Origin of the sequence: Paracoccus thiocyanatus, from assembly GCF_900156255.1 — a bacterium.
GTDB classification, from domain to species: Bacteria; Pseudomonadota; Alphaproteobacteria; order Rhodobacterales; family Rhodobacteraceae; genus Paracoccus; species Paracoccus thiocyanatus.
In genome coordinates this window covers 1-109,885 of sequence record NZ_FTMK01000009.1, presented here as the reverse complement: position 1 = coordinate 109,885, position 109,885 = coordinate 1, and the positions used below count along the sequence as shown (strand labels likewise).

The 109,885-nt window shown below is 68.7% G+C and carries 114 protein-coding genes and 1 riboswitch (1 of these 115 cut by a window edge); of the genes, 71 read left to right on the top strand and 43 right to left on the bottom strand.

The features are described from left to right. Positions 1–1,719, top strand: partial view of a catalase/peroxidase HPI gene (katG, locus tag F3H32_RS08980; protein ID WP_223191391.1) — the 3' portion only. 450 nt of this gene lie to the left of the window's left edge; only the last 1,719 of its 2,169 coding nucleotides appear in the window; the start codon falls outside the window, past its left edge; its stop codon occupies positions 1,717–1,719. A 306-nt stretch (positions 1,720–2,025) separates the two neighbouring features. Here katG and F3H32_RS08975 read toward each other — a convergent pair whose 3' ends face one another. Further along, the gene (locus tag F3H32_RS08975; protein ID WP_149765554.1) at positions 2,026–4,227 is read right to left on the bottom strand and encodes a primosomal protein N'; all 2,202 of its coding nucleotides are present in this window, start codon (positions 4,225–4,227) and stop codon (positions 2,026–2,028) included. Positions 4,228–4,468: 241 nt separating this feature from the next. Here F3H32_RS08975 and fsa point away from each other — a divergent pair, with 241 nt between their 5' ends. The 4 genes from fsa to F3H32_RS08955 all read left to right on the top strand — a co-directional run bounded on the left by fsa (position 4,469) and on the right by F3H32_RS08955 (position 7,656). Then, entirely contained in the window at positions 4,469–5,122 is a 654-nt protein-coding gene (gene fsa / locus F3H32_RS08970; protein WP_149765553.1) for a fructose-6-phosphate aldolase, read from the top strand. Continuing rightward, positions 5,122–5,832 (top strand): DUF484 family protein, encoded by a 711-nt coding sequence (locus tag F3H32_RS08965; protein ID WP_149765552.1) that lies wholly within the window; start codon positions 5,122–5,124, stop codon positions 5,830–5,832. Before fsa ends, F3H32_RS08965 begins: the two co-directional genes overlap by 1 nt. After that, the gene (locus tag F3H32_RS08960; RefSeq protein ID WP_149765551.1) at positions 5,829–6,767 is read left to right on the top strand and encodes a tyrosine recombinase XerC; all 939 of its coding nucleotides are present in this window, start codon (positions 5,829–5,831) and stop codon (positions 6,765–6,767) included. Before F3H32_RS08965 ends, F3H32_RS08960 begins: the two co-directional genes overlap by 4 nt. Before the next feature lie 130 nt (positions 6,768–6,897). Next, on the top strand, positions 6,898–7,656 hold the full coding sequence (locus tag F3H32_RS08955) for a TSUP family transporter (protein WP_149765550.1): 759 nt from the start codon (positions 6,898–6,900) through the stop codon (positions 7,654–7,656). Between the two features lie 178 nt (positions 7,657–7,834). Here the strand turns inward: F3H32_RS08955 and F3H32_RS08950 are convergent, their stop codons facing one another. After that, complete coding sequence (locus F3H32_RS08950) at positions 7,835–8,821, bottom strand: asparaginase (protein ID WP_149765549.1); 987 nt, start codon at positions 8,819–8,821, stop codon at positions 7,835–7,837. Between the two features lie 151 nt (positions 8,822–8,972). On the opposite strand from F3H32_RS08950, the gene F3H32_RS08945 reads away from it, so the two are divergent. The 6 genes from F3H32_RS08945 to F3H32_RS08920 all read left to right on the top strand — a co-directional run bounded on the left by F3H32_RS08945 (position 8,973) and on the right by F3H32_RS08920 (position 15,693). Continuing rightward, a complete protein-coding gene (locus tag F3H32_RS08945) occupies positions 8,973–9,500 on the top strand; it encodes an invasion associated locus B family protein (protein WP_115755519.1) in 528 nt (175 codons plus the stop codon). A 103-nt stretch (positions 9,501–9,603) separates the two neighbouring features. Then, positions 9,604–10,788 carry a 23S rRNA (adenine(2503)-C(2))-methyltransferase RlmN gene (gene rlmN / locus F3H32_RS08940; RefSeq protein ID WP_149765548.1) on the top strand — a complete coding sequence of 395 codons (1,185 nt, stop codon included), beginning with the start codon at positions 9,604–9,606 and terminating at the stop codon, positions 10,786–10,788. Positions 10,789–11,037: 249 nt separating this feature from the next. Next, positions 11,038–12,561: a 2,3-bisphosphoglycerate-independent phosphoglycerate mutase gene (gpmI, locus tag F3H32_RS08935; protein ID WP_149765547.1), complete on the top strand. Its 1,524-nt coding sequence runs from the start codon at positions 11,038–11,040 to the stop codon at positions 12,559–12,561. Continuing rightward, positions 12,558–13,793 (top strand): murein hydrolase activator EnvC family protein, encoded by a 1,236-nt coding sequence (locus F3H32_RS08930; RefSeq protein ID WP_149765546.1) that lies wholly within the window; start codon positions 12,558–12,560, stop codon positions 13,791–13,793. Before gpmI ends, F3H32_RS08930 begins: the two co-directional genes overlap by 4 nt. Continuing rightward, on the top strand, positions 13,790–15,205 hold the full coding sequence (locus F3H32_RS08925) for a S41 family peptidase (RefSeq protein WP_149765545.1): 1,416 nt from the start codon (positions 13,790–13,792) through the stop codon (positions 15,203–15,205). Before F3H32_RS08930 ends, F3H32_RS08925 begins: the two co-directional genes overlap by 4 nt. Then, the gene (locus F3H32_RS08920) at positions 15,202–15,693 is read left to right on the top strand and encodes an RNA pyrophosphohydrolase (protein WP_149765544.1); all 492 of its coding nucleotides are present in this window, start codon (positions 15,202–15,204) and stop codon (positions 15,691–15,693) included. Before F3H32_RS08925 ends, F3H32_RS08920 begins: the two co-directional genes overlap by 4 nt. Positions 15,694–15,785: 92 nt before the next feature. Here the strand turns inward: F3H32_RS08920 and F3H32_RS08915 are convergent, their stop codons facing one another. Both F3H32_RS08915 and F3H32_RS08910 read right to left on the bottom strand, forming a co-directional pair. Next, positions 15,786–17,036, bottom strand: coding sequence for a lytic murein transglycosylase (locus F3H32_RS08915; RefSeq protein ID WP_149765543.1), 1,251 nt, complete (start codon positions 17,034–17,036; stop codon positions 15,786–15,788). An 88-nt stretch (positions 17,037–17,124) separates the two neighbouring features. Further along, positions 17,125–17,436, bottom strand: coding sequence for a hypothetical protein (locus tag F3H32_RS08910; protein ID WP_149765542.1), 312 nt, complete (start codon positions 17,434–17,436; stop codon positions 17,125–17,127). Positions 17,437–17,491: 55 nt separating this feature from the next. Here F3H32_RS08910 and F3H32_RS08905 point away from each other — a divergent pair, with 55 nt between their 5' ends. Then, the gene (locus tag F3H32_RS08905; protein WP_149765541.1) at positions 17,492–17,962 is read left to right on the top strand and encodes a YbaK/EbsC family protein; all 471 of its coding nucleotides are present in this window, start codon (positions 17,492–17,494) and stop codon (positions 17,960–17,962) included. A gap of 35 nt (positions 17,963–17,997) precedes the next feature. On the opposite strand, the gene F3H32_RS08900 is transcribed toward F3H32_RS08905, so the two are convergent. After that, positions 17,998–18,249 carry a GlsB/YeaQ/YmgE family stress response membrane protein gene (locus tag F3H32_RS08900; protein WP_115755527.1) on the bottom strand — a complete coding sequence of 84 codons (252 nt, stop codon included), beginning with the start codon at positions 18,247–18,249 and terminating at the stop codon, positions 17,998–18,000. Between the two features lie 102 nt (positions 18,250–18,351). Next, positions 18,352–19,176 (bottom strand): 2,3,4,5-tetrahydropyridine-2,6-dicarboxylate N-succinyltransferase, encoded by an 825-nt coding sequence (gene dapD / locus F3H32_RS08895; RefSeq protein WP_149765540.1) that lies wholly within the window; start codon positions 19,174–19,176, stop codon positions 18,352–18,354. A 93-nt stretch (positions 19,177–19,269) separates the two neighbouring features. Between dapD and F3H32_RS08890 the strand changes: the two genes are divergently transcribed. Continuing rightward, positions 19,270–20,097, top strand: coding sequence for an LOG family protein (locus tag F3H32_RS08890; RefSeq protein ID WP_149765539.1), 828 nt, complete (start codon positions 19,270–19,272; stop codon positions 20,095–20,097). Between the two features lie 375 nt (positions 20,098–20,472). On the opposite strand, the gene F3H32_RS08885 is transcribed toward F3H32_RS08890, so the two are convergent. The 4 genes from F3H32_RS08885 to F3H32_RS08870 form a co-directional block, all read right to left on the bottom strand. Next, positions 20,473–21,015, bottom strand: coding sequence for a hypothetical protein (locus tag F3H32_RS08885; protein ID WP_149765538.1), 543 nt, complete (start codon positions 21,013–21,015; stop codon positions 20,473–20,475). A gap of 107 nt (positions 21,016–21,122) precedes the next feature. After that, positions 21,123–21,590 (bottom strand): 23S rRNA (pseudouridine(1915)-N(3))-methyltransferase RlmH, encoded by a 468-nt coding sequence (gene rlmH, locus F3H32_RS08880; RefSeq protein ID WP_149765537.1) that lies wholly within the window; start codon positions 21,588–21,590, stop codon positions 21,123–21,125. Between the two features lie 3 nt (positions 21,591–21,593). Then, a complete protein-coding gene (rsfS, locus tag F3H32_RS08875; protein WP_149765536.1) occupies positions 21,594–21,992 on the bottom strand; it encodes a ribosome silencing factor in 399 nt (132 codons plus the stop codon). A 132-nt stretch (positions 21,993–22,124) separates the two neighbouring features. Beyond that, entirely contained in the window at positions 22,125–22,352 is a 228-nt protein-coding gene (locus F3H32_RS08870) for a hypothetical protein (protein WP_149765535.1), read from the bottom strand. A 299-nt stretch (positions 22,353–22,651) separates the two neighbouring features. Here F3H32_RS08870 and leuC point away from each other — a divergent pair, with 299 nt between their 5' ends. Continuing rightward, complete coding sequence (gene leuC / locus F3H32_RS08865) at positions 22,652–24,088, top strand: 3-isopropylmalate dehydratase large subunit (RefSeq protein WP_149765534.1); 1,437 nt, start codon at positions 22,652–22,654, stop codon at positions 24,086–24,088. Positions 24,089–24,107: 19 nt separating this feature from the next. Here the strand turns inward: leuC and F3H32_RS08860 are convergent, their stop codons facing one another. Then, on the bottom strand, positions 24,108–24,710 hold the full coding sequence (locus F3H32_RS08860) for a hypothetical protein (protein ID WP_223191390.1): 603 nt from the start codon (positions 24,708–24,710) through the stop codon (positions 24,108–24,110). Between the two features lie 72 nt (positions 24,711–24,782). Here F3H32_RS08860 and leuD point away from each other — a divergent pair, with 72 nt between their 5' ends. From leuD to bluB, 4 genes are all read left to right on the top strand, one after another. Continuing rightward, positions 24,783–25,388, top strand: coding sequence for a 3-isopropylmalate dehydratase small subunit (gene leuD / locus F3H32_RS08855; protein WP_149765532.1), 606 nt, complete (start codon positions 24,783–24,785; stop codon positions 25,386–25,388). Continuing rightward, positions 25,379–26,431 carry an endonuclease/exonuclease/phosphatase family protein gene (locus tag F3H32_RS08850; protein WP_149765531.1) on the top strand — a complete coding sequence of 351 codons (1,053 nt, stop codon included), beginning with the start codon at positions 25,379–25,381 and terminating at the stop codon, positions 26,429–26,431. The genes leuD and F3H32_RS08850 overlap by 10 nt, the downstream gene beginning before the upstream one ends. 270 nt (positions 26,432–26,701) lie before the next feature. Beyond that, positions 26,702–26,965 carry a hypothetical protein gene (locus F3H32_RS08845; RefSeq protein WP_149765530.1) on the top strand — a complete coding sequence of 88 codons (264 nt, stop codon included), beginning with the start codon at positions 26,702–26,704 and terminating at the stop codon, positions 26,963–26,965. Further along, positions 26,965–27,588 carry a 5,6-dimethylbenzimidazole synthase gene (gene bluB, locus F3H32_RS08840; protein ID WP_149765529.1) on the top strand — a complete coding sequence of 208 codons (624 nt, stop codon included), beginning with the start codon at positions 26,965–26,967 and terminating at the stop codon, positions 27,586–27,588. Before F3H32_RS08845 ends, bluB begins: the two co-directional genes overlap by 1 nt. Before the next feature lie 2 nt (positions 27,589–27,590). Here bluB and F3H32_RS08835 read toward each other — a convergent pair whose 3' ends face one another. Both F3H32_RS08835 and cobO read right to left on the bottom strand, forming a co-directional pair. Then, a complete protein-coding gene (locus tag F3H32_RS08835; protein ID WP_115755545.1) occupies positions 27,591–28,001 on the bottom strand; it encodes a DUF1801 domain-containing protein in 411 nt (136 codons plus the stop codon). A 3-nt stretch (positions 28,002–28,004) separates the two neighbouring features. Continuing rightward, positions 28,005–28,616: a cob(I)yrinic acid a,c-diamide adenosyltransferase gene (gene cobO / locus F3H32_RS08830; RefSeq protein WP_149765528.1), complete on the bottom strand. Its 612-nt coding sequence runs from the start codon at positions 28,614–28,616 to the stop codon at positions 28,005–28,007. 37 nt (positions 28,617–28,653) lie between these two features. After that, a riboswitch (cobalamin riboswitch) is annotated at positions 28,654–28,854 on the top strand. A 75-nt stretch (positions 28,855–28,929) separates the two neighbouring features. Here cobO and F3H32_RS08825 point away from each other — a divergent pair. From F3H32_RS08825 to cobJ, 7 genes are read left to right on the top strand one after another with little or no spacing between them, the layout of a single operon-like run. Then, on the top strand, positions 28,930–29,283 hold the full coding sequence (locus F3H32_RS08825) for a DUF1636 family protein (RefSeq protein ID WP_115755547.1): 354 nt from the start codon (positions 28,930–28,932) through the stop codon (positions 29,281–29,283). Positions 29,284–29,286: 3 nt separating this feature from the next. Then, entirely contained in the window at positions 29,287–30,321 is a 1,035-nt protein-coding gene (gene cobW, locus F3H32_RS08820) for a cobalamin biosynthesis protein CobW (RefSeq protein ID WP_149765527.1), read from the top strand. 2 nt (positions 30,322–30,323) lie between these two features. Beyond that, positions 30,324–33,470, top strand: a complete 3,147-nt coding sequence (gene cobN, locus F3H32_RS08815) for a cobaltochelatase subunit CobN (protein WP_149765526.1) — start codon at positions 30,324–30,326, stop codon at positions 33,468–33,470. Further along, positions 33,467–34,630 carry a precorrin-3B synthase gene (gene cobG, locus F3H32_RS08810; protein WP_149765525.1) on the top strand — a complete coding sequence of 388 codons (1,164 nt, stop codon included), beginning with the start codon at positions 33,467–33,469 and terminating at the stop codon, positions 34,628–34,630. Before cobN ends, cobG begins: the two co-directional genes overlap by 4 nt. Positions 34,631–34,653: 23 nt before the next feature. Beyond that, positions 34,654–35,283: a precorrin-8X methylmutase gene (locus tag F3H32_RS08805; protein ID WP_149765524.1), complete on the top strand. Its 630-nt coding sequence runs from the start codon at positions 34,654–34,656 to the stop codon at positions 35,281–35,283. 2 nt (positions 35,284–35,285) lie between these two features. Continuing rightward, positions 35,286–36,035: a precorrin-2 C(20)-methyltransferase gene (gene cobI / locus F3H32_RS08800; protein WP_149765523.1), complete on the top strand. Its 750-nt coding sequence runs from the start codon at positions 35,286–35,288 to the stop codon at positions 36,033–36,035. Next, the gene (cobJ, locus tag F3H32_RS08795; RefSeq protein WP_149765522.1) at positions 36,032–36,760 is read left to right on the top strand and encodes a precorrin-3B C(17)-methyltransferase; all 729 of its coding nucleotides are present in this window, start codon (positions 36,032–36,034) and stop codon (positions 36,758–36,760) included. The genes cobI and cobJ overlap by 4 nt, the downstream gene beginning before the upstream one ends. On the opposite strand, the gene F3H32_RS08790 is transcribed toward cobJ, so the two are convergent. After that, entirely contained in the window at positions 36,736–37,473 is a 738-nt protein-coding gene (locus tag F3H32_RS08790) for a cobalt-precorrin-6A reductase (RefSeq protein WP_149765521.1), read from the bottom strand. The genes cobJ and F3H32_RS08790 overlap by 25 nt on opposite strands. Here F3H32_RS08790 and cbiE point away from each other — a divergent pair. The 8 genes from cbiE (at position 37,472) to F3H32_RS17690 (ending at position 43,270) form a co-directional block, all read left to right on the top strand. After that, the gene (gene cbiE, locus F3H32_RS08785; RefSeq protein WP_149765520.1) at positions 37,472–38,644 is read left to right on the top strand and encodes a precorrin-6y C5,15-methyltransferase (decarboxylating) subunit CbiE; all 1,173 of its coding nucleotides are present in this window, start codon (positions 37,472–37,474) and stop codon (positions 38,642–38,644) included. The genes F3H32_RS08790 and cbiE overlap by 2 nt on opposite strands. Then, on the top strand, positions 38,641–38,991 hold the full coding sequence (locus tag F3H32_RS08780) for a cobalamin biosynthesis protein (protein ID WP_149765519.1): 351 nt from the start codon (positions 38,641–38,643) through the stop codon (positions 38,989–38,991). The genes cbiE and F3H32_RS08780 overlap by 4 nt, the downstream gene beginning before the upstream one ends. Beyond that, on the top strand, positions 38,988–39,761 hold the full coding sequence (gene cobM / locus F3H32_RS08775) for a precorrin-4 C(11)-methyltransferase (protein WP_149765518.1): 774 nt from the start codon (positions 38,988–38,990) through the stop codon (positions 39,759–39,761). The genes F3H32_RS08780 and cobM overlap by 4 nt, the downstream gene beginning before the upstream one ends. Next, complete coding sequence (locus tag F3H32_RS08770; protein WP_149765517.1) at positions 39,758–41,047, top strand: cobyrinate a,c-diamide synthase; 1,290 nt, start codon at positions 39,758–39,760, stop codon at positions 41,045–41,047. The genes cobM and F3H32_RS08770 overlap by 4 nt, the downstream gene beginning before the upstream one ends. Then, positions 41,044–41,796, top strand: a complete 753-nt coding sequence (gene cobF / locus F3H32_RS08765; protein WP_149765516.1) for a precorrin-6A synthase (deacetylating) — start codon at positions 41,044–41,046, stop codon at positions 41,794–41,796. The genes F3H32_RS08770 and cobF overlap by 4 nt, the downstream gene beginning before the upstream one ends. 179 nt (positions 41,797–41,975) lie before the next feature. Next, positions 41,976–42,434: a c-type cytochrome gene (locus tag F3H32_RS08760; protein ID WP_149765515.1), complete on the top strand. Its 459-nt coding sequence runs from the start codon at positions 41,976–41,978 to the stop codon at positions 42,432–42,434. After that, the gene (locus F3H32_RS08755; RefSeq protein WP_149765514.1) at positions 42,434–43,015 is read left to right on the top strand and encodes a cytochrome b/b6 domain-containing protein; all 582 of its coding nucleotides are present in this window, start codon (positions 42,434–42,436) and stop codon (positions 43,013–43,015) included. The genes F3H32_RS08760 and F3H32_RS08755 overlap by 1 nt, the downstream gene beginning before the upstream one ends. A gap of 99 nt (positions 43,016–43,114) precedes the next feature. Next, positions 43,115–43,270: a hypothetical protein gene (locus F3H32_RS17690; RefSeq protein WP_188128626.1), complete on the top strand. Its 156-nt coding sequence runs from the start codon at positions 43,115–43,117 to the stop codon at positions 43,268–43,270. A 30-nt stretch (positions 43,271–43,300) separates the two neighbouring features. On the opposite strand, the gene parC is transcribed toward F3H32_RS17690, so the two are convergent. After that, a complete protein-coding gene (gene parC / locus F3H32_RS08750; RefSeq protein ID WP_149765513.1) occupies positions 43,301–45,544 on the bottom strand; it encodes a DNA topoisomerase IV subunit A in 2,244 nt (747 codons plus the stop codon). Positions 45,545–45,647: 103 nt separating this feature from the next. Here parC and F3H32_RS08745 point away from each other — a divergent pair, with 103 nt between their 5' ends. The 6 genes from F3H32_RS08745 to F3H32_RS08720 all read left to right on the top strand — a co-directional run bounded on the left by F3H32_RS08745 (position 45,648) and on the right by F3H32_RS08720 (position 50,145). Continuing rightward, positions 45,648–46,466, top strand: a complete 819-nt coding sequence (locus tag F3H32_RS08745) for an SDR family NAD(P)-dependent oxidoreductase (protein ID WP_149765512.1) — start codon at positions 45,648–45,650, stop codon at positions 46,464–46,466. A 24-nt stretch (positions 46,467–46,490) separates the two neighbouring features. Continuing rightward, positions 46,491–46,688, top strand: a complete 198-nt coding sequence (locus F3H32_RS08740) for a twin transmembrane helix small protein (protein WP_149765511.1) — start codon at positions 46,491–46,493, stop codon at positions 46,686–46,688. Positions 46,689–46,690: 2 nt separating this feature from the next. Further along, the gene (locus F3H32_RS08735) at positions 46,691–47,263 is read left to right on the top strand and encodes a cob(I)yrinic acid a,c-diamide adenosyltransferase (RefSeq protein WP_149765510.1); all 573 of its coding nucleotides are present in this window, start codon (positions 46,691–46,693) and stop codon (positions 47,261–47,263) included. A gap of 120 nt (positions 47,264–47,383) precedes the next feature. Next, positions 47,384–48,142 (top strand): electron transfer flavoprotein subunit beta/FixA family protein, encoded by a 759-nt coding sequence (locus tag F3H32_RS08730; RefSeq protein ID WP_149765509.1) that lies wholly within the window; start codon positions 47,384–47,386, stop codon positions 48,140–48,142. Continuing rightward, positions 48,142–49,068 (top strand): electron transfer flavoprotein subunit alpha/FixB family protein, encoded by a 927-nt coding sequence (locus tag F3H32_RS08725; RefSeq protein WP_149765508.1) that lies wholly within the window; start codon positions 48,142–48,144, stop codon positions 49,066–49,068. Before F3H32_RS08730 ends, F3H32_RS08725 begins: the two co-directional genes overlap by 1 nt. 201 nt (positions 49,069–49,269) lie before the next feature. Next, positions 49,270–50,145: a 3-hydroxybutyryl-CoA dehydrogenase gene (locus F3H32_RS08720; RefSeq protein WP_149765507.1), complete on the top strand. Its 876-nt coding sequence runs from the start codon at positions 49,270–49,272 to the stop codon at positions 50,143–50,145. Between the two features lie 60 nt (positions 50,146–50,205). Here the strand turns inward: F3H32_RS08720 and plsY are convergent, their stop codons facing one another. The 3 genes from plsY to F3H32_RS08705 are packed head-to-tail and all read right to left on the bottom strand — an operon-like array spanning position 50,206 to position 53,014. After that, the gene (gene plsY / locus F3H32_RS08715; protein ID WP_149765506.1) at positions 50,206–50,790 is read right to left on the bottom strand and encodes a glycerol-3-phosphate 1-O-acyltransferase PlsY; all 585 of its coding nucleotides are present in this window, start codon (positions 50,788–50,790) and stop codon (positions 50,206–50,208) included. Further along, a complete protein-coding gene (gene pyrC, locus F3H32_RS08710; protein WP_149765505.1) occupies positions 50,787–52,058 on the bottom strand; it encodes a dihydroorotase in 1,272 nt (423 codons plus the stop codon). Before pyrC ends, plsY begins: the two co-directional genes overlap by 4 nt. Then, positions 52,055–53,014, bottom strand: coding sequence for an aspartate carbamoyltransferase catalytic subunit (locus tag F3H32_RS08705; RefSeq protein ID WP_149765504.1), 960 nt, complete (start codon positions 53,012–53,014; stop codon positions 52,055–52,057). The genes pyrC and F3H32_RS08705 overlap by 4 nt, the downstream gene beginning before the upstream one ends. 102 nt (positions 53,015–53,116) lie before the next feature. Between F3H32_RS08705 and cobA the strand changes: the two genes are divergently transcribed. From cobA to F3H32_RS08685, 4 genes are all read left to right on the top strand, one after another. After that, on the top strand, positions 53,117–53,851 hold the full coding sequence (gene cobA, locus F3H32_RS08700) for a uroporphyrinogen-III C-methyltransferase (RefSeq protein WP_149765503.1): 735 nt from the start codon (positions 53,117–53,119) through the stop codon (positions 53,849–53,851). A gap of 86 nt (positions 53,852–53,937) precedes the next feature. Continuing rightward, positions 53,938–54,453, top strand: a complete 516-nt coding sequence (locus F3H32_RS08695) for a DUF2478 domain-containing protein (RefSeq protein WP_149765570.1) — start codon at positions 53,938–53,940, stop codon at positions 54,451–54,453. Further along, a complete protein-coding gene (locus tag F3H32_RS08690) occupies positions 54,450–54,698 on the top strand; it encodes a sulfurtransferase TusA family protein (protein ID WP_149765502.1) in 249 nt (82 codons plus the stop codon). The genes F3H32_RS08695 and F3H32_RS08690 overlap by 4 nt, the downstream gene beginning before the upstream one ends. After that, positions 54,698–55,627: an AEC family transporter gene (locus tag F3H32_RS08685; protein WP_149765501.1), complete on the top strand. Its 930-nt coding sequence runs from the start codon at positions 54,698–54,700 to the stop codon at positions 55,625–55,627. The genes F3H32_RS08690 and F3H32_RS08685 overlap by 1 nt, the downstream gene beginning before the upstream one ends. Positions 55,628–55,687: 60 nt before the next feature. On the opposite strand, the gene F3H32_RS08680 is transcribed toward F3H32_RS08685, so the two are convergent. Beyond that, positions 55,688–57,055: an SLC13 family permease gene (locus tag F3H32_RS08680; RefSeq protein WP_149765500.1), complete on the bottom strand. Its 1,368-nt coding sequence runs from the start codon at positions 57,053–57,055 to the stop codon at positions 55,688–55,690. 65 nt (positions 57,056–57,120) lie between these two features. On the opposite strand from F3H32_RS08680, the gene F3H32_RS08675 reads away from it, so the two are divergent. Continuing rightward, on the top strand, positions 57,121–57,963 hold the full coding sequence (locus F3H32_RS08675) for an AraC family transcriptional regulator (protein ID WP_149765499.1): 843 nt from the start codon (positions 57,121–57,123) through the stop codon (positions 57,961–57,963). Positions 57,964–57,967: 4 nt separating this feature from the next. Here the strand turns inward: F3H32_RS08675 and F3H32_RS08670 are convergent, their stop codons facing one another. Further along, positions 57,968–58,300, bottom strand: a complete 333-nt coding sequence (locus tag F3H32_RS08670; RefSeq protein WP_115755866.1) for a DUF2794 domain-containing protein — start codon at positions 58,298–58,300, stop codon at positions 57,968–57,970. A gap of 83 nt (positions 58,301–58,383) precedes the next feature. Beyond that, complete coding sequence (locus F3H32_RS08665) at positions 58,384–58,953, bottom strand: cytochrome b (RefSeq protein ID WP_149765498.1); 570 nt, start codon at positions 58,951–58,953, stop codon at positions 58,384–58,386. Between the two features lie 171 nt (positions 58,954–59,124). On the opposite strand from F3H32_RS08665, the gene F3H32_RS08660 reads away from it, so the two are divergent. Then, complete coding sequence (locus F3H32_RS08660) at positions 59,125–62,982, top strand: non-ribosomal peptide synthetase (RefSeq protein WP_149765497.1); 3,858 nt, start codon at positions 59,125–59,127, stop codon at positions 62,980–62,982. A gap of 298 nt (positions 62,983–63,280) precedes the next feature. Here F3H32_RS08660 and F3H32_RS08655 read toward each other — a convergent pair whose 3' ends face one another. Beyond that, entirely contained in the window at positions 63,281–64,114 is an 834-nt protein-coding gene (locus F3H32_RS08655) for an alpha/beta hydrolase (protein WP_149765496.1), read from the bottom strand. Between the two features lie 151 nt (positions 64,115–64,265). Here F3H32_RS08655 and F3H32_RS08650 point away from each other — a divergent pair, with 151 nt between their 5' ends. The 4 genes from F3H32_RS08650 to F3H32_RS08635 all read left to right on the top strand — a co-directional run bounded on the left by F3H32_RS08650 (position 64,266) and on the right by F3H32_RS08635 (position 68,644). After that, positions 64,266–65,672 (top strand): YncE family protein, encoded by a 1,407-nt coding sequence (locus F3H32_RS08650; RefSeq protein ID WP_149765495.1) that lies wholly within the window; start codon positions 64,266–64,268, stop codon positions 65,670–65,672. A 67-nt stretch (positions 65,673–65,739) separates the two neighbouring features. Next, positions 65,740–66,837, top strand: coding sequence for an ABC transporter substrate-binding protein (locus F3H32_RS08645; RefSeq protein ID WP_149765494.1), 1,098 nt, complete (start codon positions 65,740–65,742; stop codon positions 66,835–66,837). Further along, positions 66,834–67,868 (top strand): FecCD family ABC transporter permease, encoded by a 1,035-nt coding sequence (locus tag F3H32_RS08640; RefSeq protein WP_115757021.1) that lies wholly within the window; start codon positions 66,834–66,836, stop codon positions 67,866–67,868. The genes F3H32_RS08645 and F3H32_RS08640 overlap by 4 nt, the downstream gene beginning before the upstream one ends. Beyond that, positions 67,868–68,644 (top strand): ABC transporter ATP-binding protein, encoded by a 777-nt coding sequence (locus tag F3H32_RS08635; protein WP_149765493.1) that lies wholly within the window; start codon positions 67,868–67,870, stop codon positions 68,642–68,644. Before F3H32_RS08640 ends, F3H32_RS08635 begins: the two co-directional genes overlap by 1 nt. Positions 68,645–68,658: 14 nt before the next feature. Here F3H32_RS08635 and F3H32_RS08630 read toward each other — a convergent pair whose 3' ends face one another. Genes F3H32_RS08630 through rpe form a run of 3 tightly spaced genes read right to left on the bottom strand, consistent with a single transcriptional unit; the run spans position 68,659 to position 71,007 of the window. Further along, the gene (locus F3H32_RS08630; protein WP_149765492.1) at positions 68,659–69,078 is read right to left on the bottom strand and encodes a DUF1178 family protein; all 420 of its coding nucleotides are present in this window, start codon (positions 69,076–69,078) and stop codon (positions 68,659–68,661) included. Between the two features lie 40 nt (positions 69,079–69,118). Next, positions 69,119–70,318, bottom strand: coding sequence for a 3-deoxy-D-manno-octulosonic acid transferase (locus F3H32_RS08625; protein WP_149765491.1), 1,200 nt, complete (start codon positions 70,316–70,318; stop codon positions 69,119–69,121). Beyond that, positions 70,315–71,007, bottom strand: a complete 693-nt coding sequence (rpe, locus tag F3H32_RS08620) for a ribulose-phosphate 3-epimerase (RefSeq protein WP_149765490.1) — start codon at positions 71,005–71,007, stop codon at positions 70,315–70,317. Before rpe ends, F3H32_RS08625 begins: the two co-directional genes overlap by 4 nt. Before the next feature lie 222 nt (positions 71,008–71,229). On the opposite strand from rpe, the gene hslO reads away from it, so the two are divergent. From hslO to F3H32_RS08585, 7 genes are all read left to right on the top strand, one after another. Further along, positions 71,230–72,255 (top strand): Hsp33 family molecular chaperone HslO, encoded by a 1,026-nt coding sequence (hslO, locus tag F3H32_RS08615; RefSeq protein WP_149765489.1) that lies wholly within the window; start codon positions 71,230–71,232, stop codon positions 72,253–72,255. Then, positions 72,255–72,839: an NUDIX hydrolase gene (locus F3H32_RS08610; protein WP_149765488.1), complete on the top strand. Its 585-nt coding sequence runs from the start codon at positions 72,255–72,257 to the stop codon at positions 72,837–72,839. Before hslO ends, F3H32_RS08610 begins: the two co-directional genes overlap by 1 nt. Next, a complete protein-coding gene (locus F3H32_RS08605) occupies positions 72,836–74,002 on the top strand; it encodes a CCA tRNA nucleotidyltransferase (RefSeq protein WP_149765487.1) in 1,167 nt (388 codons plus the stop codon). Before F3H32_RS08610 ends, F3H32_RS08605 begins: the two co-directional genes overlap by 4 nt. Beyond that, positions 74,002–75,852 carry an ABC transporter ATP-binding protein gene (locus F3H32_RS08600; protein ID WP_149765486.1) on the top strand — a complete coding sequence of 617 codons (1,851 nt, stop codon included), beginning with the start codon at positions 74,002–74,004 and terminating at the stop codon, positions 75,850–75,852. Before F3H32_RS08605 ends, F3H32_RS08600 begins: the two co-directional genes overlap by 1 nt. Beyond that, the gene (locus F3H32_RS08595; protein ID WP_149765485.1) at positions 75,849–77,066 is read left to right on the top strand and encodes a class I SAM-dependent RNA methyltransferase; all 1,218 of its coding nucleotides are present in this window, start codon (positions 75,849–75,851) and stop codon (positions 77,064–77,066) included. The genes F3H32_RS08600 and F3H32_RS08595 overlap by 4 nt, the downstream gene beginning before the upstream one ends. A 65-nt stretch (positions 77,067–77,131) precedes the next feature. Continuing rightward, complete coding sequence (locus tag F3H32_RS08590) at positions 77,132–77,647, top strand: L,D-transpeptidase family protein (protein WP_115757247.1); 516 nt, start codon at positions 77,132–77,134, stop codon at positions 77,645–77,647. 244 nt (positions 77,648–77,891) lie between these two features. Beyond that, complete coding sequence (locus F3H32_RS08585; RefSeq protein ID WP_149765484.1) at positions 77,892–78,158, top strand: hypothetical protein; 267 nt, start codon at positions 77,892–77,894, stop codon at positions 78,156–78,158. 314 nt (positions 78,159–78,472) lie between these two features. Here F3H32_RS08585 and F3H32_RS08580 read toward each other — a convergent pair whose 3' ends face one another. Beyond that, complete coding sequence (locus F3H32_RS08580; RefSeq protein ID WP_149765483.1) at positions 78,473–79,039, bottom strand: CAP domain-containing protein; 567 nt, start codon at positions 79,037–79,039, stop codon at positions 78,473–78,475. A gap of 226 nt (positions 79,040–79,265) precedes the next feature. On the opposite strand from F3H32_RS08580, the gene F3H32_RS08575 reads away from it, so the two are divergent. Next, positions 79,266–79,919 (top strand): L,D-transpeptidase, encoded by a 654-nt coding sequence (locus tag F3H32_RS08575; RefSeq protein WP_115757253.1) that lies wholly within the window; start codon positions 79,266–79,268, stop codon positions 79,917–79,919. A 150-nt stretch (positions 79,920–80,069) separates the two neighbouring features. Here F3H32_RS08575 and hemH read toward each other — a convergent pair whose 3' ends face one another. Both hemH and F3H32_RS08565 read right to left on the bottom strand, forming a co-directional pair. After that, positions 80,070–81,101 (bottom strand): ferrochelatase, encoded by a 1,032-nt coding sequence (hemH, locus tag F3H32_RS08570; RefSeq protein WP_149765482.1) that lies wholly within the window; start codon positions 81,099–81,101, stop codon positions 80,070–80,072. Then, a complete protein-coding gene (locus F3H32_RS08565; protein WP_149765481.1) occupies positions 81,098–81,937 on the bottom strand; it encodes a methyltransferase domain-containing protein in 840 nt (279 codons plus the stop codon). The genes hemH and F3H32_RS08565 overlap by 4 nt, the downstream gene beginning before the upstream one ends. A 31-nt stretch (positions 81,938–81,968) precedes the next feature. Between F3H32_RS08565 and F3H32_RS08560 the strand changes: the two genes are divergently transcribed. The 4 genes from F3H32_RS08560 to F3H32_RS08545 are packed head-to-tail and all read left to right on the top strand — an operon-like array spanning position 81,969 to position 84,354. After that, a complete protein-coding gene (locus F3H32_RS08560) occupies positions 81,969–82,706 on the top strand; it encodes a double zinc ribbon domain-containing protein (protein WP_149765480.1) in 738 nt (245 codons plus the stop codon). A gap of 36 nt (positions 82,707–82,742) precedes the next feature. Further along, the gene (gene grxC / locus F3H32_RS08555) at positions 82,743–83,006 is read left to right on the top strand and encodes a glutaredoxin 3 (RefSeq protein ID WP_115755959.1); all 264 of its coding nucleotides are present in this window, start codon (positions 82,743–82,745) and stop codon (positions 83,004–83,006) included. Beyond that, positions 83,003–83,854: a carbon-nitrogen hydrolase family protein gene (locus F3H32_RS08550; RefSeq protein ID WP_188128625.1), complete on the top strand. Its 852-nt coding sequence runs from the start codon at positions 83,003–83,005 to the stop codon at positions 83,852–83,854. The genes grxC and F3H32_RS08550 overlap by 4 nt, the downstream gene beginning before the upstream one ends. After that, positions 83,851–84,354 carry a MarR family winged helix-turn-helix transcriptional regulator gene (locus F3H32_RS08545; protein ID WP_115755960.1) on the top strand — a complete coding sequence of 168 codons (504 nt, stop codon included), beginning with the start codon at positions 83,851–83,853 and terminating at the stop codon, positions 84,352–84,354. Before F3H32_RS08550 ends, F3H32_RS08545 begins: the two co-directional genes overlap by 4 nt. Before the next feature lie 95 nt (positions 84,355–84,449). Here F3H32_RS08545 and ubiG read toward each other — a convergent pair whose 3' ends face one another. Further along, positions 84,450–85,202 (bottom strand): bifunctional 2-polyprenyl-6-hydroxyphenol methylase/3-demethylubiquinol 3-O-methyltransferase UbiG, encoded by a 753-nt coding sequence (gene ubiG / locus F3H32_RS08540; protein ID WP_149765479.1) that lies wholly within the window; start codon positions 85,200–85,202, stop codon positions 84,450–84,452. Between the two features lie 51 nt (positions 85,203–85,253). Between ubiG and pip the strand changes: the two genes are divergently transcribed. The 5 genes from pip to infB all read left to right on the top strand — a co-directional run bounded on the left by pip (position 85,254) and on the right by infB (position 91,926). Next, the gene (pip, locus tag F3H32_RS08535) at positions 85,254–86,243 is read left to right on the top strand and encodes a prolyl aminopeptidase (protein ID WP_149765478.1); all 990 of its coding nucleotides are present in this window, start codon (positions 85,254–85,256) and stop codon (positions 86,241–86,243) included. Between the two features lie 189 nt (positions 86,244–86,432). Beyond that, a complete protein-coding gene (gene rimP / locus F3H32_RS08530; protein WP_115755962.1) occupies positions 86,433–87,053 on the top strand; it encodes a ribosome maturation factor RimP in 621 nt (206 codons plus the stop codon). Between the two features lie 3 nt (positions 87,054–87,056). Continuing rightward, positions 87,057–88,739, top strand: a complete 1,683-nt coding sequence (gene nusA / locus F3H32_RS08525) for a transcription termination factor NusA (protein ID WP_149765477.1) — start codon at positions 87,057–87,059, stop codon at positions 88,737–88,739. Positions 88,740–88,754: 15 nt separating this feature from the next. Next, entirely contained in the window at positions 88,755–89,375 is a 621-nt protein-coding gene (locus F3H32_RS08520; RefSeq protein WP_149765476.1) for an RNA-binding protein, read from the top strand. A gap of 7 nt (positions 89,376–89,382) precedes the next feature. Continuing rightward, positions 89,383–91,926: a translation initiation factor IF-2 gene (gene infB / locus F3H32_RS08515; RefSeq protein WP_149765475.1), complete on the top strand. Its 2,544-nt coding sequence runs from the start codon at positions 89,383–89,385 to the stop codon at positions 91,924–91,926. Positions 91,927–92,127: 201 nt separating this feature from the next. Here the strand turns inward: infB and F3H32_RS18070 are convergent, their stop codons facing one another. The 4 genes from F3H32_RS18070 to F3H32_RS08500 all read right to left on the bottom strand — a co-directional run bounded on the left by F3H32_RS18070 (position 92,128) and on the right by F3H32_RS08500 (position 95,010). Beyond that, positions 92,128–92,256 (bottom strand): hypothetical protein, encoded by a 129-nt coding sequence (locus F3H32_RS18070; RefSeq protein WP_258869654.1) that lies wholly within the window; start codon positions 92,254–92,256, stop codon positions 92,128–92,130. Positions 92,257–92,374: 118 nt separating this feature from the next. Further along, on the bottom strand, positions 92,375–92,773 hold the full coding sequence (locus F3H32_RS08510; protein WP_149765474.1) for a (deoxy)nucleoside triphosphate pyrophosphohydrolase: 399 nt from the start codon (positions 92,771–92,773) through the stop codon (positions 92,375–92,377). After that, positions 92,770–94,167, bottom strand: coding sequence for a bifunctional glutamate N-acetyltransferase/amino-acid acetyltransferase ArgJ (gene argJ / locus F3H32_RS08505; protein ID WP_149765473.1), 1,398 nt, complete (start codon positions 94,165–94,167; stop codon positions 92,770–92,772). The genes F3H32_RS08510 and argJ overlap by 4 nt, the downstream gene beginning before the upstream one ends. 3 nt (positions 94,168–94,170) lie before the next feature. Next, complete coding sequence (locus tag F3H32_RS08500; RefSeq protein WP_149765472.1) at positions 94,171–95,010, bottom strand: peptidylprolyl isomerase; 840 nt, start codon at positions 95,008–95,010, stop codon at positions 94,171–94,173. A gap of 208 nt (positions 95,011–95,218) precedes the next feature. Here F3H32_RS08500 and secA point away from each other — a divergent pair, with 208 nt between their 5' ends. Then, a complete protein-coding gene (gene secA, locus F3H32_RS08495; RefSeq protein WP_149765471.1) occupies positions 95,219–97,924 on the top strand; it encodes a preprotein translocase subunit SecA in 2,706 nt (901 codons plus the stop codon). 154 nt (positions 97,925–98,078) lie between these two features. On the opposite strand, the gene F3H32_RS08490 is transcribed toward secA, so the two are convergent. Together F3H32_RS08490 and F3H32_RS08485 are read right to left on the bottom strand one after the other, a co-directional pair. After that, the gene (locus F3H32_RS08490) at positions 98,079–98,798 is read right to left on the bottom strand and encodes a response regulator (RefSeq protein ID WP_149765470.1); all 720 of its coding nucleotides are present in this window, start codon (positions 98,796–98,798) and stop codon (positions 98,079–98,081) included. Further along, the gene (locus tag F3H32_RS08485; RefSeq protein WP_149765469.1) at positions 98,795–99,313 is read right to left on the bottom strand and encodes a MarR family winged helix-turn-helix transcriptional regulator; all 519 of its coding nucleotides are present in this window, start codon (positions 99,311–99,313) and stop codon (positions 98,795–98,797) included. Before F3H32_RS08485 ends, F3H32_RS08490 begins: the two co-directional genes overlap by 4 nt. A 154-nt stretch (positions 99,314–99,467) precedes the next feature. Between F3H32_RS08485 and F3H32_RS08480 the strand changes: the two genes are divergently transcribed. Beyond that, positions 99,468–100,337, top strand: coding sequence for a branched-chain amino acid aminotransferase (locus tag F3H32_RS08480; RefSeq protein WP_149765468.1), 870 nt, complete (start codon positions 99,468–99,470; stop codon positions 100,335–100,337). A 64-nt stretch (positions 100,338–100,401) separates the two neighbouring features. On the opposite strand, the gene F3H32_RS08475 is transcribed toward F3H32_RS08480, so the two are convergent. From F3H32_RS08475 to F3H32_RS08440, 8 genes are all read right to left on the bottom strand, one after another. Then, positions 100,402–100,596, bottom strand: a complete 195-nt coding sequence (locus F3H32_RS08475) for a hypothetical protein (RefSeq protein ID WP_149765467.1) — start codon at positions 100,594–100,596, stop codon at positions 100,402–100,404. Between the two features lie 87 nt (positions 100,597–100,683). Beyond that, positions 100,684–101,148 (bottom strand): PTS sugar transporter subunit IIA, encoded by a 465-nt coding sequence (locus F3H32_RS08470; RefSeq protein WP_115755972.1) that lies wholly within the window; start codon positions 101,146–101,148, stop codon positions 100,684–100,686. 81 nt (positions 101,149–101,229) lie between these two features. Next, the gene (hpf, locus tag F3H32_RS08465) at positions 101,230–101,808 is read right to left on the bottom strand and encodes a ribosome hibernation-promoting factor, HPF/YfiA family (RefSeq protein WP_115755973.1); all 579 of its coding nucleotides are present in this window, start codon (positions 101,806–101,808) and stop codon (positions 101,230–101,232) included. Positions 101,809–101,973: 165 nt separating this feature from the next. Then, entirely contained in the window at positions 101,974–102,708 is a 735-nt protein-coding gene (gene lptB, locus F3H32_RS08460) for an LPS export ABC transporter ATP-binding protein (protein WP_115755974.1), read from the bottom strand. A 3-nt stretch (positions 102,709–102,711) separates the two neighbouring features. Continuing rightward, positions 102,712–103,197, bottom strand: a complete 486-nt coding sequence (gene lptA, locus F3H32_RS08455) for a lipopolysaccharide transport periplasmic protein LptA (protein ID WP_115755975.1) — start codon at positions 103,195–103,197, stop codon at positions 102,712–102,714. A 52-nt stretch (positions 103,198–103,249) separates the two neighbouring features. Beyond that, positions 103,250–103,831 (bottom strand): LptA/OstA family protein, encoded by a 582-nt coding sequence (locus tag F3H32_RS08450; RefSeq protein WP_149765466.1) that lies wholly within the window; start codon positions 103,829–103,831, stop codon positions 103,250–103,252. Between the two features lie 2 nt (positions 103,832–103,833). Beyond that, positions 103,834–104,781 (bottom strand): KpsF/GutQ family sugar-phosphate isomerase, encoded by a 948-nt coding sequence (locus tag F3H32_RS08445; protein ID WP_149765465.1) that lies wholly within the window; start codon positions 104,779–104,781, stop codon positions 103,834–103,836. Between the two features lie 10 nt (positions 104,782–104,791). Further along, positions 104,792–105,406, bottom strand: coding sequence for a ribonuclease D (locus F3H32_RS08440; RefSeq protein ID WP_149765464.1), 615 nt, complete (start codon positions 105,404–105,406; stop codon positions 104,792–104,794). 219 nt (positions 105,407–105,625) lie between these two features. On the opposite strand from F3H32_RS08440, the gene F3H32_RS08435 reads away from it, so the two are divergent. The 3 genes from F3H32_RS08435 to F3H32_RS08425 all read left to right on the top strand — a co-directional run bounded on the left by F3H32_RS08435 (position 105,626) and on the right by F3H32_RS08425 (position 109,786). Further along, complete coding sequence (locus F3H32_RS08435) at positions 105,626–107,668, top strand: TonB-dependent receptor domain-containing protein (RefSeq protein ID WP_149765463.1); 2,043 nt, start codon at positions 105,626–105,628, stop codon at positions 107,666–107,668. 152 nt (positions 107,669–107,820) lie between these two features. Then, positions 107,821–108,060: a helix-turn-helix domain-containing protein gene (locus F3H32_RS08430; protein ID WP_223191389.1), complete on the top strand. Its 240-nt coding sequence runs from the start codon at positions 107,821–107,823 to the stop codon at positions 108,058–108,060. Positions 108,061–108,127: 67 nt separating this feature from the next. Further along, entirely contained in the window at positions 108,128–109,786 is a 1,659-nt protein-coding gene (locus F3H32_RS08425; protein WP_149765462.1) for a SulP family inorganic anion transporter, read from the top strand. The last annotated feature ends 99 nt before the right edge of the window (positions 109,787–109,885 follow it).

Sequence of the window (109,885 nt, the reverse complement as noted above, 5' to 3'; positions counted from 1 at the left end):
GCCGACCTGATCATCCTGGCCGGCACCGTGGCTTACGAAAACATGGGGCTGAAGACCTATGGCTTCGCCTTTGGCCGCGACGACATCTGGCACCCGGAAAAGGACACCTACTGGGGCGCGGAAAAGGAATGGCTGGCGCCCCAGGACGAGCGCATGGGCAATCTCGAAGATGCCGCCTCGATGGAAAACCCGCTGGCCGCGGTGCAGATGGGCCTGATCTACGTCAACCCCGAAGGGGTGAACGGCCAGCCCGACCCGCTGAAAACCGCTGCCATGGTGCGCGAAACCTTCGCCCGCATGGCGATGAATGACGAAGAAACCGTGGCGCTGACCGCGGGCGGCCATACCGTCGGCAAATGCCACGGCAATGGCAAGGCAGAATTGCTGGGCGCCGACCCGGAAGCGGCCGATGTCTGCGAACAGGGGCTGGGCTGGGCGAACTCGAACAAGTCCGGCAAGGGCCGCTATACGATGACCTCGGGCATCGAAGGCGCCTGGACCACCCATCCGACCAAATGGGACAACGGCTTCTTCTACCTGCTGTTCACCTATGACTGGGAACTGAAGAAATCCCCCGCCGGCGCCTGGCAGTGGGAGCCGGTCAACATCAAGGAAGAAGACAAGCCGGCCGATGTCGAGGATCCCTCGATCCGCTACAACCCGATCATGACCGATGCCGACATGGCGATGATCAAGGACCCGATCTATCTGGAGATCTCGAAACGGTTCTATGCGGACCCGGACTATTTCTCGGAAGTCTTCGCGCGGGCCTGGTTCAAGCTGACCCATCGCGACATGGGCCCCCGGACCCGCTATATCGGGCCCGACGCCCCGACCGAAGACCTGATCTGGCAGGATCCGGTGCCGGCCGGCAACCGCGAATGGAACATCGCGGGCCTCAAGGCGCGCATCGCCGAAAGCGGGCTGACGGTGGCCGAGATGGTCTCGACCGCCTGGGATTCGGCACGCACCTTCCGCGGCTCGGACAATCGCGGCGGCGCCAATGGCGCGCGCATCCGCCTGGCCCCGCAAAAGGACTGGGAAGGCAACGAACCCGCCCGGCTGGCGCGTGTGCTTTCGGTGCTGGAGCCGCTGGCGGCCCAGTTCGGCGCCAGCGTCGCCGACACCATCGTGCTGGCCGGCAATGTCGGCGTGGAACTGGCGGCCAAGGCCGCGGGCTATGATGTCGAGGTGCCTTTCACCCCCGGCCGCGGCGATGCCACGGACGCGATGACCGATGCCGACAGCTTCGCGGTGCTTGAGCCGATCCATGACGGCTATCGCAACTGGCTGAAAAAGGACTATATCGTCGCCCCCGAGGAACTGATGCTGGACCGCACCCAGCTGATGGGGCTGACCGCCCCGGAAATGGTGGTGCTGGTCGGCGGGATGCGGGCCATGGGCACCAACCATGGCGGCACCAGGCACGGGGTCTTTACCGACCGCGTTGGCGCGCTGACGACGGATTTCTTCGTCAACCTGACCGACATGGCCAATACCTGGGCCAAGGCCGGCAGCCATTACGAAATCCGCGACCGCCAGACCGGCGTGGTGAAATGGACCGCGACGCGGATGGACCTGGTGTTCGGTTCGAACTCGATCCTGCGCTCCTATGCCGAGGTCTATGCCCAGGATGACAATGGCGGCAAGTTCGTCGCCGATTTCGTCGCCGCCTGGGTGAAGGTGATGGAGGCCGACCGCTTCGACCTGCGCGCGTGACCGGATCCTGCCCCTGGGCGGCGCCCGGCGACGCTTGCCCAGGGGTTGGATGGTGGTAACGATTGCAGCCCCAGGGACCATCGGTCCCTGGGGATTTTTCATGGCGCGGGATGCCGCTCCATGGCGCCCCGGCCGATTTTTACCGCAATATCCGGGGCTTTTCCGTCCTTCCTCGCCGGGCCAGAATCTGCGATCCTGGCGCCGCGGGGACGTTGCGGCGGGCATTTGCAGAACGAAGATGATGCGGGCCGGGCGCTTTATCGGCCGGGCGTGCCGTCATTCCAGGCGCCGCCCGGCCGGGCCTGCCTAAAGGAAGCTCTGCGGATCGACGTCCACCGCCAGCCGCAGGTTTGCCGGCGGCTTTGGCGCCAGCGCCAGCCATTGCGCAATCGCGCCTTGCATCGGCGCCTGGCGCGGCGCCCGGATCAGCATGCGCACCCGAAACCGCGCGCGGATGCGGGCGATGGGGGCGGGGGCGGGGCCGAACAGTTCGGCGCCGATGGCCCGCAGCGGCTCGGCGCGACGGGCCAGTTCGCGGGCGTAATCCTCGACCACCGGCGGGTCGGGATGCGACAGGATGATCCCCGCCAGCCGGCCAAAGGGCGGCATCCCCGCCGCCTGGCGCGCCGCCGCCTCGGCATCCCAGAACGCCTCGTCCTCGCCCGACAGGATGGCGCGGATCACCGGGTGGTCGGGCTGGTGGGTCTGCAACAGCGCCAGCCCCCGCGCCTCGCCGCCCTCGCGCCCCGCCCGGCCGGCCACCTGCCGCATCAGTTGGAAGGACCGTTCGGCCGCGCGCAGGTCGGCGCCTTGCAGGCCCAGGTCGGCGTCGATCACGCCGACCAGCGTCAGGCGCGGGAAATTGTGGCCCTTGGCGACGATCTGCGTGCCGATGATGATGTCCGTTTCGCCCGCGGCGATCTCGGCAATCGCCTCTTTCAAGGCGCGCGCCGAATGGAACAGGTCCGAGGAGAGCACCGTCGCCTTCGCCTGCGGGAAACGCTCGGCCACTTCCTCGGCCAGCCGCTCGACCCCCGGCCCGATGGCGGTCATCTTGCCCTCGACCCCGCAGGCGGGACAGGCCACTGGGATCGGCTTGGTCGCGCCGCATTGATGGCAGACCAGGCGGTTTTGGAAGCGATGCTCGACCATGCGGGCGTCGCAATGGTCGCAGCCGATCTGCTGGCCGCAGGCGCGGCAGGCGGTGATCGGCGCATAGCCGCGCCGGTTCAGAAACAACAGCGACTGTTCGCCGCGCTGCTTGCGGCGGGCGACTTCGGCGGCCAGGCGGGGGCTGATCCAGCGGCCCTTTTCCATCTCTTGCTGGCGCAGGTCGATGGCCGCCATCTCGGGCAGGTCGGCGGTGCCATAGCGCGCGCGCAGATCCAGCCGGCGGTATTTGCCCGTGGCCGCATTCACCCAGCTTTCGACCGAAGGCGTGGCCGAGGCCAGCACCACCTGCGCCGCCTCGACGCTGGCGCGCAGCACCGCCATGTCGCGGGCGCTGTAATAGACCGCGTCTTCCTGCTTGTAGCTGGAATCGTGTTCTTCATCGACGACGATCAGGCCCAGATCGGCAAAGGGCAGGAACAGCGCCGAACGCGCGCCGACCACCAGCCCGACATGGTTTTGCGCCGCCATGGTCCACAGCCGCCGGCGTTCCGTGCGGGTGATGCCCGAATGCCATTCGCCGGGCCGGGCGCCGAAACGCACCTCGACCCGGTCCAGGAACTCGGCCGATAGCGCAATCTCGGGCAGCAGCACCAGCGCCTGCCGGCCCTGGCGCAGGCATTCCGCCACGGCTTCCAGATAGACCTCGGTCTTGCCCGAGCCGGTGACGCCGCGCAAAAGCGTGGTGCCATAGGCGCGGGATTTCAGCGCCGTCCGCAGGCTCTCGGCCGCCTCAAGCTGATCGGCGGCCAGCGGCTTGCCCGGCAGGCCGGGGTCCAGCCGCGGATAGGGCACATCGCGCGGCGCCAGCACCTCGGCCAGCGTGCCGGCCTTGACCAGCCCCTGCACCACGCCCGGACTGACCCCGGCCAATTGCGCCAATTCGCCGGGCGCAAAGCCCGCGCCGCCGTGATCCTGGATCACCCGCAAGACGGCGGCGCGGGCATCGGTCATGCGCGCGGGCTCCGGTCCCGCGCGATGGATGATGCGCCGGGCCGAAGGCGGCTGGTCCAGGTCCGGCGCCCGCGTCGCTATGCGCAGAAGCGCGGGCAGCGGCGTCAGCGTGTATTCGCCCATGCGGGACAGGAACTCGATCATCCCCGGCGCCAGCGGCGGCGCATCGACCAGCCGCGCCACCGGCCGCAGCCGCGCCGCGTCGAAATCGCCGATCCCCGGCCCCCAGACCGCGCCCATCACCCGGCGCGGCCCCAGCGGCACGACGACAAGCTGGCCCAGCCGCACGCCCCCTTCGGGCGCGAGATAGTCCAGGATGCCGACCACCTCTTGCGTCAGCACCGCGATGCGCGCGCCATGGGGATAGAAAAGCGGCGGTGACATCAGACCGGCCGCGCTGCCCGGCCAAAGCGGAACGGGCCGAAGACCTGGGCCGGCAGCCGGGCGGCAGGATCGGGCGGAAAGGCTTTCACGGCATCCCTCTTGCAATGGCGGCGGACGGACCTGCCCCAGCCCGTCCCTAGTGCCATGCCGCCACCCCGTCCTGCAAGCCGCCTGCCCGGACTTCACCCGCCGGCTGTTATGCGCTAAACCCAGGGCAAAACCGCAAGAAGGGCTTCCCCGCATGAAATTCTTTGTCGATACCGCAGATGTCGCCGCCATCCGCGAGTTGAACGACCTGGGCATGGTGGACGGCGTCACCACCAACCCGTCGCTGATCCTGAAATCGGGCCGCGATATCCTGGAAGTCACCAAGGAAATCTGCGACCTGGTCGAAGGCCCGGTCAGCGCCGAGGTCGTGGCCGCCAAGGCCGAGGACATGATCCGCGAGGGCGAGCACCTGGTGAAGATCGCCCCCAACATCACCGTCAAGGTGCCGCTGACCTGGGACGGGCTGAAAGCCTGCAAGGCGCTGTCGTCCCAGGGCCACAAGGTAAACGTGACGCTGTGCTTTTCGGCCGCGCAGGCGATCCTGGCCGCCAAGGCCGGCGCCACCTTCATCAGCCCCTTTATCGGCCGGCTGGACGATATCAACTTCGACGGCATGGAACTGATCGCCCAAATCCGCGAGATCTATAACAATTACGACTTCCAGACCGAAATCCTGGCCGCCTCGATCCGCTCGGTGAACCACATCACCGACGCCGCCCGCATCGGGGCCGACGTGATCACCGCGCCGCCCGCCGTCATCAAGGCGATGGCGAATCACGTGCTGACCGACCGCGGCCTGGACCAGTTCAACGCCGACTGGGCCAAGACCGGGCAGAAGATCGTCTGATGACCGAGCAGACCGCGGCCGAACTGACCGACGAGATCCGCGCCCGGCTGCTGGCGCGGCCCGAATTGATCCTGTCCGACCGCGACCTGATGCGCGCGCTGATCGGCGCGCGCGAGGCCGAGGTGGGCGAGAACGTCATCGACATCCGCGGCCGCGCCATGCAGGCGCTGGAATCGCGGCTGGACCGGCTGGAGGCGGCGCATGAATCGGTGATCTCGGCCGCCTATGACAACCAGTCGGGGATGAACACCATCCACCGCGCCGTGCTGTCGCTGCTGGAACCCACGGATTTCGAGGAGTTCCTGGAAAACCTGGACATGGCGGTGGCGCCGGTCCTGCGGGTGGAAACCCTGCGGCTGGTGATGGAATCGGGCGGCGCGGTGCCCCAGCCGGAAGGCAGCGGCCCCTTGATGATCGCGCCCGCCGGCACCGTGGCGGGGCTGATTTCGGGCGGGCGGCGGATGCCGCGCGGCAATGACATCGTGCTGCGCCGCACGGCCCAGGAGACCCTGGCATTCCATGGCGAATCGCGCGCCCCGATCCGCTCCGAGGCGCTGTTGCCCATCGACCTCGGCCCCGGCCGCCTGCCGGCGCTGCTGCTGATGGGCTCGGCCGATATCGGGCGCTTCAACCCGGCCCAGGGCACCGACCTGCTGCGGTTTTTCGGCCAGGCGTTCCGGCTGGCGCTGATCTCCTGGCTTAGGAAATGACCGGCGGGGCCGAGCCCTTGGCGCTGGCCCCGGCCATGGCCGAGAATCTGGCGCGTTGGCTCGACAGCGAACGGGCGACCCGCGACCGTTCCCCCCACACGATCCGCGCCTATCAGGGCGACCTGCTGGCCTTTCTGGGCTTTCTGGGCGGCTATCACGGCACGCCCGCCCTGCCCGCGACCCTGGGCGGGCTGACCCAGTCCGACATGCGCGCCTTTGCCGCCGACGAACGCCGACGCGGGCTTTCCGCCCGCTCGCTTGCCCGCCGGCTTTCGGCCGCGCGCAGCTTCATCCGCTGGATGGCCGACCGTCATGGCTTTGACGCCTCCAGGGCGCTGGCCTCGCGCGGCCCGAAATACACCCGCTCGCTGCCCCGCCCGCTGGCGCCCGGGCAGGCGCAGGACGTGCTGGACATCGCCGCCGGCACCCATCCCGAAGCCTGGATCGCCGCCCGCGACGCGGCGGTGCTGACGCTGCTTTGGGGCTCGGGGCTGCGGATATCCGAGGCGCTTGGCCTGAACGGCGCCGACTGGCCGCTGCGCGAGGCGCTGACCATCCGCGGCAAGGGCGGGCGCGAAAGGCAGGTGCCGGTCCTGCCCATCGCGCGCCAGGCCGTCGCCGACTACCTGCGCCTGTGCCCCTGGCCGCTGGAGGCCGGCGCCGCGCTGTTTCGCGGCGCCCGCGGCGGCCGGCTCAGCCCGACGCTGATCGCAGGCGCGATGCGGCAGGCGCGCCAGGTGCTGGGCCTGCCGCCCACCGCGACGCCGCATGCGCTGCGCCATTCCTTCGCCACGCATCTGCTGGCGGCGGGGGGTGATCTGCGCACGATCCAGGAACTGCTGGGCCATGCCAGCCTGTCCACCACCCAGGTCTATACCGGCGTGGACGACGCCCGGCTGCTGGCGGTCTATCGCGCCGCCCATCCCCGCGCCTGACGGTTTCTCCCTTCGCCCAATACCCAGAAAACACGGCCGCCCCGGCGCAGCTTCGCGCCGGCTTTCCGCGGCCCGCCCAGCTTGCCGGAGCCGGCTTTACATTTCCCGCGGCGCGCCGCAAAGGGAAGCCATGCCCGACCTCTCCCTCGACCTGGTGCTGCTGCTTGTCAGCGCCGCTTTCGCAGCCGGCTTCGTCGACGCCATCGCCGGCGGAGGCGGGCTCATCACCGTCCCGGCCCTGATGCTGGCCGGCCTGCCCCCGGCCCAGGCCCTGGCCACGAACAAGGTCCAGGGTGTCTTCGGCGCGGCGACGGCGGCGATCTCCTATGCGCGCCGCGGCCTTGTGGATCCGCGGCGGCAGCTCGGCGCGGCGGTCGTGGCCTTTGTGGCCGGGCTTGCGGGGGCGCTGCTCGTCGGCTGGATCCCGGCCCAGGCGCTGCGCTATGCCCTGCCGCTGGTGCTGATCGGCATGGCGCTGTTCTTCGCGCTGAAACCGGGCCTGGACGATACCGACCGCAAAAGCCGCATGACCGTCCCGGCCTTCACCGCCACCGCCGTGCCGGCGATCGCCTTCTACGACGGGTTCCTGGGACCGGGCACGGGCTCGTTCTTCATGCTGGGCTTCGTGATGCTTGCGGGCTACGGCGTGCTCAGGGCCACGGCGCATACCAAACTTCTGAACTTCGCCTCGAACCTGGGCGGGCTCGCAGCCTTTGCCGCGGTGGGCAAGCCGCTGTGGCTTTTGGGCGCGATGATGGCTTTGGCGCAGGTGGCCGGCGCCCTTCTGGGCGCCAGGCTCGCCATGCGGGTCGGAGCGCGGCTGATCAAGCCGCTGCTGGTCGCGACATCCGCCCTGCTGGCGCTGCGGCTGATCTGGCAAATGCTGTGACAGATGGGGGCTTTGCGCCCCCACGCCCGCCGGGCAGGCCCGACGGGCTTCCCCCGCAGGATATTTTTCCACGAAAGAAGCCCGGCAGGCGCGCCGCTTCTTTCGTGCCCAAATATCCTGGGGGAGCGCGGAACGCGCGGGGGCAAAGCCCCCATTCCAGCCGGCGCTGCGGCGGTGTTCAGGCGGGGAAGCCCGCGGCACGGCGCAGCTCGCCCGTAGCCAGCCCGCGCCAGTTCAGCAAGGGCCCGGTCAGGTATTTCTGCACCACCGGGGCGCCTTCCTCCAGCAGTCCCAGATGCAGCATCAGCGCGGTGATCGCGGCTTCGGCGCCGCGCGTGCCACCGTCCACGATCTTCAGCGCAAGTCCCAGGCCACGTTCGGGGACGATGCCCACGAAAACCGCCTCGGCGCCGGTCTTGACGGCGGCACGGCCCTTCATGGCGCGCATCAGTTCCGTGCAGGCCCGCCCCTCGCCCGCGACCAGTTCGGGATGGGCCAGCATGGCCTCGACCAGGCGACGCTGCGCCTGGCCGCGGCGGTCCTGCCCCGAGCGGGCGAACCTGGCCATGGCATGGGCCAACCCCTCGACCGTGCAGGCGAAATTCGGGGCCGAGCAGCCGTCGATGCCCCAGCCGGCGGCAGGCTCGCCGGTCACCTCCTCGAAGGCGCGGCGCACGGCGCGCTGCACGGGATGGCCGATCTCGACATAGTCCGGCCCGGCCTTCATGTGGCGCGTCAGCGTCAGGAACCCGGCATGCTTGCCCGAACAGTTGTTGTGGATCTGGCAGGGGCTTTCATCCGAGCAGATCAGCCGCTTGCGCTCGGCCGGGTCGCGCGGCAGATGCGCGCCACATCGCAGATCGTCGTCGTCCAGCCCCAGCGCGGACAGCCAGGCCGCGATCGGCCGGGTATGGATGCGCGCGCCGTCATGGCTGGCGCAGGCCAGCGCCAGATGCTCGCTGGAAAGCCCCGCGGCGTCGGCTGCGCCGCTTTCGACCAGCGGCAGGGCCTGGATCATCTTGCAGGACGACCGCGGATAGATCACCGCGCCGGGATTGCCCCAGGCCTCGACGATGCCGTTCGCATCCGAGATCACCACATGGCCCAGATGGGCGCTTTCAAGCATTCCGCCGCGCCACAATTCGATCAGTCTGGCTGCGGTCATGGCTGGTTTTCCTCTGACAATCGCGCGATTTTCCGCGAACGGGGGTTTTTTACCGATCGGTTTTCGCATTATCTTGCCGCCAGATGGTTGAAAACACCACCGTCATCGGCAACAAGCCGGAACAAACCGGACCATGGCAGGAGGCCAGAGCATGTTGAAATTCGCGCCGCGCGCCGCAGCGGCAGCCGCCGCAATTGCGATCGCCGCGTCTTCGCCGGTCCTGGCCCAGGACTCGACGAATGTGATCGGGACCGAGGGCGACTGGACCGTCTTCTCGGCGACCAGCCCCAAGGAGTGCTGGGCCGTGTCGGCCCCGAAATCCACCCAGAACCTGGACGCGAACGGCAAGCCGCGCGAGGTGACGCGCGGAGACATCCGGCTGTATGTCGCCTATCGCCCCGACCAGTCCGGCGAGGTGTCCTTCTCGGGCGGCTATCCCTTTGCCGGGGATTCCACGGTCGAGGTGAATGTCGACGGCAATGTCTTCAAGCTGTTCACCGAGGGCGAAAGCGCCTGGACCGGCTCTCCGGCCGAGGATGCCAAGCTGGTCTCGGCGCTGCGCGGCGGCAGTTCCGCCATCGTCACCGGCCGTTCGGCGCGGGGCACCATCACCAAGGACACGTTCAGCCTGTCGGGCATCACCGCGGCGACGAACAAGGCCCAGGCCGCCTGCAAATAGACCCAGGACCCGGACCGATCGAGACAGGGGCGCGAGCCCCTGTTTTCTTTTGTGCCGCCCTGCCCTATATAGGCCCATTGCCACTTCCCCTGGACCCGCAGCCATGAACGCCCCGAATCCCGCCGCCATCACCCAGGATCTGCTGACCGTCCCGCGGCGGCTGCCCGATGCCGCGCGCCGCAATATCGTCGGGCTGACCCGCGGGCAACTGTATCAGGCCCTGCTCGATGCCGGCACGCCGGAACGGCAGGCCCGGATGCGCGTGGGGCAGATATGGCAATGGGTCTATCACTGGGGCGTGCGCGATTTCGCGCAGATGACCAACCTGGCCAAGGACTATCGCGCCCTGCTGGCGGAAAGCTTCGAGATTTCCGTCCCCGAGATCGTCACCCGCCAGGTCAGCGCCGACGGCACCCGCAAATACCTGCTGCGCATCGCCGGCGGCCATGAGGTCGAAACCGTCTATATCCCCGAGGAAAGCCGCGGCACGCTTTGCATCTCCAGCCAGGTCGGCTGCACGCTGACCTGCTCGTTCTGCCATACCGGCACGCAAAAGCTGGTGCGCAACCTGACCGCGGCCGAGATCGTGGGCCAGGTCATGGTCGCCCGCGACGACCTGGGCGAATGGCCCAAGCCCGGCGCGCCCAAGGACGAGACGCGGCTGGTCAGCAACGTGGTGCTGATGGGCATGGGCGAGCCGCTTTACAATTTCGACAATGTCCGCGACGCGATGAAGGTGGTGATGGACGGCGAGGGCATCAGCCTGTCGCGCCGCCGCATCACCCTGTCCACCAGCGGCATCGTGCCGGAAATCGCCAAGACCGCCGAAGAGATCGGCTGCCTGCTGGCGGTCAGCTTCCACGCCACCACCGACGAGGTCCGCGACAGGCTGGTGCCGGTGAACAAGAAGTGGAACATCGAAACGCTGCTCAATGCGCTGCGCGAATACCCGCGCCTGTCGAACAGCGAACGCATCACCTTTGAATATGTGATGCTGGACGGGGTGAACGACAGCGACGAAGATGCGCGCCGGCTGGTGCGGCTGATCCGCGGCATCCCGGCCAAGGTGAACCTGATCCCCTTCAACGAATGGCCCGGCTCGCCCTATCGCCGCTCCAGTTGGGAACGGATCGAGGCTTTCGCCGACATCGTCCACAAGGCCGGCTATGCCTCGCCCATCCGCACGCCCAGGGGCGAGGACATCATGGCCGCCTGCGGCCAGCTGAAATCCGCAACCGAACGCGGCCGCAAATCCGCGGCGCAGATCGCCGCCGAGGCACGCGCCTGAACGTGCAGCGGTAAAGACCAGCCGCACTGCCGCATGAGTATTTTCAAAACGGTGAAAAGGCAAAGGCGGCCGAGCCTCCTTTTGGGTCGGGTCGCGTGATCCTGGCTTTTCACCGTTTCACAAAATACTCCTGCAACAGCGCCGAAGGGCGGGGCGCTGCGCCTTCACGAATCCGGCAAGATCCGTGGCGACCTTGCCCCGCGCGCCCCGCAGTCGTAGAAGCGTCGCGACCCGTGAAAAAGGTGCCGCATGACCCGTCCGCAACCCGTCGTCCTTTGCATCCTCGATGGCTGGGGCATTTCCTCGCGCCCCGAGCAGAGCGCGCCGGATCAGGCCAGCACGCCGAATTTCGACCGGCTGATGCGGGATTGCCCGCATGGGACGCTGGTGACGTTCGGCCCCGATGTCGGCCTGCCCCGCGGGCAGATGGGCAATTCCGAGGTCGGGCACACCAATATCGGCGCCGGTCGCGTGGTGGCCATGGACCTGGGCCAGATCGACCTGGCGATCGAAGACGGCAGCTTCTACGAGAATGCCGCGCTGGGTGAGTTCATCCGCAAGCTCAAGGCCGGCGGCGGCACCGCGCATCTGATGGGCGTTGTCTCGGACGGGGGCGTGCATGGCCATATCCGCCATGTCATCGCCGCTTCCCGCGCCATTTCCGACAAGGGTGTGCCGGTGGTGGTCCATGCCATCACCGATGGCCGCGACGTGGCGCCGACATCGGGTGCGGGCTTTGTCACCGAGCTTCAGCGCGCCCTGCCCGAGGGCGCCCGCATCGGCACCGTCATCGGCCGCTATTACGCCATGGACCGCGACAACCGCTGGGAACGCGTCGCCCGCGCCTACGGCGCCATGGTGCGGGGCGAGGGTCTGCCCGCCGCCGATGCGGCCCAGGCCGTGGCCGATGCCTATGCCCAGGGCGAGACCGACGAGTTCATCCAGCCTCGGGTGGTCGGCGACTATGCCGGCGCGCGGGACGGCGACGGCTTCTTCTGTCTGAATTTCCGCGCCGACCGGGCGCGCGAGATCCTGGCCGCCATCGGCCAGCCGGATTTCGCCGCTTTCGACACCGGCCGGCGGCCGCAATGGGCAGCACTTCTGGGCATGGTCGATTATTCGGCCGCACATGACGAATACATGCAGGCCGCCTATCCCAAGCGGCAGGTGGTCAATACCCTGGGCGCCTGGGTCGCGGCCAAGGGCCTGCGCCAGTTCCGCCTAGCCGAGACCGAAAAATATCCCCATGTCACCTTTTTCCTGAACGGCGGCAAGGAAACCCCCGAACCGGGCGAGGGCCGCTTCATGCCCGCCAGCCCCAAGGTCGCGACCTATGACCTGGCGCCCGAAATGGCCGCGCCCGAGGTCAGCGCCAAGCTGGTCGAGGCTGTCAAGGCAGGCTACGACCTGATCGTGGTGAACTATGCCAACCCGGACATGGTCGGGCATACCGGCAGCCTGCCTGCCGCCATCCGCGCCTGCGAGGCGGTGGACAAGGGGCTGGGCATGATGCTGGCGGCGCTGGAAAAGGCCGGCGGCGCGGCGGTGATCATCGCCGACCATGGCAATTGCGAAACCACCATCGACCCCCAGACCGGCGGGCCGCATACCGCCCATACCACCAACCCGGTGCCGGTGATCGTCTTTGGCGGGCCCGCGGGCAGCCGGCTGCGCGACGGCCGGCTGGCAGATGTCGCGCCGACCGTGCTGGACCTGATGGGGCTGGACCTGCCGCCCGAGATGACCGGAACCTCGCTGATCGAGCGCGCATGAAGCCGCTGCTGATCCTGCCCCTGCTGGCGGCGCTTGCTGGCGGCCTGGTCGCCCCGGCCCCGCCTGCGGCGGCGGCCCAAGGTGATTCGCAACTGAGCCAGGCCGCGCAAGAGGCCGCCCAGGCGGCCGACATGCTGCGCGCGGCGGTGGACCAGCTTGACGAGGCGCTGACCGAGGACGACCAGGTCGCCTCGCTCACGCGGATGATCCGCGCCTATGAGCAGGGTTTGGCCGCGCTGCGCGAGGGCCTGCGCCGCGCCGGCATCCGCGAGCAGGAGATCCGGGCCGAGTTCGACGCCCGCCGCGAACGGCTGGGCCGGGTGCTGGGGGTGATGACCTCGATGCAGAAATCGCCCGAATCCGTGCTGCTTCTGCATCCGTCTGGCCCCGAGGATTCGGCGCGGGCTGGGATGATCCTGTCCTCGGTCGCGCCGGGGCTGGAGGCAGAGGCCCGCGACATGCAGCAAAAGCTGGAGCAGATCCGCACCGTCCGCACCATCCAGTTGAACGCCGCCAATACCCTGGCGCAGGGCCTGGGACAGGTGCAAGAGGCGCGCCGGCTTCTGGCTTCGGCCGTCACCGACCGTTCCAGCATGCCGGTTCGCTTTGGCCAGGATCCCCAAGAATTGACCGAACTGGTGGAAGCGGCCGATACGCTGGAGGCCGTGGCCTTGGGCATCGCGTCCATGGAACAGGATATCGGCGCGCCCATGGGCGATTTCGAGGGCGCGCAGGGCAGCTTGTCCTTGCCGGTGCTGGGAAGGGTGCTGCGGCGCTATGACGAACCCGATGCCGCGGGTGTGCGCCGGCCGGGCCTGGTCATCGCCACCGCGCCCGCGGCGCTGGTCACGCTGCCCTGGCCTGCGACGATCCGCTACCGCGGGCCGCTGCTTGATTACGGCAATGTGATGATCGTTGAGCCCGCGCGCGGCTATCTGATGATATTCGGCGGTCTGGCGCAGGTTTTCGGCGAAACGGGCGACGTGCTGGTGGCGGGCGAGCCGGTCGGCCTGATGGGCGGGCAAGAACCGCCCGCGCAGGAGTTCGGCGCCGAGTTCGCTGCCAATGCCGCCGCCGGAAGCGGTGCTGGACAGACAGAGACACTGTATGTTGAACTTCGCAAGGGCAAGGAAACGCTGGACCCGGCAGAGTGGTTCGTGATGAATCCCATCGTCGGCGAGGCCACGGACGGGACAGGCCGCAACGCAACCGGGCAGGACGGAGCTGAATGAAACATTATCTTCTGGCAGGGGCGATCGGCACGCTTGCGGGCATTACCGTCGCCACCCAATTCGCCGGCCCGCTGGTCGCGCAGGAATCGGGCAGGAATGCCTCGGTCTATGAACAGCTGGACCTGTTCGGCAACGTGTTCGAGCGGGTGCGGGCCGACTATGTCGAGCAGGTGGACGACAAGGAGCTGATCGAGGCGGCGATCAACGGCATGTTGACCTCGCTTGACCCGCACAGTTCGTTCCTGTCGGCCAAGGATTACGACGACATGCAGACCCAGACCCGCGGCAGCTTCGGCGGCCTGGGCATCGAGGTCGGGCAAGAGGACGGGCTGATCAAGGTGATCTCGCCCATCGACGACACGCCCGCGGCCGAGGCAGGCGTCAAGGCCGGCGATTACATCACCCATGTGAACGGCGAATCGCTGATGGGCCTGAACCTGGACGAGGCGGTCGAGAAGATGCGCGGCCCGGTCGGGTCCGAGATCAAGATCACCATCCTGCGCGAGGGCGAGAAGGAGCCCTTTGACCTGACCATCACCCGCGACACGATCAAGCTGACCGTGGTCAAGACCCGCATCGAGGGCCGGGCCGTGGTGCTGCGCGTGTCCACCTTCAACGACGAGACCTTCTCGACCCTGGAGGCCGAGATGGAAAAGGCGATCGAGGACGCGGGCGGCATCGACAAGGTGACGGGCTTCGTGGTGGACCTGCGCAACAATCCGGGCGGGTTGCTGAACCAGGCCATCGAGGTGTCGGATGCCTTCCTGGACAAGGGCGAGATCGTCTCGACCCGCGGCCGCAAGCCCGAGGAAAGCGAGCGCTGGAACGCCAAGGCCGGCGACCTGGCGCAGGGCAAGCCCATGGTGGTGCTGATCAACGGCGGCTCGGCCTCGGCCTCGGAAATCGTCACCGGCGCGCTTCAGGATCACCGCCGCGCCATCGTCGTCGGCACCAAAAGCTTCGGCAAGGGTTCGGTGCAGACGGTGATGCCGGTGACGGCCGACAGCGCCATCCGGCTGACCACGGCGCGCTATTACACGCCTTCGGGCCGCTCGATCCAGTCGCTGGGCATCCAGCCCGACATCATCGTCGAGCAGCCGGCGGCGAAACCCACGGACGAGGACGAGGCCGACAAGCCGCGGACCGAGTCGAAATTCCTGAACTCGGAAGCCGATCTGCGCGGCGCGCTGAACAATGATTCGATCAGCGACGAAGAGCGCAAGCAGATCGAGCAGGAAGCCGAGCAGGTCGAGGCCACCGCCAAGCTGCGCGAAGAGGATTATCAGCTCGCCTATGCGGTGGACATCCTCAAGGGCCTGGCGGCGGTGGATTATCACGCCCAGGCCGTGCCCGACGCGGCAAAGCCCGCCGTGACCGGCGAAGATGCGGCCCAGGGGGCACAGGCGGAATGAGCGCCGAGCCGCTGGGGCCTTCGGGCCTGCCCTATCGGCCCTGTGCCGGGGTGGTGCTGATCAACCCGGCCGGGCTGGTCTTTGCCGGGCAGCGCATCGACAATCCCGGCCCGGCCTGGCAGATGCCGCAAGGCGGCATCGACCAGGGCGAGACGCCGCGCGACGCGGCGCTGCGCGAACTGGTCGAGGAAACCGGCGTCACCCCGGATCTGGTCGATGTGCTGGCCGAGACGCCGGGCTGGGTCACCTACGACCTGCCGCCGGAACTGCTGGGCAAGGTCTGGAAGGGCCGCTATGGCGGGCAGAAGCAGAAATGGTTCGCCATGCGCTTCCTGGGCGAGGATGCGGCGGTGCGCATCGCCACCGACCATCCCGAATTCGACCGCTGGCAATGGATGCGGGCGGCAGAATTGCTGGACAGCATCGTGCCCTTCAAGCGCGACGTCTATGCCCGCGTCCTGGGGGATTTCCGCAAGATCCTGGCCTGAAGGGCGCGCACCGCGCCTTGTGGCACGGGCGGCAGGAGTATTTGGGAAACGGTGAAACGCGCAAGGGCGGCTTTCGGGGCCGCCCTTTTGCCTTAGCTGCGCAGCATGGCCAGCAGCCGGGTGTCGGCATAGCCGTCTGGCGTCACGCCGCGCGAGCGCTGAAAGGCCCGGATCGCCTCGGCCGAGCGGCTGCCAAGCTTGCCGTCCACCCCGCCGGTGTCGAAGCCGCGCGCCATCAGCAGGCGCTGGATTTCCGCCTTTTCGCTGTTCGACAGCGTGCGGTCGCCGCGCGGCCAGTCGCCCTGGATGCCGGGGCGGCCGGCGATGGCCTCGGCCAGATAGGCCACGGCCAGGGCATAGCTGTCCGAGGCGTTGTATTTCAGGATGGCGCGGAAGTTTTCGGTGATCAGGAAGGCCGGGCCGCGCGCCCCCGCGGGCGCCAGGATCGAGCCCGAGGGCACCGGGCCGCCGCCCGCCCTGCGCACGCCCATCGCCGCCCATTGGCTGCCGGAATGCTGCACCGATTTGCCCGCCTGGTTGAAGTCGAAGCCGGGGGGCAGGATCACCTCGGTCCCCCAGCTCTGGCCGGGGCGCCAGCCGTTCTGGCGCAGATAGGATGCCGTCGAGGCCAGCGCGTCGGTCGGATCGTCCGACCAGATGTCGCGGCGGCCGTCGCCGTTGAAATCGACGGCGTGAGAGAGGAAGGACGAGGGCATGAACTGCGTATGCCCCATGGCCCCGGCCCAACTGCCGACCATATGGGCGCTGTCCACGTCGCCCGACTGGATGATGCGCAAGGCCGCCACCAGCTCGGCGGCGAAGAATTCGCCGCGGCGGCCGTCATAGGCCAGTGTCGCCAGCGCCGGCACGATCTGCGTATTGCCGCGGCCGGCGCCGAAATTCGATTCCATGCCCCAGACCGCCACCACGATCTCGCGCGGGACGCCGTAGCGCGCCTCGATCGAGGACAGCGTGGCGGCGTGTTGCCCGGCCTTGGCGCGGCCGGTCGCGCCGCGCGGGCCGATGGCGCCGTCGAGATAGTCCCAGATCGGCTTGGTGAATTCGCTTTGCTTGCGATCCAGCGCGACGATGCCGGGCTGGTAATGCGCGCCGGCCATGGCGCTGTCGAATGTCGCGGCCGAGATGCCGGCCGCCAGCGCCCGCGGGCGGAAGCTTTGCACCCAGTTCTGGAAGCCCGCCTGGGAACCCTGGCCGCCGGCGGTGGGCAACCCGCCGAACTGGCCGCCGGCGGCGCCCGGCCCCTGGTTCAGCGACATGCCGCAACCGGCCAGCGTGCCGATCAGCAGGGCGGCGGTCGCGATGCGCAAGATCCGTCTGGTCATTCTGCCTGTCCGCTTTGTTGCTCGTTTCGGGCTTTTGTTCTGGTTGCGGCCAGTCTAGCGCAGCGGGGCGCGGCTGGATAGGGCCCGATCAGGCCTGATCGTAAAGCGGCTCCATCTGCGCGACGATCACCGCGTTTTCGGCCAGGGCGCGATCCATCAGCGCGCGTTCCTCGTCCGGGATCTCGTCGCCATCGGCCAGGCGTTCTTCGATGCTGCCATGGCCGGTGACGTCCAGCGGCGCCAGGCCCGCCTGCTTGAGGATGGCGACGGTTTCGCGCACCGCCTCGTCCTCGGTCACGCCCGAGGCATAGCAGACCAGCGCCGCGCCGCTGGCGCCCCGCGGCAAGCCGTCCTCGGCGGTGCGGCCGACCTGGACCAGAAGCGTATAGACCTGTTGCATGGCTTTCCCTTTGACGCATTTGCCGTCATATCGCCCGAAACCGCAGGGGGTGACAATGAGCAAGAGCTTGCAGCGGGTGCAGTCCGCGCTGAAGGAAGCGGGGATCGCCGCCCTGATCCGCGAGACAGACGACAGCGCCCGCACGGCCGAGGGCGCGGCCGCGGCGGTCGGCTGCGCGGTCGACCAGATCGCCAAGTCGATCATCTTTCGCGGCGAGGGGTCGGGCCATCTGGTGCTGTTCCTGACCGCGGGCGGCAACCGCGTCGATGCCGCCAAGGCCAGCGCCCTGGCCGGGCAGCGGCTGGGCAAGGCCGATGCCGGATTGATCCGTGCCGAGACCGGCTTTGCCATCGGCGGCGTCGCGCCGGTCGGGTTTTTGCGCCCGGTCCCGGCCTGGCTGGACCCAAGGCTGCTGGAATTCGGGACGGTCTGGGCCGCCGCCGGCACGCCGCGCCATGTCTTTACCATCGCCCCCAGCGAACTGGCCCGGCTGTCCGGCGCCCGGCCGGCGGATTTCACCGCCTGAGATGAAAAAGGGCGGGAAGACCCGCCCATTTTCCGCTATCCCGCCACGGCCCGGTAAAGCCAGATCAGCACCACCGCGCCGATCAGCCCGGCCACGCCCTGCGCAAGCCAGCTGCCCGCCTGCGCGTTCAGCCCGACCAGGCCCAGAAGCGCATTGCCGACCACCGCGCCGACGATCCCCAGGATGATATTGAGGAATACCCCCGTATCGGCCTTCATGATGCTGCTGGCGATCCAACCCGCCAAGCCGCCGACGATGATCGCGGCCAGCCAACCCATACCCTGCATGTGAAACCTCCGATTGCAGAAGACATGCGGGGTGAACGCGCAAGCGCGGCTTGGGTTCACGGCCGCGTCACGACCCGGTGGGGTGATGCGGCCGGGCCACGGTCAGTCGCGCAGCAATTCGTTGATCGAGGTCTTGGAGCGGGTCTGCGCATCGACGCGCTTGACGATCACCGCGCAGTAAAGATTGACCCCGTTCTTCGAGGGCATCGAGCCGGCGACGACCACCGAGCCCGCCGGCACTTCGCCATACATCACCTCGCCGGTCTCGCGGTCGACGATCTTGGTGGACTTGCCGATAAACACGCCCATGCCCAGGACCGAGCCTTCGCGCACGATGCAGCCCTCGACCACTTCCGAACGCGCGCCGATGAAGCAGTTGTCCTCGATGATGGTGGGGCCGGCCTGCATCGGTTCCAGCACGCCGCCGATGCCGACGCCGCCCGACAGGTGGACGTTCTTGCCGATCTGCGCGCAGGAACCCACGGTGGCCCAGGTGTCGACCATCGTGCCCTCGTCGACATAGGCGCCCAGGTTCACGAAGCTGGGCATCAGCACCACGCCCTTGGCGATATAAGCCGAGCGGCGCACGACGCAGTTGGGCACGGCGCGAAAGCCGGCGGCCTGCCATTGCGCCTCGCCCCAATGGGCGAATTTGCTGTCCACCTTGTCCCACCAGGTGCCGCCCTGCGGGCCGCCCATGTGGACCTCCATGTCCTTCAGGCGAAAGCCCAGCAGCACGGCTTTCTTCGCCCATTGATTCACATGCCAGTCGGCGCCGCGCTTTTCGGCCACGCGCAGCGCGCCCTTGTCCAGGGCCTCCAGCGTGGCCTCGACGGCGTCGCGCGCCTCGCCCCTGGTGGTGGGGGTGATCTGGTCGCGGATCTCCCAGGCGGATTCGATGGCGGCTTCAAGTGCGTCATTCGACATGGTCTGGCCCTCTCAACGGTGGAAACTATGGCCCAAGGGCTATAAGCCGAGGGGTGCGGCCGCGCAATGCGGCGGTTTTCGCCAGAGGTTTGGATGAAAGAACTTGACGAGCGCAGCCACCCGTTTCGCGACAGCCATCAGGACGTCGCGGCGGCGCAGACCACGCCGGATACCGCCCAGACGCGCGCGCCGGCCTATCGGCTGGCCTTTACCGATACCGAATTCCTGCTGCGCGAGGAACTGCGCCCGGTCCGCTTGCAGCTTGAACTGCTGAAGCCGCAGATGATCATGGATGCGCGCGGCATCCGCTCGACCGTGGTGATGTTCGGCGGCGCCCGCATCCCCTCGCCCGAGCGGCGCGACGGCGCGCGCACCCCGGTCCTGGCCGCCCTGTCGCATTACTATGACGAGGCGCGGCGCTTTGCCCGGTTGATGACCGAACGCAGCCTGAAAAGCTATGGCGCCGAGGACGTGATCTGCACCGGCGGCGGGCCGGGGGTGATGGAGGCGGGCAACCTGGGCGCGCATGAAGCTGGCGGCGCGTCGATCGGGCTGTCTATCGTGCTGCCGCACGAGCAGGCGCCCAATTCCTATGTCACGCCGGATCTGTGCTTCAACTTCCACTATTTCGCCATCCGCAAAATGCATTTCCTGATGCGGGCCAAGGCGGTCACGGTGTTTCCGGGCGGGTTCGGCACCATGGACGAGATGTTCGAGGCGCTGACCCTGATCCAGACCGGCCGGATGACGCGCGTGCCCTTCATCCTGTTCGGGCCGGAATTTTGGCACAAGGTCATCGACTGGCAGGCGCTGGCCGAGGCCGGCACCATCAGCCCCGAAGACCTGGAGCTTATCAGCTTTGTCGAAAGCGCCGACGAGGCGGTCGAGATCATCGACAATTGGGTTCCCCCCTGCCCCTGACCCCCTAGGCGGCGCTTTCCGCGGCGGGTTGTGACGGCCGGCCATCGGCGGCGCGGGGCTTGCGGATTCCTCGCGGGTGGTGCCGGGAATGGCGGTTGGTCGGCGTTTCGGGGGTTCCTGCCGTGGGTAATGGCCGGGGCGGCGGCGCCGAGCGCGGCAAGGCATTCGCCGTCATCGCCGGAGCTGGTGGCAGGGGGCAGGCCGTAGAGCGGGTCTTGGCGGATCTCCTGCGCGGTCGCGCATGCGGACTCGTCATTGCACACCCCTCCCGCGCATACGGCCAGCGATCTCGTCGCGGGCGGCCATGGGGTTCGTGCAACGATGATCCTGTTCGCCCGTCCGCCAGGGCGGCGGCGCCGGACGTGCGCAACCAGGCTATTTCGGCCACCAGGCGACGAAATCGCCGGCCCCGACGGCATGCGGCGGGCCGCCCGTCCCGCGAACCGCCGGCGCGCCAACCGCGGGGTCGGCCGGATGGGCCTGGCCAACCCCATGGCGATATGTCGCATGCACAAGTTCCGGCCGCATATCGGGTTCCGGCGGATCCTCGACGGCGCGGATCACGATGGTGCCCAGCTTCAGCGCGCGCTGGAACGCCTCGTCATCGCCATAGATCGCGGTCAGGAACCTGATCACCTTGGCGCGGAAAACCGCGCGGTCCTGGGGACCCTCCACATCCTCGCCCGCCGTTCCCGCACTCGGCCGGGCGGGAGGGGCGGAACCGACCTGCGCCGCGCCCCGCAGGTCCTGGCCGCCGGGCGGCCCATCCCGGCCCGCCGCGCCGGCTTGTCCGACCGGGGGCACTTCGGGCTGCGCGCGGACATGGGTGGGGCCGATGATTTCGATTTCCCGCGCGGCCTGCGTGGGGGCGGGTCCGGCCCGGCCTTGGATCTGGCTTTGGTTGACGACGGGAATCATGACAGCACCGACTCGATCTGGATAGGTCCATGATAGGCGATCGGGCCGGGATTTCACCTTTTCCTTGCCGTGGATTTTCTTAAAATCCCGCGTTTCTCAAGCCGTTGTCACCGCCGGTGATAGGGGCTTCCGGCCAGGATGGTGGTGGCGCGATAGATCTGTTCGGCCAGCATCACCCGCACCAGCATATGCGGCCAGACCATGCGCCCGAAGCTGATAGACAGGTCGGCGCGATGGCGCAGGTCGGGGTCGATGCCATCGGCGCCGCCGATCACGTAGGCGATGTCGCGGGCCTGGTCGCGCCATCCCGCGACGCGGCCGGCAAATTCGGGCGAGCTGAGCATCTCGCCCCGCTCGTCCAGCGTCACCAGCGCGGCGCCCTGCGGAATGGCCTTGGCCAGCAGCGCCGCCTCGGCGGCCATGCCGCCGCCGCGCCGATCCTCGACCTCGGCCAGCGTCACGGGCGGCAGGCCCAGCGCGCGGCCCGCCTTGGCGTGCCGGTCCAGGTAATCGGCGATCAGCTTCGCCTCGGGGCCTTGCCGCAGCCGCCCGACCGCGGCAATGACCATGCGCATGGATCAGTTGCGGGTCGGGCCGGCCTGATCGGCGGCGTGGTCGGCGCGCAGCCGATCCAGCGCGGCCGAACGCAGGGCGTCGGCGGGCATCCACATCTTTTCCAGCTGGTAGAATTCGCGGACTTCGGGGCGGAAGACATGGACGATCACGTCGTCGGTGTCGATCAGCACCCAATCGCCGGTTTCCTTGCCCTCGACGCGGGCCGAGCGGCCGGCCTGCTGCTTCAGGCGCTCGACCAGCTTTTCGGCGATCGAGGCCACCTGACGCGCGTTCCGGCCCGAGGCGATCACCATGTGATCGGCCATGGCCGAACGACCGCGCAGGTCGATGGTCACGACATCTTCGGCCTTGTCGTCATCCAGAGAGGCAAGGATGCGGTCCAGTAGCTGATCGCTGGTCAGCCCGGATTCCGCGGTGGTCGCAGCCGGCGCAGGGGCCGGCGAGACGGTATTGGACAGGGTTCATCCTCCGGTCATCGCGCCGATCTCCCCCGGCGCAGGGGCCTTTATAATGTAGCATGGAATCGCGCCCGCTCAATGCGGGGGCGGCGGTTTTCTGGTCTCTGGCCGCTTGGGACAGGCGTAAGGCGCCAAAATTCCCCAGGGATCGGCGCACCTGACCTGGCCCGCCGACCAGGCAAGCTGGCGGGTTTCGGCCGCTGCCCGCGCCCGCTTCAGCGGGGTATCGGCCCAATGCACCGCCAGCGCGAACAGCGCGGCGCCGGCCAGCGGGATCACCCGCAGAATGATGCGAATCAGCATGGCCGTCCCTTTCCTGCGCCCTGCATCGAAAGATAGGGCCGATTCCTCAACTTGGAATTAACAGGCGCGTGTGCCGATATTGAAAAGGAAACCAAATCGACCTATTAATGCGGACATGCAAGGATTCGTCTATTTCGACATTCACGACCGCGCCCGCCTGCCGGGCCGCTTTTACGGCGAAAGCCTGTCCGTCACCGCCCGACTTTGACGGTCGCGGGCGCATGCCGCGCGCCCCTCGCCGCAGGTAGCGGCACCCCTTGGCCCCTTTTCCAGCCAGTCCTCCAGATAAAGAGACAGCCATGACCGGCAATACCAATGCGGGCGCGCCCCGCACCCTGTATGACAAGATCTTCGACGCCCATGTGGTCGAGCGTTCCGACGACGGCACCTGCATCCTGTATATCGACCGCCACCTGGTCCACGAAGTGACCTCGCCCCAGGCGTTCGAGGGACTGCGCATGGCCGGGCGCAAGGTGCGCCGCCCCGACCAGACCATCGCCGTGCCCGACCACAACGTGCCCACCACCGCCGACCGCGTGGACGGGATCGAAAACCCCGAAGGCCGTATCCAGGTCGCCGAACTGGACAAGAACGCCCGCGATTTCGGGCTGAACTATTATCCGATGAACGACATCCGCCAGGGCATCGTGCATATCGTCGGTCCCGAACAGGGCTGGACCCTGCCCGGCATGACCGTGGTCTGCGGCGACAGCCACACCGCGACCCATGGCGCCTTCGGCGCGCTGGCGCATGGCATCGGCACGTCCGAGGTGGAACACGTCCTGGCCACCCAGACGCTGATCCAGAAGAAATCCAAGAACATGAAGGTGGAAATCACCGGCAAGCTGCGTCCCGGCGTGACCGCCAAGGACATCACCCTGTCGGTGATCGGCGCCACCGGCACCGCCGGCGGCACCGGCTATGTCATCGAATATTGCGGCGAGGCGATCCGCGACCTGTCGATGGAAGGCCGCATGACCGTCTGCAACATGGCGATCGAGGGCGGCGCTCGCGCCGGGCTGATCGCCCCGGACGAAAAGACCTTTGCCTATGTCATGGGCCGCCCCCACGCCCCCAAGGGCGCCGCATGGGAGGCCGCGGTGTCCTGGTGGAAGACGCTGTTTTCCGACGAGGACGCGCATTGGGACAAGGTCGTCACCATCCGGGCCGAGGACATCGCCCCGGTCGTGACCTGGGGCACCTCGCCCGAGGACGTGCTGCCGATCACCGGCACCGTCCCCGCCCCCGAGGATTTCCAGGGCGGCAAGGTCGAGGCCGCGCGCCGCAGCCTGGACTATATGGGGCTGAAGCCGGGCATGGCGCTGAACCAGATCGCGATCGACGCGGTCTTCATCGGCTCCTGCACCAACGGCCGGATCGAGGACCTGCGCGCCGCCGCCGGCATCCTGAAAGGCCACAAGCTGGCGCCCGGCGTGCGCGGGATGGTGGTGCCCGGCTCGGGTCTGGTCAGGATGCAGGCCGAGGAAGAGGGGCTGGACAGGATCTTCATCGACGCCGGCTTCGAATGGCGGCTGGCCGGCTGCTCGATGTGCCTGGGCATGAACCCCGACCAGTTGGCGCCGGGCGAACGCTGCGCCGCCACCTCGAACCGCAACTTCGAGGGGCGCATGGGCCGCGGCGGCCGCACCCATCTGATGTCGCCGGTCATGGCGGCGGCGGCGGGCATCAGGGGCCACCTGACCGATGTGCGCGAACTGCTGGCGGAAACCGTCTGATGGCGGGCGGCGGGGACGGCTATCGCCTCCGCCGCAAAAGCAACAGGGCGTTGGCCGCGATCAGCAACAGCCCCGCGTTCTCGAACCAGAAATTGTATCGAATATTCGCGAAATCGGCGCTGATGAGCCTGTCCACATGATGAAACCCCACCGCGCGCACCAAGACAAAGCCGCACAGCACCGCCAGCCCCAACAGGGCCAGGCCGTTGCGGCGCATGTGCCCGCGCAGCGCCCTGGCCGTCCAGGCCAGCGCCAGGACCACGCCCAGCAGCAACCCCGCGATAAAGGCCAGTTGCACCAGATAGCGGCTGTCATACCAGCCTTGGGCGCGGGCCATGCAGCGGCCGGTGGCGGTCAGCGCCGTTTGCAGGTCCAGTTGCTTGTTCAGCGCCAGAAAGGCGGTCAGCGCGGCGATCGCCAGCCACAGCCCGCGTGCCGCGCCGGCCGGCCGGCGGCGCAGCACCGCCACGGCCAGCGCGCAGCATATGGCATAGGCCAGCACCGTCAGCCAGCCGGTGATCTCGGGGTCGCCGATCCGGGGCGTCCAGTCGCGCGCGATACAGGCGCGCAGCGCCGAAAGGCTGGAAAAACCGAAAGACATCAGCGAAACCCGTCTTGCCATGGCGCCACGCGCCGGATGGGTCTCGGTTAACGGGCCGCTGCGGCCCAAGTCAATTCTGCAAGGATCAAAGACATGGACAAGTTCACCACCCTGACCGGCATCGCGGCCCCCATGCCGCTGGTCAATATCGACACCGACATGATCATCCCCAAACAGTTCCTGAAGACGATCCACCGTTCGGGTCTGGGCAAGAACCTGTTCGACGAGATGCGCTATGACGCCCAGGGCAACGAGATCCCGGATTTCGTGCTGAACCAGCCCGCCTATCGCAATGCGCAGATCATCATCGGCGGCGACAATTTCGGCTGCGGTTCCTCGCGCGAGCATGCGCCCTGGGCGCTTCTGGATTTCGGCATCCGCTGCGTGATCTCGACCAGCTTCGCCGACATCTTCTATAACAACTGCTTCAAGAACGGCATCCTGCCCATCGTCATGCCGCAAGAGGTGGTGGACGTGCTGATGGAGGACGCAAGAAAGGGCGCCAATGCCCGCATGACCGTAGACCTGGAAAACCTGACCGTGACCACCTCGGACGGGCAGAGCTTCGGTTTCGATCTGGACCCGTTCCGCCGCCATTGCCTGCTGAACGGGCTGGACGACATCGGCCTGACCATGGAAAAGGCCAGCGCCATCGACACCTACGAGGCGCAGATGGCCCAGAGCCGGCCTTGGGTCTAGGGGTCCTTGCCAAGGCGGCGCTGGTCGCCGTCCTTGGCCTTGCCGCCCATGCCGATCCGCTGCGGATCGCCACCTACAGCCCCGACCTGACGCGCGATGGGCCGGGGCTTTTGCTGCGCGACCTTGGCCGCAAGGATGCGCAGATCGACGCGGTGGTGCAGGTGCTGGCGCAGGCCCGACCCGACATCCTGCTGCTGACCGAATTCGACTGGGACCACGAAGGCCGGGCGCTTGCCGCCTTTGCCGCAAGGCTGGCCCAGGTCGGGCTGGACTATCCCCACCGCTTCGCCGCCCGGCCGAATTCCGGCATGGCGACCGGGCTGGACCTGGACGGCGACGGGCGGCTGGGCAGCGCCGAAGACGCGCAGGGGTTCGGCACCTTCACCGGCCAGGGCGGCATGGCGATCCTGTCGCGCCACCCCATCGGGCCGGTCAAGGATTACACCGATTTCCTGTGGCGCGACCTGCCCGGCCACCTGATGCCGCCGCTGCCGCCAGAGGCGGCGGCGGTCCGCCGCCTGTCCTCGACCGCGCATTGGGACGCGGTGGTCACGGTGGCCGGCCGGCCGCTGCACCTGCTTGCCATGTCCGCGACCCCGCCGGTCTTCGACGGGCCCGAGGATCTGAACGGCCGGCGCAACCATGACGAGCTGGCCTTTTGGCTGCATCACCTGCCCGACGGACCCTTCGTGCTGGCCGGGAACCTGAACCTCGACCCCCTGGACAGCGAGGGCCGGCCCCAGGCACTGGCGGCGATCATGGCGCATGTCACCGACCCCCTGCCCCGCAGCGACGGCGGCGCGGCGGCGGCGGGCGGCGTCAACGACCGCCACCAGGGCGACCCGGCGCTGGACACCGGCGACTGGCCCGACGACAAGCCGCCGGGCAACCTGCGCGTCGATTACGTCCTGCCCGCCCAGGGGCTTGCGGTGCTGGGATCAGCCGTGGTCTGGCCGGCCGACGGTCCGCTGGCCCAGGCGGCGCTGGCGGCCTCGGCGCATCGGTTGGTCTGGGTCGATCTGGACTGGCCGCCGGCGCCGTGATCCGCGGTCCCGCCGCGGCTCGCGCCCCCGATTCCGCTTGCCGCCGCCGCGGCGTCGCAGGTAACGTGCGCGTGTATCGGTGCCCCGTCCCTGGGCCAAAGGGGAATGCGATGCGGCCTTGCGGATCCAGGGCCAAACCCGCAGCCGCGGCTTGGGGCGTGGCCGTGGTGCCGGCGCCGCATGCGATCGGCGCTCCGGTGCCGCAGCCGCCTGATCCTTGCCGCCGGGCGTGGCTGCCGCGCCCGGCCCTTTGTCATCCGGGGAAAAGACATGGACCGTTCCATCCCGATGCTGCTGATCGGCCTGATTTTCGGCGGCGGCATGGGCTTCGTCGCCGCCGCCGCCAACGGCATCACGCTGGATGGCCACCACCACGGGGCGCATGACCACGGCGCGCCCATCGACCTGCCGGCGGGCAGCGCCACCGCTGCCGGCCTGCCGCGGGCCGTGGAACTGACCGTGCCCGGCCGCCCGGTCGCCTTCCCTGCCGTGGCCGAGGGCCTGCCCGGCGGCACCCTTTGCGCGGGGCCATGATGCGGTTCGGTCCCGACGATCAGGCGGCGCTGGAGCGCGTGCTGCGCTGGCGCCGCGACGTGCGGCATTTCCGCGACGATCCGGTGCCCGAGCCGCTGCTAAAGGAATTGCGCGCGGCGATGGAACTGGCGCCCTCGGTCGGCAATGCCCGGCCCTGGCGGGTGATCCGCGTCGAAAGCCCCGACCTGCGCGCCGCAATCCGCGCCGATTTCCAGCGCAGCAACGCCCAGGCCGCAACCCGCTACCAGGGCCGGCAGCGGCAGGAATACGAGGCGCTGAAACTGGCCGGGCTGGACCGCGCGCCGGTCTGGCTGGCAATCTTTACCCAGATCGACCCGGCCGAGGGCCACGGGCTGGGCCGCGCCACCATGCCCCAGACCCTGCGCCAATCGACGGCCATGGCGATCCATGCGCTGTGGCTGGCGGCGCGGGTGCGCAACCTGGGCCTGGGCATGGTCTCGGTCCTGGACCCGGCGCGCATCACCGCGCTGCTGCGCGTGCCGCAGGATTGGGAATTCTCGGCCCTGCTCTGCCTGGGCTGGCCGGAATTCACCGATGATACCCCGCTTTTGCATCGCGCGGGCTGGCAGCGGAACACCGCGCCGGACTGGCAGCGCCGCTGACCCTACATCTTCTCGCCGGGCAGGCGGCTGGCCTGCCGCACCCAGTCGGCGAACTGTTCCTCGTCAAAGGCACCCTCGGGGATGTGCAGATAGCGCATCTCGGGATGTTTCGAGCCGACCGGCGGCATCGGCTCAAGCCGGGTGCCGCGAAAGAACCCGACCTTGATGTATTTCGTCATGCAGTGAAAGCTTAGGAACCACACCCCTTCCTCGACCCCGTAAAAGGGCGAGTTCCATTTCACCGCCTTCTTCACCCCCGGCACGCTGCGGGCGATGATCGCGTCCAGCTTTTCGCCGACCGCCTGCTTCCAGCCCGGCATGGCGGCGATATAGGCGCGGACCGGCGCCTCGCCATAGCCCTTGGGGATTTGCGGGTTGCCGCCCGAAAGCAGCTTCGGCTTTTGCTCTGCCATGGGCTAGAACTCCACTCCTGCCTGGGCCTTGATGCCGTCGCGGAACGGGTGCTTGACCTGCTCCATTTCCGTCACCAGGTCGGCCAGCGCGATCAACTCGGGCTTGGCGTTGCGCCCGGTCAGCACGACATGGGTCATCACCGGCTTTTCGTCGCGCAAAAAGGCCAGCACCTCGTCCAGATCCAGGTAATCATAGCGCAAGGCGATGTTGATTTCATCCAGCAAGACCATGCGGATCGACGGGTCCCGGATCAGCGCCTTGGCCTTGTCCCAGCCGGCGCGGGCGGCGGCGATGTCGCGCGCGCGGTCCTGGGTTTCCCAGGTAAAGCCTTCGCCCATGGCGTGGAACTGGCACAGATCGCCGAAATGCCCGGTCAGCAGCCGGCGTTCGCCGGTATCCCAGGCGCCCTTGATGAACTGCACCACGGCGCAGGGCATGCCATGCGCGATGCAGCGCAGGATCATGCCGAACCCGGACGAAGACTTGCCCTTGCCCTTGCCGGTATGGACGATGACCAAGCCCTTTTCGCCCTGTTTTTGCTGCATCATCTTGTCGCGGGCGGACTTGATCCTGGCCATCTTCTGGGCATGGCGGGCGTTGTCGTCGGTCTGCATCGGGCACTCCTTCGCTTGACAAGTCGGGACCGGGCGCGCACAGACGGGGCGCGCTGGTTCCTGTCCTATGGCAGGCTAAGAGGGAATGCGACAGGCAACCGCCTGGAAGCAGCCGCCCCCGCGACCGTGACCGGAAAGGTCGCCCCAAGGCCACTGGCGAAAGCCGGGAAGGCGGGGCGGCCGTGGGCCTAGGCCCGAATCCGCAAGCCGGGAGACCTGCCAACGCAAAAGGATTGACCGGCGGACGGGGTGTTCCTGCTGGGGTTGGGTGCTCATGCCCCGCCTCGTGCCGCCTTGAGGGATGATAAGGCGCATGACCGTCACGCTTCACGTTTGCATCACCTGCCGCGCCGGCCTGCCCGTGCTTGAGGGCGAGCCCGTGCCCGGCGCGCGCCTGCATGACGCGCTGGCGGCCCAAGGCGCGCCGGCGGGTGTGCGCATCGTTCCCGTCGAATGCCTGTCCGCCTGTTCCAACGGCGCCGCCATCGCGCTGTCGGCGCCGGGGCGCTGGACCTATGTCTATGGCGGCATGTCGGCAGAAGACGCACCCGACATCCTGGCCGGCGCCGGCGCCTATGCCGGCACCTCTGACGGCATCGTGCCCTGGCGCGAACGCGTCACGATTTTCCGCAAGCGCAGCCTGGCGCGCATTCCCCCGATTGGATAGCATATGACCGACCTGACCAAGACCCCCGTGACCGTCATCACCGGCTTTCTGGGCGCCGGCAAGACCACGCTGATCCGCCACCTGATGCTGAACCCGCAGGGCAAGCGCCTGGCAGTGCTGGTCAACGAATTCGGCACCATGGGCGTCGATGGCGAGATCCTGAAATCCTGCGCCGACGCGAATTGCCCGGCCGAGAACATCATGGAACTGTCGAACGGCTGCATCTGCTGCACCGTCGCCGACGACTTCATCCCGACGCTGGAGCGGCTGATGGCCATGCCCGTCAAGCCCGACCACATCCTGATCGAGACCTCGGGCCTGGCCCTGCCCAAGCCCTTGCTGAAAGCCTTCGACTGGCCCGCCATCCGCTCGCGCATCACCGTGGACGGGGTGATTGCGCTGGCCGATGCCGAGGCGGTGGCCGCCGGCCGCTTTGCCCCCGACGAGGAAGCGGTCGAGGCGCAGCGCGCAACTGATCCCAGCCTGGACCACGAGACCCCGCTGTCGGAGGTGTTCGAGGACCAGATCGCCTGCGCCGACATCGTGCTGCTGTCCAAGGCCGATCTGGCGGGCGATGACGGGCTTGCCGCCGCCCGCGCGGTGATCGAGGCCGAGGCGCCGCGCAAGCTGCCGATCCTGCCCCTGACCGACGGGGTAATCGACCCGCGGGTGATCCTGGGCCTGGGTGCGGCGGCCGAGGATGACCTGGCCGCCCGCCCCAGCCACCACGACGGCGCCGATGACCACGAACACGACGATTTCGATTCGGTGGTGATCGAACTCTCCGAGATCGCCGACCCCGCCGATCTTGCCGCCCGCATCGAGCGCCTGGCGCGCGAACAGAAAATCCTGCGGGTCAAGGGCCATGTCGCTGTCGCCGGCAAGCCCATGCGCCTGCTGGTCCAGGCGGTGGGCGAGCGCGTGCGGCATCAATACGACCGGCCCTGGGGCGACGCCCCCCGCGCCTCGCGCCTTGTCGTCATCGCCGAGCATGACGACATCGACGAGGCCGCGATCCGGGCAGTCCTGGCGGCCTGACCATGCATGTCGTCTTTCGCGAAAGCCGCGGGCTTGAGGAAACCGAGGTCCCGACCGACCCCGGCCAAAGCCCCGCCAACCTGGTCGTGCTGTCCTATTCCGACAGCGACCTGGGCGCTTTCGCGGCGGGCTGGCATCGCGCGGCCGGCGGGCTGCCGTCGCTGCGGCTCTGCAACCTTTCGGCGCTGCGCCACCCGGTCTCGGTCGATCAATATGTCGAGGCGACGCTTTCCGGCGCCCGCGCCGTGCTGGTGCGGCTGATCGGCGGCGAGCCCTATTGGCCCTATGGCGTGGCCAGCCTCCAGGATCTGGCCCGCCGCCGCGGCATCGCGCTGGCCTTCCTGCCGGCAGACGGGCGTCCCGACCCGACGCTGGAGCGGTTTTCCACCCTGCCGCTGCCGCTGCTGCACCGGCTGGCGGGGCTTTGCGACCAGGGCGGGGCGGTCGCGGCGCAGATGGCGCTGGCGGAACTGGCCGGGGCCGCCGGCCTGCCCGCCGCCCCGGTCCGGGGGCAGGCCGCGATACCCGATTTCGGCTTCTACGACCCCGAGCGCGGCGTCATCGACCGCCCCGAACCCGGCGTGCTGGTCAGCTTCTATCGCAGCTACCTGACCGCCGCCGACCTTGCGCCGGTGGATGCGATGATCCGCGCCCTGCGCGCGGCGGGGCTGGCGGCGACCGGGGTCTTTGCCCCCTCGCTCAAGGCGCCGGGCTTTGCCGAGTGGCTGGCGCCGCATCTGCCCGGCCTTGTCGCGGTGGTGAACCTGACCGCCTTTTCCGCCCGCGACGATGCCGGCACGACGCCCTTTGACGGCACGGATTGCCCGGTCTTCCAGGTGGCGCTGTCCACCGCCCCCCGCGCCCTTTGGGCGGCCGAGGAGCGCGGGCTTTCCGCCGCCGATCTGGCCATGCATGTCGTGCTGCCCGAGGTCGACGGCCGCATCTTCCTGGGCGCCATCAGCTTCAAGGAACCGCAAGAGCGCGACCCCGACCTGCAATTCGCCCGCGTGATCCATGCCCCCGACAGGGGCCGCATCGCGGCGGCGGTGGCGCGGATCGCGGCTTGGACCGGCCTTCCGGCGACGCGCCGCGCGGTGGTGCTGTCCACCTATCCCGGCAAGGCGCATCAACTGGCCCATGCGGTGGGGCTGGACGCGCTGGCCTCGACCGGCGCGATGCTGGGCATCCCGCATGACGACCTGGGCGGGCGGCTGACCGCCGAGCGCATCGCCTGGCCGCTCTCGGACTACCGCCGGGCGCTGGCCCGCCTGCCGCAACGCCTGCGCGACGACCTTTCCGCCGCATGGGGCGAGCCCCCCGACGGCTTTCGCTTCGCCGCCCTCCGCCACGGCGCCGACCTGATCGCCCTGCAACCCGAGCGCGGCGAGGTGCAGACCCGCGCCGACGACTATCACGACCTGACCCGCACCCCGCGCCACGAATACGTCGCCTTCTACCTGTGGCTGCGCACGCAGGCGGACGTGCTGATCCACATGGGCGCGCATGGCACGCTGGAATGGCTGCCCGGCAAGTCGGTCGCCCTGTCGGACGAATGCTGGCCCCAGGCGCTGCTGGCCGACCTGCCCGTGGTCTGTCCCTTCATCGTCAACGATCCGGGCGAGGCCGCGCAGGCCAAGCGCCGGCTTTCCGCCGTGACGCTGGGCCACCTGCCGCCGCCGCTGGCGGATTCCGCAGTGCCCGAGAACCTGGCGCATCTGGAACGCCTGCTCGACGAATATTCCACCGCCGACGGGCTGGACCCGCGCCGCCGCGACCGGCTGATCCTGGCGATCCGCGACGAGGCGCGCGCCGCCGGGGTCGAAACCGACCTGGGCCTGCCCGCCGATGCCGCGCCGGCCGAGGCGATCCCGCTGATCGACCGTTTCCTCTGCGACCTCAAGGACAGCCGCTTCGGCGACGGGCTGCACATCTATGGCACCGCCCCCGGCGAAACCCAAGGACTGGCCCGCGCCCTGGCCGGCCGGCGGGTCGCCCCCGGCCCCTCGGGCTCGCCGGCGCGCGGGCGACAGGACGTGCTGCCGACCGGGCGCAACCTTTTCACCGTCGATCCGCGCGCCGTCCCCTCGCGCAACGCCCATGCCCAGGGGGTGAAACTGGCCGAGGAACTGCTGCGCCGCCACCTGCAAGACCATGGCGACTGGCCGCGCGGGCTGGTGGTGGACCTGTGGGGCAGCGCCACCATGCGCACGGCGGGCGAGGAATTCGCCATGGCGCTGCACCTGGCCGGCCTTTGCCCGCGCTGGGACGCCGCCTCGGGCCGGGTCTCGGGCATCGAGATCCTGGCCCTGACCGAACTCGGCCGGCCGCGCATCGACGTGACGCTGCGGGTCTCGGGCCTGTTTCGCGACATCTTCCCCGGCCTCGCCCAGCTTTTCGAAACCGGGGCCAAGGCGCTGGCCGTCCGCGACGAAAGCCCGGCGGACAACCCCTATCGCAACCGCGCCCCCCGCGTCTTCGGCCCCAAGCCCGGCCTTTACGGCCTGGGCATCGGCGACCTGGCCGAGAGCTTTACCGACCAGGCGCGGCAGGCGGCGGGCGAGGCGTGGCTCGCCGCCTCCTCCCATGCCATCGCCGCCGATGGCCGGATCAGCCACCAGCCGCAGGCGATCCGCGACCGCTTGGCCCAGGCCGATGCCTTCGTCCATGCCCAGGATCTGCCGGAATCCGACCTGCTGCTGGCCGGCGACTATGCCGCGCATGAGGCGGGCTTTGCCGCCGCCATGGCGCGGATCGGCGCCGCGCGGCCGGCACTCTACCATCTGGACGCCACCCGTCCCGACCAGCCCCGCGCCCGGACCCTGGCCGAGGAAATCGCCCGCGTCACCCGCGCCCGCGCCGCCAACCCGGCCTGGGCCGACGGCATGATGCGGCACGGCTTTCGCGGCGCGGCGGAAATCGCGGCGACGCTCGACCACATGGCCGCCTTTGCCAACCTGGCCGGCGTGGTGCCCGGCCATCTTTTCGACCTTTATCACGACGCCACGCTTGGCCGGCCCCAGGTCCTGGCCTTCATGGAACGCGAAAACCCCGCCGCGCTGGCCGCCATGCAGGCCCTGTTCGCCCGGCTTCTCGCATCCGGCCTCTGGACCACGCGGCGCAATTCGGTCCTGGCAGAGGGCGCGCCATGAGCTTCACCGTCAAAGGCTGGTGCCCCGGCGCATTGCGGCCGATGCAATCGGGCGACGGGCTGGTCCTGCGCATCCGCGCCCATAACGGCCGGCTGGAACCCGAACAGGCCCAAGCCATCGCCGATCTGGCCTGGACCCATGGCAACGGGCTGATGGACCTGACCAGCCGCGCCAACCTGCAATTGCGCGGGCTGCGACCGGCCGGCCACGCCGCCGCCATCGCCGTCCTGACCGGCATCGGCCTGGTCGACCGCGACGCGGGGGCCGAGGCGCGGCGCAACGTGGTCCTGTCGCCCTTTGCCGCCCTGGACGGCCCAGCCTGGCACCTGGCCCAAGCCATCGCCCAGGCGATGACCGCGCCCAACGCGCCGCAAGTGCCGGGCAAGTTCGGCTTTTCCGTTGATACCGACCCGCCAGCCTTGGCCGACACGCCCGCCGACATCCGCCTGCGCCCGCAGGGCACGGGCTGGCTGATCCTGCCCGACGGCGGCGACTGGGCGCTCACGGCCGACAACACCGCCCAGGCCGCCGCCCGCGCCGTCGCCCTGGCGCATTGGTTCATGCAGGGCGGCGTCCGGGACGGCCGCGGGCGGATGCGCGACCACCTGCGCCGCGGCCCCGCCCTGCCTGCCCAGGCGATTCCCCTGCCGTCTTCACCGTTTCCCAAATACTCATGCGACAGCGCCGCCGGGCCCGCCGGCGCCCATCCGCCCGGCCCCGGTGCGGCGCCGAACGGCTGGCTGCTGGGCTTTGCCTTCGGCCAGATCACCGCGCGGCAACTCACCCAGGCCGCCGCGATTGGCCCGCTGCGCCTGACCCCCTGGCGGGCGCTGCTGATCGAGTGCACGGCCCGCCCCCGGATCGAAGGCGCCATCCTCGACCCCCAGGACCCGCTCTTGCGCATCCGTGCCTGCACCGGCGCGCCCGGCTGCCCGCAGGCGCTGGCCGATGTCCGCGCCCTGGCCCGCCGCCTGGCGCCGCGCCTTGCCACCGGCCAAGACCTGCATGTCAGCGGCTGCGCCAAGGGCTGCGCCCATCAGGGCGCGGCTTCGGTCACGCTGGTCGCGACCGGGCGCGACCGCTTCGACCTGATCCGCGACGGCGGCCCGCGCGACCCGGCCATTCTGTCCGGGCTTGCGCCCGACCGCATCCCGCTTTGACCTTCGCCCCAGGAAAACCTTTGATGCTGCACGAATACGAAACCGATGGCGCCCGGATCTATGCGCAATCCTTCGCCACCATCCGGGCCGAGGCCGACCTTGCCCGCTTCACCGCCCAGGAAGAACCCGTCGTGGTGCGCATGATCCATGCCGCCGGGCTGGTGGGGCTGGAACGCGACATCGGCTTTTCGCCCGGCATGGCCGCGACAGCGCACCGGGCATTGCAGGGCGGCGCGCCGATCCTGTGCGATGCGCGCATGGTCAGCGAGGGCATCACCCGCGCCCGCCTGCCCGCCGAAAACCGGGTCATCTGCACGCTGCAAGACCCGCGCGTGCCGGACCTTGCGGCGCGGATGGGCAATACCCGCAGCGCCGCGGCGCTGGAACTGTGGCGCGACGACCTGGAAGGCGCCTTGGTCGCCATCGGCAATGCGCCGACCGCGCTTTTCCACCTGCTCAACATGCTGCGCGATCCGGCCTGTCCGCGCCCGGCCGCGATCATCGGCTGCCCGGTGGGCTTCGTCGGCGCGGCGGAATCCAAGGCGGCGCTGATGGCCGACCTGCCGGCGCCGGCGCTGGTGGTGCGCGGCCGGCTGGGCGGCTCGGCCATAACCGTCGCCGCTGTCAACGCGCTGGCCAGCCGAAAGGAATGACCATGGGCCCCAGAACCGGAAAGATCATCTGCGCGGGGCTTGGTCCCGGCGATCCCGACCTGATCTCGGTCCGCGCCGACCGCGCCATCCGCGGCGCGCGCCAGATCGCCTATTTCCGCAAGAAGGGCCGCGCCGGCCAAGCCCGGCGTATCGTCGCCGAAATGCTGGCCCCGGACGTGATCGAACATGCGATGGAATATCCGGTCACGACCGAGATCCCCTTTGCCAGCCCGGAATACAACCGGCTGCTCTCGGCCTTTTACGATGACTGGACGGCCCGGCTGGCCGAACTGGCGCGCGATTGCGACGTGGTGGTGCTGTGCGAAGGCGACCCGCTGTTCTATGGTTCCTTCATGCACCTGCACGCCCGGCTGCAAGGCATTGCCGCGGTCGAGATCATCCCCGGCATCCCCGGCATGACCGGCTGCTGGAACGCCATCGGCCAGCCGATGACCTGGGGCGACGATGCGATGTGCGTGCTGATGGGCACCCTGCCCGAGGCCGAACTGGCCCGCCACATCCGCGCCGCCGATGCGGTGGTGGTGATGAAGACCGGCCGCAACCTGCCAAAGATCGCCCGCGCGCTGGCAACCGCCGGGCGCATGGCCGATGCCTGGCTGGTCGAACGCGGCACCATGCCCAGCCAGCGCGTGACGCCCCTGGCCCAGGCCGACCTGGACGCCTGCCCCTATTTCGCCACCGTGCTGGTGCATGGCAACGGCCGCCGGCCAATGGCACAGGCCGCGGAATGAGCGGCTGGGTCGCCGTCGCCGGGCTGGGTCCGGGCGCCGAAATGTTAGTCACGCCCGAGGTCCGGGCGGCGCTGGCGCAGGCGACCGACGTGGTGGGCTACATCCCCTATGTCGCCCGCGTCGCCCCGCGCGCGGGTCTGGCGCTGCACCCTTCGGACAACCGGGTCGAGCTGGAGCGCGCCCGTTTCGCGCTAGACCTCGCGGCAGCGGGCAAGCGGGTCGTGGTGGTCTCCTCGGGCGATCCGGGGGTCTTTGCCATGGCCTCGGCGCTGTTCGAGGCGCTGGAGGGACGCGCGGCGGCCCCCGAGATCCGCATCCTGCCCGGCATCACCGCCATGCTGGCCGCCGCCGCCCGGCTGGGCGCGCCCTTGGGTCATGACTTCTGCGCCATCAACCTGTCGGACAACCTGAAACCCTGGGCGCTGATCGAAAAGCGCCTGCGCCTGGCGGCCGAGGCGGATTTCGCTATGGCCTTCTATAATCCGCGCTCCAAGGCCCGACCCCAGGGTTTCGCACGCGTGCTGGAGGTCCTGCGCGAGGCTTGCGGGCCGGATCGGCTGATCTCTTTCGCCCGCGCCGTCTCGACCCCGGACGAGGCGATCCGCACCGTCACCCTGGCCAAGGCCCGGCTCGAAATGGCCGACATGCGCACCGTCGTCATCCTGGGCAACAGCGCCACCCGCCGGGTCGGCCCCTGGGTCTATACGCCGCGATCCGCGCCATGAAGCCAGGCCATCACCTCGGCCGGCATGGCTGCGACGCGGCGCAGCGGCAGCACGGGACGGTCGATCATCACCACCGGCAGGCCAAGGGCGCGGGCGGCGGCCAGCTTGGCCTCGGCTGCATGGCCGCCCGCATTCTTGGCGACGACATGGGCAATGGCATGGCGCCGCATCAGCGCCATGTCGCCCGCCACGGTGAACGGCCCGCGCGAGACGATCAGCGTCGCGTCGCGCAGCGGATGCGCCGCCACCTCGGCAAAGCGCAGCATCCAGGCATGGTCCCGCCCGGCAAAGAATTTCAGGTTCTGCCGCCCGATGGCCAGGAACACCGCCGAGCCGTCGCCCGGCAGCGCGCTGGCGGCCGCCTCGTAATCGGGGACATGCAGCCAGCGGTCGCCGGGCAGCGCCACCCAGGGCGGGCGTTCCAGCGCGATCAGCGGCCTGCCCGCCGCGGCGCAGGCGGCAACGGCGTTGCGGCTGATCGTCCCGGCAAAGGGATGGGTGGCGTCGATGACATGGCTGATGCGCTCGGCCCGCAGATAGTCGGCCAGCCCCTCGGCCCCGCCGAAGCCGCCGATGCGGGTGGGCAGCGGCTGCGCCACCGGGTTGGCGGTGCGCCCGGCATAGGAATAGACCGCGTCCAGCCCGGCCTTGGCCAGGACCTGGGCCATGGCCCCCGCCTCGGTCGTGCCGCCCAGCAAAAGGATACGCGCCATGCCTGATCCCTGGCTTTCCATCATCGGTCTGGGCGAAGATGGACCGGCCGGTCTGCCGCCTGCAAGCCGCGATGCGCTGGATCGGGCGGAAATCGTCTTTGGCGGCCCGCGGCACCTGGCGCTGGCGGGCATCGCGGGGCCGCGGGGCCGGGAATGGCCGGTGCCCTTCGACCTGGCGCCGCTGCTGGCCCTGCGCGGGCAAGGCGTGGCGGCGCTGGTCTCGGGCGATCCGTTCTGGCATGGGGCCGGCGGCAGCATCGCCGCCGTGCTGGACCCAGGCGAATGGCGGGCCTTTCCTGCGCCCGGCACGTTTTCGCTGGCCGCGGCGCGGCTGGGCTGGCGGCTGGAAAAGGTGGCCTGCCTGGGCCTGCACGCCGCACCCCTGGCCCGGCTGCGCCCGGTGATGGCGCGCGGCGCGCGGGCGATCTGCCTGCTGCGCGACGCCGCCGCCCCCGGCCAGCTTGCCGAATGGCTGGTGGCGCAGGGGCTGGGCCTGACCCGCATGGTGGTGATGGAGGCGCTTGGCGGTCCGCGCGAACGCATCCGGCAGGCGCGGGCGCAGGGCTTTGCGCTGGACTGCGCAGCCCCGGTCGCGGTGGCGCTGGACGGGGCGGACCTGCCGCCGGGTGCCGGCCTGCCGCGCGGCTTCGGCCTGCCCGACGACAGTTTCGCCCATGACGGGCAGATCACCCGGCGCAGCGTGCGGGCGATGACGCTGGCTGCGCTGGGACCGCGGGGGGGCGAGATGCTGTGGGACATCGGCGGCGGCTCGGGCTCGATCAGCGTGGAATGGTGCCTGAACGGCGGCCGGGCGGTAACGCTGGAACCCCGCGCCGACCGCATCGCCAATATCGCCGCCAATATCGAGGCATTCGGGCTGGCGGGCCGGATGCGCGCGGTTCACGGCGATGCGCCCGACTTCCTGCACGATCTGCCACCGCCCGATGCGATCTTCGTCGGCGGCGGCGCCAGCGCCACGCTGATCGACGCCCTGCCCCCCGCCCGGCTGGTGGTGAACGCGGTGACGCTGGAGACCGAGGCGCTGCTGATCGCCCTGCATGCCGCGCGCGGCGGCAGCCTGACCCGCATCGCGCTGGAAGAGGCAGCACCGCTGGGCCGGATGCGCGGCTGGACCCCGGCGCGCAGCGTCACGCAATGGAGCTGGCCATGAGGGTCGCGGGCATCGGCTTTCGCCCGGCGGCAAGCCTTGCCTCGCTTGCCGACGCGCTGGCCCGCGCCGGCGCGGCGGATGCGCTGGCGACCAGCCCGGCCAAGGCGGATGCGTCGGTGATGCGGGCGCTGGCCGAGCGGACCGGCCTGCCGCTGCTGGCGGTCGAGGTCGCCGGCATCGCCACCCCCACGCAATCGCCGCGCATCCTGGCGCGGCTTGGCACCGGCTCGCTGGCCGAGGCCGCCGCCCTGGCCGCCCTTGGCCCCGGCGCGCGCATCACCGCGCCGCGCGTCACATCGCAAGACGGCATGGCCACCGCCGCCGTCGCAGAAGGAGACCCCGCATGACCGTCCATTTCATCGGCGCCGGCCCCGGCGCGGCCGATCTTATCACCCTGCGCGGCCGCGACCTGATCGCCGCCTGCCCGGTCTGTCTTTACGCCGGCTCGCTGGTGCCGCAGGCGCTGCTGAGCCATTGCCCGCCCGGTGCGCGGATCGTGAACACCGCGCCCCTGGACCTGAACCAGATCATCGCCGAGATCGCCCAGGCGCATCAGGCCGGCCAGGACGTGGCGCGGCTGCATTCGGGCGACCTGTCGGTCTGGTCGGCCATGGGCGAACAATTGCGGCGGCTGCGCGACCTTGGCATCCCCTATGACGTGACCCCCGGTGTTCCCTCGTTCGCCGCCGCCGCCGCGGCGCTGGGTGCGGAACTGACCCTGCCCGGCGTCGCGCAATCGGTGGTGCTGACCCGGACCTCGGGCCGCGCATCGGCCATGCCCGCGGGCGAGACGCTGGCCAATTTCGCCGCCACCGGCGCGACGCTGGCCATCCACCTGTCGGTGCATGTGCTCGACCGCGTGCAGGCGGAACTGGTGCCGCATTACGGCGAGGGTTGCCCGGTCGCGGTGGTGTTCCGCGCCAGCTGGCCCGACCAGCGCATCATTCGCGCCACGCTGGCCACGCTGGACCCCGCCATCGGCGCGGGCGAGCGCACGGCGCTGATCCTGGTCGGCCCGGCGCTGGCGGCCGAGGGCTTCGACGAAAGTCGCCTTTACGCCGGCGATTACGACCGCCGCTTCCGCCCCGTGGGCACCGCGCCGCGGTTCCCCGAATGAAGGGGCTGGTCGTCAGCGCCCCCGCCTCGGGGTCCGGCAAGACCACAGTCACGCTGGGGCTGATCGCGGCCTTGCGGGCGCGCGGTTTGGTGGTGCAGCCCTTCAAAAGCGGGCCGGACTATATCGACCCGGCCTTTCACCGCAGGGCGGCGGGGCGGGAATCCTACAACCTCGATAGCTGGGCCATGGGCCGGGCGCAGATCGCGCATCTGATCGGCTTGGGCGCCGGTGCGGACCTGGCGATTGCCGAGGGCTCGATGGGACTGTTCGACGGCGTGGCGCGGCCGGCCGGCTGCGGCAACGGCGCCAGCGCCGACATCGCCGCGCTGACCGGCTGGCCGGTGCTGCTGGTCCTGGATTGCAAGGGGCAGGCGCAATCCGCCGGCGCCGTGGCGCTGGGGTTTCGCGAGATGCGCCGCGACGTGGCCCTGGCGGGGGTGGTGCTGAACCGCGTCGCCTCGCCCCGCCACGAAGCCTTGATGCGCCACGCGCTGGACGCGCTGGCCATCCCCGTCCTGGGCGTGCTGCCGCGCGAGGCCGGGATCGAGCTGCCCGAGCGGCATCTGGGCCTGGTGCAGGCACAGGAACATGCCGCGCTGGAGGCGCTGCTGGAAGCCGCGGGCGCGGCGGCGGCGCGGCACCTGGACCTGGATGCCATCATCGCCGCCGCCGCGGGCGGGATCGCGGCCGAGGCTTTCCGCCCGCTGCCGCCGCCGGCCGAACGCATCGCGCTGGCACAGGACGATGCGTTTTCATTCGTCTATCCGCATCTCATTGCCGGCTGGCGGGCAGCGGGGGCGACGATCCTGCCGTTTTCGCCGCTGGCCGACCAGGCGCCGGAGGACAGCGCCGGGGCCTGCTGGCTGCCCGGCGGCTATCCCGAACTGCACGCAGGCCGGCTGGCCGCGGCCGGCCGTTTCCGCGACGGGCTGCGCCGCTTTGCCCTGACGCGGCCGGTGCATGGCGAATGCGGTGGCTACATGGCGATGGGCGCCGGGCTGGTCGATGCCCAGGGCAGCCGCCACGAAATGGCCGGGCTGCTGGGGCTTGAGACCAGCTATGCGCGGCGCCGGATGCACCTGGGCTATCGCCGGGCCGAGCCGCTGGCCGGGCTTTATGCGCAGCCGCTGGCCGGGCACGAGTTCCACTATGCCACCATCCTGGCCCAGCCCGACGCAGCCCTGGCCCGCGTCACCGACGCCAATGGCGATGCGGTGACCGAAACCGGCTCGCACCGCGGCCATGCCACCGGCAGCTTCTTCCACCTGATCGGGGCGGCGCCATGATCGCGCTTGCGCTGATCGGCATCGGCACCGGCAGCCCCGGCCACCTGACGCGCGAGGCTATCGCCGCGATGGCCGATGCCGACCTGATCCTGATCCCCGCCAAGGGCGGGGACAAGGCCGACCTGGCCGATCTGCGCCGCGCGCTTTGCCGGCAGGTGCTGGTCAGCCCGCCGCCGCTGGCCGTCTTCGACATGCCCGCGCGCGACATCTCGGACGGCTACCGGCAGGGCGTCGCGGCCTGGCACGACGCCATCGCCGCGCGCTGGGAACAGGTGATCCGCGCCCATGGCGCCATCCGCCCGGCGCTGCTGGTCTGGGGCGACCCCTCGCTTTACGACAGCACGCTGCGCATCGCGGAACGGGTGGCGCGGCGCCTGCCGCTGAGCCTGCGGGTGATCCCCGGCATCACCGCGATCCAGGCCCTATGCGCCGCCCATGCCATGCCGCTGAACGCGGTGGCGGCGCCGGTGCTGATCACCACCGGCCGGCAGATCCGCGACCATGGCTGGCCCCAGGGCGTGGACCGGCTGGTCGTGATGCTGGACGGCGAATGCTCGTTCCAAAGCCTCGACGCACAGGAGGGGCTGCATATCTGGTGGGGCGCGTTCCTGGGCATGCCCCAGCAGATCCTGGTTGCCGGGCCGCTGCCCCAGGTCGCGGGCCGCATCCTGGACGCCCGCGCCCGCGCGCGGGCCGAACATGGCTGGATCATGGACGTCTATCTGCTGGACCGATGCCGGTCACGCTGACCCTGCCGCGGGGCGCTAAGGCCGAGGTCAATCCCGGCCGATCCGCGCTGAAAATCCATGACAATCGGGGCGTTTTCACGAAAACGGCATCGCGGATGCGTTGGCAGCCGGAACCGGCTGTGCAAATCTGGCCCGGCGCGAACCCGATTGCAGCCCTATGCCACGAAAGGAACGACGACATGCGTCTGATCTTCACTGCCGCCGCTCTTGCTGCGGTTCCGCTGGCCAGCCTGGCCCAGGACAACGACCCCGTCGCGCAGGCGATCGAGGCGCGGCACGGTTTCTACCAGATGCTGGCGATCAACATGGGCACGCTTTCGGGCATGGCCAAGGGCGACGTCGCCTATGACGAGGCGACCGCCAGCCGCGCCGCCGCCAATATCGAGGCGCTGACCCGCTATGACCTGCCGTCGCTGTTCATCGAAGGCAGCAGTTCGGCCGATGCCCAGGACAGCGCCGCCCGGCCCGCCATCTGGTCCGATCCCGACGATTTCGCCGCCAAGTTCGACGGGCTGCGCCAGGCGGCGGCCGATGCCCCGGATGCGGTCAAGGGCGGGGCCGAGAATGTCGGTCCGGCGGTGCAGAAGCTGGGCGGCGCCTGCAAGGCGTGCCACGACGACTATCGCGAAAAAAGCTGATGCGCGGCCCGGTGCGCGAGGTCCGGCTGTGGGATCCGCTGCTGCGCGCGTTCCACTGGCTGCTGGCCTTTTTCGTGATCGCGGCCTGGGGCCTGGGCCAGTTCGGCCCCGCCAAGATGACGCTGCATTTCTGGTGCGGCTATGTCGTGGCGGGCCTGCTGGGCTTTCGCCTGGTCTGGGGGTTTTTCGGCCCCGCCCCGGCGCGGTTTTCGCATTTCATCCGCGGCCCCGGCGCCATCGCCGGCTATATGCGCGGCATGTTCCTGCGCGAGCCCAGCTATTGGCCCGGCCATAACCCGATGGGCGCGCTGTCGGTGATCGCGATGCTGGCGGTTCTGGCGGCGCAGGTGACGACCGGGCTGATTTCGGACCCCGACGATTATATCAATGTCGGGCCGCTGGCATCCTATGTCAGCGGCGCCACCCGGTCCAAGGCGGTGGGCTGGCACAATCTGGGCGCCACGCTGATCCTGATCCTGGTGCTGCTGCATGTCGCGGTGATCCTGTTCTATCGCTTCTGGAAGCGCGAGGATCTGGTCCGGCCGATGATCACCGGCCGCAAACAGGTGCGCGAGGAATAGCCGGCGGAATTGATCGAATCGTCTGCGCGTGTCACGCTGGCCCATGCCGGGCCGGCATCCTGCCCGTCCGGCATGCCCAACCGCAGGAAGGAGACGATGATGATCAGCAAGACCGTCGCCCTTGCGCTGGCGCTTTCGATGGCGGCCATTCCCGCGCTTGCGGATTGCCCCGGCCACAACAAGGTGTCCAGCGACCAGACGGCGGCGACCACGCCGACCGACAACCCGGCGCCCGCGCCAAGCGTGAACAGCTAGCGTAAAGGGCGGGACCAGACCCGCCCTTTCTTAGTTGAACCTGTTGTCGCGCGGAAAGCCGCGCGGCGCCATATAGCCTGCACTTGCCCGCTTGCCGAGCCATTCGGACAGGTCCGGTTCGCTGCGCGTCCGGCCGCCGGTTTCCTGCCAGCGCAGCCCCTCGGCCAGGGTGATGCAGATCGCGTCCGACAACCCGCCATCCTTGTATTTCTGCAAGCGCACGCCCTTGCCGCGGGCCATTTCCGGCAATTCGGAAAGCGGGAACACCAGCAGCTTGCGGTTCTGGCCCACCACCGCGACATGGTCGCCGGTCACGCGGCGGCACAGCAACGCCTCGCCGTTCAGCACCTGCTTGCCGGCGCGGGTCTGCGCCTGCATGTCGGCAGCCGCCACGATGAACCCGTCCCCGGCCTTCGAGGCGAGCAGGTAGCGTTCGCCCTCGCGCCAGGGAAAGAGGTCGATCACCGCGGCATCGTTGGGCAGGTCGATCATCAGCCGCAACGGCTCTCCCATGCCGCGCCCGCCGGGCAGGTTGTTCGCCGGCAGGGTATAGAAGCGGCCATTGGCGGCAAAGACCATCAGCTTGTCGGTGGTCTCGGCATGGATCGCCATGAAGGGGCCGTCGCCATCCTTGAACTTGACCTCGGCATCCAGGGGCTGGTGGCCCTTCATGGCGCGGATCCAGCCCATCTTCGACAGGATGACGGTGATCGGCTCGCGCTCGATCATGGCGTCCATGTCGATCTCGGCCACCTCGCCGGCCTCGCCGATCTCGGTGCGGCGCAGGCCGCCGGGGGCGGATTTGCCGAATTTCGTCCGCGTCTCGCGCAGTTCCTCGGCGATCTTCGCCCATTGCGCGCCTTCGTCGGCCAGCATGGCCGCCAGGCCCTCGCGTTCGCGGGTCAGGGTCTCGTGTTCGGCGCGCAGCTCGATTTCCTCAAGCCGGCGCAGCGCCCGCAGGCGCATGTTCAGGATCGCCTCGACCTGCACCTCGGACAGCCCGAACTCGGCCATCATCACCGCCTTGGGGTCGTCCTCGTGGCGGATGATCTCGATCACCCGGTCCAGGTTCAGGAAGGCGATCATATAGCCCTCCAGCACCTCCAGCCGCGCCGCGATCTTGTCCAGCCGGTGGTTCGAGCGTCGCACCAGCACCTCGCGCCGGTGGTCGAGAAAGGCGCGCAGCACCTCTTTCAGCGAGCAGACCTTGGGCACGCGGCCGTCGATCAGCACGTTCATGTTCAGGCCGAATCGCACCTCAAGGTCGCTGACGCGGAACAGCGCCGCCATCAGTTGCTCGGGGTCCACGGCGCGGGTGCGGGGTTCCAGCACGATGCGGATGTCCTCGGCCGATTCGTCGCGCACATCGGCCAGGATCGGCACCTTCTTGAGCTGGATCACCTCGGCCAGCCGCTCGATCAGCTTGGATTTCTGCACCTGATAGGGGATCTCGGTGACGACGACCTGCCACTGGCCGCGGCCCAGATCCTCGACCGACCAGCGCGCCCGCAGCCGCAGGCTGCCGCGGCCGGTCCGATAAGCCTCGGCGATGGTTTCGCGCGATTCGACCAGCACGCCGCCGGTCGGGAAATCGGGGCCGGGGATGATGGAAACCAGCGTCTCGTCGCGCGCATCCGGCGCCTTGATCAGATGCAGGCAGGCGTCGATCACCTCGTGCAGGTTATGCGGCGGCACGTTGGTCGCCATGCCGACCGCGATGCCGCTGGCACCGTTGCACAGCAGGTTCGGAAAGGCGGCGGGCAGCACGATGGGCTCTTCCAGCGTGCCGTCATAGTTCGGGCGGAAATCGACCGCGTTCTCGGCCAGCCCCTCCATCAGCGCCTCGGCGGCCGCGGTCAGGCGGGCTTCGGTATAGCGGCTGGCGGCGGGGTTGTCGCCGTCGATATTGCCGAAGTTGCCCTGCCCGTCCACCAGCGGATAGCGCATGGCAAAGGGCTGGGCCAGCCGCGCCATGGCGTCATAGATCGCCGCGTCGCCATGCGGGTGATAGTTGCCCATCACGTCGCCGCTGATCTTGGCCGATTTGCGGAACGCGCCGGTCGGGCTAAGCCGCAATTCGCGCATGGCGTAAAGGATGCGCCGATGCACCGGCTTCAGCCCGTCGCGCGCGTCCGGCAGCGCCCGGTTCATGATGGTGCTGAGCGCATAGGTCAGGTAACGCTCGCCGATGGCGCGCGACAGCGGCTCGGATGCGGTCTGGCCCTGGCCCGGATCGGGCGGGGTCGGATCTGGGGTGTTCGGGTCGTCGGACATGGCGGATGAATAGGCCCGGCCGCGCCGCCGGTCCAGCCGGAAATGCGCGGCTTGCACAAGCCCCGCCCATGCCCCAGAACCCGGTCTGGGCAAGGAGACGCGCATGAAGACCGTTCTGATCACCGGCTGTTCGTCAGGCATCGGGCTGGACGCGGCGCGGCACATGCGCACGCGCGGCTGGCGCGTCATTGCCACCTGCCGCAAGCCCGCGGATATCGAGGCCCGCCGCGCCGAAGGCTTCGACACCCTGCCCCTGGAACTGGGCTGCGAAGACAGCGTCGCCCGCTGCGCCGAATCGGCGCTGGCGCTGGGGCGCATCGACGCGCTGGTCAACAACGCCGCCTTCGCCATCCCCGGCGCGGCCGAGGACCTGCCGCGCGGCGCATTGCGCGCGATCTTCGAGGCCAATCTCTTCGGCACCCATGACCTGACCCGCCGGCTGCTGCCGCATTTCCGTGCGCATGGCGGGCGGGTGGTGAACATCAGCTCGGTCCTGGGCCTGGTCGGCATCCCCTGGCGCGGTGCCTATGTGGCGACGAAATTCGCGCTGGAAGGGCTGACCGACGTGCTGCGCGTCGAGATGGCCGATACCGGGGTGCGCTTCATCCTGATCGAGCCCGGCCCCATCGGCACGAAGATCCGCCAGAACTCGATCTCGCATTTCGAGGCCTGGATCGACTGGCGCTCCAGCCCGCGGGCCGAGCAATACCGCCGCACGCTGCTCAAACGCCTCTACGAGCCTGCCGCGAAAAAGGACCGCTTCGAACTGCCGCCCGCGGCGGTCAGCGCCCGCATCGCCCAGGCGCTGGAAAGCCCGCGGCCGCGGCCGCGCTATTACGTCACCACGCCGACCCATGTCTCGGGCATCGGGCGGCGGTTTCTTTCCACGCGCGCACTGGACTGGTTCGCGCGCCGCAGCTAGGCTTCGCGCCGAAAGGGCCCGCCCATGCATGACGAACCGCTTTTCTATCTGCTCGCGATCTGCTGCCTTGCGGTGGTGGTGATCCTGGCCACCGGCATCGGCGGCTTCGCGCGCGGCGGCGAATTCAACCGCAAGCACGGCAACCGCATGATGCGCTGGCGCATCATCGCCCAGGCCGTGGCCATCGCGGTCTTCCTGCTTTATCTGTGGTTCAGGAGCTAGCCATGGTCGTCCTCAACAAGATCTACACCCGCACCGGCGACAAGGGCGAAACCGCGCTGTCGAATGGCGAGCGGGTGCCCAAGCATTCGCTGCGGGTTAAGGCTTACGGCACCGTGGACGAATTGAACGCCACGCTGGGCCTGGCCCGCCTGCATGCCGCGGACGAGATCGCGGCGCGCATCGCGGTGATCCAGAACGACCTTTTCGATCTTGGCGCCGACCTGTCGCGCCCGCGGATGGACGAGGATGCCGCGGCCCCCTATCCGGTCCTGCGCATCATCGAGCCCCAGGTCGAGCGGCTGGAATCCGAGATCGACGCGATGAACGCCGCGCTGTCGCCCCTGCGCAGCTTCATCCTGCCCGGCGGTTCGGCGCTCGCGGCGCATCTGCACCTGTCGCGCACCGTGGCGCGCCGGGCCGAACGCGCCGCCGTGGCGCTGGCGGCGGCCGAGGATGCCAATCCCGCGGCGGTGAAATATCTCAACCGCCTGTCGGACTGGCTGTTCGTGGCCGGGCGCGTCGCCAATGAAAACGGCGCGCAGGATATCCTGTGGGTGCCGGGGGCCAGCCGTTAGCGGCAACATGTTGGAATGCCGGGGTTGCGACAAGTTGCGGTCGTTTTTTCCCTGTCATTGCCGCCGATGGCCCGCTAACACACCCTCCGAACAGATGACGCAATCAAAGGGGAAAGGCTGATGAAGATCCTCGTGCCCGTGAAGCGGGTGATCGACTACAACGTGAAGGCCCGCGTCAAGGCTGACGGCTCGGGCGTCGATCTTGCGAATGTGAAGATGTCGATGAACCCGTTCGACGAGATCGCGGTGGAAGAGGCGATCCGGCAGAAGGAAGCCGGCAAGGCCGAGGAGGTCATCGCCGTCTCGATCGGCGTGCGTCAGGCGGCCGAGACGCTGCGCACCGCGCTCGCCATGGGCGCCGACCGGGCGATCCTGGTCGTCGCCGCCGATGACGTGCACCAGGACATCGAGCCGCTGGCGGTGGCGAAGATCCTCGCCGCGGTGGCCCAGGAACAGGGCGCCGAACTGATCATCGCCGGCAAGCAGGCCATCGACAACGACATGAACGCCACCGGCCAGATGCTGGCGGCGATCCTGGGCTGGGGCCAGGCGACCTTTGCCAGCAAGCTGGAACTCGACGGCGGCAAGGCCCGCGTCACCCGCGAGGTCGATGGCGGCCTCCAGACCATCGAAGTCGGCCTGCCGGCGGTCGTCACCGCCGACCTGCGGCTGAACGAGCCGCGCTATGCCAGCCTTCCCAACATCATGAAGGCCAAGAAAAAGCCCTTGGAGGAAAAGACGGCGGCCGATTACGGCGTCGACGTCTCGCCGCGGCTGGAAGTCGTCTCGGTGCGCGAGCCCGAGGGGCGCAAGGCCGGCATCAAGCTGGGCTCGGTGGACGAGCTGGTGTCGAAACTGAAAGAAGCGGGGGTGATCTGATGGCGGTTCTGCTGCTTGGAGAAGTCACGAATGGCACGCTGAACCGCGATGCGACCGCCAAGGCGGTGGGCGCGGTCGGCGCCTTGGGCGATGTCACGGTGCTTTGCGCCGGCGCCCAGGCGCGTGCCGCGGCCGAAGAGGCCGCAGAGATCGCCGGCGTCGCCAAGGTGCTGGTGGCCGAGGATGCACGCTACGGCCACCGCCTGGCCGAACCGACGGCGGCGCTGATCGTGGGCCTTGCCGGCGATTACGACCATATCGCCGCCCCGGCGACCACCGATGCCAAGAACGTCATGCCGCGCGTCGCGGCGCTTCTGGACGCGATGGTGATCTCGGATGTGTCGAAGGTGATCGACGCGGACACGTTCGAACGCCCGATCTATGCCGGCAACGCCATCCAGGTGGTGAAGTCGCGCGATGCGAAAAAGGTCTTCACCATCCGCACCGCCAGCTTCGAGGCGGCGGGCGAAGGCGGTTCGGCCGCGGTCTCCGACGCCGCCCCGGCGGCCGATCCGGGCCTGTCGGCCTGGCTGGCCGACGAGGTGGCGCAATCGGACCGCCCCGAGCTCAGCTCGGCCCGGCGCGTGGTTTCGGGCGGCCGCGGCCTTGGCTCGCAGGAAAGCTTCGCGCTGATCGAGGCGCTGGCCGACAAGCTTGGCGCCGCGGTGGGTGCCTCGCGCGCGGCGGTGGACAGCGGCTATGCCCCGAACGACTGGCAGGTCGGCCAGACCGGCAAGGTGGTGGCGCCCGAGCTTTACGTGGCGGTCGGTATCTCCGGCGCCATCCAGCACCTTGCGGGGATGAAGGACAGCAAGGTCATCGTGGCGATCAACAAGGACGAAGAGGCGCCGATCTTCCAGATCGCCGATTACGGATTGGTGGGCGACCTGTTCACCGTGGTGCCGGAACTGACCGGCAAGCTCTGATCGCTTCTTTCGTGGCCAAATATCCTGGGGGGAGCGACCCCGCGGCCCCATCAAGGGGCCGTGGGGTCGCGGGGGGCAAAGCCCCCCTGGGCCGACCAGGACAACCTGAAAACCGCGCGGCACCAGGCTGCGCGGTTTTTGCATTGAACGTCCAGGGCGCTTGCGCCTATCGTCCCGGCTGATCGACGAAAGGATGAGTTCATGGCGATTCAATCGGTGGGCGTGATCGGCGCCGGGCAGATGGGCAATGGCATTGCGCATGTCTTTGCGCTGGCAGGCTATGACGTGATTCTGACCGACATCTCGCGCGAGGCGCTGGACAGGGCCTTGACCCAGATCGACCATAACCTGGAACGCCAGGTCGGCCGCGGCAAGGTTTCGGCCGAGGACAAGGCGGCAGCGATGAAGCGCATTGCCACCACCATGACCCTGGCCGACCTGGGCCGGACGGACCTGGTCATCGAGGCTGCGACCGAGCGCGAGACCGTCAAGCAGGCGATCTTCGAGGACCTGCTGCCGCATCTGAAGCCGGAAACGATCCTGACCTCGAACACCTCGTCGATCTCGATCACCCGGTTGGCCAGCCGCACCGACCGCCCTGAACGCTTCATGGGCTTCCACTTCATGAACCCGGTGCCGGTCATGCAGCTTGTCGAGCTGATCCGCGGCATCGCCACCAACGAAGAAACCTACAAGGCCCTGGTCGAGGTGGTCGAGAAGATCGGCAAGACCTCGGCCAGCGCCGAGGATTTCCCGGCCTTCATCGTCAACCGCATCCTGATGCCGATGATCAACGAGGCGGTCTATACGCTTTACGAGGGCGTCGGCTCGGTCAAATCCATCGACCAGTCGATGAAGCTGGGCGCCAATCATCCGATGGGGCCGCTGGAACTGGCGGATTTCATCGGCCTGGACACCTGCCTGGCGATCATGAACGTGCTGCACGAGGGGCTGGCGGACACCAAATACCGACCCTGCCCGCTGCTGGTGAAATATGTCGAGGCGGGCTGGCTGGGCCGCAAGACCGGGCGCGGCTTTTACGATTACGCGGGCGAGGAGCCGGTGCCGACGCGCTGAGCGGCGCGGCCGGACCGGGGCTCTGCCCCGGACCCCGGAGTATTTTCAAAACGGTGAAGATCAGGCCTTGCCACCTATGCGGGGCTCGGTTCCGTCCAGGATGCGGGCGATATTCGCCCGGTGGCGGATGAAGATCAGCACCGCCATGAACGCCGTCACCGCCGCCATGCGCGTGCCGTCCAGCCACAGGGCAACGAAGGGCGTCAGCGCCGCCGCCACCAGCGCCGAAAGCGACGATATCCGGCCGGCAGCCGCCGTCAGCAGCCAGATGCTGCAGGCCGCAACGCCCAGCCGCCAGTCCAGCGCCAGCAGCGTGCCCAGAAAGGTGGCGACCCCCTTGCCGCCGCGAAAGCCCAGCCAGACCGGGAACAGGTGGCCCAGGAAGGCCGCGGCGCCGGCCAGAAGCGCCGCGTCGGGGCCGGCCAGCCAGCGCGCCAGCAGCACGGCGATGGCCCCCTTGCCGCTGTCCAGAAGCAGCGTGGCCAGCGCTGCCGGCTTGTTGCCGGTGCGCAGCACATTGGTCGCGCCGATATTGCCCGAGCCGATTTGGCGCAAATCGCCCAGGCCCAGCGCGCGGGTGATGACGATGCCGAAGGGCACCGAGCCCAGCAGGTAGCCGATGACGGCCCAGAGGATCAGGCTCATGCCGCCTCTCCGAAGACGCGGCAGCCGGCGACCCAGGTGCCCAGCACCCGGCCCTCCATCCGCGCCCCGTCGAAGGGGGTGTTCTTGGACTTCGACAGCAAGGTGAAGCGGTCCAGCACGAAGGGCGCGTCGGGGTCGAACAGCACCAGATCGGCCGGCGCGCCCGCCGCAAGCCGCCCACCCGGCAGGCCCAGCCGCCGCGCCGGATTGAGCGCCATCGCCCGCCAAAGCTGCGGCAGGCTCAGCCCGCCCTGGTGGTAAAGCCGCATCGCCGCCGGCAACAGGGTTTGCAGCCCCACCGCGCCCGGCGCCGCCTCGGCAAAGGGCAGGCGCTTGCTTTCTTCGTCCTGCGGCGTGTGGAAGCTGGCGATCACGTCGATCAGCCCATCGGCCACCGCCTCGACCATGGCCAGCCGGTCGTCCTCGGACCGCAGCGGCGGGGTAAAGCGGAAGAAGGTGCGATAGCCGCCGACGTCATATTCGTTCAGCGTCAGGTGGTGGATCGAGATGCCGGCACTGACGTCCAGCCCACCTTCGCGCGCACGCCGCAGCGCCGGCAGGCTGGCCGCGACGGTGATCTGGTCGGCGTGATAGCGCGCGCCGGTCATCGCCACCAGCGCCAGGTCGCGGTCGAGCCCCATCACCTCGGCCATGGGCGAGACCGCCGGCAGGCCGTAGAGCGAGGCGAACTTGCCGCCGGTCGCCGCGGCCCCCCTGGACAGGCCCGGTTCCTGCGGATGGCCGACGATCAGGGCGCCCAGCCCGCGGGCATAGGTCATGCAGCGCGACAGCAGTCGGGTGTCGGAAACCACCCGCACCCCGTCGGTGAAGGCGACGGCGCCCGCGTCCTGCAGAAAGCCCATCTCGACCATCTCGCGTCCTTCGCGGCCGCGGGTCAGCGCCGCCATGTGGCGGATGTTCACCGGCGCGTCGGCGGCGCGGCGGGTGGCGAATTCCAGCGATTCCGGCGCGTCGATCGGCGGCAGCGTGTCGGGGCGGGCGATCACCGTGGTCACGCCGCCCGCCGCCGCCGCCCGGCCGGCGCTGCGGAAGCTTTCCTTGTGCCGCTCGCCCGGCTCGCCGATCTTGACGCCCCAGTCGACCAGGCCGGGGGCGAGGCATTTGCCGCCGCAGTCGATCAGCTCGGCGCCTTGCGGGGCATCAGTGCCCAGGGCCTCGATCCGTCCGTCGCGGACGGTCAGCGAGCCCTCGCCGACCGATTGCGCCTCGGGGTCGATCAGGCGGGCGTTTTGAAAGTGCAGGATCATGCCATCATCTCCGCCGCCGCACGGCCCCGCTCGGCGCGCAGGTTGCGCGCCAGCAGGTCCATCGCCGCCATGCGCACGGCGACGCCCATTTCCACCTGGTCCTGGATCACCGAGCGGTTGATGTCGTCAGCGATGGTGCCGTCGATCTCGACCCCGCGATTCATCGGGCCGGGATGCATGACGATGGCATCCGGCGCCGCCAGGGCCAGCTTTTCGGCGTCCAGCCCCCAGCGGTGGTAATATTCCCGTTCCGAGGGGATGAAACCGCCGTCCATCCGCTCTTTCTGCAAGCGCAGCATCATCACCACATCGGCGCCCTTCAGCCCCTCGCGCATGTCCTCATGGACCTCGCAGCCCCAGTCCCGCGCGCCCGAGGGCATCAGCGTCGCCGGGCCGACCAGCCGCAGCCGGTTCTCCATCTTGCCCAGCAGGATCAGGTTCGAGCGCGCGACCCGGCTATGGGCAATGTCGCCGCAGATCGCCACGGTCAGCCGGTGCAGCCGCCCCTTGGCGCGGCGGATGGTCAGCGCGTCCAACAGCGCCTGCGTCGGATGCTCGTGCCGGCCGTCGCCGGCGTTCAGCACCGCACAATTCACCTTTTGCGCCAAAAGGTCCACCGCGCCCGATTGCGGATGGCGCACCACCAGCAGGTCCGGATGCATGGCGTTCAGCGTCAGCGCGGTGTCGATCAGCGTCTCGCCCTTTTTCACCGAACTGCTTTGCATCGCCATGTTCATCACGTCGGCGCCCAGCCGCTTGCCGGCCAGCTCGAAGCTGGACTGGGTGCGGGTCGAGGCCTCGAAGAACATGTTGATCTGCGTCATCCCGGCCAGGGCGTCGGAATGCTTGACCGTGCGGCGGTTCAGGTCGACATAGGTCTCGGCCAGGTCAAGAAGCGTGGTGATTTCGGGGGGGGCGAGCGGCTCGATCCCCAGAAGATGGCGGGCACGGAACATGGCTTGATCCCCAAGGTCGCGGTCGCGCCCTCTATGGCAAATGGTGGGGCAGCCGGCAAGCAGCCCCTTGCCTTGGCGCGGATTTTGCCGCATCGCCAGGTCATGCGTGAACGGATCGGTCTTGTCAGCTTCGTTTCCTCGGGTCCCGGCGACCCCGAGCTTCTGACCCTGCGCGCCGCCCGGCTGCTGGCCCAGGCGGATGTGGTGCTTTACGACGACCTCGCCTCGGGGCCGGTGCTGGACCTGGCCGGGCCGCAGGCGCAGCGCATCGGCGTCGGCAAGCGCGCCGGCCGGCCTTCGGCCAAGCAGGACCATGTGAACGCGCTGCTGGTCGAACATGCCGGCGCCGGCAAGCATGTGGTGCGGCTGAAATCCGGCGATTCCGGCATTTTCGGCCGGCTGGAGGAAGAACTGACGGCCCTGCGCCGCCACGCGATCCCGTTCCAGATCGTGCCCGGCGTGCCCTCGGCCGTTGCGGCGGCCGCCGTGGCCGGGTTGCCGCTGACCCGCCGCCAGACCGCGCGGCGGCTGCAATTCGTCACCGGCGCCGATGTGACCGGCGGGCTGCCCCAGGACCAGAACTGGGCCGCCCTGGCCGATCCGCAGGCCACCACCGTGGTCTTCATGGGCCAGCGCACCTTCCCGCGCATGGCGGCGCTGCTGGCCGAAAACGGCCTGCCCCCCGACACCCCCGCCCTGCTGGCCGAGGCGGTGGGCCACCCCCACCAGCGCCTGGTCCGCAGCACCGTGGCGGCCTTGGCCCAGCAACTGGCGACCGAAGGCCCCAGCCCGCATCCGGCGCTGATCCTCTATGGCCCGCTGGCCGAGGGGAACTGACCTCGGCCGCTTTCACCGTTTTCCAAATACTCAATATTGCGCCGGTGCGCCCAGGGACTATGCTGGCCGCCATGAAAGGAACCGCCATGCTGGGTTTCGTCACCATCCAGGACCAGACGCCGGGCGCCGGCGACCGGCTGCTGACCGCCGCGGCCGAACGGCTTGCCGCGGCCGGGATGCGGCTGGCCGGCGCAGTGCAGATCAACACCGAGACCAGCCCCGGCTGCGATTGCGACATGGACCTGCGCATCCTGGGCGATGACGGCCTGCCGGTGCGCATCACCCAGTCGCTCGGGCTCGGCTCGCAGGGCTGCCGGCTGGATACCGGCGCGCTGGCCCAGGCCGTCGCCCGCACCGAATCGGTGCTGGCGCGTGGCGCCGACCTGATGATCGTCAACAAGTTCGGCAAGCAGGAATGCTTTGGCCGCGGCTTTCGCGAAACCATCGCCCGCGCGCTGGCCGCCGGCATTCCGGTGCTGGTGCATGTCCCCGACGAACAGTTGCCCGGCTTTCACGCCTTTGCCGGCGACCTGGCCCAGCCGGTCTGCGCCGACCGGATCGACGACTGGTGCCGCGCTCGGCTGGCGGATACCGCCGCATGACCGTGCAGATCGACGCGCGCGGTCTTATCTGCCCCCTGCCGGTGCTGCGGCTGCGCAAGCGGCTGATGGCGCTGCCGCAGGGCAGCCGGGTCGCGCTTTTGGCGACCGATCCCGCCGCGGTGATAGACGTGCCGCATTTCTGCGCCGAAGCCGGCCACCGGCTGATCGCCCGGCGCGACATTGCCCCCGGCGAGACCGAATATATCATTGAGCGCGGCCCGGCCTGCGCCATCGCCGCGGACTGATGCTGGCAATCTTTCTGAAGACCCTGCCGTTCTTCTTGCTTATCGGCACGGGCTGGCTGGCCGGGCGCACGCGCTTCTTTCCGGCCGAGGCGACCGGCTGGCTGACGAAATTCGTCTTCTATTTCGCGCTTTCGGCCATGCTGTTCCGCTTTGCCGCGACGCTGGACATGGGGCGGCTGTTCGACCCGGCCTTTGCCCTGGCCTATCTTTGCGGCTCGGCCGGGCTTTGGGCGCTGGGTTTCGCGGTGGCGCGCTGGCGGCGCCAGCCGCTCGTAACTGCGGCGATGGAGGCACATACCGCGATAATCGGCAATACCGGCTTCCTGGGCGTGCCGATGCTGGTCGTTCTGCTGGGCGAACGCGCCATCGGGCCGGTGCTGATGGTGCTGACCATCGACCTGGTGGTGTTTTCAACGCTCATCACCCTGATCGCCACTTGCGCGCGCCAGGGGCGGGTGCGGCTGGCGACGCTTTGGCCCTTGTTGCGGGGGATCGTCTCGAACCCGATGATCGTCTCGATGCTGGCGGGCCTGGCCTGGGGCGGGCTGCGCCTGCCGATGCCGGCGCCGCTGGACGAATTCCTGGCGCTTTTGGGCGCCTCGGCCACGCCGGGGGCATTGTTTGCCATCGGGGCCAGCCTTGCCGGCCGCGTGGCCGAGCGGATGGGCCCGGCGCTGTGGCTGGGCTTTGCCAAGCTGGTGCTGCACCCGCTGGCGGTGGGCGTGGCCGCGCTGGCGGTCTTTGGCGTCGAACCCTATGCGGCAGGGGTGATGATCGCCGCCGCCAGCCTGCCGGTGGCGGGCAATGTCTATATCCTTGCGCAATATTTCGGCGCGGGCGTGCAGCGCGTCTCGGCCGCGATCGTGATCTCGACCGCGGCCAGCATCGCCACCGTCCCCGTCGTCATCCACTGGATTGCCAAGGGCTAGGCCGCCGGTGCGTCCGGGATTGCGGCCGCGAACCGCAAGACCCGCGCCGCGCGCCGCGCCCTATAGCCAGCCCAGCAGCCGCCACCACAGCCAGTCCAGCGGCATCAGCACCACGAAGGTCAGCACCGCCAGCGGCAGGGTGATGCGCAGCACATGGCCCAGCCTTTCGCCCGAAAGCTGCATCGCCAGCACGAACGGCCCGACCTGATAGGGAAAGATCACCGTGGCAAAGCCGACCACCTGGGTCATCAGCACCGCCTTGAGCGACAGCCCGGTCGCCAGCGCCAGATCCGGCGCCATCGGCGTCAGCACGGTCGGCACGCCGGGATTGGTGGTGATCAGCCCCATCAGCCCCGACATGGCGGTAAGGGACAGGAAATTCACGAAACTCGCACCCTCTTGCAGCGGCAGCCAGTCGCGCAGCGCGCCGCCCAGCACATTGCCCAGGCCCGAGGCGTTGACGACCGCCCCCAGCGCCAGCGCGCCCGCGACGAACAGCACCATGCCGAAATCGACCGAGGCGTTGAACTGCTTGGGCGGCACCGCGCCAAGGCGCGGCATCAACAGCAGCGCCGCCGTCGCAATGCCGATCCAGGCGGGGCCGATCCCGTGCAGCCGGTCGGTCATCCACAGCGCCAGCGTGCCCGCCAGGATCAGCGCCACCCGGCGCTCGGCCGCGGAAATCGGCGGACGGTCGACGATCGCCCCCGCGGCGGGGACGACCTGGGCGGGGAAAAGCGCGACGACCAGCGCCACGGTCAGCAGGGATTTCACGATCCCCAGCACCGGGTAGTGCAGCACCAGATAGGACATATAGCCAAAGGTGACGCCGTGCTGCCCCTCGGCCGCGCCGGCCAGGATCATGTTGGGGATGTTCGACGGCAGGATGGCGAAACTGGGCATGTTGCAGGCCAGGGTCAGCGCCACGGCCAGGCCGATGCGCCCGTTCGATCCCTGGTGCAGCCCCAGCCGTTCCGCCAGCGCCATGCCGACCGGCACCAGCACCACGGCCCGCCCGACCGACGACGGCATGACGAAACCCAGTGCCATGGCCGCCAGCGTCATCACCAGGATCAGCCGCAGATAGCTGCTGCCGACCAGCGGCGCCAGCACCCCCGCGATGCGGCCGCCCAGTCCCGAGCCGGTGATCGCCGCCCCGATGACGAAGCCCGACACGATCAGCCAGACCGCGGCCGAGCCGAAGCCGGCAAAGACCAGGTCCGGCGGGGCCAGGCCGGGGATCAGCACCGCAGCAAAAAAGATCAGCGAGGTCAGGAAGGGCGGCACCAGCCCGGTGCTCCACAAGGACAGCGTGACCAGCACCACGGCGGCGTTTCGGCCAAGGGGCTGGGGGATCGGGCCGACGGCCAGCAGCACGGCCAGGGCCAGGCTGAGCAGAAAGACAAGGGGACGGACAGAGAGTTTCATCGCAAGCGCCTGATTGGGACGGCGCAGCCTAGACGGAAGCCCGCCCATTGCGTAAGTTCGCTATCATGACAAAACTTGTCGCTGATCCGCCAATCCTGCGCTTTGACCCCAGCGGCGCCGCCTTTGTGATCGACCCGGCGCGGCCGGTGCTTGCCCATGGGCGCGACCTTGCGGCGGGCGCGCATGTGACGCCGCACGCCCATCCGCGCGGACAGCTTTTATGGGCGGCCGAGGGGCTGTTGCGACTGGGGGCCGAGGACGGGACCTGGCTGGTGCCGCCCGGCTTCGGCATCTGGATCCCCGGCGGCACCCGGCACGAGATGCATGTCGTGTCGCGCCCCGGCAGCGGGGCCCGGACCCGCAACCTTTACGTCGATCCCGCGCATCCGGTGCGGCCCCAGGGACGGGGATGCGAGGTGCTGCCGGTCTCGGCCCTGCTGCGCGAGGTGATCCTGCGCATGGTGGCCCAGGCCGATCCGGCCCGCCTGGCCCGGCTGGGCGCCGTGGCGCTGGACGAGATCGCGGCGGCGCAGCCCGCGCCCCTGGACTTGCCCGGTGGCCATGATCCGCGCCTGCGGCGGGTGACGGCGCATCTGGGCCGCCATCCCGCCGATCCGCGCCCGCTGCCGCTGCTGGCGGCCCAGGCCGGGGCCAGCCCCCGCACGCTGGAGCGGCTGTTTCGCGCCGAGACCGGCCTGTCCTTTCGCGACTGGCGCAGCCGGGTGCGCCTGCTGGCCGCCGTCGGGCGGCTGGAGCGCGGTGAAAGCAGCACCACCATCGCCCATTCGCTGGGCTATCGCAGCGCCAGCGCCTTTGTCGCGGCGTTTCGCGGCCATTTCGGCGTTCCGCCGCAAAGCTATCTGCGCAGCCGGGCCGAAGCGCCCCCGCCCGGCGGCCGGCCAGGCTGACGTGTCAGTCCACGGCGCGGATCAGCCTTTTCTCCAGCACCCGCAGCACCGTGGGCAGGTCGTGGCCGCGCTTGAGAACGCGCCCATCCATGCCGATTACCGCATATTGCCCCTGCGCCTGGCGCAGCCTGGGGCGCTTTTCGATGCGGTAAAGCGGATGTTCGGCCGCCCGGCGAAAGACCGAGAACACCGCCATGTCGCGAAGGAACGACATGGCATAGTCCCGCCATTCCCCGGCCGCGACCATGCGGCCGTAAAGCGACAGGATGACGCCCAGTTCGGCGCGGTCAAAGGCCACGCGATCATGCTGGGACGGAAAGCCGAAGGGCGCATTCATCATGACGCAATGGTGACACCGGCCCGCCGGGCAATCAACGAAAAAGGCCGCGCCGCCCCTGTTTGCCGGCGCGCGACTGTGGCCTAAAGGCCCGCCCGGCGCCGCCCGGCCATGCGCGCCAGGGTGCCGTCGCGCCACATGCTTTCATGCACGCCGACCATGACGACATGGCCCAGGATCAGCAGCAAAAGCAGCCAGGCCATCTCTCCGTGCAGCGCATCGCCCAGGCCGACCATCCAGCCGATCGGCGGCACCTGCGCCGGGAAAATCTGGAAGCCGAAGGGCGCAAAGGCCCGCTCGCCGCCATAGGCGCGCAGCAAGGCCGCGACCGGCACGGCGGCCATGACCAGATACAGCGCCAGATGGCCCAGCCGCGCCGCCAGCCCGCCCAGCCCGCGGCCGTGATCGGGCCGGTTGCCGCGATTGGCCAGCGCCCATGCCAGCCGCAGGGCGATCAGCACGAACAGCACCGTTCCCACCGGCTGGTGCCAACCCACGAAAAAGGAAACCACCGGCTGGCGGCCCAGCAGCAGCCGCAGACCCATGCCCAGGAACTGCCACAGCATCAGGGCGGCGATGCTCCAATGCAGCAGGCGGGACACCCGGCCATAGGCCTGTTCGGTGTCGCGCAAAGGCAGGGATTGCAAGGCCATGGCTGCTCCGGACGCAGCCGGGCTGCGCTAGAAAGTTGACTAATTTCCTGGGCGACAGTATGGCCTTGGCCGCAGTCGGGCAAGTCCTGCAAGCCGGTCCCTGGGGTAACATGGTCGTCAGTTCTATCCTTCGGCTGCAATTTCACTTTCCCCGACCGGAGCGGGCTTGACATGGACACACATCACCATCTTCAGTGCCAAGCCGGCTGCCCGCTGACCGAGGCGCAGGAAGGGCTGTGGTATGTCCAGGCGCTGGACCCCGGCAACCCGATCCTGAACACCGGGCAATATCTGGAACTGACCGGCCCCCTGGACCGCGATGCGCTGGCCCAGGCCGTCGCGCGCACCATCGCCGAAGCCCCGGCCCTGTCGCTGCGCTTTGGCCACGGACCCGACGGGCCGCGGCAATGGGTCGGCCTGCCGCCGATGCTGGGCTTTGCCGACCTGTCCGCCCAGCCCGATGCCGAGGCGCAGGCCCTGGCGCAGATGCGCGCCGACAGCCAGCGCCCGCTGGACCTGGCCCAGGACCCGGCCGGGGCGCTGACGCTGTTCGTCCTGGGTCCCGAACGGCATCTGCTTTACGAACGCATCCACCACCTGGCCATCGACGGCTATGGCATGGTCTTGGTGACGAACCGCATCGCCGCGCATTACGCCGCGCTGGTGGGCGGGGCGCCGGCGCCCGAGCGCTTTGGCCCGCTGTCGCTGGCGACCGAAGAGGACGCGGCCTGGCGCGCCTCGCCCCGCCGGGGGGCCGACCGCGACTGGTGGCTGGCCGAACTGGCCGACCTGCCCGAGGTTGCCGGGCTGGCGCAGGGCCGCGCGGTCAGCGGCGCCGATTTCCTGCGCGACACGCGCCTGCTGCCGCAGGCTTTGCTGGACCGGCTGGCCGGCTATGCCGCCCGGCACCGGCTGGGCTGGCCCGACGTGCTGAACGCGCTGACCGGCGCCTATCTGGCGCGCTGGACCGGGGGCGAGGCGGTGATCGGCCTGCCCTTCATGGCGCGGATGGGCCGCAAGATCGCGCAGGTGCCCTGCATGGCGATGAACGTGCTGCCGCACCGGCTGCGGCTGGACGAGGACGCAGCCCTGCCCGAATGGCTGGCCGCGCAGTCCAGGCGCATGGCGCAGGGCCGCCGCCGCGGCCTTTACCGCAGCGAGCTTTTGCGCCGCGAACTGGGTCTGGTCGGCGGCACGCGGCGGCTTTACGGTCCGCTGGTGAACGTTCAGCCCTTTGATAAGGCACCGGAATTTCCGGGGCTGCAAGCCCGGCTGCATATCCTGGGGGCGGGCGCGGTCGATGACCTGACGCTGACCTTCCGCGGCGATCCCGCCTCGGGGATGATCTTCGAGGTGGACGCGAACCCCGCGCTTTATGCGCCCGAAGAGGTGCGCGGACATGGCGACCGGCTGGTGGCCTTTCTGATCGCGGCACTTGCGGCCGAAACCCTGGCCGAGGTGCCGACCGCCAGCCCGGCCGAAATCGCCGCTGCGCAGGCGCGCGCCCAGGCGACGCGCCATCCCCTGCCCGACACCACCCTGACCGCGCTGATCGAGGCGCAGCTTGCCGCCACGCCCGATGCGCCGGCGGTCAGCTTTGGCGCGGACAGGCTGAGCTTCGCCGATCTTGACCGCCGCAGCGCCGCGCTGGCCGCACGGCTGCAAAAGCTTGGCGCCGGCCCCGACCGCATCGTCGCCGTGGCGCTGGAACGCTCGCTGGAACTGCCCGTGGCGCTGCTGGCGATCCTGCGCGCCGGCGCGGCCTATCTGCCCTTGGACCCGGCGCATCCGCCCGAACGCATCGCCCGCATCCTGGCGCAGGCCCGGCCGGTGGCGGTGCTGACCACGGCCGACCTGGCGGGGCTGTGCCCTTTGGGCACCGACCTGCTGCTGCCCGCCGACTGGCCGGCCGGGGGTCGCCCCGCGGGGGGGCCGCAGCCGGGCGACCTGGCCTATGTCATCTTCACCTCGGGCTCGACCGGAGAGCCCAAGGGCGTCGCCGTCGAACATCGCGCCATCGTCAACCGCCTGATGTGGATGCAGGCGCATTACGGCATCGCGGCCCAGGACCGCATCCTGCAAAAGACCCCGGCGACCTTCGACGTCTCGGTCTGGGAATTCTTCCTGCCGATGATGGCCGGGGCGGAACTGGTCATGGCGCCGCCCGGCGCGCATCGCGACCCCGCCGCCATCGCCCGCCTGATCCGCGACCGCGCCGTCACCACCTGTCATTTCGTGCCGTCGATGCTGTCGGCCTTTCTGGCCTCGCCCGTCTCGCAGGGGCTGGCGATGCGCCGGGTGTTCTGCTCGGGCGAGGAGTTGACGGCGGACCAGCGCGACCGCTTCCACGCCCGGATCACGGCCGAACTGCACAACCTTTACGGCCCGACCGAGGCGGCGGTGGATGTCAGCTACTGGCCCGCCGGACCCGAGGATCGCGCCAACCCGATCCCGATCGGCTGGCCGGTCTGGAACACGGCGCTGGAGGTGCTGGACGACCGCATGCGCCCGGTGCCACCGGGCCTGGCCGGGCACCTGTATCTGGGCGGCGTGCAACTGGCGCGCGGCTATCTGGGCCGGGCGGACCTGACGGCGGAACGCTTCATCGACGCCCCCCAGGGCCGGCTTTACGCCACCGGCGACCTGGCGCGGCTGCGGCCGGACGGGGCGGTGGTCTATCTGGGCCGTTCGGACCACCAGGTCAAGATCCGCGGGCTGCGGGTCGAGCTGGGCGAGATCGAGGCGGCGATCATGGCCACCGGCATGGCGCGCGAATGCGTGGTCGTCGCGCGCGAGGATCATGCCGGCGAAAAGCGCCTGGTCGCCTATCTGGTGCCGGCGGCGGACTGGCGGCCGGGGCTGCTGGCGGAACGGCTGGCGGCCGGGCTGCCCGCCTATATGCTGCCCTCGGCCGAGGTGGCGCTGAAGGCGCTGCCGGTCACGTCGAACGGCAAGCTGGACCGCAAGGCGCTGCCCGCGCCGGAATTCGCCGCCTCGGGCCGCGCGGCGGAAACGCCGACCGAGCAATTGCTGGCCCGGCTTTACGCGCTGATCCTGCACCTGCCCCAGCCGGCCCCGGCCGAGGCGGATTTCTTTGCCCTGGGGGGCGATTCGCTGTCCGCCGTGCGGCTGGCCCAGGCGCTGGAGGCCGAGACCGGCCGCGACCCCGGCCTGGGCACCATTTTCGAACAGCCGGTGCTGGCGGCACTGGCGGCGGCGCTGGACGCTCAGGCGCCCCATGACGACGGGCTGGGACCGCTGATCCTGCTGGCCGACGGCGACGGCCAGGCCGCGCCGCTGTTCCTGATCCATCCGGCAGGCGGCCTGGCCTGGGGCTATCGCGGGCTGGCGCGGCGGATCGCGCCCCAGCGGCGGGTCTGGGGGCTGCAACATCCGGGACTGGATCCCAGCGTGCCGATGCCGGAAAGCCTGGCCGCGCTGGCGCAGGACTATGCCGGGCGCATCGCCGCACTGGCGCCGCAGGGTCCGGTGCACCTGGCCGGCTGGTCGGTCGGCGGCATCCTGGCGCAGGAAATCGCGGTGATCCTGGCCGCGGCCGGCCGCAAGGCCGGGGTGGTCGCCATGCTGGACAGCTATCCCAGCGATGCCTGGCGCGACGAGCCCGAACCGGACCCCGCCGCGGCGCTGCGCGCGCTGCTGGCCATCGCCGGCTACGACCCCGAGGCGCATCGCGACCTGGACAGCCGCGAAAAGGTCGTGGCCTTCCTCCGGCGCGGGGAAAGCGCATTGGGGGCGCTGCCGGCGCGGGTCCTGGACGGGGTGGTGCGCACCGTCACCGGCACCAACCGGCTGATCCGCAGCCACCATCACCGCCGCTTTGCCGGCACGATCACGCATTTCCGCGCCGCCCGCGACCACAAGGACCGCGACCTGCGGCCGGGGATGTGGGCCCCCTATGCCGCAGGGCTGGAGGTCATCGACCTGCCATTCCTGCATGCGCAGATGACCTCGGAAGAAGCCTCGGCGTTGATCGCGCCGGCATTGGCGGCGCGGCTGGGCCGGAACTGACCGGCCCGCCTGTCCCGCCCGCCGGCACGCGAATCGGTGGGGGCGCAGGGCCGGCCAAAGCCAGCGCGACAAGACCGCAAACCAGTCCCCCGGCCAGCCCGCCCAAGGCCAGCAAGGCGTCATGCGCCGGCACGGGACCGGCGGGCGGCGGCGACAGGCCCGGCACCCCTTGCGGCACCTGCGCGACGCCCAGCCCGCACAGGACCAGCCCGATCAGGACCAGCGCATATCTGGCGAAAACCATCCGAATCCCCTTTGTTGCCTGCCACCACAGCAGCGCAAAAGGATTGAGATCCGGTTAATCCGCGCTGGCGAAAGGCAGAACCAGCGGGAACGATCCCGCCAGCGTCTGGATATGGATATGGCCGGGCAGGACATGGACCTGTGCGCGATGGCCGGGATGGCGGGCAAGATCCGCGACAAGCTGCATCGTCGCCGGCGCCGGCCCGTCCGGCGGCGGCCCGTCGCTGCCCGAGCGCTTTTCGCGGTCCCCCAGCGCCACCAGCAGCGGCAGCGAGGCCGGCGCGGCCGCCTGGGCCACGCGGCGGATCAGCGCCTCGTCCCACCAGATCGAGGGGCTGATCGCGGCATGGCGGGCGAAGCCATGCGGCCGCGCCAGCAGCGCGTAAAGCGTGAACAGCCCGCCGAAACTGTGGCCCCAAAGCGTGCGGCGGGTCGCGTCGATGGGCAGGCCGGCCTCGGCCGCGTCGCGCAGCGGGCCGGTCAGCCGGTCGTGAAAGATCGCCGCACCCCCGGCCGTGCGGCCTTCGTGGACATGGTCGGGACGCAGGCCGTCGCCCGGCCCGTCGGGCGCGGTAAAGTCCAGCGTGCGCAGTTCGCGGGCGAATTGCCGGTCGGTGTCATATCCGATGCCGGCCACCACCAGCCCCGGCGCCAGCGCCAGATGCTCGGCCGTCAGGAAATCGAAGGCGGCATTGCCGTCCAGCATGTAAAGCACCGGCCAGCCCCCGGCAGGCGGGGGCGCCTTGGGCACGGCCAGGAACAGCCGATAGCCGGGGCCGACCGCCACCACCTTTTGGGACAGCGCATGGGTTGCGGACCCGTCCTGGAAGATGCGCAATTCGGCCTGTTTCCTGGCATGTTCCGGCCCGACGCGTCCAAGCTGCGACATCATAGGCAAACTCTCCTGCTCACAAACTCCTGTTCCCCTGCCGAGATTAGTTGACAAGGACGGTCAGGAATATAGGTTGCGCGCTGACCGAAGCCAGCCCTGATCCGGGGTGAGCCAAAGCGAGTCCTGATCCGTTTTCAAGGAGTTTCTCATGGCATATCCATCGCGCCCTTCGCTGCGCAGCCTGCTGGGCGCTTCGGCGCTGGCCCTGGCGCTGGTTTCGGGCCCGGCGCTGGCCGACACCGTCTTTACCAAGCCGCTCGTTGATTTCGCCGGCCGCGTCAGTGCCGGCGGGCCCGACCGCAGCCCGGTCCACAAGGGCGGCAAGGCGGTGATCGCGGGCGAGAACCTGATCCCCGGCCAGACCGTCACGCTGATGCGCGGCGCCACGGCGCTGAACGCCGAGCCGATTACCGTGGATGCCGATGGCAAGTTCAGCTTTGCGCTGGACATCGACGCCGAGGCCGAGACCGGCTTGCAGCCCATCGCGGTCATCACCGAAAATCCGGCCTCGGCCGATGTGGTCGAACTGAAGATCTCGCCCGAGATCGCCGTCGCGGGGGCCGACAAGTTCAGCGTGACCAGTGAACCCGTGGTGCGCGGCCTTTACCAGGTCAAGTTCAGCGAGGGGGCGAATGCCGCCTTCGTCACCAGCGCCGTGGGCCGCCCGCCGGTCAAGGAATCCAAGCTGGTCAAGATCAACGGCGAGACGCTGAAGATCGAGGCCGAGGTTATCCCCGGCGCCGCCCCCGCCCGTCCCGACGGCAGCGATGGCGGGTTGATCGCCGTCTATGGCGTCGATGTGGACGAGGCGAACGGCAATGTCTGGGTGACGAACACCCGGCAGGACACGGCCGCGGTCTACAAGCAATCCGACCTGTCGCTGGTCAAGCAGTTCGAGCCGGGCGCCGTCCCCCATGCCCGCGACGTGGTGGTCGATGAGGCCAATGGCCGCGCCTATGCCAGCGCCACCGGCACGCCCGAGATCCGGGTCTTCGACACCAAGACGCTGGAGCCCCTGGAGCCGATCACCATCCAGTCGCAGATCCGGGGCGAGGAATTCTCGACCATGGCGCTGGACATCGACGAGGCGGGCGGCAAGCTGGTCACGGTCAGCCTGTCCACGCCCGAAGCGGCGGTGGTGGACCTGGCCTCGGGCGAGGTCAGGGTGATCGCGCTGCCGGGCGCCAAGGCCGCCTCGGGCGTGGCCTACGACCCGCAGGAGGGGCTGATCTTCGTCGCCTCGCAGGCCACCGACAACCTGCTGATCGTCAAGGCCGAGACCGGCGAAGTCCTGCATGACGTCGCCGTCGGCGCCGGCCCGCTGAACGTCGCCTTCGAGCCGGTGGGGCGGCTGGCCTATGTCGCCAATCGCGGCGCCGGCACCATCACCGTGGTCAGCCTCCAGGGCGAGATCGTCGCGAACCTGGACGCCGGCAGCCTGCCCAACCAGTTGCGCGCCGACGGCAAGGGCAATGTCTGGGCGGTCAACAAGTCGCGCGGCGAAAACGACGAGGCGGGCGACCGCATCTGGCGCATCACCCCCGCCACGCAGTAAAGAGGGGGCTGACCCTGCCGGGGCGCGTCCACGCGCGCGCCCTGGCGCATGAGCCAACGGACCCGACATGACCCTGACCCGCCCGCTGCTAGCCGCCCTTGCCCTGATCGCCTCGCTTGGCGCTGCCGCGGCGGATGTGACGGCCACCGATATCCTGGGGCGGGAAATCCACCTGCCCGAACCCGCCCGCCATATCGTGCTGGGCGAGGGGCGGCACCTGTCGGTCCTGGGGCTGATCCACGACGACCCGGTGGCGCTGGTTTCGGGCTGGCGGCTGGACAAGGCGCTGGATCAGCCGACCATGCAGGCTTACCGCGAGAAATTCCCCGATATCGACGCGATCCGCCCCGTCGGCTCGGGCAATCGCGACATTTCTGCCGAGGCGATCATCGCGCTGCATCCCGACCTGGTGGTGCTGACGCTGATGGACCAGAACGACCCCGGCATGGAGGTCGCCCGCCAACAGATCGAGGCGGCGGGCATCCCGGTCGCCTATGTCGATTTCTTTTCGCATCCGCGGGAAAACTCGATCCCCAGCCTGCGCATCCTGGGCACGCTGACCGGCGCCGAAGAGCGCGCCGAGGAATTCGCCGAGTTCTACGACACCCGGCTTGCCCGCATCCGCGACCGCCTGGCCGGCGCCAAGCCGCCAAGGCCGCGCGTATTCTTCCACGTCCATGCCGCGGGACAGAACTGCTGCTCGACCGTGGGGACCGGGGTATTCGACGATTTCATCACCACGGCGGGCGGGCAAAACATCGGCCATGACACCGTCAAGGGCGTGTTGGGCAATGTCAGCCTGGAATATCTGATCGGCGCCGACCCGGACGTCTATATCGCCACCGGCGGCACGCATATGGCGACGCGGGGCGGGCTGGTGCTGGGTTCGGGCGTCGACGCCGAAACCGCTCAGGCCAGCTTTCAGCGGCTGCTTTCGGCGCCCGGCTTTGCCTCGTTGCGGGCGGTGGAACAGGGGCGCGCGGCCGGCGTCTGGCACCTGTTCAACGATTCGCCCGTGCATATCGCGCTGATCGAATACCTGGCCAAGACCTTTCATCCCGACCTGTTCCAGGACGTCGACCCCGCCAAGACCCTGGCCGAGATCAACGCCCGCTTCTCGCCCGTGGTGGTGCCGGGAACCTGGTGGGTGACGCCGGAACAATGAGCGACGCGACCCTGCAACGCTATCACCGGCAAGGCCGGCGCAATACCCTGCTGGTGGCGGTGCTGGGGCTTGCCGCGCTGGCGGCGCTGCTGCTGGACCTGGTCACCGGCCCGGCCGGCCTGCCCCTGGCCGAAACGCTGCGCGCCCTGACCGGGGCCGAGGTGGCCCGCGGCACACAGGTCATCGTCTGGGACGTGCGGCTGCCCGTGGCCTGCATGGCGCTATTGGTCGGCGCGGCGCTGGCGCTGGCGGGGGCCGAGATGCAGACGGTGCTGGAAAACCCGCTGGCGGAACCCTTCACGCTGGGCGTGTCGTCATCCGCCGCGCTTGGCGCCGCGGTGGCCATCGTGCTGGGCCTGACCCTGCCCGGCCTGCCGCCGGTCTGGGGCGTCTCGGGCAATGCCTTCCTGTTCGCGCTGGGTGCGCTGGGGCTTTTGCAACTGCTGGGCCGCATCCGCGGCGGCGGCCCCGAGGTGCTGATCCTGTTCGGCGTGGCGCTGAACTTTACCGCCGCCGCGCTGCTGTCCTTGCTGCAATTCGTCGCTTCGGCCGATGCGCTGCAACAACTGGTGTTCTGGACCATGGGCAGCCTTGCCGCGGCGCAATGGCCGGGCGTGGTGATGATCGGCGTGGTGCTGGCGGCGACGGTGCCGTTTTCCTTTCGCGCGGCGTGGAAACTGACCGCCCTGCGGCTGGGCGAGGACCAGGCGAAAAGCTTCGGCGTCGATGTGGCCGGCCTGCGCCGCTGGACGCTGCTGCGGGTCAGCCTGCTGGCCGCCTCGGCCGTGTCCATGGTCGGCGTCATCGGCTTCGTCGGGCTGGCCGGGCCGCATATCGCCCGGATGCTGGTCGGTGAAAACCACCGCGTCTTTTTGCCCGCCAGCATCCTGACCGGGGCGCTGGTCATGTCGCTGGCCTCGACGCTGTCGAAGACGCTGGTGCCGGGGGTGCTGCTGCCGGTGGGCCTTGTCACCTCGCTGATCGGGCTGCCGATCTTTTTCGCGCTGATCCTGCGCGGCAGGCGGCGCTGATGCAGGGGCTGCTGGCACAGGGCATCTCGGTGCGCTACGGCGCGCGCAGCGTGCTTGCGGGCCTGGACCTGCCCCTGCTGCGGCCGGGCGAGGTCACGGTGCTGGCCGGGCCGAACGCCGCGGGGAAATCCACGCTGCTGCGCGCCATCGCCCAGTTGCAGCCCCATGGCGGGCAGGTGCTGCTGGACGGGCGCGACCTGGCGCATGTGCCGATGCGCGACCGCGCCCGGCTGATCGGCTTTATGCCGCAAAGCCTGCCGTCAGGCTCGTCCCTGGTGGCGCTGGAAAGCGTAATCGCGGCGCTGCGCGCGGGCGACACGCTGGGCGCGCGCCAAGCCGATGCCGCCGCCATGGCGGTCCTGGACAAGCTGGGCATCGGCGCGCTGGCGCTGGAGCCCTTGTCGGCGCTGTCGGGCGGGCAGCGGCAAATGGTCAGCCTGGCGCAGGCCATCGTGCGCGACCCCCGCCTGCTGCTTCTGGACGAGCCGACCAGCGCGCTGGACCTGGCGCGCCAGGTGCGGCTGCTTTCCGAACTGCGCCGCCTGGCGGGCGAGGGGCGCATCGTCGTCGCCGTGCTGCACGACCTGGCGCTGGCGGCGCAATGGGCCGACCGCATCGTGCTGATCCATGGCGGCCATACCCATGCCGAAGGCGCGCCCGAACAGGTGCTGACCCCGCAACTGCTGGCCCAGGTCTATGGCGTCGAAGCGCGGGTGGAACGCTGTTCGCGCGGGCGCATCATGGTGATGATCGACGGCGAACACGCGGCGGGCTGACCGCCGGCTGGCCTTCAATTCGCCCGCTGGCGCGAACGAAAGGGCAAGGGCGCAACGGGAATGCCGTCCTCCAGCAGCTTGCGCGCATCCTCAAGCTTCGCCTCGCCATGGATCGGGCGTTCGGCGGCCTGGCCCTCGTGGATGGCGCGGGCCTCGGCGGCAAAGGACATGCCGACGTAATCGGAATTTTCCTCGACATGGCGGCGCAGCTTTTCCAGCGCGGCTTCCTGCGCGTTGCGCGGGCGGTGCAGGTCGGGGGTGTCGTCGCGGCCATGCGCGACGCGCGGCGCCATCAGCGTCTTGCCCACCTGAGCCGAGCCGCACTGCGTGCACGTGACCTGCCCGGCGGCCAGAAGGGTGTCGAACCCGTCCGAAGACCGGAACCAGCCATCGAAATCATGGCCTTTTTCACAGCGCAGGGCATAGCGGATCATCGTCGCTCCTTTCCCGTCAAATATCGGGCCGCGCAAGGGGTTATGCAAGACCGCGTCGCGCCAGGGCCGTGATACGCGCCACCAGCGCCGCCGGGTCGCCGGCCCGCGCCAAAAGCAGCGCCCGCGCCGCCGCGCCCATGCGGCGCTGGCGGGGCAGGTCCTGGACCAGCGCCGCCAGCACCTGCGGCAGCGCCTCGGCCAAGGAACCCTCGGTCCCGCCGGCCGCCGCCAGATCGGCGTAATCGCCGGCATGGTTGGCGACATGCGGCCCATGCAGGATGGCACAGCGCCAGGCCGCCGGCTCCCACGGCGTATGGCCGCCGTGATCGGCAAAGGAGCCTGCGGTGATGCAGATGCCGGCGGCGCGATACCAGGCCGCCATCTCGCCCAGCGTATCGGCCAGCAGCAGCCCTGCCTCCAGCCCGCCGCCCTGGCTGCGGCGGGCAAACTCCAGCCCGCGCGCCGCGATCAGCGCCGCCACGGCGTCGCCGCGCCCAGGGTGGCGCGGCGCCAGGATCAGCCGCAGGCCGGGCGCCGCGGCGCGGGCGGCGGCCCAGGCGTCCAGCATCAGCGCATCCTCGCCTTCGTGGGTCGAGGCGGCCAGGACGGTGTGCGCGCGCTCGGGCCCGTCCTCGCCCGGCTCGACCTGCGCAGGCGCCAGCAGCTTCAGGTTCAGCCGCGGCGCCAGCGCGCCCGCGCGCAGCCCCAGCGCCAGCAGCCGCGCCTCGCTCTCCGCATCCTGCGCCGACAGCGCGTCGATGCGGCCCAGCATCGGCCCGATCAGCCCCGGCAGCCGGCCCCAGCGCGCCGCCGAGCGCGCCGATATGCGCGCACCCACCACCACCTGCGCCACGCCCCGCGCCGCCGCCATGGCCGAGCGGTTGGGCCAAAGCTCGTTCTCGACCGTGACCAGGACCGCGGGCCGAACCCGGTCCAGAAAGCGCCCGACGGCCTGCGGCACGTCCAGCGGCGCCAGGGCGCAAGGATAGCCCAGCCGCCGCGCCAGCGCGCGCCCGGTCAGGCTGTTCGTCGTCACCACCAGGGGAAAATCCCGCGCCAGCGCCTCGGCCAGCACCTGGACCGAGTTCAACTCGCCCACGCTGGCCGCATGCAGCCAGATGCCACCCGGCGCGGCCTTGGGGCCGGACAGCACCAGCCGCTCGCGCCAATCCGCCCCGGCCAGCGGCGCCGCCAGCCCCAGCGCCCCGCCGGCCAGCGCCGTGGCGGCGCGCCAGATCAACGCAGGGCGGCCTCGGCAGCCTCGCGGATGGCGCGGATATTTTCGCCATAGGGCGCGCTGTTCGACACTGAACCGCCGCGGAACACCGCCGAGCCGGCGACCAGCACATCCGCCCCCGCCGCCGCGACCAGCGGCGCGGTCGCAGGATCGACGCCGCCGTCGATCTCGATATGCACCGGGCGGTCGCCGATCATGGCGCGCAATTCGCGCACCTTCTCGACTTGGCTGCGGATGAACTTCTGCCCGCCGAAGCCGGGGTTCACCGTCATCACGCAGACCAGATCGACATCGTCCAGCAAAAGCCGCGCGGCCTCCGCCGGGGTGCCGGGATTCAGCGCCAGCCCGGCCTTGGCGCCAGTGCCGCGAATCGCCTGAAGCGTCCGGTGGATATGCGGCCCGGCCTCGACATGGGCGGTGATGATGTCGCTGCCGGCCTCGGCAAAGGCATCGATATAGGCATCGACCGGCGCGATCATCAGATGCACGTCCATCACGCCGCGCACATGCGGGCGGATCGCCTTGCACATGGCGGGGCCAAAGGTCAGGTTGGGCACGAAATGCCCGTCCATCACGTCGACATGGATCCAGTCTGCGCCCTGGTCCTCGACCGCGCGGCATTCCTGGCCGAAATTGGCGAAATCCGCGGAAAGAATGGAAGGCGCGATCTTGATGCGTCGATCGAATGTCATGTCTAGCTCCCTGCACTGCCCCCGCTTCCGGTTATCGTCCAAGCGCACTGCCCGTCAACAGGCCTGAAAGTCGCATTTCTCCGTTTTCCAAATACTCCGCGGGGGTCCGGGGGCGCGAAGCCCCCGGCTGCCCCCTTGGGCTTTCCGCCCCAAACCCTATATTGAGGCCAAGGCGCCAGGCCGCTTGCCGGCCGCCGCGCACCCTGTTCCGAAGGACTTGTGATGACCGAAACGAAGGATATTTCCTGGGACGACGCCGTGCTGCCGTTCCAGCTGGAACGCTCGGGCATGCGCGGGCGCGCGGCGCGCCTGGGACCGCTGCTCGAACATGTGCTGTCGCGCCACAACTATCCGGTGGCGGTCAGCGCCATGGTGGCCGAACTGACGGCGCTGACGGCGCTGATCGGCCAGACCGTCAAGCTGCGCTGGAAACTGTCGCTTCAGGTGCGCGGCAACGGCGCCATCCGCACCATCGCCACCGATTACTATGCCCCCGAGACCGAGGGCGGCCCCGCCCGCATGCGCGCCTGGGCCAGTTTCGACGCCGAGCGCCTGCAAGAGGACCTGCCCGGCTTCGACCAGCTTGGCCAGGGCTATTTCGCGGTGCTGATCGACCAGGGCGAGGGCACGACCCCCTATCAGGGCCTGACGCCCCTGGCGGGCGGCTCGCTTGCCACCTGCGCGCAGACCTATTTCGAACAGTCCGAGCAGCTTCCGACCCAGTTCGAGCTGACGGTGGGCCGCGCCCGCCTGCCGGGCCAGGCACAGGAGCATTGGCGCGCCGGCGGCATCATGGTGCAGACCCTGCCCGCCGCCAGCCATACAGCACCCGGCGGCGAGGCGCTGCAATCCGCCGACATCCTGCAAGGCGCGCAATCCGAGGACTGGAACCGCGCCACCACGCTGATGGCCACGGTCGAGGCGATGGAACTGGTCGATCCCGCCCTGCCGCTGCCCAACCTGGTCTTCCGCCTGTTCCACGAGGAAGAGCCGACGGCCTTCGCCGCCCAGCCGCTGGTCTTCGGCTGTTCGTGCAATGCGGATCGGGTGCGCGGCACCCTGTCGATCTATTCCGCCAAGGACATCCGGCACATGACCAACGACGACGGCATCGTGACCGCCGATTGCCAGTTCTGCGGCGCGCATTACGAATTCGACCCGCAAAGCCTTGGCTTCGAGGCGACCATCGACGCCGATGGCCGGCCGCTTGCCCAGGGCGGCGCGGGGGAAAGCCGGGCCGCGCTTTGATGGCGACGATCCGCCAGACGCTGATGCGGGCCCTGTCGGGAACGACGGGGCCTTCGTCCGACTACGATTTCGGCACCGCCGCCCCCCAGGGGGTCGCGCTGCGCCCGGCGGGGGTGCTGGCGGCCTTTGACGCCGCGGACGGGCGGCTGATCCTGACCAAGCGCGCCTCCAGCCTGCGCCACCATCCCGGCCAGATCGCCCTGCCCGGCGGCAAGGTCGACCCCGGCGATGCCGACGAAACCGCCGCCGCCCTGCGCGAGGCGCATGAAGAGGTGGGCCTGGACCCCGCCCGTGTCGAGGTCTTGGGCACCATGCCGGCGCATCGCACCATCACCGGCTTTGCCATGACCCCGGTGCTGGCGCTGGTCCACGGCCCCTTCACCCCCATCCCCGAGGCGGGCGAGGTCGAAGAGGTGTTCACCGTCCCCTTCGCCCATGTCTGCGACGCGGCGAATTACCATGTCGAGGGCCGGATCTGGCGCGGGGCGCGGCGCGACTATTATGTCGCCCCCTGGGGCCCCTATTACATCTGGGGCGCCACCGCCCGCGTGCTGCATTCCCTGGCGACAAGGCTTTGCGCATGACCCGACTGAACGCGCCCTTCCTTGACGACCCGGCCCTGAAACGGGTGCTGGCCGCGCTGGCGGCGCAAGGCGCGCAGGCGCTGGTCGTCGGCGGTGCGGTCAGAAATGCGCTGCTGGGCGAGCCGGCGTCGGATGTGGACATCTCGACTTCCGCCCGGCCCCAGGACACCGTGCGGCTGGCCCAGGCGGCCGGCCTGCGCAGCGTGCCGACCGGCATCGAACATGGCACCGTCACCGTCATCGCCGATGGCCGCGGCTTCGAGGTGACAAGCTTTCGCCGCGACGTGGAAACCGATGGCCGCCGCGCCGTCGTGGCCTATTCCGACCGCATCGAGGATGACGCGCAGCGCCGCGACTTCACCATGAACGCGCTTTACGCCACCGCCTCGGGCGAGGTCCTGGACCCGGTGGGCGGCCTGCCCGACCTGGCCGCGCGCCGGCTGCGCTTCGTCGGCGACCCGCGCGCCCGCATCGCCGAGGATTATCTGCGCATCCTGCGCTTTTTCCGCCTGCTGGCCTGGTATGGGCGCGAGGCCGACCTGCACGCGCTGGCCGCCTGCCGCGAATTGCGCCAGGGGCTGGCCGGCATCTCGCGCGAGCGTATCGGCCACGAGATGCGCAAGCTGCTGGACGCCCCCGATCCCGCACCGGCCACGGCGCTGATGGCCGAGGCGGGGGTGCTGGCGCTGGTCCTGCCCGGTGCGGATGCCAGCGACCTGCCCGAGCTGATCGAGGTCGAGCGGGAATACGGCACCGGCGCCCTGCCCTGCTGGCCGCGCCGGCTGGCGCTGTTGGGCGCTGCGGGTGCCGCCCAGGCGCTGCGCCTGTCGCGGGACGAGACCCGCGCGCAGCACCTGATCGCCCAGGCGCTGCGCCTGCCTGCGCCCCAGGCCGCCTATCGCCTGGGCCGCGCCCCGGCCGCGCAGGCGGTGCTGATCCGCGCCGCCCGCGGCGACAGGCCCGCCTTTGGCTGGTGCCACGACCTGGCCCGCGGAGCGGGGGCGCAATTCCCGCTGGCCGCCCGCGACCTGATGCCGGACCTGTCCGGCCCCGCCCTGGGCCAGGCTTTGCGCCGGGCCGAGGACGCCTTTGTCGAAAGCGATTTCACCCTGCCGCGCCAGGCGCTGCTGCGGATCGCGCTGCAACACAAGGCTGAAAACTGATGCATGATTTCTTCGCCCGCATGATCGACGCCTTTCGCCCGGCCGAGGGTCCGCCGCCCCGCACCTTGCTGGCCTTTTTCCGCTGGTGCCTGTCGGGCGCCTGGCCGGGGCTGACGCTGGCGGCGGTCGCCTCGGCGCTGGGGGGCATCGCCGATGTCGCCTCGGCAGTGCTGCTGGGCTGGGTGATCGACGCGGTGGTCTCGACCCCCGCGGACCGGATCTGGGCGGAACAGGGCGGGCTGATGCTGGGCTTCGTCGCCTTCTTCCTGCTGATCCGCCCGGCGATCTTTGGCCTTTCGACTGCCAGTTCCAGCGTCATGATCGGGCCGAACATCCTGCCCCTGGTGCTGTCGCGGCTGCATCGCTGGACCATGGGCCATGCGGTGACGTTCTTTGACAACGATTTCGCCGGCCGCATCGCGCAAAAGCAGATGCAGACCGCCCGCGCCGTGACCGATGTGGCAAGCGAATTCGTCAACGTGGTGGCCTTTGCCCTGGCCTCGGTCATCGGCTCGGCGGCCTTCCTGGTCTCGGTCGATGGCTGGGGGGCGCTGGCGCTTCTGGTCTGGCTGGGGTTCTATGCCCTGCTGATCCGCTTCTTCCTGCCGCGCATCCGCACCCGCTCGGCCAGCCGGGCCTCGGCGCGGGCCATGGTGACGGGGCAGGTCGTGGACACGATCACCAATATCAAGACCGTCAAGCTTTTCGCCCATGCCGAGCACGAAGACCGCGCCGCACTTGGCGCCATGGCCGGATTTCGCGAACGCGCGCTGGATTTCGGCCGGGTCAGCACCTGGTTCCGCCTGTCGCTGATGACCATCGCCGGCGCGCTGCCGGTGATCCTGGTCGGCGGCACCATCCTGTTGTGGCGGCAGGGCATGGCGACGGCCGGCGACATCGCCGCCGCCGGCGCCATCGCCATGCGGCTGGCGCAGATGACCGGCTGGGTCAGCATGGCGCTGATGGGCGTCTGGGGCAGCATCGGCGAGGTCGAGGACGGGATGAAGACCCTGTCCCCGCCCCATGACCTGACCGACGCCCCCGACGCCCTTGCCCTGGGCCGGGTCCAGGGCCGCATCGACTTTGACCATGTCGATTTCGCCTATGGCCGCGGTGAAGGCGGCATTCGCGACCTGGACCTGCATGTGGCGCCGGGCGAAAAGCTGGGCATCGTCGGCGCCTCGGGGGCGGGGAAATCGACCATGGTGTCGCTGCTTTTGCGGCTTTACGACGTGGAAAGCGGCGCGGTGCGGGTGGACGGCCACGACCTGCGCGCGGTGACGCAGGAAAGCCTGCGCCGCAACGTCGCCATGGTCACGCAGGAAACCGCGATGTTCAACCGCTCGGCGCGCGAAAACATCCTTTATGGCCGCCCCGATGCGACCGAAGAGGAAATCGTGGCCGCCGCCAAGGCCGCCGAGGCGCATGACTTCGTTCTGGGTCTGCGCGACCATATGGGCCGCACCGGCTATGACGCGCATCTGGGCGAGCGGGGCGTCAAGCTGTCGGGCGGGCAACGCCAGCGCGTCGCCCTGGCCCGCGCGCTTTTGAAGGACGCGCCGATCCTGGTGCTGGACGAGGCGACATCGGCGCTGGACAGTGAGGTCGAGGCCCAGGTTCAGGACGCGCTGCACCGCGCCATGCAGGGCAAGACGGTGCTGGCCATCGCCCACCGGCTTTCGACCATCGCCGAGCTGGACCGCATCGTCGTGATGGAGGCGGGGCGCATCGTCGAACAGGGCACCCATGCCGAACTGCTGGCGCTCAATGGCACCTATGCGCGCTATTGGAACCGCCAGTCGGGCGGCTTCCTGGGCACCGAGGACGACGCGGCCGAGGCCGCCGAGTGATCTGGACCGTCGAGCGGCTGGGCCGCAAGGGCGATGGCGTGGCCGTCAGCGGCACGCAGCGGGCGCTGGCCGCGCTGGTCCTGCCCGGCGAGGTGATCGAGGGCGCGGCCCAGGACGGCCGCATCGCCAGCCCCCGCATCGTCACCCCTTCGGCCGAGCGGGTGCGCCCCGCCTGTCCGCATTACCGCACCTGCGGCGGCTGTTCGCTGATGCATGGCTCGGATGCCTTGGTAAAGGAATGGAAAGCCGGCGTGGTGGCCGAAGCCCTGCGCGCGCAAGGGCTTGCCGCACCCGTCGCGGGGATGCATGTCTCGCCGCCGCGCTCGCGCCGGCGGGCGGTGCTGTCGGGACGGCGCACGAAGAAAGGCGCGCTGCTGGGTTTTCACGCCCGCGCCTCGGACGTGATCGTGGATGTCGCCGATTGCCCGGTGCTGCGGCCGGCCATCCAGGCGGCACTGCCCTTGCTGCGGCGGCTGGTGGTCGCCGGCGCCTCGCGCTCGGGCGAGTTGTCGCTGACCGTGACCGAAACCCCGGCCGGGCTGGACGTGGCCGTCACCGGCGGCAAGCCGATGGAACCGGCGCTGTTCCAGAGCCTGGCTGCGCTGGCGGATCAGGGCGACCTGGCGCGGCTTGGCTGGGACGGCCAGGCCATCACCCGCCGCCCGCCGGCGCTGGCCATGGGCCGCGCGCGGGTGGTGCCGCCACCGGGCGCTTTCCTGCAAGCCACCGCCGAGGGCGAGGCGGCGCTGCTGGCCGCAGTGCGCGGCATGGTGGGGAACGCCGGGCGGGTGCTGGACCTTTTCGCCGGCTGCGGCACCTTTTCGCTGCCCCTGGCCGAGACGGCCGAGGTTCATGCCGTCGAAGGGCTGGCCGCGCCGTTGCAGGCGCTGGATGCCGCCGCCCGGCAGGCACCCGGCCTGCGCCGAATCACGACCGAGATCCGCGACCTGGCGCGCCGCCCGCTGCTGGCCGACGAGCTGGACTATGACGCGATCGTGATCGACCCGCCCCGCGCCGGGGCCGAGGCGCAGGCGCGCGAGATCGCCCGCTCGGCCGTTGCCACGCTGGCCTGGGTCAGTTGCGACCCCGTGACTTTTGCAAGGGATGCGCGGATTCTTGCCCAAGGCGGCTATACGGTCCAGCGCCTGTTCGTGGTCGATCAGTTCCGCTGGTCGCCCCATGTCGAAACGGTGGCGGAATTTCGCCGCCGCTAGCCGAATCTTAACCTCTGTGGTATTTCATAACAAAACGAAGCGCATAGCGCATACAGAGGGCAGTGATGATTCGGGCAACACGCGCATTTTTCGCGTTTGTCGCAGTGGCCTTTTTGGCAAGCTGCGGCGGGGGCGACAGCTTGCAACCCAGCCAGACCTATCAGGGGCCGCCGGTTACGCAGATCGTGGTCAAGAAAGCCGACCGCAAGATGTATCTGGTCAGCGGCAAAGAGGTCGTCAAAAGCTACAGCATCAACCTGGGCAACCAGCCGGTCGGCCGCAAGCAATATGAAGGCGACGGCCGCACCCCCGAGGGGATGTATTTCATCGACCGCTTCAATCCGCAAAGCCGCTATCACCTGTCGGTCGGCATCTCTTATCCGTCGGGACAGGACGTGGCCAATGCGGCGGCGATGGGGCTGCGGCCGGGCGGGGATATCTTCATCCACGGACTGGGGCCCGAAGGCCGCGCGCTCAACCGCGCGGACTGGACGGCCGGTTGCATCGCAGTAACGGACCAGGAAATCGAGGAAATCTTCAGCATCCTGCGCCCAGGCGTGCCGATCTTTATCTATCCCTGAAAGGAAAGGGACGCCGCGGCCCCGGCAGAAGCAGGGCCGCGGGGCCTGTCACGGCGCGTAGCCGCGCAGGCAGTCGATGCCGCCGCGCCGCCTTATCCGATCCCGCCGCACCAGGCCGGCCGCAAGCGACGGCTTGCGGCCGCCGGTTCTGCCGCACCCAAATAAGCGTTGCGTGGCGCGTGCTGCCTCCTGTAGGAAAAGCTGACTGATTTTGTCAGTCTCATGTCCAGTGCTGGAGATCACCATGAAACCGCTTCTCGTCCCTGCCCTTCTTGTCGCTGCTGCCATGGGTGCGCATGCGCAGGAGTTCGGCTATATGGCCTTCGAGCCTTCGGTGAACCATATCGACCTGAAGACCTGTCCGGCCAAGGTGACGGCCAAGGATGTCTTCTGTCGCGCCACCCTTCAGAACGACACTTTCCACGTCTATGTCTTCAAGGATGACGAGGACATGACCTTTGTCGAGATGCTGTCCTTCGAGGATGGCGAATACGAGCTGACCTTCAAATAGGGCCGCGCGCGCCCGGCCATGCGCCGGGGGCGTTCCCGCCGTGGTCGCGGCCGGTCGTGGCGCGGCTCGCTCCGTCCCAGGACGGATGCGGGATGCGCTATCCATGTGCTGGAGCGGGAGGACAGGAAACCGGGCCCGTTCACCGGCCGCATGGACGAAGGCTAGATAACGCTGTTCAAGCCTTGGCTGGGCGCCAAGGCCGTGAACACCGCCTTTATCTGCGGTCCCGCGCATGATCGCCGGCGCAAGCGGCCTTGGCGGCAAGGCCGCCCGCCGGCCGTCATGTCCCGTTCAGGGGCGAAACCCGCGGCCGGTCAGATGCCGGCGCCGGGCGCAAATCCGCCCGCCAGGGCCGTCGGGGCCCCCGCCGCGCCGCCGGTGATCAGCACCCACCAGATCTTGCCCGAAGGTTCCTGATACCAGCCGATGCCGAATTCCGTAGCGCGCGGGTCCATGATCACGTCGCGCGTGTCGCGGGTCTGCATCCAGGCGTTCAGCGTGGTGATCTCGTTCTCATAGGTTTCCGAGATGTTCTCGCCGACCAGATGGCCCATATAGCCCTGCCGCCGCACCCGATCCAGCGGCGACGAGCCGTCCGAGCCGAAATGCCAGGCCCGGTTCTGCGCGGCCATGTCGCGGGCATGCACCTTGGCCGCCGCATCCAGGGCCGGGCTCTGCACCATGGCGGGCGCGGCGATATTGGCGCGCAGCGCATTGATCTGGCCCAGGACGCGGCCCGGTATCTGCCCCTCTTCGCGCGGGGTGATGCGATAGGCGACGGGCAGCGGCTGGCCGTCGGGGCCGAGTTGCTGTTGCTGCGGCTGCTGGCAGGCCGCCAGCGCCAGCACCGAGACGAGCGCCAGGGTCGAAAGTTTCAGCATGATGTCTTGTCCCCGAGGATATTTGTGCCAGCCATACAAAAGCCTGCCCGCCGCATCAAACCCAAGATTGCGTGAGCGCCACAGGCTGCGGCTGTGTTGCGACAATGACGCTTGTTTGAATTGCGCGGCGCCTGCGGCAGGCGTAAATGCCCGTCTCGGAACGACCTCATTTCCGTATTCGAGCAAGAAGGCCGGCAAGCGGTCCGCCACATATCAGGAGCGACACATGATCACGCCGAAAAATCCGGTTTCGCGTCGGAGATTTCTGACCGCATCGATGGCGATGGGCGCGGCGGGGCTGGCGGCGCCGGCCATCGCGCAATCCTTCGATCCCTATACCGGCCAGCCGTTGCAGGGCGCGGCGGGTGGCGCCACGCCCGACGCGGGCATGGTCCAATATGACGCGACGCAGGATGCGCGGCGCAACATCTCCAGCTTCCGCATGCAGGACTGGCAGCCCTATTTCAGCAGCCTGACCAATGGCGCGATCCTGGTCGACCTGACCTCGCGCGCGCTGCATTTCTGGTCCGAGGACCAGACGGTTTACAAGCTGTTCCCGACCTCGGTCCCGGTCAGCCCCGACCTGACCCGCACCGGCCGCACCGAAATCATCAAGAAGGTCGAGGGGCCAAGCTGGGCCCCCACCCCCGAGATGAAGAAGCGCAATCCCGAATGGCCGGATTTCGTGCCGCCGGGCCCGGACAACCCGATGGGAACCCATGCGCTGTGGCTAAGCTGGCAGTATTACCGCATCCACGGCACGCATGACACGCGCAAGATCGGCCGCAAGTCCTCGAACGGCTGCATCGGGCTTTACAATGAACATATCCAGCAGCTTTTCGGGCTGACCAAGGTCGGGACCCAGGTGCTGCTGATCTGATCCGGCCGCAACTGGAATGACAGCAAGGGGCCGCAAGGCCCCTTTTTCGTCCGGCGGCCGGGCAAGGGACGCGCGCGCCGGTGAATCCAGCGCCCGCCAACATTGCAGGTCAGAACGTCCGCTTCGTCCTGCAAAGCGGACATCCACGCGTCAGACCCAGCCCGCCAGGTTCTCGGCGATCACCGCGGTCAGCACGTCGATATGCGCAGGGTCTGCGTTCAGGCAGGGGATATAGGTGAATTCCTTGCCGCCGGCATGTTCGAACGCCTCGCGGATCTCGCCCTGGATCTCTTCCAGCGTCTCGATGCAATCGGCCGAGAAGGCGGGCGAGATCACCGCGATTTCGGTAATGCCCTGCTTGGCCAGTTCGGCCACATGCTCGACCGTATAGGGGCGCAGCCATTCCTCGGTCCCGAAGACCGACTGGAAGGTGGTGTCGATCACGTCCCGGTCCCAGCCCAGCCGCTCGGCCAGCAGGCGCGAGGTTTTCTGGCATTGGCAATGATAGGGGTCGCCCTCCATCAGATAGCGCTGGGGCATGCCGTGATAGCTGGCGACCAGCTTCCTGGGCTGGCGGCCGCCCAGGGCGCGCTCGACCGAGGCCGCCAGCGCCTCGATATAGTCGGGCCGGTCGAAATAGGGCGCCACGGTGCGCGAGGCGGGCTGCCATTTCTGCGTCATCAGCGCGCGGAAGAACTGGTCGTTCGCCGTGGCCGAGGTCGCGCCGGCATATTGCGGATAAAGCGGAAAGAACAGGATGCGGTCGCAGCCGGCCTTGACCATGCGGTCCACCACCTCCGGCGTCGAGGGGTTGCCGTAGCGCATGCAGAAATCGACCATGACCCGGTCGCCCCACAGCGCCGAGGCCCGTTCCCGCAGCGCCGCCACCTGTTCCTTGGTGATGGTCATCAGCGGGCTTTCATTCGCCTCGTTGTTCCAGATCAGCCGGTAATTCGCCCCCGAGGTAAAGGGCCGCTTCGACAGGATGACGGTTTGCAGCAGCGGCTGCCATTTCCAGGCCGGATAGTCGATCACCCGCTTGTCGGACAGGAACTCGCTCAGATAGCGCCGCATCGGCCAGTAATCGGGCGAATCGGGCGTGCCCAGGTTGGCGACCAGCACGCCGATCTTGCGGGCTGGGATGCTGGGATGGTCGGCTGGGGCATACTCGGCAATCGTCATTCGGGCTTTCTCGTGCTGGCAAGAGCTTCGGCAAGCGGCATCCGGGCCGAACCTGGGCGAAGCGGTTTCTGCTGACTGGCATCGGGCGCCCACCCGGTCAGGAAGACCAGATCGAAGGTTGCCCGGATGCGCGTTTCATCCTGCGGGTCGGCATGGTTTTCGGCATAAAGCGCGGCGGCACGCAACAGGACATCTCGTCGCGTCGGGTGCCGCAGCCGCCCGGCCAGCGCATTGCCCTCGCCCATGGCGCGCAGGTCGCCCCCCAGGTGGAACAGGTTGCGATAGCTGACGGTCTGGGTGAACTGGTCGGCGACGGGCAGCGCCAGGCCCGCGCGCGCCAGCAGCCCGCCCAGATCGCGGATCTCGCCCATCGGCAGGACGCGGGGGGACAGGCCGCCCGTGACCTCGGCCTCGGCGCGGGTCAGCGCGTCGCGCAGCTCGTGCAGGCTGCGCCCGCCGGGAAATGCGGCGACGAACAGCCCGTCGGGGCGCAGCGCGCGCGCCGCCTGGGCGATCTGGCCCACCGGGTCCTCGGCCCAGTGCAGCGCCATGGCGTGGATCACCAGATCATGTGCGCCGTGCTCCAGCGCCAGCGCCGGCCCGTCCGCCACGATCGTCGCCCCAGGCATCGCCTGTCGCCAGAAATGCGGCTGGCCGGTGACGACGGCGACGGCGCTAAAGGTTCTGTTAACCTCTGCCAGCCTATCCTGGATTTCGTCGGCGACGATTCGGTGCAGGAAATCGACAGGCCCCAGGCGCAGGGCGCGGGCGCGGTTGCGCTCCAGCGCCGGGCGGTCGGTCAGACGGGGAACAGAAGGGGTGGGATCGGGCATCATGGGGGCTGAACATAGGGGGCTTCGCGGCCTGATGAAAGACGCATTGCGGCTGGTCTATCCGCCGCAATGCCTGTGCTGCGGCGCCCCGGTCGCCGAAGAAGGCGGGCTTTGCCCCGCCTGCTGGCGCGAGGCCGAATTCGTCACCGGCACCTGCTGCACGCGTTGCGGGCTGCCGCTGCCCGGCGACGGGACCGGCGATGCGGGGGATGCCGCGGCGGGGCTGCTGATCTGCGACGAATGCCTGGCCATGCCGCGGCCCTGGCAGCAAGGGCGGGCGGCGCTGGCCTATCGCGGCACCGGGCGCAGGCTGGCATTGATGCTGAAACATGCCGACCGGCTGGACCTGGCGCCGGCGCTGGGGGACTGGGTGGCGCGGGCGGCGCTGCCGCTGCTGCGGCCGGACGCGGTGGTGGTGCCGGTCCCGGTGCATCTGCGCCGGCTTCTAAGGCGGAAATACAACCAGGCCGAAATGCTGTCGCAACGCGTCGCGCGCGCGCATGGGCTGGCGCATCTGCCGGGGGCGCTGCGCCGGCTTCGCCATACGCCGATGCAGGATCATGGCAGCGTCGGCGACCGTTTCGCGAATGTGGACGGGGCGATCGGCGTGGTCGCGCGCATGGTCCCGCGGCTGCGGGGCCGCGCGGTGCTGCTGGTCGATGACGTGATGGCGTCGGGGGCGACGCTGGCGGCCTCGGCCCAGGCGCTGGCGACGGCGGGCGCGGGGCCGATCTCGGTCGTGGTTCTGGCGCGGGCGGTCAAGGATACCTAGATAAAGGGGCCGAACCATGATGAACGGAACGCGCATATGCCCAAGGTCGAGATCTACAGCACGTCCACCTGCCCCTATTGCATCGCGGCAAAATCGCTGTTGCGGCGCAAGGGCGTCAGCTATCAGGACACCGATGTGGGGCGCGATCCGCAATTGCGCGCCGCCATGACCCAGCGCGCCGGCGGCCGGCGCACCGTACCGCAGATCTTTATCGACGGCCGCCATGTCGGCGGCTGCGATGAATTGCACGCGCTGGACCGCCAGGGCAAGCTGGACGGGCTGCTGGGCCTGACCGCATGAACCAGGCGCTGACCGCGGCGCTGGTGCAGCTCAGCGTTTCGGACGACCCGGCGCGCAACCTGCCGGCGACGCGGGCGCTGCTGCGCCAGGCGGCGCAGGGCGGGGCCGGCTGGGTGCTGACGCCCGAGGCCACCAACCTGCTGGGCGCCAGCCGCGAGCGGCTGGACCGCATCCTGCATGTCGAGGCCGAGGACCCGACCCTGGCCGCGCTGCGCGAGGATGCCCGCGAACTGGGCATCTGGCTGCTGATCGGGTCGCTGTCGCTGAAGACCGGCGATCCGGGCGAAAGCCGCTTTGCCAATCGCAGCTTCCTGATCGCGCCGGATGGCGGCATCCGGGCGCGCTATGACAAGCTGCACATGTTCGACGTCACCGTGTCCGAAAGCGAATCCTATCGCGAATCGGCGGTCTTCCGGCCGGGCGACCGGGCGGTGCTGGGCCGGGGGCCGCTGCCGGTCGGCATGACCGTCTGCTACGACCTGCGCTTTCCCGCGCTTTACCGGGCCTTGGCCCAGGCCGGGGCGCAGGTGCTGGTGGTGCCCGCCGCCTTCAACGACACCACCGGCGCCGCGCATTGGGAGGTGTTGTTGCGCGCCCGCGCCATCGAGACCGGCTGCTTCGTGCTGGCGCCGGCGCAATGCGGCACCCATCCCGCCCATGCCGAGCCGGACCGCCGGCCGCGCCGCAGCCACGGGCATTCGCTCGCCGTCGGGCCCTGGGGAGAGGTGCTGGCCGATGGCGGCGCCGAGCCCGGCGTGACCTTCGTGACGCTTGACCCGGCGGCGGTTCTCGGGGCACGGTCCCGCATCCCATCCCTGACGCATGACCGGAACTTCGCGGGCCCATGATCCACAAGACGCAAGACAGCCCGCACGGACAGGCCGAAGCTGCGGCCGATGCGCTGGCGGCCGGCCTGTTTTCCGAGGTGTTCATCGCCGACCAACTGGCGCGCGACCTGATCGGCAAGGCGCTGCCCAAGGGCATGCAGATCTCGCATTTCTCGGTGCTGAACCTGCTGGCGCATCTGAATGTCGAGCGCACGCCGGCCGAACTGGCCGAGGCGTTCCATGTCACCCGCGGCGCCATGACCAACACATTGTCGCGCCTGGAATGGGCGGGGCATATCCATATCCGCCCCGACTGGGACGACGCGCGGCGCAAGTTCATCGCCATCAGCCCGGCGGGCCGGGCGGCGCGGGACGCGGCGCTGGCGGCGTTCATGCCGCGAATCGCCGATGTGGTGCGCGATGTCGGCGCCGACCGGGTGCGCGCGGCGCTGCCGGTCCTGCGCATGCTGCGCAAGCAGCTTGAAGAGACGTTGCGTCACGAAACGCGCGGCGGGCGCTGACCCCGCCGGTTGCCCGGTCGCATGAGTATTTTCGAAACGGTGAAGGCCGGCGCGGGATCGCCCCGCTGCCGCGGGGTATTTGCGGAGCGAAGAAGTCAGGCGTCGCGCAGGGCGGTCATCGCGTAGTTCACCGACAGGTCGCGATGCGACAGCGACCAGCTCCAGCCCAGCGGGTTGAAGACCATGCCGCAGCGGTCCACGACGCGCAGCCCGGTCGCCTGGGTCATCGCCGCCAGTTCGTCGGGCGTGATGAAGCGGCGCCAGTCATGCGTCCCCTTGGGCAGCCAGCGCATGACCCATTCCGCCCCTACGATGGCGGCGGCGAAGCTTTTCGCGGTGCGGTTCAGCGTCGACTGGATCAGCATGCCGCCCGGCGCCAGCAGGTCGCGGCAGGTGGCGATGAACTGCGCGGGGTCGGCGACATGTTCGACGATCTCCAGCGCCATCACCACGTCGAAGCGATGCCCCTCGGCCGCCAGCGCCTCGGCCGTGGTGGCGCGGTAGTCGATGGCGAGGTCCTGTTCGCTGGCATGCAGGCGGGCGACGGCGATATTGCCCTCGGCCGCGTCGGCGCCGGTGACGGTGGCACTCAGCCGGGCCATCGGCTCGGCCATCAGCCCGCCGCCGCAGCCGATGTCGAGCAGCCTTAGCCCCTGGAAGGGCGTGGGCGCGGCAAGGTCGCGGCCGAACTGCGCGGCGATCTGGGCGGTGACATAGTCCAGCCGCGTCGGATTGAGCATGTGCAGCGGCTTGAACTTGCCCTGCGGGTCCCACCAGTCCCGCGCCATGGCCTGGAACTTGGCGACCTCGGCCGGGTCGATGCTGCTGGGAACTGGTCTTTCGCTCATCTGGCCGTCCTTCATGTGGCGGGCGCCTGCGAGGCGCTATATAGTGGTGCCATGGACAGATTGGCAGGGCAAATCGGCGGCGCATCGTCGCATGGCAGGCTGCACCCGATGGTCGAGCCCTTCGACCGCCGGGTGATCGGCGTAGGTGACGGCCACCGGCTGCATGTCGAGCAGAGCGGCAATCCGCAGGGCGTTCCGGTGATCGTGCTGCATGGCGGGCCGGGCGGCGGGTGCAGCCCCTTCATGCGGCGCTTTTTCGATCCGGCGCATTACCGGGCGGTGCTGTTCGACCAGCGCGGCTGCGGCCGCTCGCAGCCCCATGCCGCCGTCATCGCCAATACCACCCGGCACCTGGTCGCCGATATCGAGGTGATCCGCCGCGCCCTGGGGATCGAGCGGGCGATCCTGTTCGGCGGCAGCTGGGGCGCGACGCTGGCGGTGGCCTATGCCGAGGCGCATCCGCAGGCGGTCCTGGCGCTGGCCCTGCGCGGCGTGTTCCTGGGCCGGCGGGCCGAACTTGACTGGTTCTATGGCGGCGGCGTCGCACGGTTTTTCCCCGACCGCTGGGCCGAGTTCCAGGCCCCGATCCCCCAGGCCGAGCGCGGCGACATGATCGCCGCCTATCACCGCCGGCTGTTCAGCGGCGACCGCGGGCAAGAGACGCGCTTTGCCCTGCCCTGGCTGCTTTGGGAAAATGCGCTGGCCGGGCTGGAGATCAACGGGTCCGGCCACGCGCCGCCCGATTACGCCCGCACCTTTGCCCGGCTGGAGAATCACTATTTCGCCAATGACTGCTTCCTGGCCGAGGGGCAGCTTCTGCGCGACCGCCACCGCATCGAGCATATCCCGGCCGTGATCGTGCAGGGTCGCTATGACATGGTCTGTCCGCCCGCGACCGCCTGGGAGCTGGCCCAGGGCTGGGACCGGGCCGAATTGCGGCTGGTCCCGGCATCGGGCCATGCGCTGAGCGAGCCGCGAATCGCCGCGGAGCTGGTGCGCGTCATGGACGGTTTCCGCGATGCCGGGGGGGTCGCCAGCTAGGCTTTTGCGGGGCGCGGGCGCGGCGGATTTGCGGTCCGCCAGGCAAAGCGCAGGCGACGCGGCGGTTTTCCTTGCAATCCCGCGCCGGCGGGCCTATATGCGGCTCAACAGCGGCGCAGGTCCACGACCCTGCCCACCGGGAAGTCGCACGGGCCGCCTCGGCCCGTTTTTCTTTTTTGGGGGATCAGCATGACCGACCTCATCGCCAAGACCGCCATCGACCGGCGCCTGGCCGAGATCATCGCCCCGGTCATCGAGGATCTGGGTTTCGAACTGGTGCGCATCCGCCTGCAAGGCGGCAAGACCGCGACCTTGCAGATCATGGCCGACCGGCCCGAAGGCGGCATCAATGTCGATGACTGCGCCGATATCTCGACCGCCGTCAGCGCCATCCTGGATGTCGAGGACCCGCTGGAAGAGGCTTATCACCTGGAGGTGTCCAGCCCCGGCATCGACCGGCCGCTGACCCGGCTGAAGGATTTCGCCACCTTCGAGGGTTACGAGGCGCGGCTGGAAACCAACCAGCCCATCGACGGGCGCAAGCGCTTCAAGGGCATGCTGGCCGGCGTCGAACAGGGCGACGGCGGCGAAGAAGTGCTGCTCAACATCGAGGAAGGCGGCGAGACCCAGACCATCGGGCTGAATTTCGACTGGCTTGCCGATGCCAAGCTGGTGCTGACCGACGAGCTGATCGCCGAGATGCTGCGACAGAAAAAGGATGCGGGCGTGCAGATCGACAACCTGGACGAAACCGCCTTTGACGAGATCGAAACGGAAGCCGGCGAAGACAACGCCGCCGCGAAGGAGTGAGGAATGGCCATCACCTCTGCCAACCAGCTTGAACTGCTGCAAACTGCCGAGGCCGTTGCACGGGAAAAGATGATCGACCCCGGTCTGGTGATCGAGGCGATGGAGGACAGCCTGGCCCGTGCGGCGAAGTCGCGCTATGGCTCGGAAATGGACATCCGCGTCCATATCGACCGCAAGACCGGCAATGCCGCCTTTACCCGCGCCCGCACCGTGGTCGAGGATGACGCGGTCGAGAATTACCAGGCCCAGTTCACCGCCGAACAGGCCGCGCCCTATTTCGAACCGTCCAAGGACGGCCGCGCCCATTGGCTGCGCGACGGCCAGGTTCTGGCGGATTTCTCGGGCAGGCCGCAGCCGGGCGACGTGTTCCAGGAACAGGTGCCGCCGGTCGACCTGGGCCGCATCGCCGCGCAATCGGCCAAGCAGGTGATCCTGCAACGGGTCCGCGAGGCCGAGCGCGACCGCCAGTATGAAGAATTCAAGGACCGCGCCGGCACCATCATCAACGGCGTCGTCAAGCGCGAGGAATACGGCAACATCATCGTCGATGTGGGCCGGGGCGAAGCCATCCTGCGCCGCAACGAAAAGATCGGCCGCGAAAGCTATCGCCCGAACGACCGCATCCGCGCCTATGTCAAGGACGTGCGCCGCGAAGCCCGCGGCCCGCAGATCTTCCTGTCGCGCACCGATCCGCAGTTCATGGCCGAACTGTTCAAGATGGAAGTGCCGGAAATCTATGACGGCGTGATCGAGATCAAGGCTTGCGCCCGCGATCCCGGCTCGCGCGCCAAGATCGCGGTGATTTCCTATGACAGCTCGATCGACCCGGTCGGCGCCTGCGTCGGCATGCGCGGCAGCCGGGTGCAGGCCGTGGTCGGCGAATTGCAGGGCGAAAAGATCGACATCATCCCCTGGTCCGAGGACCAGGCGACCTTCCTGGTCAACGCGCTGCAACCGGCCGAGGTGGCGAAGGTCGTCTTCGACGAGGACGCGACCCGCATCGAGGTGGTGGTCCCCGACGAGCAGCTTTCGCTGGCCATCGGGCGGCGCGGCCAGAACGTGCGGCTTGCCAGCCAGTTGACCGGCCTCGACATCGACATCCTGACCGAAGAGGAAGAGTCCAAGCGCCGCCAGGCCGAGTTCAACGCCCGCACCAAGCTGTTCATGGATGCGCTGGACCTGGACGAGTTCTTTGCCCAGCTTCTGGTGGCCGAGGGCTTTACCAACCTGGAAGAAGTCGCCTATGTCGACCTGGACGAGCTTTTGTCCATCGAAGGCGTCGACGAAGGCACCGCCGAGGAATTGCAGACCCGCGCCCGCGAGCATCTGGAGGCCGCGAACAAGGCGGCGCTGGAAAACGCCCGCGCCCTGGGTGCCGAGGACAGCCTGATCGGCTTTGAGGGGCTGACCCCGCAGATGGTCGAGGCGCTGGCCAAGGACGGCGTCAAGACGCTGGAAGATTTCGCCACCTGCGCCGACTGGGAACTGGCCGGCGGCTGGACCACGCAGGACGGCCAGCGCATCAAGGACGACGGCATCCTGGAGCCCTTCGACATCAGCCTGGACGAGGCGCAGACCATGGTGATGACCGCCCGCGTGATGCTGGGCTGGGTCGATCCCACCGAACTGGAAGCGGCCGACGAGGCCGAGGCCGAGGCCGGCGACGAACAGGAGGCCGGGGTGTAACGCCCCGGAAATCGGATGACACGCGGGGGCCGTATCAAGGACCGCGAGACGCCCGAGCGGCGCTGCATCGTCACGGGCGAGGTCCAGCCCAAGGCTGGGCTGATCCGCTTTGTCGCGGGCCCCGATGGCGCGGTGGTGCCGGACCTGGCCGAAAAGCTGCCCGGACGCGGCTTCTGGGTCGTGGCCGACCGCGCGGCGCTGGACAAGGCGGCGACCAAGGGGCTGTTCTCGCGCGGGGCGAAAGCCCGCGTTTCCGCGCCGCCCGAACTGCTGGCGATGATCGAGACCGGGCTGGCGCGGCGGGTGACGGATTCGCTGTCCCTGGCCCGCAAGGCCGGGCTGGCGGTCGCCGGATTCGAAAAGGTCAAGGACTGGCTGGCGGCCGGCCGGGCCAGGGTCCTGCTGCAAGCCAGCGACGGGTCCGAACGCGGCAAGGGCAAGCTTTGGACCCCGCCCGGCGGGCGATGGTTCGGCTGCCTGACCGCATCAGAATTGGGTTTGTCCTTTGGGCGCGATCATGTCATACACAGCGCGCTTGCGCCGGGGGGCCTGACCGACAAATTGATCAGGGACGCGAGCAGACTGACAGGTCTGCGCAAGCATGACGGCAGCAATGCGGCTGCCGGGAAGGAATGAAGATCGGATGAGCGATACTGACGGAAAGAAACCCCTGGGTCTTGGTGGCGGCCGTTCGGGCCATGTGAAGCAAAGCTTCAGCCACGGCCGGACCCATAACGTGGTCGTCGAGACCAAGCGCAAGCGCGTGGTCGTGCCCGGCAAGGCCGGGGCGTCGGCTGGCGGCGGGCGCTCGGGCTCGCCCTCGGCCGTGTCGGGCGACCCGTCGAAGCGCCCCGCCGGCATCTCGGATGCCGAGATGGAGCGTCGCCTGGCCGCGCTGAAGGCCGCCAAGGCCCGCGAGGTCGAAGAGACCGCGCAGCGCGCCGCCGATGAAAAGGCCCGCGAGGAAGAACGCGAGCGCCGCCGGCAGGAAGCCGAGGCCAAGGAGCGCGAAGAACGCGAGCGCGAAGAAGCCCTGCGGCTGAAGGCCGAAGAGGACGAGCGCCGCGCCCGCGAAGCCGAGCTGCGTGAAAAGAAAAAGGCCGAGATCGCCAAGCCCAAGGCCGATGCACGTCCCGCGACCCCCGCCGACCGCGCCGCGGCCGAGGCGGCCGCCGCACGCGCCGAGACCAAGGGCGTCACCGCTGCCGGCCCGCGCAAGACCGATCGCGACCGCGACACCCGCGGCGGCGCCGACGACCGCGACAGCCGCGCCAAGAACCGCGACGACAACCGTCGCACTGGCAAGCTGTCGCTAAGCCAGGCGCTGGCCGGCGAAGGCGGTCGCCAGCGCAGCCTGGCCGCGATGAAGCGCAAGCAGGAAAAGGCCCGGCAAAAGGCCATGGGCGGCCACCAGCGCGCCGAAAAGCAGGTGCGCGACGTGCAGCTTCCCGAAACCATCCTGGTGTCCGAACTGGCGAACCGCATGGCCGAGCGCACGCCCGATGTCATCAAGTCGCTGATGCGCATGGGCATGATGGTCACCGCCAACCAGGCGGTCGATGCCGATACCGCCGAACTGGTGATCGACGAATTCGGCCACCGCGCCGTCCGGGTTTCGGATGCCGACGTGGAACAGGTCATCGACCAGGTCGAGGACAAGGCCGAGGATCTGAAGCCGCGCGCGCCGATCATCACCATCATGGGCCATGTGGACCACGGCAAGACCTCGCTTCTGGACGCGATCCGCCACGCCAATGTCGTCTCGGGCGAGGCCGGCGGCATCACCCAGCATATCGGCGCCTATCAGGTGAAGGCGGCGAACGGGGCGCTCTTGACCTTCCTCGACACGCCCGGCCACGCCGCCTTCACCTCGATGCGGGCCCGCGGCGCGCAGGTGACGGATATCGTCGTGCTGGTGGTCGCCGCCGATGACGCGGTCATGCCGCAGACGGTCGAGGCGATCAACCACGCCAAGGCCGCCAAGGTGCCGATGATCGTGGCGATCAACAAGGTCGACAAGCCGGATGCGAACCCGCAAAAGGTCCGCACCGACCTGTTGCAGCACGAGGTGGTCGTCGAGGCCATGTCGGGCGAGGTGCAGGACGTCGAAGTCTCGGCCAAGACCGGCAAGGGGCTGGACAACCTTCTGGAAGCCATCGCCCTGCAAGCCGAGATCCTGGAGCTCAAGGCCAATCCCGACCGCCCCGCCCAGGGCGCGGTGATCGAGGCCAAGCTGGATGTCGGCCGCGGCCCGGTCGCCACCGTCCTGGTGCAGAACGGCGCGCTGAAGCGCGGCGACATCTTCGTCGTCGGCGAACAATGGGGCAAGGTCCGCGCATTGATCAACGACCGCGGCGATCGCATCGACGTGGCCGGCCCCTCGGTCCCGGTCGAGGTGCTGGGCCTGAACGGCACGCCCGAGGCGGGCGACGTGCTGAACGTCGTCGCGACCGAGGCCCAGGCGCGCGAGATCGCCGATTACCGCATCCAGGCCGCCAAGGACAAGCGCGCCGCCGCCGGTGCCGCGATCACGCTGGACCAGATGCTGGCCAAGGCCAAGGCCGACGAAAGCGTCGCCGAACTGCCGGTGGTCATCAAGGCCGACGTGCAAGGCTCGGCCGAGGCCATCGTCCAGGCGCTAGAAAAGATCGGCAACGAAGAGGTGCGGGTCCGCGTGCTGCATTACGGCGTGGGCGCGATCACCGAATCGGATGTCGGCCTGGCCGAGGCGTCGCAGGCGCCGGTCCTGGGCTTCAACGTCCGGGCCAATGCCCCGGCCCGGAACGCCGCCAACCAGAAGGGGGTCGAGATCCGCTATTACTCGATCATCTACGACCTGGTGGACGACATCAAGGCGGCGGCCTCGGGCCTGCTTTCCGCCGAGGTGCGCGAGAACTTCATCGGCTATGCCGAGATCAAGGAAGTCTTCCGCGTCTCGGGCGTCGGCAATGTCGCCGGCTGCCTGGTGACCGAGGGCGTGGCGCGGCGTTCCGCCGGCGTCCGTCTGCTGCGCGACAACGTGGTGATCCACGAAGGCACGCTCAAGACGCTCAAGCGCTTCAAGGACGAGGTCAAGGAAGTGCAGTCCGGCCAGGAATGCGGCATGGCCTTTGAAAACTACGAAGACATCCGCAAGGGCGACGTCATCGAGATCTTCGAACGCGAGGAAGTGCAGCGCCAGCTGTAACCTCGCGACGAATAAGCAAGGGCGGGCCTGCGGGTCCGCCCTTTCCCTATCCCGCGGCACCGATGCGCGTCCAGGCACCGCAAACCCCGCGATTTCACCGTTTCCGAAAATACTCCCGCCGGAGGCGCCCCGGCATGGCTGCCAAAAGGAACGGGGCCCATCCCGGACCCCGCTCCGTTTTCGTGGCGCATTTCTGCGGCATCAGGCCATGACAGGCTTGCCCTCATAGGTCTTGCTGCCCACTCGGACCACGATGTTCCCGTTCGCCTGCTGCCGTTCAAAGATGCCTTGGACGGAAATGCAGCTGCCGATCGTGATCGTGCGAATCATGTCCGATCTCCTCCTCTACAGGAGTTCAGAATTGTCACAAAATTGTTAAATGTTTATTGCTCAATGCCGCGCTTCGGACGAAATGCTGATTATATCGCGGCAGCGTGGCGCATATGTCTCATAGCCAGTCGCGCAGGATGGGGATCAGCGGCAGGTCGGCCGGAGGCATGGGGAACCTGCCCAACTCCTGCGGCCGCGCCCAGGCCAGTTGCTGGCCTTCCTGCGGCATCGGCACGCCCTGCCAGCGTCGACAGGCGAAAAGCGGCATCAGCAGGTGGAAGTCGTCATAGGCGTGGCTGGCAAAGGTCAGCGGCGCAAGACAGGACCCCCAGGTCTCGATGCCCAGTTCCTCGTGCAATTCGCGGATCAGCGCCGCCTCGGGGGTTTCGCCCGGCTCGACCTTGCCGCCCGGAAACTCCCACAGCCCGGCCAGGGACTTGCCCTGGGGGCGCTGTGCCAGCAGCACGCGGCCGTCCGCGTCGATCAGCGCAACGGCCGCCACCAGCACCATCCTCATGAGCGGTAATCGGCGTTGATGTCGATATAGCCATGCGTCAGGTCGCAGGTCCAGACGGTGCGCCTGCCCTTGCCCAGCCCCAGGTCGACGCCGATGACCAGATGGTCGCGCTTCATATAGGCGCTGGCCTGCGCCTCGTCGTAATCGGGCGCGCGCCAGCCGTTCTGGGCCAGCACCATGTCGCCGAAGCGGATGGTCAGCCGGTCGCGGTCGGCCTGGGCGCCGGACTTGCCGACGGCCATCACCACGCGGCCCCAATTCGCATCCTCGCCGGCCACGGCGGTCTTGACCAGCGGCGAATTGGCGATGGCCATGGCGACGCGATGGGCGTCGGCGTCGCTGGCGGCACCCGTCACCTGCACCTCGATGAATTTCGTCGCGCCCTCGCCATCCTTGACCACCTGCTGCGCCAGATCCAGCATGACCTGCGACAGCGCCTTGCCAAAGGCCCGCGCCGGGGCCGAGCGCAGGTCGGTGATCGGCGCCGCCGCGGATTTTCCGGTCGCCGCCAGGATCAGCGCGTCCGAGGTCGAGGTGTCGCTGTCCACGGTTATGGCGTTGAAGGTCTGGTCCAGCCGCGCCGACAGCATGCGCTGAAGCAGGGCGGGCGCAATTTGCGCATCCGTAAAGACATAGACCAGCATCGTCGCCATGTCGGGCGCGATCATGCCCGAACCCTTGGCGATGCCGACGATATTGATGGTGCCGCCATCGCCATCGAAACTGGCCGCCGCACCTTTGGGGAACGTGTCGGTGGTCATGATCGCCCGCGCCGCCCCGGCCGCGCCGCCCGCGTCCAGGCTGGCGGCAAGATCGCCGATGACCGCGGTGATACGCTCGGCCGGCAGCGGCTCGCCGATCACCCCGGTCGAGGACGAGAACACTCGCTCGCGCGGGACGCCCAGGGCGCCCGCGACGCCGCCGGTCACGGCATCCACCGCCTCTTGCCCGTTCCGGCCGGTAAAGGCATTGGCATTGCCCGAGTTCACGATGATCGCCGCGCCCTGGCTTGCATCCTGGTCCAGCGCCAGCTTGGCCTGGCAATCCAGCACACAGGCCGCGCGGGTCGACGACCGGGTAAAGGCGCCGGCCACGGCCGTGCCCGGCGCCAGCCTGACCAGCATGACATCGGTGCGGCCCTGGTATTTCACCCCCGCCGCGCCCGAGGCGAACTCGGCCCCCTCGATCACCGGCAGGTCGGGAAAGCGCGCCGGCGCCAGCGGCGAGACGGCGTTCTTGGGCTTTGCCGCGGCCGCCACCGCCGCCCCCGCGCGCGATTCAAGGCTGGCGGCGGTTTCCTTGAACGCCGCCTTCAGCTTTTTCAGCTTCTTCTTCAGCGCCTTCAGCTTCTCGGCATCAGAAAGCCGGGATTTCTTGCCTTCGGTCTTGGCCATCGCTCACTTCCCCAGAAGGTCGGTCTTGTTCAGCAGGTCGGGGGCAAGCCCCTCGGTCTTTTCGATCTTGGCGTCGGCCACGCGCTTTTCGATCTCGGCCTGCACCTTGTCGCGGCGAACCTGCACGGCCAGTTGCTCCTTGATCTCGTCAAAGGCGGGGGGCGTCACCTCGCGCGTGTCGTTCAGCTTGATGACATGCCAGCCGAACTGGGTTTCCACCGGCTGGGAAACCTGGCCCTTTTCCAGCGCCTTCACCGCTTCGGCAAAGGGCGCGACCATCTGCTCGGGCTGGAACCATCCCAGATCGCCCTTGTTCGGGCCGGAATTGTCGGTCGATTTTTCTTCGGCCAGCGCGCCGAAATCGGCGCCATCGGCAAGCTGCTTTGCGATCGCGTCGGCTTCTTCCTTGGTCTTTACCAGGATATGGGCGGCGCTGTATTCGATGGCCGGTTCGGCCTGGCCGGCGAAAGCCTGGTCATAGGCGGCTTTCAGTTCGGCCTCGCTCGGCTCGGTCTCGGCGATCTTTTCCAGCACCGACCCGGCCAGATAGGCGCGCTTTTCCAGTTCCAGCGCCACGCTGTCGCGCTGGCTCAGCGGCTGGGCCGCCTGGGCTACGGCGGTCTGGCGGATCATCTGGTCCAGCATCAGGTCCCACAGCGCCGTATCCGGCAGCCCTTGGGTCGAATGCGCGTCCAGCCCTTGCCGCATGGCGATCATCTGGCCCAGGGTGATCGACTCGTCATTGACGGTGGCGACGACCGTGTCGGCATCCTGCGCCAGCACCGGCAAGCCCAGGACGGCCCCCGAAAGCAGGGCCGAGGCGGCGAAAAGCGGTTTCAGCATGATGTTCCCCTTCATGGGACGGCGCGTTCACGCAGGGGCGAACGGGCGCAAGCGTTGACAGTGGGGCGGCCGGGGCCTACATCCGGCGCAACCGAAAATGCGCGCCCGTCGCCGTTTTTCCGGCCCAAGTGATAGGGCAAGGCGAATGGTGCCGGCAAGTGGGCGGAACGTCCCGCGCACCCCCAGATACGCGATTTTGAAGGTTCATATGCTCGGCATCGGAAACTTGGCGAAACTGGTCTTTGGCACGCCCAACGACCGCAAGGTGAAATCGGTCCGCCCGCTGGTGGCCCAGATCAACGCGCTGGAAGAGAAGTTCCGCCCCCTTTCGGACGCGGACCTGATCGGCAAGACCCGCGAATTGCAGGGCCGGGCGCAGGCGGGCGAGAATCTGGACAAGCTTCTGCCCGAGGCATTCGCCAATTGCCGCGAAGCCGCGCGCCGCGCGCTGGGCCTGCGCGCCTTTGACACGCAGTTGATGGGCGGCATCTTCCTGCACCAGGGCAATATCGCCGAGATGAAGACCGGCGAGGGCAAGACCCTGGTCGCCACCTTCCCGGCCTATCTGAATGCCTTGGCCGGCAAGGGCGTGCATGTCGTCACCGTCAACGACTACCTGGCCAAGCGCGACGCGCATTGGATGGGCAAGGTCTTTGCGCAACTGGGCATGACCACCGGCGTGGTCTATCCGTTCCAGGACGATGCCGAAAAGCGCGACGCCTATCGCGCCGACGTGACCTATGCCACCAACAACGAGCTGGGCTTCGACTACCTGCGCGACAATATGAAGGGCTCGATCGAGCAGATGACCCAGCGCGGGCATTTCTTCGCCATCGTGGACGAGGTCGATTCGATCCTGATCGACGAGGCGCGCACGCCGCTGATCATCTCGGGGCCCAGCCAGGACCGCAGCGAGCTTTACAAGACGCTCGACGCCTTCATGCCGGAACTGACGCCCGAACATTACAAGCTGGACGAAAAAGCCCGCAACGCCACCTTTACCGAGGAAGGCAACGAATTCCTGGAAAAGCGGCTGCAAGCGGCGGGTATCCTGCCCGAGGGGCAGACGCTCTACGACCCCGAATCGACCACCATCGTGCATCATGCCAACCAGGCGATGCGCGCGCACAAGCTGTTCTTGCGCGACCAGCACTATATCGTGCGCGACGACGAGGTGGTGCTGATCGACGAATTCACCGGCCGGATGATGAAGGGCCGCCGCCTGTCGGACGGGCTGCACCAGGCCATCGAGGCCAAGGAAGGCGTCGCCATCCAGCCCGAAAACGTGACCCTGGCCTCGGTCACCTTCCAGAACTACTTCCGGCTCTATGACAAGCTGTCGGGCATGACCGGCACCGCCGCCACCGAGGCCGAGGAATTTGCCGAAATCTACAAGCTTGGCGTGGTCGAGGTGCCGACCAACCGGCCGATCCAGCGGATCGACGAACACGACCGCGTCTATCGCACCGCGGCCGAGAAATACGCCGCCGTGATCGAGGCGATCAAGGAGGCCCATGCAAAGGGCCAGCCGATCCTGGTCGGCACCACCTCGATCGAGAAATCCGAGATGCTGTCGCAGATGCTGACCCAAGCCGGCATCACCCATAACGTGCTGAACGCCCGCCAGCATGAACAAGAGGCCAAGATCGTCGCCGATGCCGGCAAGCTGGGCGCCGTGACCATCGCCACCAACATGGCCGGCCGCGGCACCGACATCCAGCTGGGCGGCAATGTGGACATGAAGGTGATGGAGGCCCTGGCCGCCGATCCCGAGGCCAATCCCGACGAGATCCGCGCCCGCATCGAGGCCGAACACGCGGCCGAGAAACAGGCGGTCCTGGACGCCGGCGGCCTCTTCGTGCTGGCGACCGAACGCCACGAAAGCCGCCGCATCGACAACCAGCTGCGCGGCCGTTCGGGGCGCCAGGGCGACCCCGGCCGCTCGCTGTTCTTCCTGTCGCTGGAAGACGACCTGATGCGGATCTTCGGCTCGGAACGGCTGGACAAGGTGCTGTCGACGCTGGGCATGAAAGAGGGCGAGGCGATCGTCCACCCCTGGGTGAACAAGTCGCTGGAACGCGCCCAGGCCAAGGTCGAGGGCCGCAACTTCGACATCCGCAAGCAATTGCTGAAATTCGACGACGTGATGAATGACCAGCGCAAGGTGATCTTCAGCCAGCGCCTGGAAATCATGCATACCGACGAAGTCGGCGACGTCGCCGCCGACATGCGTTCGCAGGTGATCGACGACCTGGTCGAACAGCATCTTCCGCCCCGCGCCTATGCCGAGCAGTGGAACGTCCAGGGCCTGCACGACGCGGTGGTCGAACGGCTGAACATGGATCTGCCCGTCGCCGATTGGGCGGCTGAAGACGGCGTGGACCAGGATCAGGTCCGCGAACGCATCCAGCAGGCGACCGATGACTATATGGCGCAAAAGGCCGAGCAGTTCGGCCCGGAAAACATGCACCAGATCGAAAAGCAGGTGCTGCTGCAACAGATCGACAGCAAATGGCGCGAACACCTGGTGACGCTGGAACACCTGCGCTCGGTGGTGGGCTTCCGCGGCTATGCACAGCGCGATCCGCTGTCGGAATACAAGACCGAAGCCTTCCAGCTGTTCGAGACGATGCTGGACGGGCTGCGCTTTGACGTGACCCAGCAACTGGCCCGCATCCGCCCGCTGACCGATGCGGAGCGCGAACAGATGCTGCGCGAATACCAGCAGAGCCAGGAAGCGGCCCAGGCCCAGATGCAGCCCGAGCATGAAGAGGCCGAGGGCGGCGAGGTCGCGGGCCGGGTGGCCGGATTCGACGAGACCGACCCCACGACCTGGGGCAACCCGTCGCGCAACGACCCCTGCCCCTGCGGCTCGGGCAAGAAGTTCAAGCATTGCCACGGCGCGCTGGCGTGATTCGGGGGGCCTTCGGGCCCCTTTCTTCATCCCGCCGCGAAGATGGCCGGCCCGGCATGAGTATTTGGAAAACGGTGAAGAGCCGGGCGCACCGCTTGGGCTTTCACCGTTTCTCAAATACTCATATCGCAACGGAGCAGCCGGCCAGGCGCCACTAATCCGGCACCAGCATATAGCCCGTCCCGCGCACGGTTTGCAGATAGCGCGGTTCCTTGGGGTCCGGCTCTATCTTGCGGCGCAGGCGGGTGATCTGCACGTCGATGGCGCGTTCGGAATTTTCGCCCGGCTCCTCGGCCGGGCTGCGGCCCAGATCCTCGATCAGCGCGCTGCGGCTGACCGGCTGGCGCGGCGTATCGGCCAGGCGCTTCAGCAGCGCCTGTTCGGTTCCCGTCAGGCGCAGCGGCGCATCGCCCTGCCACAATTCGCCCTTGTCGGCGTCGTAGCGCAGCGGGCCCAGCGACAGGAATTTCGGCCCCTTCGCCTCGGCCGCGGGGATGCGGCGCAGGATGGCGGCGATACGAAGCAGCAATTCGCGCGGCTCGAAAGGTTTGGGCAGGTAGTCGTCGGCGCCGCTTTCAAAGCCTTCGATGCGATCCCCCGTCTCGCCCTTGGCGGTCAGCAGCAGGATCGGCGTCGCCATGTGCTTGCGCAGGGCACGGGTCAGGGAAAACCCGTCCTCGCCCGGCATCATCACGTCCAGCACGATCAGGTCGAAATCCAGCCCCTCCAGCAATCGCCGGGCCTGGGCTGCATCGCGCGCCGTCGTCACCAGGAAATCGTTGCGCATCAGGAAGCGGCGCAGCAGGCTGCGGATGCGTTCATCGTCGTCGACGACCAGGATATGGGTCGCAGGCTGCGGATCGGGGATGGTCATGGCGCCTCGGGCAGTTCTTTCAGCGCGCGATACTGGCGCAGCGTGTCGCGGTCCATCATCGCCTCCAGCACCTGGCGGAAGCCCGCCACCGCCTGCGGCCCGGCGGCGCGATAGGCGGCGCGCATGCGGGCACGCTGCGCCTCGGACAGGCGGCGTTCCAGCGCCGCGCCCTTGTCGGTCAGGTAGAGCTGCCGCTCGCGCCGGTCGCGGCGGCCGATGCGGCTTTCGACCAGCCCATCCTCGATCAGTGTGCGCAGCACCCGGTTCAGCGATTGCTTGGTCACGCCCAGCACATCCAGCAGCGCCGTCACCGTGAGCCCTGGCTCGCGGTGGACGAAATGGATCGCCCGGTGATGGGCGCGGCCATAGTTCAGTTCCGCCAGGATCAGGTCGGGATCGGCGGTGAAGGCGCGATAGGCGAAGAACATCGCCTCGATCCCGCGGCGCAGCTGCTCATCGGTCAGAAACAGCAGGCTTTCCCCACCGGCCGGGGCGATGCTTACCTTGTTCTGCATGGGCCTTTCCTTGACTGCATGGCCCCTTATTACGTCAGGCTTATTGACTTTCCAACCATGAATGGATAGCCCAGGCCTCAAGTTGCGCAACTTTCTTTGCCAGGCACGCTCTGACGGCGCAACATTCCGCAAACAGAACCGGCCGGAGGGAATAATGGCGGGCGCATATGACGATCGTAACGGCAAGATCTGGATGGATGGCAAGCTGGTGGAGTGGCGCGAGGCGAATGTCCATATCCTGACCCATGCGCTGCACTATGCCAGTTCGGTGTTCGAGGGCGAGCGCTGCTACAGCGGCAAGATCTTCAAGGGGCACGAACATTCGCTGCGGCTGATCGAATCGGCCCGGCTGCTGGACATGAAGTCGCCCTATACCGCCGAAGAGATCGACGCGGCGAAGACCGCGGTGCTGGAGGCCAACGGCTTCAAGGACGCCTATGTCCGCGCGGTGATGTGGCGCGGCTCGGGCGAGGATATGGGGGTTTCGGCGCGCCGCAACCCGGTGCGCATGGCGATCGCCGCCTGGGAATGGGGCAGCTATTACGGCGATGCGAAATGGCAGGGCGCGAAGCTTGACATCGCCAAGTGGAAGCGGCCCAGCCCCGAGACCATCCCCACCGCCGCCAAGGCCGCCGGGCTTTACATGATCTGCACCATGTCCAAGCACGCGGCCGAGGAAAAGGGCTGCTCGGACGCGCTGTTCATGGACTGGGAAGGCTATGTCGCCGAGGCCACCGGCGCCAATATCTTCTTCGTCAAGGATGGCGAGGTGCATACGCCGCTGGCCGACCGCTTCCTGAACGGCATCACCCGGCAGACCGTCGTCCAGATGCTGAAGGACAGCGGCACCACCGTGCATGAACGCCGCATCAAGCCCGAGGAGCTGGACAGCTTCCAGGAATGCTTCCTGACCGGCACCGCGGCGGAAGTGACGCCGGTCGGACAGATCGGCGACTGGCATTTCCAGGTGGGCGACACTACCCGCAAGATCGCCGAGGATTACGAAAAGCTGGTCCGCGCCTGATCACGGCGCACGAATCCCGGCCGGGTGGCGACGCCCGGCCGGTTTTGCATTTGCGCAGCCCCGATCAGACCCGGTGGCCGCGCTCGATCCGGGCAAATTCGGCGGCGCGGCGATTCGTCTCTTCGCTGTTGCGGGCGCGGGGCCGCATGCGCAGGGCGGCAATGGCCGGGTGCAGGCCGGATTCGCGTTCCTGCCGGGTATAGTTCCGGGTGCGCCCGGAACCGTCGTCCCGGCTGCGATCTGCGATATGTCTGGTCATGCGGTCGTCCTCCCCGCGGGGAGTATAGCGCGGGCCGGCGGGGTTTTCATCCCCCCAAGGCCCGCCGCCCAACGTCCGCCGCCGGCGTCAGGCCGCCTTGATGCCCGGCGCGGCCGCCAGCATGGCGTGCAGCGCCACCGGATCTTCGTTGGCGCGCAGCTTGGCGCGCAGGTCCTGGTCGCGCAGCGTGCGCGACACCAGCGCCAGGGCCTTGAGGTGATCGACGCCGGAATTCTTGGGCGCCAGCAGCGCAAAGATCAGGTCCACGGGCTGGCGGTCCACCGCGTCGAAATCCAGCGGCTTTTCCAGGCGCAGGAACAGGCCCACCACATGGTCCAGCCCGTGCAGCCGCGCATGGGGCAGCGCCACGCCATGGCCGACGCCGGTCGGGCCCAGGCTTTCGCGTTCCTGCAAGGCGTCCAGCGTCTGCGCGGCATCCACGCCATAGACCGTCCGGGCCTGTTCGGCGATTTCCTGGAACAACCGTTTCTTGCTGGTGGTCTGGCTCATCGTCCGCACGGCGGCGGGGGAGAGAATGTCGCTGATTTGCATGTCGCCCGAAAATTGTCAGGCCCGGCCGCGGGCTGCGCGGCCGGGACGTTTGGTTCAACAAGACTGTTCTTCTGCGTCAGTCTAGCCCAGGTTGCGGGGGTCGATCCAGCCCACGTTGCCGTCTTCGCGGCGGTGAACGACGTTCACGCCCCCGTGTTTCTCGTTGCGAAAGACCAGCAGCGGGCTGCCGGCCAGTTCCATCTGCATCACCGCCTCGCCGACCGACAGGGTGGGAACGCGGGTCTCCATCTCGGCGATGATCATGGGTTGCAGGCCGTTGTCCTGCGTTTCCCATTCATCATCCTCGCCGGCCGCCAGCACATACATCCCCGCCTGCTCGAATTCAACCGGCTGGGCCCGGTCCTTGTAATGATCCTTGAGCCGGCGCTTGTAGCGGCGCAATTGCTTGTCCATCCGCTCGCGGCACTGTTCGAAGGCCGCATAGATGTCGGTCGCCGCACCCTTGGCCTGGGCGGTCAGCCCGGTCGAAAGATGCACCACGGCATCGCAGATGAATTCATGCGCGTTGCGGGAAAAGATGACCGTCGCATCCGTGGGCCGCTGGGAATATTTCTCAACAGTGGCGCCGAGTTCGGTCTTTACATGGGTCGAAAGCGCATCGCCCACGTCGATCTGTTTTCCGCTGATCTGATAGCGCATGGTGGTCCGTCCTTTCGGTTGCCCGGTCTTGCCGTCGACACCCGCGGGGGGCGCGCCGTGACCGGGTTTTCCGACCGGGCTTTCCTGCCCGGCCATAGCTTCATTTGGTGATAGCCATGCCCCGGTGTCAACGCCTGCGCGCAGCAGACCGCCAGCTTGCACCGTTCAGTTCATGCGGAAGCTTTCGCCCAGATAGACCCGGCGGACCTGCGGGTCGGCGACGATCTCGGCGGTGCTGCCCGATTTCAGCACATGGCCGTCGTGCAGGATATAGGCGCGGTCCACGATTTCCAGCGTTTCCCGGACGTTGTGATCGGTGATCAGCACGCCGATGCCGCGGCTTTTCAGGTCGTGGACCAGGGCGCGAATTTCGCCCACGGCGATCGGATCGACCCCGGCGAAGGGTTCATCCAGAAGCAGATAGGCCGGATCGGCCGCAAGGCAGCGGGCGATTTCGACCCGCCGCCGCTCGCCCCCCGACAGCGCCACGGCCGAGGCATTGCGCAGATGACCGATCGAGAAATCGCCCAAAAGCTCTTCCAGCCGCTCGCGGCGCTGGTGGACATGCGGCTCGACCAGTTCCAGGACGCCCATGATGTTCTGCTCGACCGTCAACCCGCGAAAGATCGACATCTCTTGCGGCAGATAGCCGATGCCCATCCGGGCGCGGCGATACATGGGCAGGCGCGTCGCGTCCTGCCCGTCGATCAGCACCTGGCCCGAATCAGGGGCGACCAGCCCGGCCACGCAATAAAAGCAGGTGGTCTTGCCCGAACCGTTCGGCCCCAGCAGGGCCACCACCTCGCCGCGGTCCAGGTCCAGCGCCACGTCGCGGATCACCGGGCGGTTGCGATAGGATTTGCGCAGGTCGCGGACCCGCAGCCCCTGTTCCCCGGCCATGCGTCAGTTCCCCGGTTGCAGCACGCTGCGCACCCGGCCCGAGGCGTTGGCGGTGCCGCTTTCCAGATCGACCGTGACCTTGTCGCCGGCCAGCACATTGCCGCCCTGGCTCAGCAGGACGTCGCCGGTCAGCACGATGGCGCCGGTTTCGACATCGTAGTCGGCGGCCTGGGCCTCGGCCGCATCGTCGCCGCTGGCCAGGGTGACATTGCCCTGGGCATGCAGCGCGCTGATGCGGTCCTGGCCGCCCTGGGCATAGGTGACGGTCACGCTGTCGGCCGACAGCCGCATGGCGCCCTGGCCGATCAGCACATTGCCGGAAAACACCGCCTGCCCCGTCTTCTGGTCGACCCGCAGCGAATCGGCCGTGACTTCGACCGGGGCCTTGATGTCCTCGGCCCGGCCAAAGCCGGTGGCCTGCGCCGATGCCGGCCCCGCTGCCAGCACAAGCGACAGGATGGCGGGCAAAAGCGGTCCGGGCCGGATCATCGGAATTCCTTTCTGGTGCCTGGGGGCGCATGGCGCGCCGGACGGCGCCGGGTCATGGCCGGTATATCAAGCGAACTCCGCCGCTCAAATCAAGAACGTGATCGCCGCTGCCCTGCCCCAAGGGGCGCAGTTCCATCCGCCCTGCGGTCAAGGTCCCGAATGGGGCAAGGACGTTGACCTGTTCTTCGGACCGCAGCCAGCCCTCGGTGGTCGAGGCCAGCAGTTCCGGCGCGGTCAGCACCCAGCCGTCGGCGGTGGTCAGGCGCACCCCTTCGGCCAGGCGAACCTGCTCGCCCTCGGTCCAGGCCGCGCCGGCGCTGACCTCGGCGGCCCGCCCGTCCCGCGCGCGCAGGGTCAGGCGCACCGCCTGCGCGCGGGAGGCGCCATCCGCGCCGCCCGGCACCGCTTCGGCGGCGGCGATGCCAAGCTGGGCGCCGTCCTGCGTGACCCCGGCATAGCTGGGGCTGGTCACGGCCTGCCGCTCGGCCAGGTCGCGCGGGTCCACATCGGCATAGGGGATGCTCGCCTCGGGGTCGGGCTTGCGGCCCAAAAGGAACAGCACCGACAAAAGCGCCAGCGCGGATAGCGGCAGGATGACCTGCAACCATGCCACGATGCGCGAGCGGGTGGTCACGGTCAGACAAGCCCCGTGCGCAGGAAGTCGTGGATATGGATCAGCCCCGCCGGCGCGCCTTGGGGCGTGACCACGAACAGGCTGGTGATGCGGCGGTCCTGCATTTCGGCCAGCGCCGCCTCGGCCAGCTGGTCGGGGCCGATGGTGCGCGGGTTGCGGGTCATCACCTCGGCGGCCCTATGGTCCAGCAACCCCTGCATGTGCCGGCGCAGGTCGCCATCGGTGATGATGCCGGTCAGCCGCCCCTGGGCGTCCGTCACCCCGGTCACGCCAAAGCTTTTCTGGCTGATGGTCAGCAGCGCCTCGGCCATCGGCGCGTCCTCGGACACCAGCGGCATGTCCTGGTGCATCAGGTCGGCAACCTTGGACAGTTTCGCGCCCAGCTTGCCGCCGGGATGGAAGGTGCGGAAATGCTCGGGCGTGAACTTGCGATGCTCCATCAGCGCCACGGCCAGCGCATCGCCAAGCGCCATGGTCATGGTGGTCGAGGTGGTGGGCACGATGCCGGTGCCGCAGGCCTCGGGCGCGGCGGGCAGGACCAGCGCCACGTCGGCCTGGCGCAACAGCGTCGATTGCGCGCGGGCGGCGACGCCGATCAGCGGGATCTGGAAACGGCGGGTATGGGCGATCAGGTCGGCCAGTTCCGGCGTCTCGCCGGAATTGGACAGCACCAGTGCCACGTCGCCCTGCGTCACCATGCCCAGGTCGCCATGGCTCGCCTCGGCCGGGTGGACGAATTGCGCCGGCGTCCCGGTCGAGGCAAGCGTCGCCGCGATCTTGCGCCCGACATGGCCGGACTTGCCCATGCCCGACACCACCACGCGGCCGCGCGCGGCCAGCACGGTTTCCACCGCGCGGTCGAAGCTGTCGCCAAGGCCGTCGGCCAGCAGGGCCAGCCCCTCGGCCTCGGTGCGGATCACCCTGCGGGCGGCTTGCAGATATGCGCTCATGACCGGCAACCTAGTGACGGAAGATGTCGTTTTCATCCCCCCAGCCCAGCAGGTCCAGATGGGCGCGGGTGGGAAGGAAGTCGAAACAGGACTGGGCCAGGGCCAGCCGCCCTTCGCGCGCCAGCCGCTTTTCCAGCTCGGCCATCAGCGCGTGCAGGTGCAGCACGTCGGATGCGGCATATTCCCGCTGCGCCTCGGACAGGTCCGCCGCGCCCCAGTCGCTGGTCTGCTGCTGCTTGGAAATGTCGACCCCGACCAGTTCCGAAAGCAGGTATTTCAGCCCATGCCGGTCGGTATAGGTGCGCACCAGCTTGCTGGCGATCTTGGTGCACCAGACCGGACGCGTCACCACGCCGAATGCCGCCTCCAGCGCGGCGATGTCGAAGCGGCCGAAGTGGAACAGCTTCAGCACCTGGGGATCGGCCAGCATCCGCACCAGGTTCGGCGCCTGCCGCTGGCCCTGGGCGATCTGGACCAGATGCGCATTGCCATCGCCCGAGGACAGCTGCACCAGGCACAGCCGGTCGCGACGCGGGTCCAGCCCCATCGTCTCGGTGTCGATGGCCACGACCGGACCCAGGTCCAGATCGTCGGGCAGGTCGTTCTGATAAAGGGTGATGGTCATTTGCACTTCTCGGATGGGTTTCCCCTGCTCTAACCCCAATCCGCCGGTCAGCGCCACCCCCGGCATGGCCGCGCCGCCCCCAGGCCCGCCGCGGCGCAGTGGCGCGCCGATGCCACAATCCCGAGTATTTTGTTTTCGATACCCGAGTAAAATACTTGTGCCGCCGCGAACCCTGCCTGTAGAACCCTGCCAATTCCAATCGAATCGAGGGTCGTGACAATGAGACTGCGCCGTATCATTCCGCTGGCGGGGGTTTCCTCCCTTGCCTTGGCATCCGCCCTTTACGCCCAGGACAACGGCGCGGCGGTGGTGCTGGACCCGATCACCCTGGTCGCCGACGGCCAGGAGAACGTCGAGGCGACCGGCGGCGTCTCTGTCACCGCCGAGGATATCGAGGCGATGCAGCCCGCCGATGTCTCGGAGCTGTTCGCGCGCGATTCCGCGATCACCGTGTCGGGCGGCGCCGGCCCGTCCAAGCGCATCCACATCTTCGGCATGGAGCAATCGAACCTGGCCGTGACCGTGGACGGCGTGCCGCAGGGCGTGACCAGTTGGCACCATACCGGCTCGAACGTCGTGGACCCGGCTTTCCTGAAATCCGTCGAGGTCGAGGCCGGTGCGGCGGCCGCCGATGCCGGCTTCGGCGCCGCCGCGGGTGCGGTGCGCTATGAAACCGTGGGCGCCAGGGATCTGTTGACCGACGGCCGCAACCAGGGCGGCCGCGTCGGCCTGTCCTATGGTTCGAACGGCCGCGGCGTCGCGGGCTCGCTGGCCGGCTACGGGGTCTATGAGGGCTTCGACTGGTTCGCCATGATCCATGCGGCGGATGGCAAGAACTACGAGAACGGGGATGGGCTTGAAATGAACGGCAGCGCGCCGGCCACCCGTGGCTTGCTGACCAAGTTCGGCTATGAGTTTGACACCCACCGCATTGAACTGGCCTATGAATACAGCCGTGACGACGCTGACCGCGTCATCAAGATGAACATGGACCTGTATTCCAACGATCCCGAGGCGGTCCTTGATCGCGGCACCTATCCGCTTGACGTCACTCGAAACACTCTGTCGCTTAAATATTCCTCGACCGCACCGACCGACGCTTGGGATCCCGAGGCGATGGTCTATATCAGCCGCAATGAATACCGGCGGCCCAACTATGCCATTGGGGACCTTATCAGCGACGATCCAGATGCATCCGGCCGTCCGAACGGAGATATGAATCTGGAAAGCACCACCATTGGCGGCGTTCTCAAGAACACCTACACGCTGGGCAGCGGCAACATCACGGCCGGGCTCGATTGGCAGTATGACGATTATCATATCGACAATTACGGCGATCATTCCATGGCGCGGACAACGCCCTTTAACCTGGATACGATGCAAATCGGGGCTTTCGTGCAGGGCCGCTTCGAATTCGACAACGGAATCGATCTGTCCACCGGCTTGCGGCTTGATCACCACCGATATACCGATTGGGACAATAACAGCTATTCCGACACTGGTGCGAGCGTGAACGGCACCGTGTCCTATGAGTTCGCGGAAGGCTACGAAGTCTTCGCCGGAGCATCCCACACCTGGCTGGGTTACGAGATTGGCGAGTACGGCCTGCTGCATGCCCGCAACGATGACTTCACCACTGATCCAGATTACGAGCCGGCAACTGCCCGCAACATAAAATTGGGCCTGAACGCCAATCAGGGGAACTGGACCGGGAATATCACCTTTTTCGATACCCGTCTTGACGGATTGGCACAATACGACGTCGCCGGCGGCTTTCTTACCAATGCCGACGAATATCGCAGCAAGGGCTTTACGCTCCAGGGGAATTATAGCTGGGGTTCCGGCCGCATCGGCGCCAGCTTCACCGACGCAGACGTGACCCAGAATGGCGACGAAGTCCTGCCGCAAGGCGGCACCGTCATGCCGGTTGGAAAGCTCGCCACGCTGTTCATCGACCAGGATATTCCACAATACAATCTGCGGGTCGGGGGCACCCTTGAATGGGCCGACACGCTGGGCACCGAGGAAATGACGGCGGAGGGCTTCGATGACCACAGTTCTTATGCGGTGCTGAACCTGTATGGCGAATGGCGTCCGCAAAATTATGAAAACATTGCCGTTCACCTGAACATCGACAACGTGTTCGACCGCAGCTACTATGAACGTTCCAGCTATGTGCAGCGTATCCGCGGCACAAGCAGGATCGAACCCCTCTACGCCCCCGGCCGCACCGTCACGCTGGGCGTGAAGATGGACTTCTGATCCATCCGGCAGGCAGACAGCAAAGGCCCTCCCTCGCGGGGGCCTTTCTCTTATGCCTAAACCGCCAAAGATGATGTTTGAAATATCATGATATCCATGCTAGACATCCTTCATCAAGGATTGGAAATCGGCGCATGATGACCTCGGCCCAGATGCGTGCGGCGCGTGCCCTGCTTGGCATCGACCAGAAACGGCTGGCCGAGCTTTCGGGCCTGTCGGTCCCCACCATCCAGCGGATGGAGGCCAGCGACGGCAATGTGCGCGGCGTGGTCGAAAGCCTGACCCGCGTGGTCGAGGCGCTGGAATCCGCCGGGATCGAGCTGATCGGCGAAGGCGCCGCCAGCCCCCAGGGCGGGCGCGGCGTCCGGCTGAAATCCGGTCCCCAGACGTAATCGCGACGGCGACCGCCGACAGACAGCCGACGATCCCGCCGCCCCCTTTGCCCAAGGTGCGGCCCAGATGAACCAACCAGTCCCCGGCTTCGCGCCGCTGTTCACCCCGAAACTGATCACCGTCCTGCGCGAAGGCTATGGCGCGGCCCAGCTGCGCGCCGATGCCCTGGCCGGGCTGACCGTCGCCATCGTGGCGCTGCCCTTGTCGATGGCCATCGCCATCGCCTCGGGCGCCTCGCCGGCGCAGGGGCTTTATACCGCCATCATCGGCGGCTTCCTGGTCTCGTTGCTGGGCGGCTCGCGCTATCAGATCGGCGGTCCGGCCGGGGCCTTTATCGTGCTGGTCGCCGGGATCGTCGCGCAGCACGGCATGTCGGGACTGATCCTGGCCACCTTCATGTCCGGGCTGATGCTGGTCGCGATCGGATTCTTGCGGCTGGGCACCTTCATCAAGTTCATCCCCTTTCCGGTGACGGTCGGCTTCACCGCCGGCATCGCCGTCATCATCTTCACCAGCCAGTTGAAGGAAATCTTCGGCCTGGCGCTGTCCCATGAACCGGGCGAGCTGCTGGAAAAGATCCCCGCCCTCTGGCAGGCCCGCACCAGCCTGTCGCCCATGGCGCTGGGGCTCGCGCTGGGGACCATCGCCGCAATACTGGGGCTGAAGCGCGCCCGACCGCATTGGCCCGGCATGCTGATCGCCGTGACGCTGGCCGCGGGCATCACCGCGGCAACCGGGGCGGATGTCGCGACCATCGGCAGCCGGTTTGGCGGCATCCCCTCATCCCTGCCCGCCCCGGCGCTGCCGGAACTGTCGCTGGACAGGGTGCTGGCGCTGCTGCCCGCCGCGGTGTCGCTGACGCTGCTCGGCGCCATCGAATCGCTGCTTTCGGCGGTGGTCGCCGACGGCATGACCGGCCGCCGCCACCGTTCGAACTGCGAATTGGTGGCGCAGGGCGTGGCCAATATGGGCTCGGCGCTGTTCGGCGGCATCTGCGTCACCGGCACCATCGCGCGGACCGCAACCAATGTACGGGCGGGCGCGCATGGGCCGGTGGCGGGGATGCTGCATGCGCTGTTCCTGCTGGGCTTCATGCTGCTGGCGGCGCCCTTGGCGTCCTATATCCCGCTGGCGGCGCTGGCCGGCGTGCTGGCGGTGGTGGCCTGGAACATGATCGAGAAACCCGCCATCGCCATCCTGCTGCGTTCGGGGTGGGGCGAGGCGGCGGTGCTGCTCGTCACCTTCGGGCTGACGATCTTCCGCGACCTGACCGAGGCCATCGTCGTCGGGCTGGCGCTGGGTTCGGTGCTGTTCATCCAGCGCATGAGCCAGGCGGTGGGGGTCGAGGCGCTGGTCGGCGCCGACATGGCCGACAGCGGCCGGCCGCGCCCGGACCAGCCGCAGCCGCGCGACGTGGTGGTCTATCGCATCTCGGGGGCGCTGTTCTTCGGCGCCACGGCCTCGATCGGCTCGGTCCTGGACCGCATCCAGGACGGGTTCCGGGTGCTGGTGGTGGATTTCAGCGCCGTGCCCTTCCTGGATTCCACCGGCGCCAACATGATCGAGGGGCTGGCGCACAAGGCGCAGCGCCGCGGCATCGCCCTGTGGCTGACCGGCACCAGCCGCGACATCCGCCGGGTGCTGCTGACCCATGGGCTGCGCCGCCCGCTGGTGCATTACGCGCCCACGGTGGATGAGGCGCTGGACCGGCGCCACGACGCCTAACGCCCCTTCTTGGCCCAATTTCCCCGGCCTTCGGCGTTGCCGGCCTCCGGCGGGGATATTTTTCCACGCAAGAACCGGGGCAGTCCGGTGCGGCTCAGC

Coding starts and splice junctions, on each gene's coding strand:
- F3H32_RS08975 (WP_149765554.1), bottom strand. CDS start 4,227: ATGTCACCGCCGCTTTTCTATCCCCATGGCGCGCGCATCGCGGTGCTG.
- fsa (WP_149765553.1), top strand. CDS start 4,469: ATGAAATTCTTTGTCGATACCGCAGATGTCGCCGCCATCCGCGAGTTG.
- F3H32_RS08965 (WP_149765552.1), top strand. CDS start 5,122: ATGACCGAGCAGACCGCGGCCGAACTGACCGACGAGATCCGCGCCCGG.
- F3H32_RS08960 (WP_149765551.1), top strand. CDS start 5,829: ATGACCGGCGGGGCCGAGCCCTTGGCGCTGGCCCCGGCCATGGCCGAG.
- F3H32_RS08955 (WP_149765550.1), top strand. CDS start 6,898: ATGCCCGACCTCTCCCTCGACCTGGTGCTGCTGCTTGTCAGCGCCGCT.
- F3H32_RS08950 (WP_149765549.1), bottom strand. CDS start 8,821: ATGACCGCAGCCAGACTGATCGAATTGTGGCGCGGCGGAATGCTTGAA.
- F3H32_RS08945 (WP_115755519.1), top strand. CDS start 8,973: ATGTTGAAATTCGCGCCGCGCGCCGCAGCGGCAGCCGCCGCAATTGCG.
- rlmN (WP_149765548.1), top strand. CDS start 9,604: ATGAACGCCCCGAATCCCGCCGCCATCACCCAGGATCTGCTGACCGTC.
- gpmI (WP_149765547.1), top strand. CDS start 11,038: ATGACCCGTCCGCAACCCGTCGTCCTTTGCATCCTCGATGGCTGGGGC.
- F3H32_RS08930 (WP_149765546.1), top strand. CDS start 12,558: ATGAAGCCGCTGCTGATCCTGCCCCTGCTGGCGGCGCTTGCTGGCGGC.
- F3H32_RS08925 (WP_149765545.1), top strand. CDS start 13,790: ATGAAACATTATCTTCTGGCAGGGGCGATCGGCACGCTTGCGGGCATT.
- F3H32_RS08920 (WP_149765544.1), top strand. CDS start 15,202: ATGAGCGCCGAGCCGCTGGGGCCTTCGGGCCTGCCCTATCGGCCCTGT.
- F3H32_RS08915 (WP_149765543.1), bottom strand. CDS start 17,036: ATGACCAGACGGATCTTGCGCATCGCGACCGCCGCCCTGCTGATCGGC.
- F3H32_RS08910 (WP_149765542.1), bottom strand. CDS start 17,436: ATGCAACAGGTCTATACGCTTCTGGTCCAGGTCGGCCGCACCGCCGAG.
- F3H32_RS08905 (WP_149765541.1), top strand. CDS start 17,492: ATGAGCAAGAGCTTGCAGCGGGTGCAGTCCGCGCTGAAGGAAGCGGGG.
- F3H32_RS08900 (WP_115755527.1), bottom strand. CDS start 18,249: ATGCAGGGTATGGGTTGGCTGGCCGCGATCATCGTCGGCGGCTTGGCG.
- dapD (WP_149765540.1), bottom strand. CDS start 19,176: ATGTCGAATGACGCACTTGAAGCCGCCATCGAATCCGCCTGGGAGATC.
- F3H32_RS08890 (WP_149765539.1), top strand. CDS start 19,270: ATGAAAGAACTTGACGAGCGCAGCCACCCGTTTCGCGACAGCCATCAG.
- F3H32_RS08885 (WP_149765538.1), bottom strand. CDS start 21,015: ATGATTCCCGTCGTCAACCAAAGCCAGATCCAAGGCCGGGCCGGACCC.
- rlmH (WP_149765537.1), bottom strand. CDS start 21,590: ATGCGCATGGTCATTGCCGCGGTCGGGCGGCTGCGGCAAGGCCCCGAG.
- F3H32_RS08870 (WP_149765535.1), bottom strand. CDS start 22,352: ATGCTGATTCGCATCATTCTGCGGGTGATCCCGCTGGCCGGCGCCGCG.
- leuC (WP_149765534.1), top strand. CDS start 22,652: ATGACCGGCAATACCAATGCGGGCGCGCCCCGCACCCTGTATGACAAG.
- F3H32_RS08860 (WP_223191390.1), bottom strand. CDS start 24,710: ATGGCAAGACGGGTTTCGCTGATGTCTTTCGGTTTTTCCAGCCTTTCG.
- leuD (WP_149765532.1), top strand. CDS start 24,783: ATGGACAAGTTCACCACCCTGACCGGCATCGCGGCCCCCATGCCGCTG.
- F3H32_RS08845 (WP_149765530.1), top strand. CDS start 26,702: ATGGACCGTTCCATCCCGATGCTGCTGATCGGCCTGATTTTCGGCGGC.
- bluB (WP_149765529.1), top strand. CDS start 26,965: ATGCGGTTCGGTCCCGACGATCAGGCGGCGCTGGAGCGCGTGCTGCGC.
- F3H32_RS08835 (WP_115755545.1), bottom strand. CDS start 28,001: ATGGCAGAGCAAAAGCCGAAGCTGCTTTCGGGCGGCAACCCGCAAATC.
- cobO (WP_149765528.1), bottom strand. CDS start 28,616: ATGCAGACCGACGACAACGCCCGCCATGCCCAGAAGATGGCCAGGATC.
- F3H32_RS08825 (WP_115755547.1), top strand. CDS start 28,930: ATGACCGTCACGCTTCACGTTTGCATCACCTGCCGCGCCGGCCTGCCC.
- cobW (WP_149765527.1), top strand. CDS start 29,287: ATGACCGACCTGACCAAGACCCCCGTGACCGTCATCACCGGCTTTCTG.
- cobN (WP_149765526.1), top strand. CDS start 30,324: ATGCATGTCGTCTTTCGCGAAAGCCGCGGGCTTGAGGAAACCGAGGTC.
- cobG (WP_149765525.1), top strand. CDS start 33,467: ATGAGCTTCACCGTCAAAGGCTGGTGCCCCGGCGCATTGCGGCCGATG.
- F3H32_RS08805 (WP_149765524.1), top strand. CDS start 34,654: ATGCTGCACGAATACGAAACCGATGGCGCCCGGATCTATGCGCAATCC.
- cobI (WP_149765523.1), top strand. CDS start 35,286: ATGGGCCCCAGAACCGGAAAGATCATCTGCGCGGGGCTTGGTCCCGGC.
- cobJ (WP_149765522.1), top strand. CDS start 36,032: ATGAGCGGCTGGGTCGCCGTCGCCGGGCTGGGTCCGGGCGCCGAAATG.
- cbiE (WP_149765520.1), top strand. CDS start 37,472: ATGCCTGATCCCTGGCTTTCCATCATCGGTCTGGGCGAAGATGGACCG.
- F3H32_RS08790 (WP_149765521.1), bottom strand. CDS start 37,473: ATGGCGCGTATCCTTTTGCTGGGCGGCACGACCGAGGCGGGGGCCATG.
- F3H32_RS08780 (WP_149765519.1), top strand. CDS start 38,641: ATGAGGGTCGCGGGCATCGGCTTTCGCCCGGCGGCAAGCCTTGCCTCG.
- cobM (WP_149765518.1), top strand. CDS start 38,988: ATGACCGTCCATTTCATCGGCGCCGGCCCCGGCGCGGCCGATCTTATC.
- F3H32_RS08770 (WP_149765517.1), top strand. CDS start 39,758: ATGAAGGGGCTGGTCGTCAGCGCCCCCGCCTCGGGGTCCGGCAAGACC.
- cobF (WP_149765516.1), top strand. CDS start 41,044: ATGATCGCGCTTGCGCTGATCGGCATCGGCACCGGCAGCCCCGGCCAC.
- F3H32_RS08760 (WP_149765515.1), top strand. CDS start 41,976: ATGCGTCTGATCTTCACTGCCGCCGCTCTTGCTGCGGTTCCGCTGGCC.
- F3H32_RS08755 (WP_149765514.1), top strand. CDS start 42,434: ATGCGCGGCCCGGTGCGCGAGGTCCGGCTGTGGGATCCGCTGCTGCGC.
- F3H32_RS17690 (WP_188128626.1), top strand. CDS start 43,115: ATGATCAGCAAGACCGTCGCCCTTGCGCTGGCGCTTTCGATGGCGGCC.
- parC (WP_149765513.1), bottom strand. CDS start 45,544: ATGTCCGACGACCCGAACACCCCAGATCCGACCCCGCCCGATCCGGGC.
- F3H32_RS08745 (WP_149765512.1), top strand. CDS start 45,648: ATGAAGACCGTTCTGATCACCGGCTGTTCGTCAGGCATCGGGCTGGAC.
- F3H32_RS08740 (WP_149765511.1), top strand. CDS start 46,491: ATGCATGACGAACCGCTTTTCTATCTGCTCGCGATCTGCTGCCTTGCG.
- F3H32_RS08735 (WP_149765510.1), top strand. CDS start 46,691: ATGGTCGTCCTCAACAAGATCTACACCCGCACCGGCGACAAGGGCGAA.
- F3H32_RS08730 (WP_149765509.1), top strand. CDS start 47,384: ATGAAGATCCTCGTGCCCGTGAAGCGGGTGATCGACTACAACGTGAAG.
- F3H32_RS08725 (WP_149765508.1), top strand. CDS start 48,142: ATGGCGGTTCTGCTGCTTGGAGAAGTCACGAATGGCACGCTGAACCGC.
- F3H32_RS08720 (WP_149765507.1), top strand. CDS start 49,270: ATGGCGATTCAATCGGTGGGCGTGATCGGCGCCGGGCAGATGGGCAAT.
- plsY (WP_149765506.1), bottom strand. CDS start 50,790: ATGAGCCTGATCCTCTGGGCCGTCATCGGCTACCTGCTGGGCTCGGTG.
- pyrC (WP_149765505.1), bottom strand. CDS start 52,058: ATGATCCTGCACTTTCAAAACGCCCGCCTGATCGACCCCGAGGCGCAA.
- F3H32_RS08705 (WP_149765504.1), bottom strand. CDS start 53,014: ATGTTCCGTGCCCGCCATCTTCTGGGGATCGAGCCGCTCGCCCCCCCC.
- cobA (WP_149765503.1), top strand. CDS start 53,117: ATGCGTGAACGGATCGGTCTTGTCAGCTTCGTTTCCTCGGGTCCCGGC.
- F3H32_RS08695 (WP_149765570.1), top strand. CDS start 53,938: ATGCTGGGTTTCGTCACCATCCAGGACCAGACGCCGGGCGCCGGCGAC.
- F3H32_RS08690 (WP_149765502.1), top strand. CDS start 54,450: ATGACCGTGCAGATCGACGCGCGCGGTCTTATCTGCCCCCTGCCGGTG.
- F3H32_RS08685 (WP_149765501.1), top strand. CDS start 54,698: ATGCTGGCAATCTTTCTGAAGACCCTGCCGTTCTTCTTGCTTATCGGC.
- F3H32_RS08680 (WP_149765500.1), bottom strand. CDS start 57,055: ATGAAACTCTCTGTCCGTCCCCTTGTCTTTCTGCTCAGCCTGGCCCTG.
- F3H32_RS08675 (WP_149765499.1), top strand. CDS start 57,121: ATGACAAAACTTGTCGCTGATCCGCCAATCCTGCGCTTTGACCCCAGC.
- F3H32_RS08670 (WP_115755866.1), bottom strand. CDS start 58,300: ATGAATGCGCCCTTCGGCTTTCCGTCCCAGCATGATCGCGTGGCCTTT.
- F3H32_RS08665 (WP_149765498.1), bottom strand. CDS start 58,953: ATGGCCTTGCAATCCCTGCCTTTGCGCGACACCGAACAGGCCTATGGC.
- F3H32_RS08660 (WP_149765497.1), top strand. CDS start 59,125: ATGGACACACATCACCATCTTCAGTGCCAAGCCGGCTGCCCGCTGACC.
- F3H32_RS08655 (WP_149765496.1), bottom strand. CDS start 64,114: ATGTCGCAGCTTGGACGCGTCGGGCCGGAACATGCCAGGAAACAGGCC.
- F3H32_RS08650 (WP_149765495.1), top strand. CDS start 64,266: ATGGCATATCCATCGCGCCCTTCGCTGCGCAGCCTGCTGGGCGCTTCG.
- F3H32_RS08645 (WP_149765494.1), top strand. CDS start 65,740: ATGACCCTGACCCGCCCGCTGCTAGCCGCCCTTGCCCTGATCGCCTCG.
- F3H32_RS08640 (WP_115757021.1), top strand. CDS start 66,834: ATGAGCGACGCGACCCTGCAACGCTATCACCGGCAAGGCCGGCGCAAT.
- F3H32_RS08635 (WP_149765493.1), top strand. CDS start 67,868: ATGCAGGGGCTGCTGGCACAGGGCATCTCGGTGCGCTACGGCGCGCGC.
- F3H32_RS08630 (WP_149765492.1), bottom strand. CDS start 69,078: ATGATCCGCTATGCCCTGCGCTGTGAAAAAGGCCATGATTTCGATGGC.
- rpe (WP_149765490.1), bottom strand. CDS start 71,007: ATGACATTCGATCGACGCATCAAGATCGCGCCTTCCATTCTTTCCGCG.
- hslO (WP_149765489.1), top strand. CDS start 71,230: ATGACCGAAACGAAGGATATTTCCTGGGACGACGCCGTGCTGCCGTTC.
- F3H32_RS08610 (WP_149765488.1), top strand. CDS start 72,255: ATGGCGACGATCCGCCAGACGCTGATGCGGGCCCTGTCGGGAACGACG.
- F3H32_RS08605 (WP_149765487.1), top strand. CDS start 72,836: ATGACCCGACTGAACGCGCCCTTCCTTGACGACCCGGCCCTGAAACGG.
- F3H32_RS08600 (WP_149765486.1), top strand. CDS start 74,002: ATGCATGATTTCTTCGCCCGCATGATCGACGCCTTTCGCCCGGCCGAG.
- F3H32_RS08590 (WP_115757247.1), top strand. CDS start 77,132: ATGATTCGGGCAACACGCGCATTTTTCGCGTTTGTCGCAGTGGCCTTT.
- F3H32_RS08585 (WP_149765484.1), top strand. CDS start 77,892: ATGAAACCGCTTCTCGTCCCTGCCCTTCTTGTCGCTGCTGCCATGGGT.
- F3H32_RS08580 (WP_149765483.1), bottom strand. CDS start 79,039: ATGCTGAAACTTTCGACCCTGGCGCTCGTCTCGGTGCTGGCGCTGGCG.
- F3H32_RS08575 (WP_115757253.1), top strand. CDS start 79,266: ATGATCACGCCGAAAAATCCGGTTTCGCGTCGGAGATTTCTGACCGCA.
- hemH (WP_149765482.1), bottom strand. CDS start 81,101: ATGACGATTGCCGAGTATGCCCCAGCCGACCATCCCAGCATCCCAGCC.
- F3H32_RS08565 (WP_149765481.1), bottom strand. CDS start 81,937: ATGATGCCCGATCCCACCCCTTCTGTTCCCCGTCTGACCGACCGCCCG.
- F3H32_RS08560 (WP_149765480.1), top strand. CDS start 81,969: ATGAAAGACGCATTGCGGCTGGTCTATCCGCCGCAATGCCTGTGCTGC.
- grxC (WP_115755959.1), top strand. CDS start 82,743: ATGCCCAAGGTCGAGATCTACAGCACGTCCACCTGCCCCTATTGCATC.
- F3H32_RS08550 (WP_188128625.1), top strand. CDS start 83,003: ATGAACCAGGCGCTGACCGCGGCGCTGGTGCAGCTCAGCGTTTCGGAC.
- F3H32_RS08545 (WP_115755960.1), top strand. CDS start 83,851: ATGATCCACAAGACGCAAGACAGCCCGCACGGACAGGCCGAAGCTGCG.
- ubiG (WP_149765479.1), bottom strand. CDS start 85,202: ATGAGCGAAAGACCAGTTCCCAGCAGCATCGACCCGGCCGAGGTCGCC.
- pip (WP_149765478.1), top strand. CDS start 85,254: ATGGACAGATTGGCAGGGCAAATCGGCGGCGCATCGTCGCATGGCAGG.
- rimP (WP_115755962.1), top strand. CDS start 86,433: ATGACCGACCTCATCGCCAAGACCGCCATCGACCGGCGCCTGGCCGAG.
- nusA (WP_149765477.1), top strand. CDS start 87,057: ATGGCCATCACCTCTGCCAACCAGCTTGAACTGCTGCAAACTGCCGAG.
- F3H32_RS08520 (WP_149765476.1), top strand. CDS start 88,755: ATGACACGCGGGGGCCGTATCAAGGACCGCGAGACGCCCGAGCGGCGC.
- infB (WP_149765475.1), top strand. CDS start 89,383: ATGAGCGATACTGACGGAAAGAAACCCCTGGGTCTTGGTGGCGGCCGT.
- F3H32_RS18070 (WP_258869654.1), bottom strand. CDS start 92,256: ATGATTCGCACGATCACGATCGGCAGCTGCATTTCCGTCCAAGGCATC.
- F3H32_RS08510 (WP_149765474.1), bottom strand. CDS start 92,773: ATGAGGATGGTGCTGGTGGCGGCCGTTGCGCTGATCGACGCGGACGGC.
- argJ (WP_149765473.1), bottom strand. CDS start 94,167: ATGGCCAAGACCGAAGGCAAGAAATCCCGGCTTTCTGATGCCGAGAAG.
- F3H32_RS08500 (WP_149765472.1), bottom strand. CDS start 95,010: ATGCTGAAACCGCTTTTCGCCGCCTCGGCCCTGCTTTCGGGGGCCGTC.
- secA (WP_149765471.1), top strand. CDS start 95,219: ATGCTCGGCATCGGAAACTTGGCGAAACTGGTCTTTGGCACGCCCAAC.
- F3H32_RS08490 (WP_149765470.1), bottom strand. CDS start 98,798: ATGACCATCCCCGATCCGCAGCCTGCGACCCATATCCTGGTCGTCGAC.
- F3H32_RS08485 (WP_149765469.1), bottom strand. CDS start 99,313: ATGCAGAACAAGGTAAGCATCGCCCCGGCCGGTGGGGAAAGCCTGCTG.
- F3H32_RS08480 (WP_149765468.1), top strand. CDS start 99,468: ATGGCGGGCGCATATGACGATCGTAACGGCAAGATCTGGATGGATGGC.
- F3H32_RS08475 (WP_149765467.1), bottom strand. CDS start 100,596: ATGACCAGACATATCGCAGATCGCAGCCGGGACGACGGTTCCGGGCGC.
- F3H32_RS08470 (WP_115755972.1), bottom strand. CDS start 101,148: ATGCAAATCAGCGACATTCTCTCCCCCGCCGCCGTGCGGACGATGAGC.
- hpf (WP_115755973.1), bottom strand. CDS start 101,808: ATGCGCTATCAGATCAGCGGAAAACAGATCGACGTGGGCGATGCGCTT.
- lptB (WP_115755974.1), bottom strand. CDS start 102,708: ATGGCCGGGGAACAGGGGCTGCGGGTCCGCGACCTGCGCAAATCCTAT.
- lptA (WP_115755975.1), bottom strand. CDS start 103,197: ATGATCCGGCCCGGACCGCTTTTGCCCGCCATCCTGTCGCTTGTGCTG.
- F3H32_RS08445 (WP_149765465.1), bottom strand. CDS start 104,781: ATGAGCGCATATCTGCAAGCCGCCCGCAGGGTGATCCGCACCGAGGCC.
- F3H32_RS08440 (WP_149765464.1), bottom strand. CDS start 105,406: ATGACCATCACCCTTTATCAGAACGACCTGCCCGACGATCTGGACCTG.
- F3H32_RS08435 (WP_149765463.1), top strand. CDS start 105,626: ATGAGACTGCGCCGTATCATTCCGCTGGCGGGGGTTTCCTCCCTTGCC.
- F3H32_RS08430 (WP_223191389.1), top strand. CDS start 107,821: ATGCGTGCGGCGCGTGCCCTGCTTGGCATCGACCAGAAACGGCTGGCC.
- F3H32_RS08425 (WP_149765462.1), top strand. CDS start 108,128: ATGAACCAACCAGTCCCCGGCTTCGCGCCGCTGTTCACCCCGAAACTG.